At 72.3% G+C, this 115,343-nt stretch carries 93 protein-coding genes, 1 tRNA gene, 3 pseudogenes and 1 riboswitch (1 of these 98 only partly in view); of the genes and pseudogenes, 62 read left to right on the forward strand and 35 right to left on the reverse strand.

Going from position 1 to position 115,343, the window contains the following annotated elements; all coding sequences use genetic code 11:
- Positions 1-522: 522 nt before the first annotated feature.
- Both ACYUD3_RS03615 and ACYUD3_RS03620 read left to right on the forward strand, forming a co-directional pair.
- Positions 523-1,827 carry a hypothetical protein gene (locus tag ACYUD3_RS03615; protein WP_470963313.1) on the forward strand — a complete coding sequence of 435 codons (1,305 nt, stop codon included), beginning with the start codon at positions 523-525 and terminating at the stop codon, positions 1,825-1,827.
- Positions 1,828-2,004: 177 nt separating this feature from the next.
- Positions 2,005-4,023 carry a phosphocholine-specific phospholipase C gene (locus ACYUD3_RS03620; protein WP_470963962.1) on the forward strand — a complete coding sequence of 673 codons (2,019 nt, stop codon included), beginning with the start codon at positions 2,005-2,007 and terminating at the stop codon, positions 4,021-4,023.
- Between the two features lie 513 nt (positions 4,024-4,536).
- Here ACYUD3_RS03620 and ACYUD3_RS03625 read toward each other — a convergent pair.
- Both ACYUD3_RS03625 and ACYUD3_RS03630 read right to left on the reverse strand, forming a co-directional pair.
- Positions 4,537-5,353 (reverse strand): annotated as a pseudogene (locus tag ACYUD3_RS03625) (DMT family protein); the annotation flags it as partial.
- Complete coding sequence (locus tag ACYUD3_RS03630) at positions 5,350-6,237, reverse strand: phosphatase PAP2 family protein (protein WP_470963316.1); 888 nt, start codon at positions 6,235-6,237, stop codon at positions 5,350-5,352. The pseudogene ACYUD3_RS03625 and the gene ACYUD3_RS03630, both read right to left, overlap by 4 nt.
- Positions 6,238-6,419: 182 nt before the next feature.
- On the opposite strand from ACYUD3_RS03630, the gene ACYUD3_RS03635 reads away from it, so the two are divergent.
- Positions 6,420-7,034: a TetR/AcrR family transcriptional regulator gene (locus tag ACYUD3_RS03635; RefSeq protein WP_470963319.1), complete on the forward strand. Its 615-nt coding sequence runs from the start codon at positions 6,420-6,422 to the stop codon at positions 7,032-7,034.
- 154 nt (positions 7,035-7,188) lie between these two features.
- Here ACYUD3_RS03635 and ACYUD3_RS03640 read toward each other — a convergent pair whose 3' ends face one another.
- Positions 7,189-8,409 (reverse strand): DUF2510 domain-containing protein, encoded by a 1,221-nt coding sequence (locus ACYUD3_RS03640; RefSeq protein ID WP_470963322.1) that lies wholly within the window; start codon positions 8,407-8,409, stop codon positions 7,189-7,191.
- Between the two features lie 297 nt (positions 8,410-8,706).
- Here ACYUD3_RS03640 and ACYUD3_RS03645 point away from each other — a divergent pair, with 297 nt between their 5' ends.
- Positions 8,707-11,370: an ATP-binding protein gene (locus ACYUD3_RS03645; protein ID WP_470963325.1), complete on the forward strand. Its 2,664-nt coding sequence runs from the start codon at positions 8,707-8,709 to the stop codon at positions 11,368-11,370.
- 325 nt (positions 11,371-11,695) lie between these two features.
- Here the strand turns inward: ACYUD3_RS03645 and pcaDC are convergent, their stop codons facing one another.
- From pcaDC to ACYUD3_RS03680, 7 genes are all read right to left on the reverse strand, one after another.
- On the reverse strand, positions 11,696-12,829 hold the full coding sequence (pcaDC, locus tag ACYUD3_RS03650; RefSeq protein ID WP_470963328.1) for a bifunctional 3-oxoadipate enol-lactonase/4-carboxymuconolactone decarboxylase PcaDC: 1,134 nt from the start codon (positions 12,827-12,829) through the stop codon (positions 11,696-11,698).
- Entirely contained in the window at positions 12,826-14,199 is a 1,374-nt protein-coding gene (pcaB, locus tag ACYUD3_RS03655; RefSeq protein WP_470963965.1) for a 3-carboxy-cis,cis-muconate cycloisomerase, read from the reverse strand. Before pcaB ends, pcaDC begins: the two co-directional genes overlap by 4 nt.
- Before the next feature lie 107 nt (positions 14,200-14,306).
- Entirely contained in the window at positions 14,307-14,909 is a 603-nt protein-coding gene (gene pcaG / locus ACYUD3_RS03660; protein ID WP_470963331.1) for a protocatechuate 3,4-dioxygenase subunit alpha, read from the reverse strand.
- Between the two features lie 3 nt (positions 14,910-14,912).
- Complete coding sequence (pcaH, locus tag ACYUD3_RS03665; RefSeq protein ID WP_470963334.1) at positions 14,913-15,686, reverse strand: protocatechuate 3,4-dioxygenase subunit beta; 774 nt, start codon at positions 15,684-15,686, stop codon at positions 14,913-14,915.
- Between the two features lie 5 nt (positions 15,687-15,691).
- Entirely contained in the window at positions 15,692-16,894 is a 1,203-nt protein-coding gene (locus ACYUD3_RS03670; protein ID WP_470963337.1) for a thiolase family protein, read from the reverse strand.
- The gene (locus tag ACYUD3_RS03675) at positions 16,891-17,535 is read right to left on the reverse strand and encodes a CoA transferase subunit B (RefSeq protein WP_470963340.1); all 645 of its coding nucleotides are present in this window, start codon (positions 17,533-17,535) and stop codon (positions 16,891-16,893) included. Before ACYUD3_RS03675 ends, ACYUD3_RS03670 begins: the two co-directional genes overlap by 4 nt.
- Complete coding sequence (locus ACYUD3_RS03680) at positions 17,535-18,290, reverse strand: CoA transferase subunit A (protein WP_470963342.1); 756 nt, start codon at positions 18,288-18,290, stop codon at positions 17,535-17,537. The genes ACYUD3_RS03675 and ACYUD3_RS03680 overlap by 1 nt, the downstream gene beginning before the upstream one ends.
- Before the next feature lie 203 nt (positions 18,291-18,493).
- Here ACYUD3_RS03680 and ACYUD3_RS03685 point away from each other — a divergent pair, with 203 nt between their 5' ends.
- A complete protein-coding gene (locus ACYUD3_RS03685) occupies positions 18,494-18,970 on the forward strand; it encodes a MarR family winged helix-turn-helix transcriptional regulator (RefSeq protein WP_470963345.1) in 477 nt (158 codons plus the stop codon).
- 25 nt (positions 18,971-18,995) lie between these two features.
- Here ACYUD3_RS03685 and ACYUD3_RS03690 read toward each other — a convergent pair whose 3' ends face one another.
- Together ACYUD3_RS03690 and ACYUD3_RS03695 are read right to left on the reverse strand one after the other, a co-directional pair.
- Positions 18,996-19,985 carry a DUF3048 domain-containing protein gene (locus ACYUD3_RS03690; RefSeq protein WP_470963348.1) on the reverse strand — a complete coding sequence of 330 codons (990 nt, stop codon included), beginning with the start codon at positions 19,983-19,985 and terminating at the stop codon, positions 18,996-18,998.
- A gap of 88 nt (positions 19,986-20,073) precedes the next feature.
- A complete protein-coding gene (locus ACYUD3_RS03695) occupies positions 20,074-21,144 on the reverse strand; it encodes an ATP-dependent DNA ligase (protein WP_470963351.1) in 1,071 nt (356 codons plus the stop codon).
- 64 nt (positions 21,145-21,208) lie between these two features.
- Here ACYUD3_RS03695 and ligD point away from each other — a divergent pair, with 64 nt between their 5' ends.
- Entirely contained in the window at positions 21,209-22,219 is a 1,011-nt protein-coding gene (gene ligD, locus ACYUD3_RS03700) for a non-homologous end-joining DNA ligase (protein WP_470963354.1), read from the forward strand.
- Here ligD and ACYUD3_RS03705 read toward each other — a convergent pair.
- Both ACYUD3_RS03705 and ACYUD3_RS03710 read right to left on the reverse strand, forming a co-directional pair.
- The gene (locus ACYUD3_RS03705) at positions 22,216-24,441 is read right to left on the reverse strand and encodes an OmpL47-type beta-barrel domain-containing protein (protein WP_470963357.1); all 2,226 of its coding nucleotides are present in this window, start codon (positions 24,439-24,441) and stop codon (positions 22,216-22,218) included. The genes ligD and ACYUD3_RS03705 overlap by 4 nt on opposite strands.
- On the reverse strand, positions 24,441-26,918 hold the full coding sequence (locus ACYUD3_RS03710; protein ID WP_470963360.1) for a ThuA domain-containing protein: 2,478 nt from the start codon (positions 26,916-26,918) through the stop codon (positions 24,441-24,443). The genes ACYUD3_RS03705 and ACYUD3_RS03710 overlap by 1 nt, the downstream gene beginning before the upstream one ends.
- A 187-nt stretch (positions 26,919-27,105) precedes the next feature.
- Between ACYUD3_RS03710 and ACYUD3_RS03715 the strand changes: the two genes are divergently transcribed.
- Complete coding sequence (locus ACYUD3_RS03715) at positions 27,106-28,065, forward strand: multicopper oxidase domain-containing protein (protein WP_470963363.1); 960 nt, start codon at positions 27,106-27,108, stop codon at positions 28,063-28,065.
- Positions 28,066-28,221: 156 nt separating this feature from the next.
- Positions 28,222-29,418: a LacI family DNA-binding transcriptional regulator gene (locus tag ACYUD3_RS03720; RefSeq protein ID WP_470963366.1), complete on the forward strand. Its 1,197-nt coding sequence runs from the start codon at positions 28,222-28,224 to the stop codon at positions 29,416-29,418.
- 93 nt (positions 29,419-29,511) lie between these two features.
- Here ACYUD3_RS03720 and ACYUD3_RS03725 read toward each other — a convergent pair whose 3' ends face one another.
- Positions 29,512-30,294: a VOC family protein gene (locus tag ACYUD3_RS03725; RefSeq protein WP_470963369.1), complete on the reverse strand. Its 783-nt coding sequence runs from the start codon at positions 30,292-30,294 to the stop codon at positions 29,512-29,514.
- 340 nt (positions 30,295-30,634) lie between these two features.
- On the opposite strand from ACYUD3_RS03725, the gene ACYUD3_RS03730 reads away from it, so the two are divergent.
- A complete protein-coding gene (locus tag ACYUD3_RS03730; RefSeq protein WP_470963372.1) occupies positions 30,635-30,898 on the forward strand; it encodes a WhiB family transcriptional regulator in 264 nt (87 codons plus the stop codon).
- 14 nt (positions 30,899-30,912) lie between these two features.
- Here ACYUD3_RS03730 and ACYUD3_RS03735 read toward each other — a convergent pair whose 3' ends face one another.
- The 4 genes from ACYUD3_RS03735 to ssgD form a co-directional block, all read right to left on the reverse strand.
- Positions 30,913-31,884 (reverse strand): acyl-ACP desaturase, encoded by a 972-nt coding sequence (locus tag ACYUD3_RS03735; protein ID WP_470963375.1) that lies wholly within the window; start codon positions 31,882-31,884, stop codon positions 30,913-30,915.
- Between the two features lie 217 nt (positions 31,885-32,101).
- Positions 32,102-32,878, reverse strand: a complete 777-nt coding sequence (gene ddaH, locus ACYUD3_RS03740) for a dimethylargininase (RefSeq protein ID WP_470963378.1) — start codon at positions 32,876-32,878, stop codon at positions 32,102-32,104.
- 126 nt (positions 32,879-33,004) lie between these two features.
- A complete protein-coding gene (locus ACYUD3_RS03745) occupies positions 33,005-34,609 on the reverse strand; it encodes an ABC-F family ATP-binding cassette domain-containing protein (protein ID WP_470963381.1) in 1,605 nt (534 codons plus the stop codon).
- 266 nt (positions 34,610-34,875) lie between these two features.
- Positions 34,876-35,292: a spore wall synthesis regulator SsgD gene (gene ssgD / locus ACYUD3_RS03750; RefSeq protein ID WP_470963384.1), complete on the reverse strand. Its 417-nt coding sequence runs from the start codon at positions 35,290-35,292 to the stop codon at positions 34,876-34,878.
- Between the two features lie 257 nt (positions 35,293-35,549).
- Between ssgD and ACYUD3_RS03755 the strand changes: the two genes are divergently transcribed.
- Positions 35,550-36,254: an endonuclease V gene (locus tag ACYUD3_RS03755; protein ID WP_470963387.1), complete on the forward strand. Its 705-nt coding sequence runs from the start codon at positions 35,550-35,552 to the stop codon at positions 36,252-36,254.
- A 128-nt stretch (positions 36,255-36,382) separates the two neighbouring features.
- Complete coding sequence (gene mmpA, locus ACYUD3_RS03760) at positions 36,383-36,550, forward strand: morphogenic membrane protein MmpA (protein ID WP_470963390.1); 168 nt, start codon at positions 36,383-36,385, stop codon at positions 36,548-36,550.
- Positions 36,551-36,572: 22 nt separating this feature from the next.
- Here the strand turns inward: mmpA and ACYUD3_RS03765 are convergent, their stop codons facing one another.
- Entirely contained in the window at positions 36,573-37,751 is a 1,179-nt protein-coding gene (locus ACYUD3_RS03765; protein WP_470963392.1) for a saccharopine dehydrogenase family protein, read from the reverse strand.
- Positions 37,752-37,911: 160 nt separating this feature from the next.
- On the opposite strand from ACYUD3_RS03765, the gene ACYUD3_RS03770 reads away from it, so the two are divergent.
- The 7 genes from ACYUD3_RS03770 (at position 37,912) to ACYUD3_RS03800 (ending at position 49,029) form a co-directional block, all read left to right on the forward strand.
- Entirely contained in the window at positions 37,912-39,039 is a 1,128-nt protein-coding gene (locus ACYUD3_RS03770) for a CaiB/BaiF CoA transferase family protein (protein WP_470963395.1), read from the forward strand.
- Between the two features lie 49 nt (positions 39,040-39,088).
- Positions 39,089-40,303 carry an acetyl-CoA C-acetyltransferase gene (locus ACYUD3_RS03775; RefSeq protein WP_470963398.1) on the forward strand — a complete coding sequence of 405 codons (1,215 nt, stop codon included), beginning with the start codon at positions 39,089-39,091 and terminating at the stop codon, positions 40,301-40,303.
- A gap of 35 nt (positions 40,304-40,338) precedes the next feature.
- Entirely contained in the window at positions 40,339-42,519 is a 2,181-nt protein-coding gene (locus tag ACYUD3_RS03780; protein ID WP_470963400.1) for a 3-hydroxyacyl-CoA dehydrogenase NAD-binding domain-containing protein, read from the forward strand.
- Between the two features lie 154 nt (positions 42,520-42,673).
- Positions 42,674-44,119, forward strand: coding sequence for an amino acid permease (locus ACYUD3_RS03785; RefSeq protein WP_470963404.1), 1,446 nt, complete (start codon positions 42,674-42,676; stop codon positions 44,117-44,119).
- An 81-nt stretch (positions 44,120-44,200) separates the two neighbouring features.
- Entirely contained in the window at positions 44,201-45,109 is a 909-nt protein-coding gene (locus ACYUD3_RS03790) for a PfkB family carbohydrate kinase (protein WP_470963407.1), read from the forward strand.
- A gap of 125 nt (positions 45,110-45,234) precedes the next feature.
- On the forward strand, positions 45,235-47,178 hold the full coding sequence (locus ACYUD3_RS03795) for a Xaa-Pro dipeptidyl-peptidase (RefSeq protein ID WP_470963410.1): 1,944 nt from the start codon (positions 45,235-45,237) through the stop codon (positions 47,176-47,178).
- 210 nt (positions 47,179-47,388) lie between these two features.
- Positions 47,389-49,029 carry an ABC-F family ATP-binding cassette domain-containing protein gene (locus ACYUD3_RS03800; RefSeq protein ID WP_470963413.1) on the forward strand — a complete coding sequence of 547 codons (1,641 nt, stop codon included), beginning with the start codon at positions 47,389-47,391 and terminating at the stop codon, positions 49,027-49,029.
- A 94-nt stretch (positions 49,030-49,123) separates the two neighbouring features.
- Here ACYUD3_RS03800 and ACYUD3_RS03805 read toward each other — a convergent pair whose 3' ends face one another.
- Both ACYUD3_RS03805 and ACYUD3_RS03810 read right to left on the reverse strand, forming a co-directional pair.
- Positions 49,124-51,502, reverse strand: a complete 2,379-nt coding sequence (locus ACYUD3_RS03805) for a Tex family protein (protein ID WP_470963416.1) — start codon at positions 51,500-51,502, stop codon at positions 49,124-49,126.
- Positions 51,503-51,622: 120 nt separating this feature from the next.
- Positions 51,623-52,366: an enoyl-CoA hydratase/isomerase family protein gene (locus tag ACYUD3_RS03810; protein WP_470963419.1), complete on the reverse strand. Its 744-nt coding sequence runs from the start codon at positions 52,364-52,366 to the stop codon at positions 51,623-51,625.
- 225 nt (positions 52,367-52,591) lie between these two features.
- On the opposite strand from ACYUD3_RS03810, the gene ACYUD3_RS03815 reads away from it, so the two are divergent.
- Positions 52,592-53,047: an ATP-binding protein gene (locus ACYUD3_RS03815; protein WP_470963422.1), complete on the forward strand. Its 456-nt coding sequence runs from the start codon at positions 52,592-52,594 to the stop codon at positions 53,045-53,047.
- A 4-nt stretch (positions 53,048-53,051) separates the two neighbouring features.
- On the opposite strand, the gene idi is transcribed toward ACYUD3_RS03815, so the two are convergent.
- Positions 53,052-53,645, reverse strand: coding sequence for an isopentenyl-diphosphate Delta-isomerase (idi, locus tag ACYUD3_RS03820; protein ID WP_470963425.1), 594 nt, complete (start codon positions 53,643-53,645; stop codon positions 53,052-53,054).
- Positions 53,646-54,201: 556 nt separating this feature from the next.
- Here idi and ACYUD3_RS03825 point away from each other — a divergent pair.
- The 18 genes from ACYUD3_RS03825 (at position 54,202) to ACYUD3_RS03910 (ending at position 74,382) form a co-directional block, all read left to right on the forward strand.
- The gene (locus tag ACYUD3_RS03825; RefSeq protein ID WP_470963428.1) at positions 54,202-55,989 is read left to right on the forward strand and encodes a DUF5941 domain-containing protein; all 1,788 of its coding nucleotides are present in this window, start codon (positions 54,202-54,204) and stop codon (positions 55,987-55,989) included.
- Complete coding sequence (locus ACYUD3_RS03830; protein WP_470963431.1) at positions 55,986-56,723, forward strand: phosphocholine cytidylyltransferase family protein; 738 nt, start codon at positions 55,986-55,988, stop codon at positions 56,721-56,723. The genes ACYUD3_RS03825 and ACYUD3_RS03830 overlap by 4 nt, the downstream gene beginning before the upstream one ends.
- Positions 56,711-57,772: an iron-containing alcohol dehydrogenase family protein gene (locus tag ACYUD3_RS03835; protein WP_470963434.1), complete on the forward strand. Its 1,062-nt coding sequence runs from the start codon at positions 56,711-56,713 to the stop codon at positions 57,770-57,772. The genes ACYUD3_RS03830 and ACYUD3_RS03835 overlap by 13 nt, the downstream gene beginning before the upstream one ends.
- Complete coding sequence (locus ACYUD3_RS03840; RefSeq protein ID WP_470963437.1) at positions 57,750-58,529, forward strand: CDP-alcohol phosphatidyltransferase family protein; 780 nt, start codon at positions 57,750-57,752, stop codon at positions 58,527-58,529. The genes ACYUD3_RS03835 and ACYUD3_RS03840 overlap by 23 nt, the downstream gene beginning before the upstream one ends.
- A gap of 35 nt (positions 58,530-58,564) precedes the next feature.
- Positions 58,565-59,437 (forward strand): glycosyltransferase family 2 protein, encoded by an 873-nt coding sequence (locus tag ACYUD3_RS03845; RefSeq protein ID WP_470963968.1) that lies wholly within the window; start codon positions 58,565-58,567, stop codon positions 59,435-59,437.
- A 282-nt stretch (positions 59,438-59,719) separates the two neighbouring features.
- A complete protein-coding gene (locus tag ACYUD3_RS03850) occupies positions 59,720-60,619 on the forward strand; it encodes an ABC transporter permease (RefSeq protein ID WP_470963440.1) in 900 nt (299 codons plus the stop codon).
- Positions 60,612-61,397, forward strand: a complete 786-nt coding sequence (locus tag ACYUD3_RS03855; protein WP_470963443.1) for an ABC transporter ATP-binding protein — start codon at positions 60,612-60,614, stop codon at positions 61,395-61,397. The genes ACYUD3_RS03850 and ACYUD3_RS03855 overlap by 8 nt, the downstream gene beginning before the upstream one ends.
- A gap of 354 nt (positions 61,398-61,751) precedes the next feature.
- A complete protein-coding gene (gene hpnC / locus ACYUD3_RS03860; RefSeq protein ID WP_470963446.1) occupies positions 61,752-62,642 on the forward strand; it encodes a squalene synthase HpnC in 891 nt (296 codons plus the stop codon).
- Entirely contained in the window at positions 62,639-63,589 is a 951-nt protein-coding gene (gene hpnD / locus ACYUD3_RS03865) for a presqualene diphosphate synthase HpnD (protein WP_470963449.1), read from the forward strand. The genes hpnC and hpnD overlap by 4 nt, the downstream gene beginning before the upstream one ends.
- 202 nt (positions 63,590-63,791) lie before the next feature.
- Entirely contained in the window at positions 63,792-65,174 is a 1,383-nt protein-coding gene (hpnE, locus tag ACYUD3_RS03870; protein ID WP_470963452.1) for a hydroxysqualene dehydroxylase HpnE, read from the forward strand.
- A gap of 80 nt (positions 65,175-65,254) precedes the next feature.
- Complete coding sequence (locus ACYUD3_RS03875; protein ID WP_470963971.1) at positions 65,255-66,319, forward strand: polyprenyl synthetase family protein; 1,065 nt, start codon at positions 65,255-65,257, stop codon at positions 66,317-66,319.
- Between the two features lie 121 nt (positions 66,320-66,440).
- A complete protein-coding gene (gene shc / locus ACYUD3_RS03880; RefSeq protein WP_470963454.1) occupies positions 66,441-68,462 on the forward strand; it encodes a squalene--hopene cyclase in 2,022 nt (673 codons plus the stop codon).
- On the forward strand, positions 68,462-69,103 hold the full coding sequence (locus tag ACYUD3_RS03885; RefSeq protein ID WP_470963457.1) for a phosphorylase family protein: 642 nt from the start codon (positions 68,462-68,464) through the stop codon (positions 69,101-69,103). The genes shc and ACYUD3_RS03885 overlap by 1 nt, the downstream gene beginning before the upstream one ends.
- A gap of 5 nt (positions 69,104-69,108) precedes the next feature.
- On the forward strand, positions 69,109-70,131 hold the full coding sequence (gene hpnH / locus ACYUD3_RS03890) for an adenosyl-hopene transferase HpnH (protein ID WP_470963460.1): 1,023 nt from the start codon (positions 69,109-69,111) through the stop codon (positions 70,129-70,131).
- Between the two features lie 33 nt (positions 70,132-70,164).
- Complete coding sequence (gene dxs, locus ACYUD3_RS03895) at positions 70,165-72,162, forward strand: 1-deoxy-D-xylulose-5-phosphate synthase (RefSeq protein ID WP_470963463.1); 1,998 nt, start codon at positions 70,165-70,167, stop codon at positions 72,160-72,162.
- Positions 72,159-73,544 (forward strand): aspartate aminotransferase family protein, encoded by a 1,386-nt coding sequence (locus ACYUD3_RS03900; RefSeq protein WP_470963466.1) that lies wholly within the window; start codon positions 72,159-72,161, stop codon positions 73,542-73,544. The genes dxs and ACYUD3_RS03900 overlap by 4 nt, the downstream gene beginning before the upstream one ends.
- 59 nt (positions 73,545-73,603) lie before the next feature.
- On the forward strand, positions 73,604-74,251 hold the full coding sequence (locus ACYUD3_RS03905) for a helix-turn-helix domain-containing protein (RefSeq protein ID WP_470963469.1): 648 nt from the start codon (positions 73,604-73,606) through the stop codon (positions 74,249-74,251).
- Positions 74,248-74,382 carry a DUF6126 family protein gene (locus ACYUD3_RS03910; protein ID WP_470963472.1) on the forward strand — a complete coding sequence of 45 codons (135 nt, stop codon included), beginning with the start codon at positions 74,248-74,250 and terminating at the stop codon, positions 74,380-74,382. The genes ACYUD3_RS03905 and ACYUD3_RS03910 overlap by 4 nt, the downstream gene beginning before the upstream one ends.
- Before the next feature lie 3 nt (positions 74,383-74,385).
- On the opposite strand, the gene ACYUD3_RS03915 is transcribed toward ACYUD3_RS03910, so the two are convergent.
- Positions 74,386-75,183 carry a tyrosine-protein phosphatase gene (locus ACYUD3_RS03915; protein ID WP_470963475.1) on the reverse strand — a complete coding sequence of 266 codons (798 nt, stop codon included), beginning with the start codon at positions 75,181-75,183 and terminating at the stop codon, positions 74,386-74,388.
- 260 nt (positions 75,184-75,443) lie between these two features.
- Here ACYUD3_RS03915 and ACYUD3_RS03920 point away from each other — a divergent pair, with 260 nt between their 5' ends.
- The 6 genes and pseudogenes from ACYUD3_RS03920 to ACYUD3_RS03945 all read left to right on the forward strand — a co-directional run bounded on the left by ACYUD3_RS03920 (position 75,444) and on the right by ACYUD3_RS03945 (position 83,241).
- Positions 75,444-77,516, forward strand: a complete 2,073-nt coding sequence (locus ACYUD3_RS03920) for an alpha-galactosidase (RefSeq protein WP_470963478.1) — start codon at positions 75,444-75,446, stop codon at positions 77,514-77,516.
- 305 nt (positions 77,517-77,821) lie between these two features.
- A riboswitch (cyclic di-AMP (ydaO/yuaA leader) is annotated at positions 77,822-77,988 on the forward strand.
- A 4-nt stretch (positions 77,989-77,992) separates the two neighbouring features.
- Positions 77,993-78,988 carry a M23 family metallopeptidase gene (locus ACYUD3_RS03925; protein ID WP_470963481.1) on the forward strand — a complete coding sequence of 332 codons (996 nt, stop codon included), beginning with the start codon at positions 77,993-77,995 and terminating at the stop codon, positions 78,986-78,988.
- A gap of 327 nt (positions 78,989-79,315) precedes the next feature.
- Positions 79,316-79,945 (forward strand): annotated as a pseudogene (locus tag ACYUD3_RS03930) (DUF6250 domain-containing protein); the annotation flags it as partial.
- 149 nt (positions 79,946-80,094) lie between these two features.
- Positions 80,095-80,880, forward strand: coding sequence for an SGNH/GDSL hydrolase family protein (locus ACYUD3_RS03935; RefSeq protein WP_470963484.1), 786 nt, complete (start codon positions 80,095-80,097; stop codon positions 80,878-80,880).
- A 179-nt stretch (positions 80,881-81,059) separates the two neighbouring features.
- Positions 81,060-81,830, forward strand: a complete 771-nt coding sequence (locus ACYUD3_RS03940) for an SIMPL domain-containing protein (protein ID WP_470963487.1) — start codon at positions 81,060-81,062, stop codon at positions 81,828-81,830.
- A gap of 211 nt (positions 81,831-82,041) precedes the next feature.
- Entirely contained in the window at positions 82,042-83,241 is a 1,200-nt protein-coding gene (locus ACYUD3_RS03945; RefSeq protein WP_470963491.1) for an MBL fold metallo-hydrolase, read from the forward strand.
- Positions 83,242-83,484: 243 nt separating this feature from the next.
- On the opposite strand, the gene ACYUD3_RS03950 is transcribed toward ACYUD3_RS03945, so the two are convergent.
- The 7 genes from ACYUD3_RS03950 to ACYUD3_RS03980 all read right to left on the reverse strand — a co-directional run bounded on the left by ACYUD3_RS03950 (position 83,485) and on the right by ACYUD3_RS03980 (position 90,898).
- Positions 83,485-83,634: a hypothetical protein gene (locus ACYUD3_RS03950; RefSeq protein WP_470963494.1), complete on the reverse strand. Its 150-nt coding sequence runs from the start codon at positions 83,632-83,634 to the stop codon at positions 83,485-83,487.
- 282 nt (positions 83,635-83,916) lie between these two features.
- The gene (locus ACYUD3_RS03955) at positions 83,917-84,708 is read right to left on the reverse strand and encodes a hypothetical protein (protein ID WP_470963497.1); all 792 of its coding nucleotides are present in this window, start codon (positions 84,706-84,708) and stop codon (positions 83,917-83,919) included.
- 34 nt (positions 84,709-84,742) lie between these two features.
- Positions 84,743-85,768, reverse strand: coding sequence for a helix-turn-helix transcriptional regulator (locus ACYUD3_RS03960; protein ID WP_470963500.1), 1,026 nt, complete (start codon positions 85,766-85,768; stop codon positions 84,743-84,745).
- Between the two features lie 231 nt (positions 85,769-85,999).
- On the reverse strand, positions 86,000-87,373 hold the full coding sequence (locus ACYUD3_RS03965; protein WP_470963503.1) for an alpha-isopropylmalate synthase regulatory domain-containing protein: 1,374 nt from the start codon (positions 87,371-87,373) through the stop codon (positions 86,000-86,002).
- A 16-nt stretch (positions 87,374-87,389) separates the two neighbouring features.
- Positions 87,390-88,586, reverse strand: coding sequence for a branched-chain amino acid aminotransferase (locus tag ACYUD3_RS03970; protein ID WP_470963506.1), 1,197 nt, complete (start codon positions 88,584-88,586; stop codon positions 87,390-87,392).
- Between the two features lie 46 nt (positions 88,587-88,632).
- Positions 88,633-89,406: a thioesterase II family protein gene (locus ACYUD3_RS03975; protein ID WP_470963509.1), complete on the reverse strand. Its 774-nt coding sequence runs from the start codon at positions 89,404-89,406 to the stop codon at positions 88,633-88,635.
- A 58-nt stretch (positions 89,407-89,464) separates the two neighbouring features.
- Entirely contained in the window at positions 89,465-90,898 is a 1,434-nt protein-coding gene (locus ACYUD3_RS03980; RefSeq protein WP_470963512.1) for a condensation domain-containing protein, read from the reverse strand.
- 458 nt (positions 90,899-91,356) lie between these two features.
- On the opposite strand from ACYUD3_RS03980, the gene ACYUD3_RS03985 reads away from it, so the two are divergent.
- The 10 genes from ACYUD3_RS03985 to ACYUD3_RS04030 all read left to right on the forward strand — a co-directional run bounded on the left by ACYUD3_RS03985 (position 91,357) and on the right by ACYUD3_RS04030 (position 101,636).
- On the forward strand, positions 91,357-92,349 hold the full coding sequence (locus ACYUD3_RS03985) for a LuxR C-terminal-related transcriptional regulator (RefSeq protein ID WP_470963515.1): 993 nt from the start codon (positions 91,357-91,359) through the stop codon (positions 92,347-92,349).
- 206 nt (positions 92,350-92,555) lie between these two features.
- Complete coding sequence (locus tag ACYUD3_RS03990; protein WP_470963518.1) at positions 92,556-95,792, forward strand: sensor histidine kinase; 3,237 nt, start codon at positions 92,556-92,558, stop codon at positions 95,790-95,792.
- Between the two features lie 56 nt (positions 95,793-95,848).
- Complete coding sequence (locus tag ACYUD3_RS03995; RefSeq protein WP_470963520.1) at positions 95,849-96,289, forward strand: roadblock/LC7 domain-containing protein; 441 nt, start codon at positions 95,849-95,851, stop codon at positions 96,287-96,289.
- Between the two features lie 2 nt (positions 96,290-96,291).
- A complete protein-coding gene (locus ACYUD3_RS04000; RefSeq protein ID WP_470963974.1) occupies positions 96,292-96,663 on the forward strand; it encodes a DUF742 domain-containing protein in 372 nt (123 codons plus the stop codon).
- On the forward strand, positions 96,641-97,273 hold the full coding sequence (locus ACYUD3_RS04005) for a GTP-binding protein (protein WP_470963522.1): 633 nt from the start codon (positions 96,641-96,643) through the stop codon (positions 97,271-97,273). Before ACYUD3_RS04000 ends, ACYUD3_RS04005 begins: the two co-directional genes overlap by 23 nt.
- A 19-nt stretch (positions 97,274-97,292) precedes the next feature.
- On the forward strand, positions 97,293-97,856 hold the full coding sequence (locus ACYUD3_RS04010) for a GAF domain-containing protein (RefSeq protein ID WP_470963977.1): 564 nt from the start codon (positions 97,293-97,295) through the stop codon (positions 97,854-97,856).
- Between the two features lie 131 nt (positions 97,857-97,987).
- Positions 97,988-99,016 carry an L-threonine 3-dehydrogenase gene (gene tdh, locus ACYUD3_RS04015; RefSeq protein WP_470963524.1) on the forward strand — a complete coding sequence of 343 codons (1,029 nt, stop codon included), beginning with the start codon at positions 97,988-97,990 and terminating at the stop codon, positions 99,014-99,016.
- Positions 99,017-99,042: 26 nt separating this feature from the next.
- Complete coding sequence (locus ACYUD3_RS04020; protein WP_470963526.1) at positions 99,043-100,293, forward strand: glycine C-acetyltransferase; 1,251 nt, start codon at positions 99,043-99,045, stop codon at positions 100,291-100,293.
- Positions 100,294-100,340: 47 nt separating this feature from the next.
- On the forward strand, positions 100,341-101,246 hold the full coding sequence (locus ACYUD3_RS04025) for a LysR family transcriptional regulator (RefSeq protein WP_470963527.1): 906 nt from the start codon (positions 100,341-100,343) through the stop codon (positions 101,244-101,246).
- A gap of 30 nt (positions 101,247-101,276) precedes the next feature.
- Positions 101,277-101,636 (forward strand): MmcQ/YjbR family DNA-binding protein, encoded by a 360-nt coding sequence (locus ACYUD3_RS04030; protein ID WP_470963530.1) that lies wholly within the window; start codon positions 101,277-101,279, stop codon positions 101,634-101,636.
- Positions 101,637-101,742: 106 nt separating this feature from the next.
- Here ACYUD3_RS04030 and ACYUD3_RS04035 read toward each other — a convergent pair whose 3' ends face one another.
- Together ACYUD3_RS04035 and ACYUD3_RS04040 are read right to left on the reverse strand one after the other, a co-directional pair.
- Positions 101,743-102,654: a transketolase family protein gene (locus ACYUD3_RS04035; protein ID WP_470963533.1), complete on the reverse strand. Its 912-nt coding sequence runs from the start codon at positions 102,652-102,654 to the stop codon at positions 101,743-101,745.
- Positions 102,655-102,829: 175 nt separating this feature from the next.
- Positions 102,830-103,534: a transketolase gene (locus tag ACYUD3_RS04040; RefSeq protein WP_470963536.1), complete on the reverse strand. Its 705-nt coding sequence runs from the start codon at positions 103,532-103,534 to the stop codon at positions 102,830-102,832.
- Between the two features lie 149 nt (positions 103,535-103,683).
- Between ACYUD3_RS04040 and ACYUD3_RS04045 the strand changes: the two genes are divergently transcribed.
- Positions 103,684-103,757: transfer RNA gene (locus tag ACYUD3_RS04045), tRNA-Pro, on the forward strand.
- A gap of 61 nt (positions 103,758-103,818) precedes the next feature.
- Here the strand turns inward: ACYUD3_RS04045 and ACYUD3_RS04050 are convergent.
- Positions 103,819-104,850, reverse strand: coding sequence for a bifunctional class I SAM-dependent methyltransferase/NUDIX hydrolase (locus ACYUD3_RS04050; protein ID WP_470963539.1), 1,032 nt, complete (start codon positions 104,848-104,850; stop codon positions 103,819-103,821).
- 196 nt (positions 104,851-105,046) lie between these two features.
- Here ACYUD3_RS04050 and ACYUD3_RS04055 point away from each other — a divergent pair.
- Positions 105,047-106,909 (forward strand): annotated as a pseudogene (locus ACYUD3_RS04055) (hypothetical protein); the annotation flags it as partial.
- Between the two features lie 617 nt (positions 106,910-107,526).
- Positions 107,527-108,690: a sensor histidine kinase gene (locus ACYUD3_RS04060; protein ID WP_470963542.1), complete on the forward strand. Its 1,164-nt coding sequence runs from the start codon at positions 107,527-107,529 to the stop codon at positions 108,688-108,690.
- A gap of 109 nt (positions 108,691-108,799) precedes the next feature.
- On the opposite strand, the gene ACYUD3_RS04065 is transcribed toward ACYUD3_RS04060, so the two are convergent.
- Positions 108,800-109,822: a Gfo/Idh/MocA family protein gene (locus tag ACYUD3_RS04065; RefSeq protein ID WP_470963545.1), complete on the reverse strand. Its 1,023-nt coding sequence runs from the start codon at positions 109,820-109,822 to the stop codon at positions 108,800-108,802.
- 215 nt (positions 109,823-110,037) lie between these two features.
- Here ACYUD3_RS04065 and ACYUD3_RS04070 point away from each other — a divergent pair, with 215 nt between their 5' ends.
- The 6 genes from ACYUD3_RS04070 to ACYUD3_RS04095 all read left to right on the forward strand — a co-directional run.
- Positions 110,038-111,051: a LacI family DNA-binding transcriptional regulator gene (locus ACYUD3_RS04070; protein WP_470963548.1), complete on the forward strand. Its 1,014-nt coding sequence runs from the start codon at positions 110,038-110,040 to the stop codon at positions 111,049-111,051.
- A gap of 106 nt (positions 111,052-111,157) precedes the next feature.
- The gene (locus ACYUD3_RS04075; RefSeq protein WP_470963551.1) at positions 111,158-111,577 is read left to right on the forward strand and encodes a hypothetical protein; all 420 of its coding nucleotides are present in this window, start codon (positions 111,158-111,160) and stop codon (positions 111,575-111,577) included.
- A 99-nt stretch (positions 111,578-111,676) separates the two neighbouring features.
- A complete protein-coding gene (locus ACYUD3_RS04080) occupies positions 111,677-112,522 on the forward strand; it encodes a DUF4097 family beta strand repeat-containing protein (RefSeq protein WP_470963554.1) in 846 nt (281 codons plus the stop codon).
- A gap of 34 nt (positions 112,523-112,556) precedes the next feature.
- The gene (locus ACYUD3_RS04085) at positions 112,557-113,522 is read left to right on the forward strand and encodes an ATP-binding cassette domain-containing protein (RefSeq protein WP_470963557.1); all 966 of its coding nucleotides are present in this window, start codon (positions 112,557-112,559) and stop codon (positions 113,520-113,522) included.
- Entirely contained in the window at positions 113,519-114,301 is a 783-nt protein-coding gene (locus tag ACYUD3_RS04090; RefSeq protein WP_470963560.1) for an ABC transporter permease, read from the forward strand. The genes ACYUD3_RS04085 and ACYUD3_RS04090 overlap by 4 nt, the downstream gene beginning before the upstream one ends.
- A gap of 133 nt (positions 114,302-114,434) precedes the next feature.
- Positions 114,435-115,343 carry the beginning of an ABC transporter ATP-binding protein gene (locus tag ACYUD3_RS04095; RefSeq protein ID WP_470963563.1) on the forward strand. 921 nt of this gene lie beyond the right edge of the window, so 909 of the gene's 1,830 nt are visible here — the first part of the coding sequence; its start codon is at positions 114,435-114,437; its stop codon lies beyond the right edge, outside the window.

Genomic DNA, 115,343 nt, shown 5'->3' on the forward strand with positions numbered 1-115,343 from the left:
CCCCCGGCCTTGGCTGTCTTGGTATCCGGGCCTGGTCGCTCCGGCCTGGTCGCCTTGGTTCGGTCCGGTCCTGGTGGGCCTTGGCCTCCCGGCTCTGGCCGTTTCGGCCCCCGGCCTTGGCTGTCTTGGTATCCGGGCCTGGTCGCTCCGGCCTGGTCGCCTTGGTTCGGTCCGGTCCCGGTGGGCCTTGGCCTCCCGGCCTTGGCCTCCCGGCCTTGGCCTCCCGGCCTTGGCCTCCCGGCCTTGGCCTCCCGGCCTTGGCCTCCCGGCCTTGGCCGTTTCGTCCCCAGGCCTTGGCCGTCTTGGCATTCGGACCTGGTCGCTCCGGCCCGGTCGCCTCGGCTCAGCCCAGCCCAGCCCCGATCGTCCAGCCCCCCAGCCCTGGCCGCCTTGACCCCGGTCGCCCTGGCTCACCCCAGCCCCGCCCGCCCCTGATCCACACCCACCCTCACCCTCGTACACAGCAACCCCCGCCCACCCAGCCCCGCTCAAAGAGCCCCTGTCCAAAGAAAGCCCCGCCCCATGATCCCCCGCCCCCGAAACAGCGACCCCTTAGGCTTCTCGCCCGCCCAAGCCGTCGAGCACGCCGTCTTTCAACTCGGCGTCGCCCCCGAATCCGCCCACCTGCTCCTCCTCCCCGTCTGGCGGGTCGAGGTCCAGGCCGAGGTCACCGCCGCCGAGCCCTACCAGCTCATCGACCGCTACCTGGTCCGGGGCATCGCCGAAGCCGGTCTCACCACCGCCGACGGTCTCGCGGCCTTCTTCGCCCTCGAACCGGCCCTCACCCGCCAGGCCCTCGCCCACCTCCGCGCCATCGGCCATCTCACCGAAACCGACGGCCACTTGAGGCTCACGGAACTCGGCGAACGTTCCCGGGAGGCGGGCCGGAAGTACACGGTCACCGCCGACGACCGCAGGACCGTGCACTTCGACGCGTGGACCGGAACCCCCCTTCCCGAGGGAACTCCCTTCCCCGAAGGAACCCCCCTCCCCGACGGCACGCTTCTCTCCGAAGGCGCCCCCCTCCTGGCGCGCACGCTCCTCTCCGAAGGAACGCCGCTCCCCGAAAGCGCCCCCCGCCCAGAGAACCCCCACCTAGAGAACCCCCGCCCAGAGAACCCCCACCCAGAGAACCCCCACCTCAAAAACACCCCACCCCTCCTGTCCCCCGACCCCTTCCACCCCGCCTCCGTCGCCGCCCTCACCGAACCCGGCGTAGCCGACCCCAAAGCCCTGGCCTGGGACGCCGTCTACCTCCCCGCCTGGGTGCTGCGTACCCGCGACGGCCGGCACCTCGTCTGCACCCGCCCCCACCGAGGCGCCCCCGACCCCGCCCTGAGCCGCGCCCTCGACGCGGCCCCCAGCTGCCTGCCCACCCTGGCCGACGCCGCCGACCGCGCCCGCCGCGCCTTCGCCGAGGAGGCGGCCCGCTGGCTCGGGCGCCGCCGGCTCGCGGGACACACGCCGACAAAAACGACCGGCATCCCCAAGAGCGACGTCCAAGAGAGCAGCGTCCAAGAGAGCAGCGTCCACAAGAGCGACGCCCGAACGACCGGCATCCACCGACTCCCCCTCCCCCCCTCCACCTACCAGCACCCCGACCTCACCCTCGGCTCAGTCATCGTCCTCCCCTCCGGCGGCCTCTTCCAGCTCTGGTGCGACGACCCCGCCACCCGCCAGGACGAACTGACCCGCCGCCTCGCCGCCTACCGCGCGACCCGCCCCCGCGACGCCGAGTCCGTCCGCCGGCAGACGGCAAGACTCGCCGCCCTGCTCGACGTGGACCCCGCCCGCACCACGAACCCCCGTTCGAGGCAGTCGAATTAACCTCCCGTCCACCCCCCTCTTACCCTCCCCCGACCCGCCCTTCCCCGTGCGTACCAGGGAGCTTCACATGCGTGCCATCCGACCCTTCCCCCTCGTTGGACGGTCCTGGAACACTCCTTGCGCGAACGTCCCGTCATGAACCGGCAGGGCGGCAACGCCCAGGTCGAGAGGTCCCCCATGTCCGAAGTCAACCGGCGCAGCTTCCTTCAGCTGGCGGGCGCCACCACGGCGTTCACCGCGCTCTCCGGCAGCATCGCGCGCGCCGCGGAACTGCCCGCGAACCACCGCACCGGGTCGATCGAGGACGTCGAGCACATCGTCGTCCTCATGCAGGAGAACCGCTCCTTCGACCACTACTTCGGGCGGATGAGAGGCGTACGCGGCTTCGGCGACCCGCGTCCGGTCACCACCCGGCAGGACGGCAAGCCCGTCTGGTACCAGTCCGACGGAACGAAGGACCTGCTGCCGTTCCGCCCCGACCACGACGACCTGGGCCTGGCGTTCGTCCAGGACCTGCCGCACGGCTGGAACGACGGCCACGAGGCGTTCAACGGCGGCAAGTACGACAAGTGGGTTCCCTCGAAGGGGTCCACGACGATGGCGTACCTGGAGCGCGGCGACATCCCGTTCCACTACGCGCTCGCCGACGCCTTCACCGTCTGCGACTCCTACCACTGCTCGTTCATCGGCTCGACGGACCCCAACCGCTACTACCTGTGGACGGGTTACACGGGCAACGACGGCAAGGGCGGCGGCCCGGTCCTCGGCAACGACGAGGCCGGCTACTCCTGGACGACGTACCCGGAGCGGCTGGAGAAGGCGGGCGTGTCCTGGAAGATCTACCAGGACGTCGGCGACGGCCTCGACAAGGCGGGCGGCTGGGGCTGGATCCAGGACGCCTACCGGGGCAACTACGGTGACAACTCGCTCCTTTACTTCACCCAGTACCAGAACGCCAAGCCCGGCGACGCCCTGTACGAGAAGGCCCGCACCGGCACCGACGCCAAGCACGGCGAGAGCTACTTCGACCGGCTGAAGAAGGACGTCAAGGCGGACAAGCTCCCGCAGATCTCCTGGATCGCCGCCCCCGAGGCCTTCACCGAGCACCCCAACTGGCCCGCGAACTACGGCGCTTGGTACCTCTCCCAGGTCCTCGACGCGCTCACCTCCAACCCCGAGGTGTGGGCGAAGACGGCCCTGTTCATCACCTACGACGAGAACGACGGCTTCTTCGACCACGTCCTGCCGGTCTTCCCGCAGGCGGGCCGCTCGACCGTCGAGACCGGCCCCGACCTGTTCGGCGGCGACGCGGCCGGCCACGTCGCCGGCCCCTACGGACTCGGCCAGCGCGTCCCGATGCTCGTCATCTCCCCCTGGAGCAAGGGCGGTTACGTCTGCTCCGAGACCTTCGACCACACCTCGGTCATCCGCTTCATGGAGCGCCGCTTCGGCGTCCACGAGCCCAACATCTCCCCCTGGCGGCGTGCGGTCTGCGGCGACCTCACGTCGGCGTTCGACTTCTCCCGCAAGGACGCGAAGCCGGTGCCGCTCCCGGCCACGGACCACTACAAGCCCCTGGACGACAAGCGCCACCCCGACTACGTCCCCACCCCGCCGGCCCACCCCTCCCTGCCCCGGCAGGAGCGCGGCCACCGCCCGACCCGCCCCCTCAAGTACGCGCCCAGCGTGGACGGTTCGGTCACCGCCGGCGCCCTCTCGCTGACCTTCGCGACCGGCACGAAGGCGGGCGGCGCGTTCCTGGTGACGACCCCGGGCGGCGACGTCCGCACGTACACCACCGAGGCCGGCAGGAAGCTCTCGGACACCTTCGCGAGCGGTGCGTACGACCTCACGGTGCACGGTCCGGGCGGTTTCCTCCGCGCCTTCAAGGGGGCGGCGGCGGAGGCGGGAGCGGAGGTCGTGGCCCGGCACGTCGGCGACCATGTGGAGCTGACGTTCACCAACAAGGGCACGAAGACGGTGGAGTTGAAGGTCGCGGACGCCTACCGCGCACGCACCACCACGGTGAAGGTCAAGCCGCGCGCGGTCATCAAGCGGACGGTCGACCTCAACCGGGGCCACCGCTGGTACGACCTCACGGTCACCGAGCAGGGGTCGGCGTTCCTGCGGAGGTTCGCGGGCCACGTGGAGAACGGCCGACCGGGCGTGAGCGACCCGGCGATCGTCACCGAGTAAACGGCACGCCCCGAAAGGGAGTTGCGGAGGGGGGCGAGGTCCGGCGAAACCTCGTCCCCCCTCCAGCCGTTCACCGCGCCGTCAACCGCTCCGGCCCAGCCGCCGGCCGGGGAAGCAGCGCGGGTTCCGCGGACGCCGACTCCGGGCGCAGGGCGAGAACGGCGGCGACGGGGTGCTCGTCGTCGTACGACTCGGCGGCCGACGCATACGACTCGCCGGCCTCCGCGTAGGGCTTGGCGGCCGGCGCGGATTCGGCGGGCGCCTCGGGAACTCCGGCAGGCGTCTCGCGAATTCCGGCGGGCACCTCGGGAACTCCGGCGAGCGCCCCAGAAACCCCGGCGAGCGCCCCGGGAACTCCAGCGGGCGCCTCGCGAACCCCGGCAGGCGCCCCGGGAACTCCGGCGAGCGCCCCGGGAACTCCGGAAGCTGCCCCAGGAACCCCGGCGGACGCCCCGGGAACTCCGGCAGACTCCTCCGCGTTGGACCCTTCAACCCCCCGCGCCAACTCGACCTCCGGCACCGCCTTCGACAACAGCACCACCCCCCAGGACGCCAGCCCCGCCCCCGCCAGCGCGAGCAGGATCCCCGCCGCCCCGCCCTGGAGCCGTTCCCCGAGCAGTGTCAGGCCGATGGCCGCCGCCGCCACCGGGTTCGACAGGGTGACCATCGCCAGCGGTGCCCCGAGACCGCCCCGGTACGCGGTCTGCGACAGCAGCAGCCCCGCCGCCGCGAACGCCGCGACCAGCAGCGCGACCATGGTGATCTGGAGCCCGGAGTCCGCCCCGGTGTGATCCGCGATCGCGACGGTCACCGTCTGTGTCAGCGCCGACGCCACCCCCGACGCGATCCCGGACGCCGCGCCGTGCCGCAGCCCGGGGCGGGCGCCGGGCCTGGCCAGTACCCCGATGAGGGCGATCGTCGTCCCCGCCACGGCCAGCGCCTGCGCCATCCCGAGCCCGCTCTCCGGAGCCGGCCCCGAAGCCGCCGCCAGGATCGCCGCGAGCCCGGCGAGCGTGTAGGCCGTGCCGCGCCACTCACCCGGGGAGACCCGCCGCCCGGCGACCTTGGCCCCCAGCGGCACGGCCGCCACCAGCGTCAGCGCCCCCAGCGGCTGCACCACGGTCAGCGGCCCGTACCGCAGCGACACCACATGCAGCAGCGCCCCGGCCCCGTTCAGCAGCACCGATCCCCACCACGCCGCCCGCCGCAGCAGCCGCAGCACCCCGGCCCCGGAGGACCGCGAGGCCAGCCGCTCCTGCGCGACGGCCGCGGCGGCGTACGCGACGGCGGAGAAGAGGGAGAGGACGACGGCGACGGCAGTGGCGTTCATCGGACCGCCCCCGCCCCGGCGAGCGGCTTCCCCTCAGCCGACGCAGCCGACCCGGCCGACGCAGCCGGCACAGCAGACCCGGCCTCCTCAGCCGACGCAGCCGACCCAGCCACCCCGGCCGGCACAGAGGACCGCACCACCCGCGTCGTCCCCGCCCCCACCCGCGGCATCCGCACGACCGCCAGCGCGAGCCCCAGCAGCGCGCCCGCGGCGATCGCGTCGAGCCAGTAGTGGTTCGCGGTGCCGACGATGACCAGCAGTGTCAGTGCGGGATGCAGCAGCCACAGCCAGCGCCGGCGGGAGCGGGTCGCGGCGATGAGGCCGATCGCGACCATCAGCGCCCAGCCGAAGTGCAGCGACGGCATCGCCGCGAACTGGTTGGAGAGGTGGTCGGTCGAGGGCGGGCCGTAGACGGAGGGGCCGTAGACGCGCGCGGTGTCGACGAGCCCGGTCGCGGCCAGCATCCGGGGCGGGGCCAGCGGGAAGAGGAGGTGTCCGGCGAGGGCGGCGGCCGTGACGGCGGCGAGCACGCGGCGGGCCCACACGTAGTGCGCGGGGCGGCGCAGATAGAGCCAGACCAGGAAGGCCAGCGTCGCCGGGAAGTGGACGGTCGCGTAATAGGTGTTGGCGGCCTTGACCAGCGCGTCGCCGTGCAGCAGCAGATGCTGGAGCGAGACCTCGGAGGGGAGGCGGGCCCAGCGTTCGAAGTCCCAGACGCGGCCCGCGTTGCGGAAGGCCTCGGCGGTGTGCCCCGTGGCCAGCTGGCGGCCGAACTTGTACACGAGGAAGAGCCCTGCGACGAGCAGCAGCTCACGGACTATCGGGGGCCGCGCCGCTGTGGCGCCGGCCCCCGTCTCTGCTCCGGGCGCGGTGCGGGCATTCATCCCCAGGCCTCTTCGTTCACGGTGGTGCACTATCGGTACGATGTCGTACCGATACGCCAGTGTACCGATACGATCGAGTACCGGTACACTTCAGTATCGATTGACGTTCGCCACATTTGATCCGGGAATGGAACCGCCGAACCGGTGAATCCGTTAACAGGCCCGTACAAGGAGAGACCCCGATGACGTCGCAGGCCGCGGAGGGACCCGACTCGGTCGCCGCCTCGCGCCGCTCCAAGATCACGCCCGAGCGCGAGCAGGAGTTCTTCGACGCCGTCCTGGAACAGATCCGGGAGAGCGGGTACGACGCCGTCACGATGGACGGGGTCGCGGCCAGCACCCGGTGCAGCAAGTCCACGCTCTACCGGCAGTGGAAGACCAAGCCGCAGTTCGTCGCGGCGGCCCTGCGCTCCTGCCGCGAGGTCCGCTTCGCCGGCGTCGACACCGGCTCGCTCGCCGGCGACCTGCGCGCGGCGGCCTCGGCCGGGGCGCACTGGGCGGGCAAGGACACCGTCCTCATGCAGGCCCTCGGCCACGCGGTCATGCAGGACCCCGCCCTGCGCCAGGCGCTGCGCGAGGCCCTGGTCGAACCCGAGGTCGAGGCGGTCCGGGAGATCCTGCGGCGCGGTGTCGAGCGCGGCGAGATCCAGGCCGGCCACCCCGCGCTGGAGTTCGTGCCCATCCAGCTCTACGGTGTGCTGCGGGTCCGCCCGGTCCTGGAGGGCAAGGAGGCGGACGCCGACTACCTGCTCAGGTTCGTGGAGGCGGCCGTGCTGCCGGCCCTCGGCCTTACCTAGATCAGGTACAACCAGACCCAGGCCGCCGTCCGAGGGATGACTGGACGCCGGCCTGCGAGCGCCGCACCGTGGGGACGGGGGCGGCGCCACCCCCCGGCCGGGTGGGGTGCCCCTTGAGCGGAGGGGCGCTCCACCCGGCTGATCTGCACACCGCTCAGATCGTACGACCGGTGCCACCGCTGGTGTCCACCTTGATCCCGGTCGTGATCTGGTCGATCACGGTCGCTTTCTGATCGGCGTCGATCCCGAACCGCAGCACCACGAACCGCTTGGTGTCCGCGGGCGCCGGGAACGCCAGCGACTCCACGATCCCGTCCTCGCCCTTGCTGGTCACCGCCTTCCAGCGGACCAGGTACCCCTTCTGTCCGGCGACCGTCACCGCCTGCGAGGCCAGCACCTCGTGCGAGCTGATCTCGCCGTACGAGTCGCCGCCGTAGGACTCTTCGGCGTTCGCGGAGATGTCCGCCTTCGCGACCGCCTCCGCCGTCGCCCCGTTCGTCTTCAGGTACTCGGCCGGCGCCGAGTAGACACCGCCCTTGGTGCACGACTTCGTGGTGTCACCGGGGCAGGGGTAAGAAGAGTCGGACGAGATCTGCGCGCCGATCGTGATCTGCTGGCCCGTCCAGCCGGCCGGGATCGGGATGCTGATCCCGTTCAGCGCGTCGGTGACGGAACCGCTCTTGAGCTTCGGGGCCTCGGACTCCTGGGGGCTGGGGGTTGCCCCACCGGAACCACCGGAACCGCCGGAACCATCGCTGCCGCCATTGCCCCCATTGCCGCCATTGCCGAACGGCCCGCCCTGTCCGCCCGGTCCCTGAGCCGTACCGGTGGTGCCGCTGTCGCTCTTGCCGAGCGCGTAGACGCCGACGCCGATGCTCACGAGCACCGCGGCGGCCACCGCGATGGCTATCCCCATCCGCAGCCCCAGCCGGGATTCGCCGGGCGGGGGCTGGACGGGGTACGAGGGGTAGGGGTCCACGCCTTGACCGACGCCTTGAACGGGCGCCGCGCCTTGAACGGGTGCCGCGCCTTGAACAGGGCTCGCCAGCGTCTCCGGTGCCGGGAACCCGGAGTCGGGGGAGCCGTGAGGAACCGGAGGGAGGGGCGCCGTTTCCGCGCCGGGCGTCTTGTCCAGTCGTACGGTCTCGGCGGGAGCGGCGTCGGAAGGGGGCGCTTCCGCGCTTGGCGCCGGGTCCGTCGCCGGCGTCGTATCGATGGGCGTCGGTTCCGTCGCCGGCGTCGGAGTCTGTGTGCCCCCGGCCGCCCGGATCCGCTCCGTCCATGTGTCGCCGTCCCACCACCGTTCGGTGGGAGGGCCGTCGCTTGTCTGTCCCGGGTCGGGGTACCAGCCGGGAGGAGGAGTCACCTGCGTCATGGTCCCACCGTATGAGGCGTCGGTGAAAGGCGGATGAGAGGAGTCCGCGCGGGGGCGCGAGGCCGCTCGGGTATGCCCCGGGCATGGCGCGATTTCGCTGTCAATTGCACCGTCAATCCGCCGCCGGGCTACGGGCGTTGACACTTGCGGCCGCCCTGCGCAGGCCGCACGTGCCCGGCCCGCCCGCGCGCCGTCACCCGGGCGGGCAACACCTGGCCGGTCCGTGCCGCCTCAGCGCCCGCGGCCCGCTACGCTCAAGGTTTGTACGTCGTTCGGGCGACTTGGGGAGGTGGCGGGATGACGGAGGTACGGCCGGCGGCGGCTCCCTCGGCTGCCCTGCGGGAGCGCGAGGCGGAGCTCGCGACCATCACACGCGCGGTCGAGGAACTGCGCACGGGCCGCGCGTCCACGGGCCGGCTCCTCGTCCTCAAGGGCGAGGCGGGGCTCGGGAAGACCGCGCTGCTGGCCGAGACCCGCCGTATCGCGGAGGCCGGGAAATGCACGGTCTGGTCGGCCCGCGCCGGCGAGACCCTGCGCTCGGTCCCCTTCCACGTCGTCCGCCAGCTCCTCCAGCCCGCCCTGCTGTCGCTGCTGGAGGAGGAGGCCCGCGAGTACCTCGGCGACTGGTACGACATCGCCGGACCCGCCCTCGGCATCGCCGAGCCCGCGCCGCAGCCCGCCGACCCGCAGGGCGTGTGCGACGGCCTGGTCGCCGCCGTACGCCGGATCGCCGTGCGGGACTTCCCGCTGGTGCTGCTGGTCGACGACGCGCACTGGGCCGACCAGGAGACCCTGCGCTGGCTGGCCGCGTTCGCCGAACGGCTCGCGGATCTGTCCGTGCTCCTCGTCGTCGCCCACCGGCCCGGCGAGTCCGACGAGGAGGGCGTCCGCCATCTCGCGGTCGTCGACGCCGTCGCCGGGGAGTCCGTGCACGCCCTCAAAGCGCTCTCCCCGGACTCCGTCGCCGAACTCACCCGGGCCACGCTCGGCGCGCACGCGGACGCCCCGTTCTGCCGCGAGGTGTGGGCCGTCACCGGCGGCAACCCCTACTACACCGTCGAACTCCTCGCCAAGGTCGGCGACCGCGAGCTCGCGCCGACCGAGACGACCGCCGCCGAACTGCGCACCATCAACAAGACCGCCCGCGACAACGGCTTCCTCGCCCACCTCGAAGGGCTCGGCATCGAGGCCACCCGGTTCGCGTGGGCCGCCGCCATCCTCGGCACCGGCATCTCCATAGACCAGGCCGCCGGCATGGCGGGACTCGGCCGCGACCAGGCCCTGGCCTGCGTCGAGGTCCTGCGCTCGGCCCGCATCCTCACCTCGCCGGGCCCCGAGGACGACGGCGAACTCGTCTTCGTGCACCCGCTGATCGCCACCGCCGTCTACAGCAACATCCCCGACTTCCTGCGCGGCGCGATGCACGGCGTGGCCGCCAAGGTCGTCCTCGGCGCGGGCCGGGGCATCGCCGCCGCCTCCCGGCACCTCCTCCAGGTCCACCCCGAGGGCGACCCCGACCTGGTCGAGCAGCTGCGCGAGGCGGCGGCGGCCCACCTCGCCGTCGGCGCCCCCGACGCGGCCCGCCGCTGCCTGGAACGTGCCCTGGAGGAGCCGCCCACCCAGGAGATCCACGCGCACGTCCTGTACGAGCTCGGCAGCGCGGGCCTCCTCACCTCGCCCGCCCAGACCATCGCCCACCTGCGCGCCGCCCTCGCCCTGCCGGGACTCGACGGCACCCTGCGCGTCGACGCCGTCCACCGCCTCTCCCAGGCCCTGCTGCACAACAACGAGCTGGACGAGGCCGTCCGCACCGTCCAGACCGAGGCGCTGCGGCACGAACCGGGGCCCGCGCGGATGCGGCTGACGGCCGTGCAGTTCATGTGGGAGGGGCTGTACCCCGGCGAGGCCGCTGCGCCCGGGCGCTCCGAGCAGCTCGCCGCCCTCGCCGCGACCTGCACGGGACGCGACAACAGCGAGCGCGCGCTGCTCATCCTGCGCGGCTTTGACGCGATGTGCCGGGGTGAGAACGCCGAGGAGGTCGCCGAGCTGTGCGACCGCTCCCTGGTCAACGGCAGCCTCGCGCACGGCCTCGGGTGGACCGACCCCGAATGGGGTCTCGAACTGCCGATGATGCTGGCGTCGGCCTACGCCTACACCGACCGCCTCGACCGCGCGGACGCCCTCTTCAACGAGGCCCTGCGCGCCTACACCTCCGCCGGCTGGAGCGGCGGCCATCTCTCCCTGGCCCACGCCTACTTGGGCCTCGGGCTGCGCCGCCGGGGGCGGCTGCGCGAGGCGGAGGAGTCCCTGCGTGAATCGCTGCGGCTCGCCGAACGGGTGGGTCGGGGGCTGCCGTTGTACTGGTCGGCGATCTGCAACCTGGTCGACGTCCTGCTGGCCCGCGGCCATGTCGACGAGGCCTGGAGCATGGCCGAGCAGTACGACTTCACGCCGCCCTACCCCTCGACGATCGTCCTCCCCGACCCGCGCTCCGTCCGGGGCCGCCTGCTGCTCGCGGTGGGCCGCACCGCGGAGGGCGTCAACGAGCTGGAGGAGGCCGAGAAGGCCGCGGCGGCGAGAGGCCATTCGAACCCGGTCCTCGTCCCCTGGGCCGCCGACCTGGCCCGCGCCCTGTCGACCGAAGACCCCGCTCGCGCGGCCCAGTTGGCCCTGGACCTCCGCCGCCGCGCCGAACGCCTCGGCACGGACACGGCGATCGGCGAGGCGCTGCGGTGCGCGGCGGCGCTGGAGACGGGCCCGCGAGCGGTACGCCTGGCGGCGCAGGCGGCGACGTACCTGGAGGCTTCGCCTTGCCAGTACGAGCATGCGGCGGCGCGGATCGAGCATGGGGTGCTGGCACGGTCGGCGGTGGAGCTGCGGCGGGGGTTGGATCTGGCGCGGGCGTGTGGGGCGGATGGGTTGGTGGGGATGGGGGAGAGGGCGTTGGAGGGGTTGGGGTAGGGGGCGGGTTTGCGGTGTGCGGCGGGGTGTGTGCGGGCGCGGGGCTTTGACGGCGGTGTCGGCTTTACGGCGTGCGCCGGGCTGTGCGGCGGGTGCGGGGCGTGACGGCGGCGTCGGCTTTGCGGTGCGCGTCGGTCTGCGTGGCGGGCTCGTGTCGTGACGGCGGTGTCGGCTGTGCGGTGTGCGCCGGGCTGTGCGGCGGGCGCGGGGGCTGACGGTGGCGTCGGCTGTGCGGCGGGCTCGCGTCGGGACGGCCGCCTCGGCTCTCGCGGGACGCCGTCGGGCATGTCTCCGGGGCGGCGCCGGTGACAGCCCCGCCCCCCGCCTAACTCCCTCGATCAGCCCCCTCTTCCTCCTCCAGCACCCGCTGGGCCACGGCGAACGCTGAATTTGCCGCGGGGACTCCGCAGTACACCGCCGACTGGAGGAGGACCGCTCCGATCTCCTCCGGGGAGAGGCCGTTGCGGCGGGCCGCGCGGATGTGCATGGCCAGCTCGTCGTAGTGGCCGTGGGCGATCAGCGCCGTCAGCGTGATGAGGCTGCGCTCACGGCGGGACAGGGTCGGGTCGGTCCAGATCTCGCCCCAGGCGTAGCGGGAGATGAAGTCCTGGAACCGGGCGGTGAACGGGGACTGGCGAGCTTGGGCGCGGTCCACGTGGGCGTCGCCCAGGACCTCGCGGCGTACGGCCATGCCCTGCGTCGCGCCGCCCCCGAGATGCGCGCGCAGCGCGGTCAGCACGGCGCGCGGGCACTGCGCGGGCGCCAGATGCGAGGCCCCCGGCAACTCGGTCAGCGCGGCGGAGGGCACGGCGTCGGCGATCTCCCGCAGATGCGCGGGCGGCGTCGCCGGATCCTGCCGCCCGGCGATCAGCAGCGTACGCGCGCGGATCTCACCGAGCCGGTCGCGCAGATCGTAGGCGGCGAGGGCGTCACAGCAGGCGGCGTACGCCTCCGGATCTGTCTCGGCCTGGTCGCGCAGCAGCGCGGGGACGGTGAAGTCCCCGGCGAACCAACGGGAGTTGGCGCTACCGATCAGCCAGTCGACACCCTCGCGCCGGACCCGCTCGGCCCGCTCCTCCCACGGCTTCGCCCCGTTGAAGTGCGCCGACGAACAGATCACCGCCAGCGACTCGACCCGCTCGGGATGATCGACGGCTAGCTGCATCCCGACGGCCCCGCCGAGCGACACCCCGGCGTACGCGAACCGCTCGATGCCGAGGGAGTCGGCGAGCTGGATCACCAGGGACGCCAAGTCGCTGACGGTGGCGCCCGCTTGGATGAGACCGGGCGCGCTCCCGCCGTGCCCCGGCAGCTCCCACCGCACCACCCGGTGCGTGACGGACAGCTCCGGCGCGACCTCGTCCCACAACCCGGACGACGTCCCCAGCGAGGGCCCGAGCAGCAGCGCGGGCGCGGAAGGCGAGCCCTCGATACGGCAGTCGATCAGCTTCTCGGTCAACGTCGCTCCAGCGCACGGTCGGTGAGGACACCGGCGTAGCCGGTGTAACGGGTCGGGTCGACGAGGTCGTCGAGGTCGATGTCCTTCAACTCGGGCTCGGCGGCGAGGAGTTCGGCCAGCGACCGGCCCTCCGTGTACGTCCGCCCCGCGAGCGAGGTCAGCAGTTCCTTGGCCCGCGCCCGCCCGAGCACCACCGCCAGCTCGGCCGACAGCCGCTCCGAGACGATCAACCCGTGGGTGAGATCGAGGTGTTGACGCATCACCTCCGGCCGGACCCGCAGCCCCGCGAAGAGCTCCACGGCGTCCCGCGCGGCCCCGCCGACCAGCCGCAGCAGATCACGCAGCGGCTCCCACTCGGCGTGCCACGCCCCGGCCGGCCGCTCGTCCTCCGCGAGCAGCGCCCCGTACAGCGTGGCCGCGAGCTGCGGCGCGCGGCGGGCGGCGGCGACGATCAGGGTGGAGCGCACGGGGTTCGCCTTGTGCGGCATCGCCGAGGAGCCGCCGCCGCTGCCCTCCGCCAGCTCCCCGATCTCCGTGCGCGCCAGCGTCAGCACGTCGAGGGCCGGTTTGCCGAGCGCCCCCGCCGTGAGCGCCAGCGCCCCGGCCAGCTCCGCGACCGGCGTGCGCAGCGTATGCCACGGCAACTCCGGCGCTTTGAGGCCGAGTTCGGCCGCGTACGCCGCCGGCAGCGCCGTCGCGTCCGCCGCGCCGTACGCCCCGAACGCCGCCAACGTCCCTGCCGCGCCGCCGAGTTGGGCCGGGAGGGAGTGGCGTACGGTCTGGAGGCGGTCGCGGGCGTCGAGGAGGAGGGAGCGCCAGCCGGCCGCCTTGAGGCCGAAGGTGGTGGGGACGGCGTGCTGGGTGAGGGTGCGGGCGGGCAGGGGGGTGTCGCGGTGGGCGGCGGCCAGCGTCGCGAGCGTCCGCTGGGCGCGGTCGAGGTCGGCCAGGATCAGGTCGAGGGCGCGGGCCGCGACCAGCATCGTCGCCGTGTCCATGATGTCCTGGCTGGTCGCGCCCCGGTGGACGTACGGGCCGTGCTCCGCGCCGACCGCCTCGGTGAGGTCCGCGACCAGCGGGATCACCGGGTTGCCGCCCGCGCGGGCCCGCTCGGCGAGGGAGCGGACATCGAAGCGGGCGGGGTCGGCGGCCTCGGTGACAGCCGTCGCCGCCGCCCGGGGAGCCAGCCCCCGCGCGGCCTGCACACGGGTCAGGGCGGCCTCGGCGTCGAGAAGGGCCCGGAGGTAGGCGCGGTCGCTGGTCGCCTCGGCGACGGGGGAGGCGGTCCAGCCGGGGGCGAGGAGGCTGGAGTCGGGGGCGGCGAGGGGGGTGCCGGTGTCGGCGCTGCCGAGGGGGCCGGCGCCGGGGGCGATGCCCGCGTCGGCGTCGGCCGCCTCACCGGCTCCGCCGATGCCGTCGGCTCTGCCAGTCCCGCCGATGCCGCCGTCGGCCCCCGCCCCGGACCCCGTCCCCGGACGCGTCACTGGAACTCCAGGAAGACCGTCTCGCCCTCGCCCTGCAACCGTACGTCGAAGCGGTAGCCGCCCGTCGCCTCGGTCGCGATCAGGGTCGCCCGGCGGTCGGGGGCCAGCCCGGCCAGCAGCGGGTCGGCGGTGTGCGCGGACTCGTCGCCCGGGAGGTAGATCCGCGTGTACAGGTGCGTCAGCAGCCCGCGCGCGAACACGCACACGCTCAGGTACGGCGCACTCGCCCCGCGCGCGCCGGGCCGCAGCGTACGCGCCGTCCAGTGCCCGTTGGTGTCGGTCTGGACGCGGCCCCAGCCGGTGAACTCCACGCCGTTGCGGCCGAGGAACCCGCCGCTCGCGGGGTCGCGCCGCATCGAGCCGTCGACCTGGGGGAGGTTGCCCTCCGGGTCGGCGCCCCACAGCTCCAGGAACGCGTCCGGCAGCGGATCGCCCTGGCCGTCGTACACGTATCCCTGGAGCGTCACCGTGTCCGGGTGGCCCAGGGGCGCGATGTCGCCGCCGCCGGGGAAGGGCAGCGCGTGGCCGTAGAACGGGCCCACCGTGTGCGACGGGGTCGGCAGCACGGTCTCCGGGCGGCTCGTGTCGATCTTCGTCATGGTTCAGCGCCCCTCTTCCATCCAGGTGGCCCGCGGGCCGTCGAGCACGATGTCCCAGTGGTAGCCCATCGAGAACTCCGGGACCGACAGGCTGTGGTCGTACGTCGCCACCAGCCGCTGGCGGGCCGCGTCGTCGGTGACCGACTGGATGATCGGGTCGTAGGGGAACAGCGGGTCGCTCGGGAAGTACATCTGCGTGATCAGCCGCTGCGTGAACGCCGAGCCGAACAGCGAGAAGTGGATGTGCGCCGGCCGCCACGCGTTGAGGTGCTGCCGCCAGGGGTAGGGGCCCGGCTGGACGGTCGTGAAGCTGTAGAACCCGCTGTCGTCGGTGAGGGTGCGGCCCACGCCGGTGAAGTTCGGGTCCAGCGGCGCGTCGTGCTGCTCGCGCTGGTGCGCGTACCGGCCCGCCGAGTTGGCCTGCCAGATCTCGACCAGCTGGCCGCGCAGCGCCCGCCCGTCGCGGTCGAGCAGCCGCCCCGACACGGTGATCCGCTCCCCTATGGGCTCCCCGTTGTGCTGCCGGGTGAGGTCGTTGTCGATCTCGGTGATGTCCCGCTCCCCGAACGCGGGGGAGGCCAGCTCGACCAGCTCGGGGTCCTTGCTGGTGTCTATCGCGACCAGGGGCTGCTGGGGGTGGCGCAGGACCGAGGAGCGGTAGGGGGCGTAGTCGCGGCGCGGGTGGTGTTCCACGGGCGCGCCGTCGGCGACGCGTTTCTCGTACGCGGCGTGCTCGGCGGCGATCTCGGCGTCGATGTCGTGCTGGGTGAGAGTCATGGTCCTTACCGTTCGAGTACGAGGGCGAGGCCCTGGCCGACGCCGATGCAGAGGGTGGCGACGCCGACGCCGGTGCCCTTGCGGGCGAGCTGGTGGGCGACGGTCCCGGCGAGGCGGGCTCCGGAGGCGCCGAGGGGGTGGCCCAGCGCGATGGCGCCGCCCTGGGGGTTGAGGACCGCCGGGTCGAACTCGGGCCACTCGGCGACACAGCCCAGCACCTGGGCGGCGAACGCCTCGTTCAGCTCCAGCACCGACAGGTCCCCGAAGCCCTTGCCGGCCTTGGCGAGCGCGCGGTGCACCGCTTCCACGGGGGCGAGCCCGAAGTAGTGCGGGTCGATCGCGGAGACCCCGGTCGCCGAGACCCGCGCGAGGGGCTCCTTGCCGGTCGCCCGCAGTCCCTCCTCGTCGGTGAGCAGCAGCGCCGCCGCCCCGTCGTTGAGGGGCGAGGCGTTGCCCGCCGTGACGGTCCCGCCCTCGGCGCGGAACGACGGCTTCAGCCTGGCCATGGCGGCTAGGGAGGCGTCGGGGCGTACGCACTCGTCGGCGCCGAAGACGACCGGGTCGCCCTTGCGCTGCGGGATGGACACCGGGGCCAACTCGGCGTCGAACAGGCCCTGTCGCTGGGCCTGGGCGGCCTTCTGGTGCGAGGCCAGCGCGAACTCGTCCTGCTGCTCACGGCTGATCTTGTGCTTGTCGGCGATCAGCTCGGCGGACTCGCCCAGCGGGATGGTCCACTGCGGGTCCATCTTCGGGTTGGTCATCCGCCAGCCCAGGGTCGTCGAGTACAGCTCGGTGTGCCCGGCGGGGAACGGCTTGTCGTTCTTCGGCAGGACATAGGGCGCGCGGGTCATGGACTCGACCCCGCCCGCGACGACGACGGAGGCGTCCCCGACGGCGATCGCGCGGGCCGCCTGGATCACCGCCTCAAGTCCGGACGCGCACAGCCGGTTGACGCTCACCCCGGGGACGGAGGTCGGCAGCCCCGCCAGGAGCGCGGCCATCCGGCCGACGTTGCGGTTCTCCTCGCCCGCGCCGTTGGCGTTGCCGAAGTACACGTCCTCGACCTTCGCCGGGTCCAGGTCCGGGGTGCGGGCGATCAGTTCACGGATCGCGTGCGCGGCGAGGTCGTCCGGGCGGACTCCGGAGAGGCCGCCGTTGTAGCGCCCGATCGGGGTCCGGACGGCGTCGACGATGTAGACGTCCTTCACAGCAGGTCCTCCGCGACGGTCAGCTTGGCATCGGTCTTGGCGATCACTTCGTCGACCGGGACACCGGGGGCCGTCTCGGTCAGCACCAGCCCCTCGGCCGTGACCTCCAGGACACCGAGGTCGGTGATGATCCGGTTCACGCACCCCTTGCCGGTCAGCGGCAGCGCGCACTCGGCGAGGATCTTCGGCGAGCCGTCCTTCGCGGTGTGCGTCATGACGACGATCACCGTCCGCGCCCCGTGCACGAGGTCCATCGCGCCGCCGATCCCCGTGACCAGCTTGCCGGGGATCGCCCAGTTGGCGAGGTCGCCCTTCTCGGACACCTGCATCGCGCCCAGCACGGCGACGTCGATGTGCCCGCCCCGGATCATCCCGAAGGACAGCGCCGAGTCGAAGAAGGAGGCGCCCGGCAGGACCGTCACCGTCTCCTTGCCCGCGTTGATGAGGTCCGGGTCGACGGCGTCCTCGGCGGGGTACGGGCCGGTGCCCAGGATGCCGTTCTCCGACTCCAGGATGACCTCGACGCCTTCGGGGAGGTAGTTCGGGATCAGCGTCGGCAGGCCGATCCCCAGATTGACGTAGCTGCCGTCCGGCAGCTCGCGCGCCGCCCGCGCGGCCATCTCCTCGCGTGTCCAGGCCATCAGCTGCTCACCGTCCGCTGCTCGATCTTCTTGTCGGCGGCCTGCTCCGGCGTCAGGGCCACCACCCGCTGCACGAAGATCCCCGGCAGATGCACCGCGTCCGGCTCGATCTCCCCGGGCTCGACCAGCTCTTCCACCTCGGCGACCGTGACCCGGCCGGCCATCGCCGCCAGGGGGTTGAAGTTGCGGGAGGCCTTGTTGAACACCAGGTTCCCGTGCCGGTCGCCCTTGGCCGCGCGGACCAGCGCGAAGTCCGTACGGATCGCCCGCTCCAGCACGTACTCCACCCCGTCGAACTCGCGCACCTCCTTCGGCGGCGACGCCAGCGCGACCCCGCCCGAGCCGTCGTAGCGCCAGGGCAGACCGCCCTCCGCGACCTGCGTGCCCACCCCGGCCGGGGTGAAGAAGGCCGGGATGCCCGCGCCGCCCGCGCGCAGCCGCTCCGCCAGCGTGCCCTGCGGGATCAGCTCCAGCTCCAGCTCGCCCGCCAGGTACTGGCGCGCGAACTCCTTGTTCGCCCCGATGTAGGAGCCGGTCACCCGCGCGATGCGGCCCGCCGCCAGGAGCACCGCCAGCCCCGTGTCCATCGCGCCGCAGTTGTTGGAGACCACCGACAGACCGCCCGTACCCCGCTCGAAGAGCGCCTCGATCAGCACGTTCGGCACACCGCTCAGGCCGAACCCGCCCACCGCGAGCGACGCGCCCTCCGGCACATCGGCCACTGCCTCCCGGGCTGTGGCGACCACCTTGTCCATCCCTGCCCCTTCTCTCCAACTGCTCAGCGCACTGAGCATTTCAGCGAGGTCGTCCTCACGCTGCCACCGCCGCGACCCCTCGTCAAGACCCTTTCATTGCAGCAGGTCCGACGTGTGATCGTGGTAAAGGTCACTTCTGGATCCAGCGAGTATCGTTCAGTGCACACACCGATTCCAGCGCAGTACGTCCGAGAGGAGCGCCCATGCCTGCCGTGGACCTCAGCACCCACCCCGGGCATCTGGCCCGCCGCCTCCAGCAGGCCCACCACCTGCTGTGGAACACGATGGTCTCGGAGGAGATCACGTCACCGCAGTTCGCCGTCCTCAACGCGCTCGTCCGCGAACCGGGGCTCGACCAGCGGACGGTGGGGGAGCGGGTCGGCCTCGACCGCTCCACCATCGCCGAGGTCGTCACCCGCCTCGGCCGCCGCGGTCTGCTCGACAAGGTCCGCGACCCGCAGGACGGCCGCCGCTCCCTGCTGCGGCTGACCGAGGAGGGCGAGCGCGTGCACCGCAAGCTGGGCGTGCGCACGGCCCGGATGAACCAGGTCTTCCTCGCCCCGCTCACCTCCGCCGAACAGGCGGTCTTCTTCGCGCTCCTCCAGCGGGTCTCCGACGCGGCCGAGGACCTGCGCAACCCGTCCGAACCGGCCCTCGCACGCGATACGAGCGCCCGCTAGGGAGGCCGCGCGCGAAAAGCGAGCGCTAGGAAGCCTTCGCGTACACCACCCACACCTGCCCCTGGGCGAAGTTCACCTGCTTCCCGTCCCCCGTCGTGAACCGCGTCCCGTCCGTCGCCTTCCGCCGCGTCCACGTCACGTCGTACGACCGCCCGCCGCGCAGCACCTTCGCCTTCCCCGAACCCACGGTCTGCGTGTACGGACTCGGATTGCCCAGGACGTCGTGGAGGTGGCTCTTGCGGACCTTGACGTACTGGACGACCACGGTCGCCGGGGTGACGCGGCCCCCTTCGGTCGTACGGGTCGGGGCGCCGTCCATGGCGACCAGCCAGCGGGCCTGGCGCGCGGACCAGGTGAACGTGAAACGGGCCGCCGGATAGCGGACCGTGCGGGTCGAGACGGCGGTGCCGCCCGCGGGCGCGGGGCCGTAGCGGAAGCCGGTCGCCGTCAGCGCCGGGGCGCCCGGGGCGGTGCGCATCAGGCGGGGCGGGCGCAGATAGAGGTTGTGCGGGGCGGTGCGCGAGGAACTGCGGTAGAAGGCGCCCGGCACGTCACCGGGCTGGACCGCGCGCACCGGCGCCTTCCTGATGAGCGGCAGCAGCTTGCGCTGGGCGCCCGAGAAGGCCAGCACCGGGTGGTCGAACTGGCGCAGCAGTTCCAGATCGGACTGCCGCGCGCTGCGCACCGGTCCGATCACTTTCGGAAGCTTCGTGGCATAGACCGCCATCAGCCGGCTCAGCCCGCCCTCGACCGGCTCGACGTACACGACGTCCGCCGCGCCGAGCCCGGTGTGCGGCCGGGCCGCCCGCGCGTTGTCGATCTTCACGGCGAGGACCGGGCGGACGACGGGAGGGGCGCCGTTCAGGGCGTCGTCGGCCGGGGTGCGCGGGGCGGCGGCCGTCGTGCAGCCCGCCGCGAGCGCGGCCGTGAGGAGGGCCGCCGCCGCGAGGGCGTACCGGCGACCGCTGAATGTCCGTCTGTGTGCGAAACCTGCCGTCGGATGAGAGAAACCCACCGTTACACCGCTCCCTATAGGGCCTGCCGAATCGGTCGCAGGTGGCCTTACCCGATCAGATGTGATCGTGCGCGGTGGGTTGCGCCGATCAGGTGGCCGTGCCCAGGATCTCCGCGAGGTCGTACCCCACGGGCTCCTCCAACTGGGCGTACGTACAGCTTCGCGGCGTCCGGTCCGGGCGCCAGCGGCGGAAGCGGGCCGTGTGCCGGAACCGCGCCCCGTTCTCCATGTGGTCGTACGCCACCTCGGCCACCAGCTCGGGGCGCAGCGGCACCCAGGACAGGTCCTTCTTGCCCGACCAGCGGCTCGGCGCCCCCGGCAGCCGCGCCGACTCGTGCGCCGCCGCGTCCCCCCAGGCCGCCCAAGGGTGACCGGCCGCGTCCGCCATCCGCAGCGGCGCCAGCTCCGCCACCAGCTCCGCGCGCCGCGCCATCGTGAACGACGCCGACACCCCCACGTGCTGGAGCGCGCCTTGGCCGTCGTACAGCCCGAGGAGCAGGGAGCCGATCACCGGGCCGCTCTTGTGGAGGCGGTAGCCCGCGACCACCACATCCGCCGTCCGCTCGTGCTTGATCTTGAACATCGCGCGTTCGTCCTGGAGATAGCGCGAGGTCAGCGGCTTGGCGATGATCCCGTCGAGGCCGGCGCCCTCGTACTGCTCGAACCAGCGCGCGGCCAGCTCCGGATCGGTCGTCGCGGGCGCCAGGTGGACCGGCGGCGTCACGCCCGCCAGCGCCCGCTCCAGCAGCGCCCGCCGGTCGCTCAGGGGGACGTCCAGGAGCGCGCTGTCGGCCAGGGCCAGCAGGTCGAACGCGACGAACGACGCCGGGGTGCGCTCCGCCAGCGTGCGCACCCGGGACTGCGCCGGGTGGATCCGCTCGGTCAGCGCGTCGAAGTCCAGCCGCCCCTCCCGCGCGATCACGATCTCCCCGTCCAGCACGCACCGCTGCGGCACCCGCTCCGCCAGCGCCGCCACCAGCTCCGGGAAATACCTGGTCAGCGGCTTGCCCGTACGACTGCCCAGCTCGATCTCGGCGCCGTCGCGGAACACGACGGCCCGGAAGCCGTCCCACTTCGCCTCGTACTGCATGCCCGGCGGAATCCGCGCCACCGACTTGGCGAGCATCGGCTTCACAGGGGGCATCACCGGCAGATCCATGGCTGAAGTCTCACCCGAAAGAAAATGAAATGCCTGATATGCGGGATTCGCCTACCGTGAAGCCATGGGCGACGCGGTCGAGCTGGAAGCGGGCGGACGGACGGTACGGCTGTCCAGCCCCGGCAAGATGTTCTTCCCGGAGCGCGGTTTCACCAAGCTGGACCTCGCCCGCTACTACCAGGCCGTCGCCCCCGGCATCCTGCGCGCCCTGCGCGAGCGCCCCACCACCCTGGAGCGCTACCCCGACGGCGTCGACGGCGAGAACTTCTTCCAGAAACGGGCCCCCAAGAACATGCCCGACTGGATCCCCACCGCCCACATCACCTTCCCCAGCGGACGCAGCGCCGACGAGATGTGCCCCACCGAGGAGGCCGCCGTCCTGTGGGCCGCCCAGTACGGCACCCTCACCTTCCACCCCTGGCCCGTCCGCCGCGCGGACGTCGACCACCCCGACGAACTCCGCATCGACCTCGACCCGCAGCCCGGCACCGACTACACCGACGCCGTCCGCGCCGCCCACGAACTCCGTTCCGTCCTCGACGAGTTCGGCGGCCTGCGCGGCTGGCCCAAGACCTCCGGCGGACGCGGACTGCACGTCTTCGTGCCCATCGAACCCCGCTGGACCTTCACCCAGGTCCGCCGCGCCGCCATCGCCGTCGGCCGCGAGATGGAACGCCGTATGCCCGACCAGGTCACCATCAAGTGGTGGAAGGAGGAGCGCGGCGAGCGCATCTTCCTCGACTACAACCAGACCGCCCGCGACCGTACGATCGCCTCCGCCTACTCCGTGCGCCCCCGCCCGCACGCCCCCGTCTCCGCGCCCCTGCGCTGGGCGGAGCTGGACGACGCCCGCCCCCGCGACTTCGACCTCGCGACCATGCCCGCGCGCTTCGCCGAACTCGGCGACGTGCACGCGGACATGGACGACCACAGGTTCTCGCTGGAGGCACTGCTCGACCTCGCCCACCGCGACGAACAGGACCACGGACTCGGGGATCTGCCGTACCCGCCCGAGTATCCGAAGATGCCGGGGGAGCCCAAGCGGGTACAGCCGAGCAGGGCCCGGGACGACTAGAACTCCTTGATTCTCACGTCCCGGTAGGAGACGACGTCCGTCGTGCCGTGGACCTGGAGTCCGATGTAGCCGGCCGCGTAACGCCGCCCGTCGGTGCCCGGATCGTCGCCGCGCGGCGGCTCGAAGATCTGGCCGCCGGTGTTGTCGAACTCGTTGATCAGCACGCCGTTCCTGAACACCGAGTAGTGCTGGTCGACGACCCGGATCTCGTAGTCGTTCCAGGTGCCCTTCTGCGCCACCTGCGCCCCGGCGAGCCCGACCCGGTCGAAGCCGTACACCGAGCCCGTCTTGTACAGGTCGCCGGTGGGCGAGTCGAACACCTGCACCTCGTGCCCGTACTTGATGGCCACCCACTCCGGGCGCGACTCCTCCGGGTGGTCGTGGACCCACGGGAACCGCACGAACACACCGGAGTTGGCGTTCCCGGCGCCCGGCGCGTCGTCACGCCACTGAAGGCGCAGCGAGAAGTCGCCGTACGTCCGCTCCGGGAACCACAGCATGCCCAGACCCGCCCGGGTGGTGCCGCTGGTGATCGAGCCGTCCGCGTTCAGCGCGAACGAACCGCCGCCCACCTGCTGCCACTTGGCGAACGACGCCGCCGTCCCGTCGAGGATCGGCCGGTAGCCGGCGGTCTGCCCCGGCCTGCCGATCCCGGACTCACGGCCCGCCGCGTCGATCGCGTCGTACTCGCGGCCGTCGACGACACCGTCCCTGAACAGGCCGTCGATGACGGTCTTCACATGCTTCAGGAACAGCGCGTGGGACGTCCACTCCCGCTCGTCCTCGATCAACTCGTTGATCCGGCACCGGCTGTTGGTGATCCGGTTCGGCACCCCCGAGTCGACCGTCCCGACGATCACCGTCAACCGCTCGTCGAACTCAGGGCAGTTGGGCGCCGGAACCTGGCTCGCCACGACGGTGAACGTCACGGTGAGCGCCGCCGAGGTGTTCCCCGCCCGGTCCGTCGCCCGGTAGGCGAGCGTGTGCGTGCCCGCCCGGTCGACGACCAGCGGGGCGGCGTACGCGAGATAGGGGCCGGAGTCCAGCGAGTACTCGATCCGGTCGACGCCCGAACCGCCGTGCTCGTCGGCCGCGCTGACGGTCACGCGCGCCGAACCGACGTACGCGCCCGAGGAGTTGCGGGTCCCGGTGACGGTCACGCCGGTCGTCGGCGGAGTGGTGTCCGGGGTGGCCGCCGCGACGACCGTGAAGGAGACGGACTTGACCGCCGACACGTTGCCCGCCTTGTCGGTGGCCCGGAACCGGAGCGTGTGCACGCCGGTCTGATGGACCATCACCGGCGCGGTGTACTCCTGCCAACTCCCCTCGCCCAGCGCGTACTCGATGGTGTTCACACCCGAACCGGTGTCGGAGGCCGAGACGGTGACGGTCGCCATCGCGATGTACGCGCCGTCCGCGTCGCGTTCACCGGTCACGGCCGCCGAGGTCTCCGGCGCGGCGGTGTCGTCGGTCGGGGGCGCGACGACGGTGAAGGCGACGATCTGCTCGGCCGATACATTGCCCGCCTTGTCGAACGCCCGGTAGCGGAAGGTGTGCTGGCCCACCTGGTCGACGACGACCGGCGCGGTGTACGGCTGCCAGGCGCCGTCGCCGAGGGCGTACTCGATCCGGTCGACGCCCGAGCCCGCGTCGGTCGCGGTGACCGCGACGCTCGCCGAACCGACGTACTCGCCTTGGGAGTTGCGGGCCCCGGTGACCTGTGCGGAGGCCTCCGGGGCGGTGGTGTCCGAGCCGTCGCCCTCGGTGACCGTGAGGATGCCCTGCATCTGGCTGTGGCCGGGGATCGTGCAGTGGTAGAAGTAGCGGCCCGGGGTGAGGGTCACCTCGGCGGTGTAGCGGCCCTTCTGGTCGTCGAACGGGTTGGCCAGGATGTTGAGTTGGACGTCCCCGTTGAACTCGGGGTCGGCCGTCGCGAACGTCAGGGTGTGCGGCATGCCGGTGGTGTTGCCGGTGGCCGCGCTGTTCTCGAAGACGATGGTCGCCTTGCCGGCCACGGCGGTTGTGGGAGCCGACCCGTACTTGGTGATGTCGTCACCGGCGGTCCAGGTCAACACCTGTGTGGCGGCGGCCGGTTCGGGGCGGGCGGCGGCGGGCTGGACGCTCTGGACCCCGAACGCCAGCAGGAGGACCGCCAACAGGGCTGTCAGGGCTCTTCGTCGGTGCGTGAGGCGTTGTGCGGGGTGCCGTTTGAAATCTCGCATCACTGTCCTCCCCGCGCCAGCAGACCTGCCGCCGGCGTCGGTCCGCCGCCCGTGTAAGTGACCCGCCACAGCGCCGACTTGGCGTCCGAGGTGAAGAAGCCCCGCCCGTAGTCGAGGACGTACAGGGCGCCGTCGGGGCCGAACTTCCAGTCCATGAGGTTCTTGATGCCGTCGTTGCCGACCGGCACGATTTTCTTCAACGACTCGGCGTGGACCGGGAGTCCGCCGTCGCCCTGGTTCGCCGGGTCCATGATGACGGCATTGCGCGGCTGGTCGGCGTCGTAGAAGTCGCCGACGAACCACTTGCCGTCCCAGTACGCGGGCCACTTGGCGGCGCCGGTGCTCGCCGGGTCGTAGCGGTAGACGGGTCCGTTCATCGCGGCCTGGCCGCCGCCCTTGAGCCACGGCAGCAGGTAAGTGGCCTGGTCCTGGCGGTAGGAGGGGACGCCGTTCGCGTCGCGCGGGTAGTCCGGGCCGCCGCCCTGGGGCGAGTACCAGATGTTGTTCCCGGTGACCGGCGGCAGGTTGACCAGGCCGTCGTTGTTCGGCGACTCGTTCCTCGGGTGGGCGCAGTCGTACCAGCCCAGCGGCTTCGACGGGTCCGGCAGACCCCGGTCGCGGTAGGGCTGGTTGTTGCCCATGCAGAACGGCCAACCCCGGTTGCCCGCACGGGTGATGGCGGCGAAGGTGTCGTACTTGGCCGGGCCCCAGGTCGGCGACGGATCGCTCGCGTCGGGGCCGACCCAGCCGGCGTAGAGGACGTCGGTCTTCTTGTCGACGAAGATGCGGGCCGGGTTCCTGACGCCCATGACGTAGATCTCGCCGCGCGTCTTGCCGCCGCCCTCGGCGGTCTCCCGGCCGGTGAACAGGTTGCCCTCGGGGAGGGTGTACGTGCCGTCCGGCTCCGGATGGACGCGCAGGATCTTGCCGTTGAGGTTGTTGGTGTTGCCGGCGGTGCGGCGCGCGTCGGCGAAGGAGACGCCCTTGAAGTTCGGCGCCGGGTTGTTGCCGGAGTAACCGTCGCTGAACAGGCTGGAGTTGTTGTCGCCGGTCGCGATGTAGAGGTTGCCCTTGGAGTCCCAGGCGAGCCCGCCGCCCGAGTGACAGCAACTGTGCACCTGCACCGGCCACTTGAGGAGGACCTTCTCGCTGTTCAGGTCGAGCCTGTTCGTCGCGGGGTCCAACGTGAAGCGGGAGACGTACCGTTGGGCGATCCGCGTGTCCCGGTTCAGCTGCGCGTGCGGCGTGTAGTGCAGGTACACCCAGCCGTTGCGCTCGAAGCCCGGGTCCAGCTCGATGCCCAGCAGGCCCTCCTCGACCTTGATGAGTTCGTCGCCGCCGCCCTTGTTGCCGAAGACGCTCAACTCGCCCGCGAGCGTGACCTGTTGGGTCTTCGGGTCGTAGACGTGGAGCTCGCCCCTGCCCTTGCCGATGTCGGGGTCGTTCCAGTCGGTGACGACCGGCCGGGAGGAGTCGGCGCCGCCCCGGCCGATGTACAGCACCCGTCCGTCGGGCGCGGTCACCAGCCCGTGCGGCTCCCCGATCTGGTCGTTCCGGCCCGGCTGGTTGGGCCGGGTGAGCCGTTCGGCCCGGTAGTTCGCGGTGATCGTCGCCTTGCAGTCGGCCTGCGCGAGCCGTGTCGTCCACAGCAGCGCGCCGCGCAGATGCGCCCGGAAGTCGGTCTCGTCGTACGCCGACGCCGTACCGCCCATCGCGGTGTAGAAGGACCGCCCGCCGGAGTAGTCGCGGCACCAACTCACCGGGTGGTCCCAGCCGTTGGCGCCGGCGCCGGGCTGGTACGTCGACTCGCGGACCCGGGCGACCGTGTGCACCTCGCCGGACGGGTTCTTCGCCCAGTTCAGCCACCGGTCGGCGCGCTTCCACTGCACCGGCAGGTCCTTCGCCGCCGGATGCGTCCGGTCGCCCACCTCAACCACGGCCCGCTGTACGGCAGTCGGGCTGTTCGCGGCGGGGCGGGCGCCGATCAGGCCGGTGAACCAGTCGGAGTACGGCTCCGCGCGGGCCGCGTCATGGAGGCCGACGAAACCGCCGCCCGCCTTCATGTAGGCCTCCAGACCGGCCTCTTGGTCGGGGTCGAGGACGTCACCGCCGCCGGTCAGGAACACGATGGCGTTGTAACTCCCCAGCGCGGCACCGTCGGTGAAGACGCGGGCGTCGTCCGTCGCCTCCGTCTCGAACCGCTGCGCCGCCGGACCCGACAAGCCGATCCGCTCGATCGCCGCGATCCCCGCGTCCACGGCCGGCGACTCGGCGCCGGCCGCCGCGGAGCCGTAGAACACCAGCACCCGCACATCCGCCCCGCCCGGCGGCGACTTCACCTTCACCGACAGGTTCCTGACCGGCGCGGCATGGGCGGCGGGCCCGGCCAGCAGCCCGGCCACGGTGACCCCGGCCGTCACACCGGCCGCCCAGATCCGTCGTCTCGCGGTTCTTCTGTTCATCCCTCGTAAGCGCATGGCACCTCCTCGGTCACAGACAGCGCCAAGGAAGCTAGACGGCTTTGCGCCGTGGGCCAAGGCGTACGGTCAGGATCGGGCGAACTTTGTCCTGAACGTGGACGAACTGCCGCCGGGCCGCTACCGTGCCACAGGCTCGGCACAGGTAAAGAACCGTCAGAAACCTTGTCAAAGTGGGGGGTTCGGCATGGACGGGCGTGGCTTCAACCGGCGGACACTGCTCGGCGGCGCGGCTGCCGCGACCTCGCTCACCCTGGCCCCGGCCGTCCCCAGCGCCGCCGTCACGGCCCGCCTCGCCCCGCCCGGCGGCCAGGTCAGACATCTCAAGCTGTACGCCGAGAGACTGCCCGACGGCCGGCTCGGCTACGGCCTCGCGAAGGGCGAGGCGTCCGTGCCCGGCCCGCTCATCGAGCTGACCGAGGGCGACACCCTCCACATCGAGCTGGAGAACACCCTCGACGTCGCCGTCAGCCTCCACGTCCACGGCGTCGACTTCGAGATCTCCAGCGACGGCACGCGGATGAACCGCAGCCAGGTCGAGCCCGGCGCCACCCGCACCTACACCTGGCGCACCCACATACCCACCCGCCGCGCGGACGGCACCTGGCGCTCAGGCAGCGCCGGTTACTGGCACTACCACGACCACGTGGTCGGCACCGAGCACGGCACCGGCGGCATCCGCAAGGGCCTCTACGGACCGCTGATCGTCCGCCGCAAGGGCGACGTCCTGCCCGACGCGACCCACACCATCGTCTTCAACGACATGCTGATCAACAATCAGCCGCCGCACTCGGGGCCCGACTTCGAGGCGACCGTCGGCGACCGGGTCGAGTTCGTCATGATCACGCACGGCGAGTACTACCACACCTTCCATCTGCACGGTCATCGCTGGGCCGACAACCGCACCGGCCTCCTCACCGGCCCCGACGACCCGACCCGCGTCGTCGACACCAAGATCGTGGGCCCCGCCGACTCCTTCGGCTTCCAGGTCGTCGCGGGGGAGGGGGTCGGCGCCGGGGCGTGGATGTACCACTGCCACGTCCAGAGCCACGCGGACATGGGGATGGCGGGGCTGTTCCTGGTGCGGAAGGAGGACGGGACGATTCCGGGGTACGAGGGCGGGCACGGGGGAGGGCACGCGCACTGAGTCCGGTGGGCGGCTCGGGCGGCGGGGTTTCTTCGCGAGCCGGCGGGCCGGGCGGGGCGGGCGGGGCGGGCGGGGTTTCTTCGCGGGCCGACTGGACGGGCGGGTCGGCCGGCCGGGGTGGCTATCCTGAGCGGCAGACCGCCCCGAGGAGCCGATGTGACCGACAGCGCGCCGCGTCCCACGCTGGAGGCCGTGGCCGCGCGGGCGGGGGTCTCGCGGGCGACCGTGTCCCGGGTCGTGAACGGCGCGGACGGGGTGCGCGAACCCCTCGTACGCCGGGTGCGGCGGGCCGTCGAGGAACTCGGGTACGTCCCCAACCAGGCCGCCCGCAGCCTCGTCACCCGGCGGCACGACGCCGTCGCCGTGGTCATCGCCGAACCCGAGACGAAGGTGTTCGCCGACCCCTTCTTCGGGCTCCAACTGCGCGGCATCAGCAAGGAGTTGACCGCCCACGACAATCAGCTCGTCCTGCTGCTCACCGAGGGCAGGGGCGACCACGCGCGGGTGGCCCGCTATCTCGCCGGCGGGCATGTCGACGGGGCGCTGGTGTTCTCCCTGCACCTCGACGATCCGCTGCCGGGGCTTATCAGGGGGGTCGGTCTGCCGACGGTCTTTGGGGGGCGGCCCGGGTGGGGGGACGGGGGCGATGGGAGCGGGGCTGAAGGGGGTGGCTCGGGCGACGGGAGCGGCGGCGGGGCTGAGGGGGGTGGCTCGGGCGACGGGAGCGGCGGCGGGGCTGAGGGGGGCGGCTCGGGCGACGGGAGCGGGCGGGGTGGCTCGGGCGGTGGGGGCGGCTTCGGCGGCCGGGCCGATGCCCCGCTGTACGTCGACAGCGACAACCGGGGCGGTGCCCGGGACGCCGTACGGCATCTCGTCGGCCTTGGGCGGCGGCGCGTCGCGCACATCACCGGGGCCCTCGACCAGACCTCCGCCGCCGACCGGCTCGACGGGTACCGGGACGTCCTGCCCGGCGGCGATCCGGGGCTGGTCGCCGAGGGGGACTTCACGGCGGCCGGAGGGGAGCGGGCGATGCGGGAACTCCTGCTGCGCCGACCGGACTTGGACGCCGTCTTCGCCGCGAACGACCTCACTGCCTCGGGGGCGCTGCGGGTGCTGCGCGCGAGCGGGCGGCGGGTGCCCGAGGACGTCGCGGTCGTCGGCTTCGACGACATGCTCCCCGTACCGGAACAGACCGACCCGCCCCTGACGACCGTCCGCCAGGACATCGAGGAGATGGGCCGCCTGATGGCCCGCCTCCTGCTGCGCCGCCTGGACCGGGCGGGCGGGGTGGGCGAGGGGCCGCTGTCGAGTGTGGTGTTCCCTACGACGCTGGTGCGGCGCGCGTCCGCGTGAGGACCGGTTGCCGTACGGGAGGTTCCGTGCGGCGTTCCGCGTGAAGCCCTGTGCGCCGTTCCGCGTGCTGTCCCGCGTGCTGTTCCGCGTGGTTCAGCCCTCCCTCTCCGCGCCCTTGATCACGGCGAAGCGGGCGCCGCAGGGGTCGGTCAGCTTGGCCATGCGGCCCACCTCGGGGATGTCCATGGGCTCCAGCCGGACCTCGCCGCCCTTCTCGAGCGCGGTCGCGACCACCGCGTCCGGGTCGGTGACCTCGAAGTACGGGAGCCAGTACGGCGTGTCCTCGTCCGGGGCGTCGGACAGCGGCACGAGGCCGCCGAACATCGCGGTCTCGCTCGCGCCCGGGGCGTTGACGCAGGTGTAGGAGCCGCCGGCCATCTGGACGGCGGAGGTCTCGAAGCCGAGGACGGAGCCGTAGAAGGCCGCCGCCGCGATGTCCGGGGTGTACAGCTCGGTCCAGCACAGCGAGCCCGGTTCCGTCACCAGGTCGAGGCCCCGGGTGAGGGCGGGCTGCCAGAGGCCGAAGGGGACGCCCGCCGCGTCGGACAGGATCGCCACCGTGCCCTGCCCCATCACCTCCGTCGGGGGCATCCGCACCTGCCCGTGCGCCTGCTTCGCCGCCTCCGCCGTGGCCCGCGCGTCGCTGCTCCGGAAGTACAGCGTCCAGGCCGGCGGCCCCTGCTCCGGAGCGGTCTGCACCCCGGCCCCCACCGTCTTCCCGGCCAGCTGGAAGAACCCGTACCCCCCGGCCTCCGGGCCCGCCGAGACCCACTCCCAGCCGAAGAGGGCGCGGTAGAACTCCACGGCCCCCTCGATGTCCGGCGTCCCGAGATCCAGCCAGTTCGGAGCACCGTCCACGAAATCCGTCGTCAGCATGGTCACCCTCCTCGCGAAGCGGAACGTCCCGGATCCGACGTACAGCCGAGTCTTGCACCGCCCACTGACAATCGCCCGTCGCTCGGGGGTCGGTGCAGGTCAGAGGGGTATCGGCGCGGAACAGGGCGGGCTCGGGCGGGGCGGCGCGTAGGCCGGCGGACGCGGCCCGGCGGGCTGGGGGGCGGGCTCGTCGTACCCCGGAAAATTCGCCCCGCCCCGCGCGCCGCCGTGCCCCGGCCCCGCTTCCCCCGGCATCATCGAGCCGCCAACCCCCTGCCCGGAGCGGCGTGTTGATGTCTCGTTGATCGAACGTTTTTCGCCGGGCGGCAGGCTTCCGGTCATGGACACGGACACGATGACGCCCGATCTCTCCTGGCAGCAGGAGGCGCTGTGCGCGCAGACCGGGGCGGACTTCTTCTTTCCCGAGCCGGGCAGCTCGGTACGCGACGCGAAGCGGATCTGCGGGCTGTGCCCGATCCGCCGGACCTGCCTCGACCACGCGCTCACCCATGACGAACGCTTCGGCGTCTGGGGCGGGCTCTCCGAGAAGGAGCGCCTCCAGCTCCGGCAGGGCCGTCCCCTGGACGCCGTCAGCTGCGCGTAGGCGCCCTCCCCGCGCTACTTGCCGCGCGCCGCCATCCGCGCCTTGCGCGCCGCCAGCTTCTCGTCGAACTTCAGGGCCTCCGCGTCCAGGCCGCCCATGTAGAGGCCGAGTTCCTCCTGGGCCTGGAGCCCTTCGGGGCCGAGGCCGCCGATCTCCATGACCTTCAGGAAGCGCAGGACGGGCTGGAGCACGTCGTCGTGGTGGATGCGCAGGTTGTAGACCTCGCCGATGGCCATCTGCGCGGCGGCCCGCTCGAAGCCGGGCATGCCGTGGCCGGGCATGCGGAAGTTGACGACGACATCGCGCACGGCCTGCATCGTGAGGTCGGGGGCGAGGTCGAACGCGGCCTTCAGGAGGTTGCGGTAGAAGACCATGTGGAGGTTCTCGTCGGTCGCGATCCGCGCGAGCATGCGGTCGCAGACCGGGTCGCCCGACTGGTGCCCGGTGTTGCGGTGCGAGATGCGCGTGGCGAGCTCCTGGAAGGCGACATAGGCGATGGAGTGCAGCATCGAGTGCCGGTTGTCCGACTCGAAGCCCTCGCTCATGTGGGACATCCGGAACTGCTCCAGCTTGTCCGGGTCGACCGCGCGGGAGGCCAGCAGGTAGTCCCGCATGACGATGCCGTGCCGCCCCTCCTCCGCCGTCCAGCGGTGCACCCAGGTGCCCCAGGCGCCCTCGCGGCCGAAGAGGGTGGCGATCTCGTGGTGGTAGCTCGGGAGGTTGTCCTCGGTGAGGAGGTTGACGACCAGGGCGATCCGGCCGATCTCGGTGACCTTGGACTGCTCCTTGTCCCAGGCCTCGCCGTCCTCGAAGAAGCCGGGGAAGTTGCGGCCGTCGCTCCAGGGGACGTACTCGTGCGGCATCCAGTCCTTGGTGACCTTCAGGTGCCGGTTCAGCTCCTGCTCGACCACTTCCTCCAGCGCGTACAGCAGCCGGGCGTCGGTCCAGCCGGCGGAGCTGCCGAGGTGCGGGGCGGTGATCGTCACGAGAACTCCAGGGGGACGAGAGCGGAGGAGCCGAACGGTCCGGCGAGCGGTGCCGGAACCTACGGGATCGTAGGCTACGAATCCGTAGGTTACGAGACCGTAGGTTAAGGCCGTTGTAAAGATCCCTGATCAGCGGGTTTGAACCGGGGTTCCCCTGGATAGCGCACGGCCCCGGAACGCCCAGGTCCCGGGGCCGATGAGGTGAACCGTTCACCCGTCAGGAGTACAGCTCGCGCAAGCGTACCGAGAGGCAGGTCACACACCCCTCCAGTTTCTCGAACTCGCTGATGTCGACGGTCACCACCTCGTACCCGAGGCCGGTCAGCAGCTCCGCGCTCTGCGGCGCGCTCGCCGCCATCAGCAGCTTGTCGCCGCCGAGCAGGACGACATGGGAGCCGGACTCCTCGGGGACGGACAGGAAACGCGGGAACAAGGAGGGCCGGTCGACGTGGGGGATGTACCCGATGACCGTGCCGTCGGGCAGCGCGGTGACGGCCGACTTCAGATGGAGCACCCGGCTGACCGGGACGGGCACCACGCGCGCGCCCAGGGGCTCGAAGGCGGCCCGCAGCTGCCGTACGCCCTCGGCGTTGGTCCGGCCGCCGCGGCCGACGTAGACCGTGTCGCCCACCTTGAGGACGTCGCCGCCGTCCAGGGTGCCCGGCTCCCAGATCCAGTTCACCGAGCAGCCCAGGCGGGCCACCGCCTCCTCGACGCCCAGGGACTCGCCGCGCCGCGCGAGGGCGCCGGAGCGGGCTATCAGGGCGACGTTGCGGAACATGACGACCGCGTCCTCGACGAACACCGCGTCGGGGCAGTCGTCGGCCGGGTCGACCTCGACGGTCTCCCAGCCGTGCTCCGCCAGCGCCGCGGCGTACGCGTCCCACTGCTCGCGGGCCAGCGAGAGGTCGGCCTTCGACCGTTCGATGTGGGTGACCAGTCCTTCCGCGAGACGCGGGCCGGGGCGGCGGATGAGGGCCTTCTTGCTGGGCACGTCCAGTTCTCCGAATCGGCGGCGGCGCGGGCCGGTGCCCCGGGCGGGGCACCGGCCTGCCATCATGCAGCCCTCGGACACCGGGGCAAAAGGCCTGTTGCCCAGCTGAGATACGGGCGACTCAGATCACTCCGGCCGCCCCTCGCGCAGCCCGCCGTCCAGCTCCAGCCACCGGGTCACCCCGATCGACTCCAGGAACGGCAGATCGTGACTGGCGACGACCAGCGCGCCCTCGTACGACTCCAGGGCCGTCGTCAGCTGGCGCACGCTCGCCAGGTCGAGGCTGTTGGTCGGCTCGTCCAGGAGCAGCAGCTGCGGGGCGGGCTCGGCGAGCATCAGCGCGGCCAGCGCGGCGCGGAAGCGTTCGCCGCCGGAGAGCGTCGCGGCCTTCTGGTCCGCTCTGGCGCCCCGGAAGAGGAACCGGGCCAGTCTGGCCCGGACGCGGTTGTTCGTGGCCTCAGGCGCGAACCTGGCCACGTTCTCGGCCACGCTCAGCCCGTCGTCCAGGACGTCGAGGCGCTGCGGCAGGAACCGCGTCGGCACGTGCGTGCGCGCCTCGCCCGCCGCCGGCGCCAGCTCCCCGGCGAGCGTGCGCAGCAGCGTCGTCTTCCCGGCCCCGTTGCGCCCGACCAGCGCCACCCGCTCGGGGCCGCGCAGTTCGAGGCCCAGGGGCGCGCCCGCGCCGTGCGCCAGCCGCACGTCCAGCAGCGTCAGCACGCTCCGCCCGGCGGGGACGGCCGTGTACGGCAGGTCGACGCGGATCTCGTCGTCGTCCCGCACGGCCTCCAGGGCCTCGTCGAGCCGTTCCCTGGCGCCCGCGAGCCGCTCCTCGTGCAGGATGCGGTGCTTGCCCGCGGACTCCTGGGCGGCCCGCTTGCGCGCCCCCATGACGATCTTCGGCTCGCGCTTCTGCTCCTGCATCTTCTGCCCGTACTTCTTGCGCTTGGCCAACTTGACCTGGGCGTCGGTCAGTTCACGTCTCTGCCGGCGCACATCCGCCTCGGCGACGCGCACGACGCGCTCGGCGGCCTCCTGTTCGACGGCCAGGGCCTCCTCGTAGGCGCTGAAGTTGCCGCCGTACCAGGTGACCTCCCCGGCGCGCAGATCGGCGATCTGGTCGACCAGGTCGAGGAGTTCACGGTCGTGGCTGACGATGACCAGGACGCCCGGCCAGGCCGTGACGGCCGCGTACAGGCGCCTGCGCGCGTGCAGGTCGAGGTTGTTGGTCGGCTCGTCCAGGAGCAGGACGTCGGGGCGGCGCAGCAGCAGCGCGGCGAGCCGCAGCAGGACGGACTCGCCGCCCGAGACGTCGCCCACGGTGCGGTCCAGACCGAGGTGGCCGAGGCCGAGTTCGCCGAGGGCGGCCAGGGCGCGCTCCTCGACGTCCCAGTCGTCGCCGAGCGCCTCGAAGCGGGCCGCGCGGACGTCACCGGCCTCGATGGCGTGCAGCGCGGCCCGCTTGCGCGCGATGCCGAGGGCTTCGTCCACGCGCAGGGCGGTGTCCAGGGTGACGTGCTGCGGGAGGTGGCCGACCTCGCCGGTGACGCGTACGGCGCCCTCGGCGGGGGTGAGGTCACCGGCGATGAGCTTCAACAGGGTCGACTTCCCGGAGCCGTTGACCCCGACGAGGCCGGTGCGGCCCGCGCCGAAGGCGATGTCCAGGCCCTCGAAGACGGGGGAGCCGTCGGGCCAGGAGAAGGAGAGGTCGGTGACAGTGATCGATGGATGCATCAGGGCCTCGCGGTGTGCGCGTGCGGTCAAGGGACGGACGCGTGGGAGACACCGCAAGGCCGGCTCGGATCGCCTGTAAGGGACGGCTCGCATGCCGAGGTCGGACCAGCGCACACAGCACAAGGGGGGATCTGTGTGACGCGGTGTCTTCCGGACCTCAGACGAGCAACGTCCTTCTCCAATCGACGGCAGCAGAAGCCCTTCCACGGTAGGAGGGCTCCCGGCGCGCCGTCAAAGGGATTAACCGCGAGGGGTGAAACCGCAGGTCAGAGCACGTCGCGCATCAGCTCGGCCAGGTCGCGGTCGAGGTCCAGCTGAAGGTGTTCCAGACCGACCGGCACCAGCTCGCCCGTCGCCTCAAGGAACCGCCGCACGTCGGCCGAGCGCACATGGACGACGGCCGTCCCCTCGGGGGCGTGGAACTCCAGCACCGTGCGGTCGTACCCGTACGGCCGCACCCGCACGTCCCCGTGCCCCTCCGCGCGGTGCAGCCCGGCGGAGAGCAGCTCCCGCGCGAAGGTCCAGCACACCTCGACGCCCTCCAGGGTCGCCGGCGCCGGGAACGTCATGCGCACGGCGAACGGATCGGCGCGGTCGTAGTGCAGCGTGGCGGGGATGCTCGGCATCCGAGGCGCGGCGGCGACCAAGCGGGCCTCTACGGGCTGATCGATGACGGTGGACATCGCCTTGCTCCCTTGTGACTGCTCGACGAACTTTCCGTTCGGACGGGGTCGACACTTGATGAGACGCACGAACCCGGGAATCCGTGCACACCCAAAAGGAGTGACCTCGGTCACCGCGGGGGTGGTGCGGAAGCGGACCGGTGGCTCTTCGGCGCGGTACGCGCGCGTACCGTCACCCGGTCCCCTCCCGCGTACGGGAGCACAGCAGGGGCGTGCGCGACCGACGGGCGGGCGCCGTCTCGTAGGCTCGTCCCACCATGACGACCGTACGCACACCCGCGGGCTGGCCCGCGACCGAGGACGAGGCCCGCGCGGTCCAGGACGCACTACGCGCGCGCGTAGTGCTCGACGAACCCGGCCCGCCGCCCGGCACCGGCCGGGTGACCGGGGTCGACGTCGCCTACGACGACGAACGCGACGTCGTCGCCGCGGCGGCCGTCGTCCTGGACGCGGCCACCCTGGACGTCGTCGCCGAGGCCACCGCCGTCGGCCCGGTCTCCTTCCCGTACGTCCCCGGGTTGCTCGCCTTCCGTGAACTGCCCGCCGTCCTCGCCGCCCTGGAGGCGCTGCCGGTCGCTCCTGGCCTGGTCGTGTGCGACGGGTACGGCCTCGCCCACCCCCGCCGCTTCGGTCTCGCCGCCCACCTCGGGGTCCTCACCGGGCTGCCCGCGATCGGCGTCGCCAAGAACCCCTTCACCTTCACCCACGACGAACCCGCGCCCGCGCGCGGGGCGTTCGCGCCGCTGCTCGCCGGCACCGAGGAGGTCGGCCGGGCCCTGCGCACCCGCGCGGGCGTGAAGCCCGTCTTCGTCTCCGTGGGCCACCGGGTGAGCCTGGACAACGCGTGCGCGCACACCCTGGCGCTCACCCCTGAGTACCGCCTCCCGGAGACCACCCGCCGCGCGGACGCCCTGTGCCGCCGCGCCCTCGCGGAAGCCACGGCCCCAGGAGCGCCGGCCTAAGGAACGCCGGCCCAGGGAACGCCAGCCCAGCAGCGGCGGAAAACCTCAGCTCAGGGCGGGAACTGAGTACCCCTCCTGAGTAGTTGTACGGATGGCGGGCCCCCGCCCGTCCCGGCAGCCTGGGGCGCATGACGACCCACCGAGCCCCGACGCACCGCGCCCCGAAGCACCAGACCGGCCCCGGCCCCGACCGCCCGGCCGAACGCGCGGTCAGCGCCGTCCTGGTCCTCGCCGTGCTGGCCGGACTCGCCTGGACCGCCGGCATGATCTGGACCCTCGCCGAATGGCAGAGCTAGGCCCCCGACAGCCGGACAGGACCTAGTCCTTCGCCGCCACCCGGAAGCGGATGCCCGCCTCCTGGAGCCGCCGGGTCAGCGCGTCGCCCATGGCGACCGCCGTCGTGACCTGGCCGCAGGTCGGCGGAAGGGCGTCGAGGGCCAGGCACATCGCGCTCTCGGCGAACATCTTCGCCGTCTCGCCGTACCCGGGGTCGCCGCCCGAGACCTCCGTGAAGACCCGCCTGCCGCCGCCCTGGCCGACGAACCGGACCGAGAACCAGCTGCGGGCCCGCTTCTCCGCGCCAGGCCCCTGACCGGGCTCCAGGCGGCCCGACAGCCAGCGCCGGGCGGCCGGCACCTGCGCCGCCGCGAGCAGCGCGCCCGCGCCCACCACACCGCCGACGGCGACCGGCAGCCGCCGTACGGCCGCGTAGTGGCGGTAGCGGAAGTCGGGGCCGTAGCGGCGCAGGGCCTTCGCCGAGCGGCGTACGACCTGGGGGTCGAGCGTCGGCAGCGGCAGGGCCCAGGCGCCGACCTCGGGGGCGAAGCGCGGGGCGCCGAGCGGGGCGGTGGCCCGGCGGCCCACCAGGCGCGGTTCGTGCCGGCGCCGGTCCCGGGCGGCGGCGGCCATCTGCCGGCCCCGGGCGAGCTGGTTCAGCGCGGACGCCAGGGTGCCGCCCGAGAACGCCGCGTCCGCCGTGACGTACGCGTCCACCGTCAGCGGCACGTCCTGGGGCAGCAGGCCCACCGTGAAGTACGCCCCCAGGTCGTGCGGCACGGAGTCGAAACCGCACGCGTGCACCAGGCGCGCGCCGGTCTCCCGCGCGCGGGCGTCGTGCCGCACGTACGTGAGGTCGACGAACTCCGGTTCCCCCGCCAGGTCCAGGTAGTCCGCGCCGCTGTCCGCGCACGCGGCCACCAGGTCGTCGCCGTACAGCGCGTAGGGGCCGACGGTCGTGGCCACCACGCGCGCCTGCGCGGCCAGTTCGCGCAGGGAGGCGGTATCGGCCACATCCGCGCGCAGGACGCCCACGCGCTCGCCGCCCGGCAGTGATGCGCGCAGCCGCTCCAGCTTCGCCCCGCTCCGTCCGGCGACGGCCCAGCGCAGCTCCTCGGGAGCATGCGCGGCGAGGTGGCGCGCGGTCAGCTCACCGGCGAAGCCCGTGGCCCCGAACAGCACGACGTCATACGGACGATCCGCCTTTTTCAGCCTGCTCATGACACCCCTCTGCCGTGCGGCACGCGCCACTGTCAGTGGCCGAGGCTAGCGTGGAGGTCATCAGGCACAAGCAGGCACCCTGAGGCCTATCCAAGCGCTTGCTCTTGTGCCCGGTGGAACACGTTCCTAGCATCGGCGCAGACGACAGCGAGGGGGCCGGATGACGACGACGCCGCCACAGCAGGGCCCGCTCGCCGGGGTGCGCGCCGTCGAACTGGCCGGCATCGGCCCCGCCCCGTTCGCCGCGATGCTCCTGGCCGACCTCGGCGCCGACGTCGTCCGCGTCGACCGCCCCGCCCGCGCCTCCTTCCCCGGCGTCGACCCCGCCTACGACGTCACCAACCGCAACAAACGCTCCGTCGTCGTCGACCTCAAATCGGACGGAGGACCCGCGCGGGTCCTCGCTCTCGCCGCCCGCGCCGACATCCTCCTCGAAGGGCTGCGCCCCGGCGTCGCCGAACGCCTCGGCGTCGGCCCGGCCGACTGCCACGCCCGCAACCCCCGCCTCGTCTACGGCCGGATGACCGGCTGGGGCCAGGAAGGCCCCCTCGCCCACCGCGCGGGCCACGACATCGCCTACATCGCCCTCACCGGCGCCCTCGGCCTCATCGGCAGCCCCGACCGGCCCCCGCCCGCCCCCGCCAACCTCCTCGGGGACTACGCGGGCGGCGCCCTCTACCTCGTCACCGGCGTCCTCGCCGCCCTGCACCACGCCTGCGCGACCGGCACCGGCCAGGTCGTCGACGCCGCCATCGTCGACGGCACCGCCCACCTCTCCGCGCTGCTGCACGGCACGCTCGCCGCCGGCGGCTGGCAGGACCGCCGCGCCGCCAACCTCCTCGACGGCGGCTGCCCCTACTACGGCACCTACGAGACCGCCGACGGCGGCTACATGGCCGTAGGAGCCCTGGAACCGCGGTTCTACGCCGAGTTCCTCACCCTCCTCGGCGTCCCCGGCTTCGCCGACGCCCGCAAGGACCCCACCCGCTGGCCCCAGCTGCGCGAGGCACTCACCGCCCGCTTCAAGACCCGCAGCAGGGACGAGTGGACGGCCGTCTTCGAGGGCTCCGACGCCTGCGTCGCCCCCGTGCTCTCCCTGACCGAGGCCCCGCACCACCCGCACCTCGCCGCGCGCGGCACCTTCACCGACCACGGCGGCATCACCCAGCCCGCCCCCGCGCCCCGCTTCTCCGCCACCCCCACGACGATCCGCACCGCCCCCGCACAGCCCGGCGCCGACACCGCCGACGTGGCGCGCGACTGGGGCATACCGGAGCTGGAGCCGTGACCGGCCGCCAGCCCCCGCCCCGCCCCACCACACCCGAAAGGCCAGACGAGTGAGCACCGAAGCGTACGTGTACGACGCGATCCGCACCCCGCGCGGACGCGGCAAGGCGAACGGAGCCCTGCACGGGACGAAACCCATCGACCTGGTCACCGGCCTTCTGCACGCCCTCCAGGAACGCCTGCCAGGACTCGACCCGGCCGCCATCGACGACATCGTCCTGGGCGTCGTCAGCCCGCACGGCGACCAGGGCTCCGACATCGCACGCATCGCCGCCCTCGCCGCGGGCCTCCCGCACACCGTCGCCGGCGTCCAGACCAACCGCTTCTGCGCCTCCGGGCTCGAAGCCGTCAACTCGGCCGCCGCCCGGGTCCGTTCCGGCTGGGAGGACCTCATCCTCGCGGGCGGCGTCGAGTCCATGTCCCGGGTGCCGCTCGGTTCCGACGGCGGCGCCTGGTTCAACGACCCGCTGACCAACCTGGCCGCCGGCTTCGTCCCCCAGGGCGTCTCCGCCGACCTCATCGCCACCCTCGAAGGCTTCACCCGCCGCGACGTCGACGAGTACGCCGCCCTCTCCCAGGAACGTGCCGCCACCGCCTGGAAGGAGGGCCGCTTCGACCGCGCGGTCGTCCCGGTCACCGACCGCGCGGGGCTCACCGTCCTCGACCACGACGAGCACCCGCGCCCCGGCACCACCGCCGACACGCTGGCCGCCCTCAAGCCGTCGTTCGCCGACATCGGCGAACTCGGCGGCTTCGACGCCGTCGCCCTCCAGACGTACCACTGGGTCGAGAAGATCGACCACGTCCACCACGCGGGCAACTCCTCCGGCATCGTCGACGGCGCCGCCCTCGTCGCCATCGGCTCCAAGGAGGCGGGCGAGCGGGGCGGGCTCACCCCGCGCGCGCGGATCGTCTCCGCGGCCGTCTCCGGCTCCGAGCCGACCATCATGCTCACCGGCCCCGCGCCCGCCTCCCGCAAGGCGCTCGCCAAGGCCGGGCTGACCATCGACGACATCGACCTCGTCGAGATCAACGAGGCGTTCGCCGCGGTCGTCCTGCGCTTCGTCGGCGAGATGGGCCTCAGCCTCGACAAGGTCAACGTCAACGGCGGCGCCATCGCGCTCGGCCACCCGCTGGGCGCGACCGGCGCGATGATCCTCGGCACCCTCGTCGACGAACTGGAGCGCCAGGACAAGCGCTACGGCCTCGCGACCCTGTGCGTGGGCGGCGGCATGGGCATCGCCACCGTCGTCGAGCGCGTCTGACCCCCTCCCGACGGATCACCGAGAAGGCACCCTCCATGAACTCCACCACCATCCGCTGGGAACAGGACCGCACCGGCGTCGTCACCCTCGTCCTCGACGACCCCGACCAGTCGGCGAACACCATGAACGCCGCCTTCCGCACCTCCCTCGCCGCCGTCACCGACCGCCTGGAGGCCGAGAAGGACACCATCAAGGGCGTCATCCTCACCTCCGCCAAGAAGACCTTCTTCGCCGGCGGCGACCTGCGCGACCTCATCCGCGTCACCCCCGACACCGTTCAGGAGCTCTTCGACGGCGGCCTGGAGATCAAGCGCCACCTGCGGCGCATCGAGACCCTGGGCAAGCCCGTCGTCGCCGCCCTCAACGGCGCGGCCCTCGGCGGCGGCTACGAACTCGCCCTCGCCTGCCACCACCGCATCGCCCTGGACACCCCCGGCACCAAGATCGGCTGCCCCGAGGTCACCCTCGGACTGCTCCCCGGGGGCGGCGGCGTCGTGCGCACCGTACGCCTCCTCGGCATCACCGACGCCCTCCTGAAGGTCCTCCTCCAGGGCACGCAGTACAACGCCCCCAGGGCCCTCCAGAACGGCCTCGTGGACGACATCGCGGGCAGCCGGGACGAACTCCTCGCCAAGGCCCGCGCGTTCATCGACGCCCACCCCGTCTCCCAGCAGCCCTGGGACAGGCCTGGCTACCGCATCCCCGGCGGCACCCCGGCCAGCCCCAAGTTCGCCGCCAACCTCCCCGCCTTCCCCGCCACCCTGCGCAAGCAGACCGCGAACGCCCCCTACCCGGCGCCGCGCCGCATCCTCGCCGCCGCCGTCGAGGGCGCCCAGGTCGACTTCGAGACCGCCCAGCTCATCGAGGCCCGCCACTTCGCCGAACTCGCCGCCGGGCAGACCTCGAAGAACATGATCCAGGCGTTCTTCTTCGACCTCCAGGCCGTCAACTCCGGCGCCAGCCGCCCCAAGGGACCCGCCCCCCGTCAGGTCCGCAAGGCCGCCGTCCTCGGCGCCGGCATGATGGGCGCCGGCATCGCCTACGCGTGCGCGCGGGCGGGCATCGACGTCATCCTCAAGGACGTCTCCGCCGAAGCCGCCCGCAAGGGCAAGGCCTACTCCGAGAAGCTGTGCGCCAAGGCCGTCGCCAAGGGCCGCAGCAGCCAGGAGAAGGCCGACGCCCTGCTGGCCCGCATCACCCCCACCGCCGACCCCGCCGACCTCGCCGGGTGCGACGCCGTCATCGAGGCCGTCTTCGAGGACGCCGGCCTCAAGCACAAGGTGTTCCAGGAGATCCAGCACGTCGTCGACCCCGACGCGCTGCTGTGCTCCAACACCTCCACGCTGCCCATCACCGCCCTCGCCGAAGGCGTCGAACGGCAGCGGGACTTCATCGGGCTGCACTTCTTCTCACCGGTCGACAAGATGCCCCTCGTCGAGATCATCAAGGGCGGGCGGACCGGCGACGAGACCCTGGCGCGCGCCTTCGACCTCGTCCGGCAGATCAGGAAGACGCCGATCGTCGTCAACGACTCGCGCGGCTTCTTCACCTCCCGGGTGATCGGGCGCTTCCTCGACGAAGGCGTCGCCATGGTCGGCGAGGGCATCGAGCCCGCCTCGGTCGAACAGGCGGCGGCCCAGGCGGGCTACCCCGCCAAGGTGCTCTCCCTCATGGACGAACTGACCCTCACCCTCCCGCGCAAGATCCGCGCGGAGTCCCGGCGGGCCGTCGAGGAGGCGGGCGGCACCTGGGACGTCCACCCCGCCGAGGCCGTCATCGACCGCATGGTCGACGAGTTCGGCCGCACCGGCCGCAGCGGGGGCGCGGGCTTCTACGACTACCAGGACGGCAGGCGCGCGCTGCTGTGGCCCGGGCTGCGCGAGCACTTCACGCGCGCGGGCACCGAGATCCCCTTCCGGGACATGCAGGAACGCATGCTCTTCGCCGAGGCCCTCGACACGGTGAAGCTCCTGGAGGAGGGCGTCCTCACGTCCGTCGCCGACGCCAACATCGGCTCGCTCTTCGGGATCGGCTTCCCCGGGTGGACCGGAGGCGTCCTCCAGTACATCAACGGCTACGAGGGGGGCCTGCCCGGGTTCGTCACCCGCGCGCGGGTGCTCGCCGCGACCTATGGAGAGCGGTTCACGCCGCCGGCGCTGCTCGTCGACAAGGCGGAACGGGGGGAGACGTTCACCGGTGGCCCGTCCGGCATGTGAGAAGTGCCGCTCTGTGACCTGGGCCACCGTGTGATCGTCCGCTCTCTGGGAAGCTGCCTGTTTGGTCTGGGCCTTCATCCGAAGCCGCAGGCCGGGAACGTACGGACACCCGGGGCACGTGCTGCCCCGGGCGCACCAGAGAGTGGTACCACCCGTGAGCAAGGACGCCGTGCAGACGGCTGAGACCGGCGCCGCGGCCCAGGCACCCGCGGACGCGGGCGACGCCGGCTACAGCAAGGGCCTCAAGCACCGCCACGTCAACATGATCGCGATCGGCGGAGCCATCGGCACCGGCCTCTTCCTGGGCGCGGGAGGGCGCCTGCACAACGCCGGACCCGCGCTCGCGCTGGCCTACCTGGTCTGCGGAGTCTTCGCCTTCTTCGTCGTCCGGGCGCTCGGCGAGCTGGTCCTGTACCGGCCCTCCTCCGGGTCCTTCGTGTCGTACGCGCGGGAGTTCCTCGGGGAGAAGGGGGCGTACGTCGCCGGCTGGATGTACTTCCTGAACTGGTCGACCACCGGGATCGCCGACATCACCGCGATCGCGCTCTACACGCACTACTGGAGCGCGTTCACGAGCGTCCCCCAGTGGGTGCTCGCCCTCATCGCGCTGGCCGTCGTCCTCGCCATCAACCTCATCTCCGTGAAGATCTTCGGCGAGATGGAGTTCTGGTTCGCGATCGTCAAGGTGGCCACCCTGGTCGCCTTCATGTGCGTCGGCATCTTTCTGCTCGCCACCCAGCACAAGGTCGGCGGCGAGACCCCGGGGCTGCACGTCGTCACCGACAACGGGGGCGTCTTCCCGCACGGGCTCATGCCTGTCGTCCTCGTCATGCAGGGCGTGATCTTCGCGTACGCCGCCCTCGAACTCGTCGGTGTCGCCGCGGGCGAGACGGCGGAGCCGGAGAAGGTCGTACCCCGCGCGGTGAACTCGATCATGTGGCGCGTGGGGCTGTTCTACGTCGGGTCCGTGGTCCTGCTCGCGCTGCTGCTGCCCGGGTCGGCGTACTCGGCGGACGAGAGCCCCTTCGTGACGGTCCTGTCGAAGATCGGCATCTCCGGCGCGGGCGACGTGATGAACCTCGTGGTCCTCACGGCGGCGATGTCGTCCCTCAACTCGGGCCTCTACTCGACCGGCCGCATCCTGCGCTCCATGGCCATGGCGGGCTCGGCCCCCAAGTTCACCGCCCGCATGAACCGCAGCCAGGTCCCCTACGGCGGCATCCTGCTGACCTGCGCGGTCTGCGTCCTCGGCGTCGGCCTCAACTTCCTCGTCCCCGCGCAGGCCTTCGAGATCGTCCTCAACATCGCGTCCCTCGGCATCATCAGCACCTGGGTGATCATCATGGTCTGCCACCTGGTGTTCGTCCGCCGCGCCAAGGCGGGCCTGCTGGAACGCCCCGGCTTCCGCCTCCCCGGCACCCCGGTCACCGAGATCGCCACGATCGCCTTCCTGCTGATCTGCCTCGGCATGATGTGGAACGACCCCGACGTCGGCCGCAAGACGCTGCTGCTGATCCCGCTGATCGCGGCGGCCCTGGTCGCCGGCTGGTACGCGCTGCGCCGCGGCACCGGCAAGGAACTGACGAACCTGACGAAGTAGCAGGTCAGCGGGCATTGTCAGTGGTGCCGTCTACGGTGGTCCCACGTCAGGATCACGCGGACGACCACGGGGAGGGCCCAGTTGACCGAAGACATCGACGTACTCGTGCTCGGCGGGGCCGGGGTCGACACCGTCGTCCCGGTTCCCGAGCTGTCCCTTCCCTACGCCGACAGCCACATGGTCGACGGGGTGCACACCCGGGCCGGGCAGACCGGGGACTTCGTGGCGCTGGGGCTCGCCTCCCTCGGGCTCGGCGTGCATCATCTCGACTTCCTCGGGAGCGACCCCGAGGGAGAGCTGGTCCGCGCGTTCCACGAGGAGCACGGGATCGCCTTCACCGCTCTGCCGCAGGCCGCCGGGACCAAGCGGGCCGTCAACCTCATCGACCCCGGCGGGCGGCGGCTCTCCCTCTACGACGTCAGCCGGGTGCGGTTCGAGGACCGGTTCCCGGACGACCTCCTGCGGGGGCTCGCCCGGCGCAGCCGGCACGTGCACGTCTCGCTCACCCAGCCGTGCGCCGCCGCCCTCCCCGCCCTGCGCGAGACCGGCGTCACCCTCTCCACCGACCTGCACGACTGGGACGGCGGCGACCCCTACCACGCCCCCTTCGCCCACGCCGCCGACCTCGTCTTCCTCTCCGCCGCCCGGCTCACCGACCCCGAGGCGACCATGCGGCGGATCGCCGAGGAGGGCCGCGCGCGGACCGTCGTCGTCACAGCCGGGGCCGAGGGCGCCCATCTCCTCAGCGACGGCGAGCTGACCCGCATACCCGCCGCCGCCCCGCCCGCCCCGGTCGTCGACTCCAACGGCGCGGGCGACGCCTTCGCGGCGGCGTTCCTGTACGGGCACCTCGCCGGCGCCCCGCCCAGACTCTGCGCCCGCTACGGCGCGGTGGCCGGCGCCTACGCCTGTACGGTCCCGGCGACGCGGGCGGCGGCGGTGAGCCGAGAGCAACTCCTCGCGCAGGCAGGGGAGCAGGCCGGGACATAGGCCAACTCCGTCAGGAGAGTCGGCCGGGGCGCAGATCAACTCCCTTCCCCGGCCGGGGAGTAGGGCCCGCCCCCGCCCCAAACGCCCTCTTCAACCCACGAGTCGCCCCCTGTACCGTCCCGCGCATGCCCCTACGCATGCGCTTCACGACCTGGAGACCCCTCGCCGCCGCCCTCCTCACCCTCCTGGTGGCGGCCCTTCTCACCCCCACCCCGGCGCAGGCCGCCGCGAAAGAGAGTCTGCCGGTCTACTCGTACGCCAAGGCGATCCGCCAGGCCGTGTGGGTGGACACCGGGCTGGACAGCGACAGGGACGGCAAACGCGACCGCGTCGCCGTGGACATCGTCCGCCCGAGCGAACCGGCCCGACAGGGCCGCAAGGTGCCGGTCATCATGGACGCCAGCCCCTACTACTCCTGCTGCGGCCGAGGCAACGAGAGCCAGTTGAAGACGTACGACGCCCAAGGGAACGTCGTACAGATGCCGTTGTACTACGACAACTACTTCGTGCCGCGCGGCTACGCCTTCGTCGGCGTCGACCTCGCCGGCACCAACCGCTCCGACGGCTGCGTCGACGTCGGCGGCCGCTCCGACGTCGACTCCGCGAAGGCGGTCGTCGACTGGCTCAACGGCCGCGCCACGGCGTACACGACCCGCACCGGCACGACGAAGGCCAAGGCCGACTGGACCAACGGCAGGACCGGGATGATCGGCAAGAGCTGGGACGGCACCATCGCCAACGGCGTCGCCGCGACCGGCGTCGAGGGCCTGAAGACGATCGTCCCGATCAGCGCCATCTCCTCCTGGTACGACTACTACTTCCAGCAGGGCGCGCCCCTCTACGACTCCGGCCCCGACGCGCTGGCCGGCTACGTCGAGAGCGCGGACGCGCAGGCCAAGTGCGCCGCCGTGCAGAAGGAACTGGTCGACGGCGCGCCGCGCAGCGGTGACTGGACGCCGCTGTGGAGCGAGCGGGACTACGTCAAGGACGCCGGCAAGGTGAAGGCCAGCGTCTTCGCCGTGCACGGCATGCAGGACCTCAACGTCCGCACCAAGCACCTCGGCCAGTGGTGGGACGCGCTCGCGCGGCACGGCGTCAAGCGCAAGATCTGGCTCTCCCAGACCGGCCACGTCGACCCCTTCGACTACCGCCGCGCCACCTGGGTCGACACCCTGCACCGCTGGTTCGACCACGAACTCCTCGGCTACGCCAACGGGATCGACCGCGAGCCGATGGCCGACGTCGAACGCCACCCCGACCAGTGGGAGACCTCGAAGACCTGGCCCCCGAGCGGCACCGCGCCCACCACCCTGCGCCCCGCGGCCGGCGCCCAGCCCGGCGTCGGCGCCCTCGGCCTGCGCAAGGCCAAGGGCACCGAGACCTTCACCGACAACCCCCGGCTCAACGAGGCCGACTGGGCCGCGAAGATCGACACCAGCACGCCCGAGAAAGCCGGGTTCGTCACCAAGCCGCTCAGCCGCGACCTGCGCCTGGCCGGCTCCTCGAAGGTCACCGTCACGGCCACCCCCACCACCGCGACCGCGCACCTCTCCGCCGTCCTCGTCGACCTCGGCCCCGACACCATCCGGGACTACACCGACGCGGCCGAGGGCATCACGACCCTCGCCGACCGCACGTGCTGGGGCGAGAGCACGGCCGGCGACAGCGCCTGCTTCAAGGAGACGAAGGCCAAGACCGCCGACGTCACGTACAACGTGGTCAGCCGCGGCTGGGCCGACCTCGGCACGTACGCCGACCCCGGCCACGGCGTCCCGCTCACCCCGGGCAAGGCCTACACCCTGACGATCGACCTGGCGGCCACCGACCACGTCGTACCGGCCGGACACCGCCTCGCCCTGATCGTCGCGGGCACCGACAAGGACCTCATCGACCCGCCCGCCGACACCCCGACCCTCACGCTCGACCTCGCCCGCACCTCGGCGCAGGTCCCGTTCGTGGGCGGGGCGGCGGCCTTCGCCCGCGCGACGTCGGGCACGGCGCCGAAGACGGCCCCGGAGACCGCGCCGGCCGGCGTGCAGGGGGCTCCGCAGGGGCACCGGATTCCGTGAGGCAAGGTCCCGTGAGCCAAGAGGCGTACGGGGTCCCGTGAGCCATGAGGCCACGGGGTCCCGTGAGCCATGAGGGAGCCGGTCAGCCAAGCCGATCGTCGTACTCGGCACCCTGGCCGGCTCCCTCACCACCGGCTCCCCCCCACCTCACGCGGCCCCCCACCTCGCGCGGCACCCCCCACGCCCAACCCCCGCTAAGATCTACCCTCTGTGACCGCCACCCTCGTCGCCAAGAACCTCGCCGCCGGCCACGGCGACCGCTCCCTCTTCTCCGGGCTGGACCTCGTCGTCGCCCCCGGGGACGTGATCGGCCTGGTCGGGGCCAACGGCGCGGGCAAGTCCACGCTGCTGAGACTCCTCGCCGGGCTGCTCAAGCCGGAGGAGGGCGAGCTGAAGCTCTCCCCGCCGGCCGCGACCGTCGGCCACCTCCCGCAGGAACCCGAGCGCCGCCCCGGCGAGACGGTCCGCGAGTTCCTCGCCCGCCGCACCGGCGTCGCCGAGGCGCAGCGCGAGATGGACGACTCCGCGCAGGGCCTCGCCGACGGCACCCCCGGCGCGGACGACGCCTACTCGGCCGCCCTGGAGCGCTGGCTCGGCCTCGGCGGCGCCGACCTGGACGAACGCGCCGAGGAGGTCGCCGCCGCACTGGGCCTCGGCGTCGGCCTCGACCAGCCGATGACGTCCCTCTCCGGCGGCCAGGCCGCCCGCGCGGGCCTCGCCTCGCTGCTGCTGTCCCGCTACGACGTCTTCCTCCTCGACGAGCCCACCAACGACCTCGACCTCGACGGCCTGGAGCGCCTCGAACGCTTCGTCACCGGCCTGCGCGCCGGGACGGTCGTCGTCAGCCACGACCGCGAGTTCCTCACCCGCACGGTCACCAAGGTCCTCGAACTCGACCTCGCCCAGGGCCAGATCAACCTCTACGGCGGCGGCTACGACGCCTACCTGGAGGAGCGCGCCACCGCCCGCCGGCACGCGCGCGACGACTACGAGGAGTACGCCGACAAGAAGTCCGCACTCCAGGACCGCGCCCAGATGCAGCGCTCCTGGATGGACAAGGGCGTCAAGAACGCGCGCCGCAAGGGCGGCAACGACAACGACAAGATCGGCCGCAAGTTCCGCAGCGAGGCCAGTGAGAAGCAGGCCGCGAAGGCCCGGCAGACCCAGCGCATGATCGAGCGCCTGGACGTCGTCGACGAGCCCCGCAAGGAATGGGAACTGCGCATGGAGATCGCCGCCGCCCCGCGTTCCGGCGCGGTCGTGGCGTCCCTGCGCGACGCCGAGGTACGGCGCGGCGACTTCGCGTTCGGCCCGGTCACCTTGCAGATCGACTGGGCGGACCGGGTCGCCGTGACCGGCGCCAACGGGGCCGGGAAATCGACCCTGCTGGCGGCGCTGCTGGGCCGGCTGCCGCTCGACTCCGGTACGGCGACGCTCGGTTCGGGCGTCCTGATCGGCGAGGTCGACCAGGCGCGCAAGCTGTTCTACGGCCCCGAGACCTTGCTCGACGCGTTCTGCGCGGCCGTCCCCGAGACCGAGCCGGTCGAGATCCGCACCCTGCTCGCGAAGTTCGGCCTCAAGTCGGAACACGTCCTGCGCCCGGCGGCGACCCTCTCACCGGGCGAGCGGACGAGGGCGGGCCTGGCACTGCTCCAGGGCAGGGGCGTCAACCTCCTGGTCCTGGACGAACCGACGAACCACCTCGACCTGCCGGCGATCGAGCAGTTGGAGTCGGCGCTGGAGGAGTACGAGGGGACGTTGCTGCTGGTGACGCATGACCGGCGGATGCTGGATGCGGTGCAGGTGAGCAGGAGGTTGGAGGTAGGGGGAGGAAAGGTGACGGAACGCTAGGAGCGCCCCGACAGGGGCGCGGGGCTGTATCGATTTGCGGCTCCGCCGCGTGGTCGCGACCAGCGATGACAGCCCCGCAGTCCCCCACGAACCCTTAGCGCTTCCCCCTCTTGGGATCAGTCAGCCCAGCCTTGCGCAGAGCATCGGCCATCGCACTGTTCACAGGAGCCGGCGCCTGCCTCTTCTGCTGAGGCGGACGCCCACCCCGCTGCCGCCGCTCACCGGACTCACCCTGCCGCCCCCCGCCGGAGGCAGCCTCGTCGTCGAGCCGCAACGTCAAAGAGATCCGCTTCCGAGGAATATCCACCTCAAGCACCTTCACCTTGACGATGTCCCCCGGCTTCACCACCTCCCGGGGATCCTTCACGAAGTTCCGCGACATCGCCGACACATGCACCAGCCCGTCCTGATGCACCCCGACATCGACGAACGCCCCGAACGCGGCCACATTCGTGACGACCCCCTCCAGCACCATCCCGGAGACCAGATCCCCGATCTTCTCGACCCCCTCCTTGAACGTCGCCGTCTTGAAGGCGGGCCGGGGATCACGCCCGGGCTTCTCCAGCTCGCGCAGGATGTCGGTGACGGTGGGAAGCCCGAACGTCTCATCGACGAAGTCCCCCGCGCGCAGCGAGCGCAGCGCCCCCGTGTTCCCGATCAGCGCCGCGACCTCCTGACCGGAGGTCTTCACCATGCGCCGTACGACGGGGTAGGCCTCGGGGTGGACGCTGGAGGAGTCCAGTGGGTCAGCGCCGCCGCGGATGCGCAGGAACCCGGCGCACTGCTCGTACGCCTTGGGCCCGAGGCGGGCCACCTTCTTCAGCTCGGTCCGGGACGTGAACGGCCCGTTGGCGTCGCGGTGGGCGACGATGTTCTCGGCGAGCGTGGCGGTCACCCCGGAGACCCGGGAGAGCAGCGGCGCGGAGGCGGTGTTGACGTCGACGCCGACGCCGTTCACACAGTCCTCGACGACCGCGTCCAGCGAGCGGGACAGCTTCACCTCGGACAGGTCGTGCTGGTACTGGCCGACGCCGATCGACTTCGGGTCGATCTTCACCAGCTCGGCGAGCGGGTCCTGGAGCCGGCGCGCGATGGAGACGGCGCCGCGCAGGGAGACGTCCATGTCGGGCAGTTCCTGGGAGGCGAACGCGGACGCCGAGTACACGGAGGCGCCGGCCTCGGAGACCATCACCTTCGTGAGCTTCAACTCCGGGTGCCTGGTGATGAGTTCACCGGCGAGCTTGTCGGTCTCGCGGGACGCCGTGCCGTTGCCGATCGCGACCAGCTCGACCGCGTGCTCCTTCGCGAGCCGGGCCAGCTTGGCGATCGCCTCGTCCCACCGGTTGGCCGGGACGTGCGGGTGGATGACGTCGGTCGCGACGACCTTGCCGGTCGCGTCGACGACGGCGACCTTCACGCCCGTACGGAAACCGGGGTCGAGACCGAGCGTCGCCCGGGTGCCCGCCGGGGCGGCGAGCAGCAGGTCGCGCAGGTTGGCGGCGAACACGTCGACCGCCTCGTCCTCCGCCGCCGTACGCAGCCGCAGGCGCAGGTCGATGCCCAGGTGGACCAGGACGCGGGTGCGCCAGGCCCAGCGGACCGTGTCCTGGAGCCACTTGTCGCCGGGACGGCCCCGCTCGGCGATCCCGAACCGGGAGGCGATGATCGGCTCATATGACGAGCGAACGGCACCGGCACCGGCACCGGCCCCAGATCCGGCCGCCCCCGCCGCCTCCGAAACCTCCTCCGGCTCCAGAACCAGCTCCAGCACCTCCTCCTTCTCCCCCCGCAGCATCGCCAGGATCCGGTGCGAGGGCAGCGCCGTGAACGGCTCGGCGAAGTCGAAGTAGTCGGCGAACTTGGCCCCCGCCTCCTCCTTCCCGGACCGCACCTTCGCCGCCAGCCGCCCGCGCGTCCACATCCGCTCGCGCAGCTCACCGATCAGGTCGGCGTCCTCCGAGAACCGCTCGGTGAGGATCGCCCGCGCCCCCTCCAGCGCGGCGGCGGGATCGGCGACCCCCTTGTCCGCGTCGACGAAAGCCGCGGCGGCGGCCGTCGGATCGACCGAAGGGTCGCCCAACAGCCCCTCGGCGAGCGGTTCGAGCCCCGCCTCCCGCGCGATCTGCGCCTTCGTCCGGCGCTTCGGCTTGAACGGCAGATACACGTCCTCAAGGCGCGCCTTGGTCTCGGCGCCGAAGATGCGCGCCTCCAGCTCCGGCGTCAGCTTGCCCTGCTCGCGCACGGACTCGAGGATCGCGCCCCGCCGGTCCTCCAGCTCCCGCAGATACCGCAGCCGCTCCTCCAGCGTGCGCAGCTGCGCGTCGTCCAGCGACTCCGTCGCCTCCTTGCGGTACCGCGCGATGAAGGGCACGGTCGAACCCCCGTCGAGCAGTTCCACGGCGGCCTTGACCTGCCGTTCCCGCACGCCGAGTTCCCCGGCGATCCTGCTTTCGATGGTCCCTGCTTCGCTCACGATCCCGTACCGCCTTCTCCACGTCAGCTTGCGTCGCAATTGTGGCAGGTACCACTGACATCCCCGGACCGCCCCGCGAAACCCCGCCCGTACGAAGGCTCTTAAGCCCCCCCAGGACTCTCAAGCCCCCCAGGAAAACCGCGCGGTCCGCCGCTCCAGAAACGCGTGGACGCCCTCGGCGGTCTCCCCGGCCGCATGCTCCTGCGCCTCCCAGTACCCCTCCCGGTCCCCCCGCCCGTGCACGAACTCCTTGGCCGCGGACTGCGTCAGCAGGGACCGTGAGGCCAGCGTGCGCGTGAACTCCGTAACCCGCTTGTCCAGTTGGCCGGCGGGAAGCACCTCGTCCACGAGCCCCGTGCGCAGCGCCCGTCCGGCGTCGATCAACTCGCCGGAGAACAGCAGGAACTTGGCGGTGGCGGGCCCGACCAGCGCCGCGAGCCGCCGGGTCGAGGAGGCCGCGTACACGATGCCGAGCTTCGCCGGAGTCACCCCGAAGAGCGCCCCTTCCTGCGCGAACCGCAGATCACAGGCCCCCGCCAGCTGCGTGCCGCCGCCCACGCAGTGCCCGCGCACGGCGGCCAGGGTCGGCTTGGGGAAGGCGGCCAGCGCGTCCTCCGCGGCGACGGCCAGGCCCCGCATCCCGTCGGCCGCGTCGCGCAGGCCGTGGATCTCGGCGCCCGCGCAGAAGGTGTCGCCGTCGCCGGTCAGCACCAGCGCGCGCACGGCCCGGTCGGCGGCGAGCCGCTCCAGCAGCGGCGGCAGCGAGCGCCACATCGCGGCGGTCATGGCGTTGCGCCGGGCCGGGTGGCTGATGACGACGGTGGCGACCGAGTCGGCGACCCGGTACGACAGTTGGGGCTCCATGGAGGCCGATGGTAATCGGCGCCGATATGGAAATTCGTACAAGAGGAATGATTCTCCTAGACCTCTTTATTGAGGAAGGAGCGGTCACTCTCGTAATTCGGTGATCGTGAATCGATCTGAACCGGTCGATATTCACTGACTTATGGTCAGTCATCCGGGGCGGAGCACCCCGTTACCAACACTCGACCTGTGGTGACAACCGAGCACAAGGATGGCGACCGGACGATGGAAGACCACGGGGCGCCGGGGCCGCTGCCGTACGAAGGGGTGTGGCGGTTCACCGCCGCCGCCGTGGAGGCATCCGTCCCGCAGGCCCGGCGCGCGGTGCGGGACCTCCTGTACCGGCAGGGGGTGCCGGCCGCCGACGACGTCGTCGACGGGCTCCTGCTGATCGTGTCGGAGCTGGTGACCAACGCCGTGAAGCACGCGGCGCTGCTGTCCCCGACGCTCGCGGTGGAGGTGGCTGTCGGGCCCGACTGGGTGCGGGTGTCCGTCGAGGACAGCCACCCCTACCGCCCGACCGCCCTGGAGAACCCGCACAGCCCGACCGGCGGCCGGGGGCTGCTGCTGGTGCGGGAGATCACCCGGGAGGCGGGCGGCGTCTGCGACGTCGAGCACACGGCGGCGGGCGGCAAGGTCATCTGGGCCGCGCTGCCGCTCAAACCGGTGGGCGTGCCTTAAGGATTCACCAGCCGGCGTTCTCGTCCGTCAGCTCGCGGATCGCCGGACGGACGGCGTCCAGGACGGTCGGGAACCAGGTGGAGAACCGGTCCTTCTCCAGCCGTTCGGCCAGTTCGGCGGGGGTCACGAACGCCGTGTCGCCCACCTCTTCCGGGTCCGGCCGCAGCGGCGACTGCACCAGGCCGACGAAGAGGTGGTTGTACTCCTGCTCGACCAGGCCCGACAGCGGGTCCGGGTGGTTGTAGCGGACCGTGCCCGCCTCGGCCATCAGCGACGGCGAGACGCCCAGCTCCTCGTAGGTGCGCCGGGCCGCCGCCGCGAACGGGGACTCGCCCGGGTAGGGGTGGCCGCAGCAGGTGTTGGACCAGACGCCGGGGGAGTGGTACTTGCCGAGCGCGCGCTGCTGGAGCAGCAGCCGGCCGCGGCCGTCGAAGAGGAACACCGAGAACGCGCGGTGCAGCAGCCCCGGCGCCTCGTGGGCGGCGAGCTTCTCGGCGGTGCCGGTCGTGACACCGTTCTCGTCGACCAGCTCCAGCAGGATCGCGTCCGCGCTGCCGCTGGCTGAACTGTCCGTCGGGGTGGCAGGTGTGATCGGCATACCCATCCTTAAGCGTCGGTCCTCGCGCCCCCAGTCTGCCGTACGCGTCCGGCACGGGGCCCGAGGGCTGATCTTGCCCGCCCCGGCGCCCGCGGAACCGCCCGGCACGACAAGCACGCGGACGGGTGAGGTCGTCGTACGTGTGACCGGACGATGTGGGGGTCATCTTCTTATGCGACTACGGCCTGTGCGGCGCATCCCGTCGGCCGCCCGCCGGCCTGTGAGGAGGATCACCGCTGCCCGCAGACGTGCGGGCCGCGTGGAGAAGCGGCCCGCCAGATGACCTGACCTGCGGAAACCAACCCCAGGTCAGAGCGGTCCGGCCCCAGGGCGGCGGGCGGTTTGGCCCTCCGGGTGCCGATCACCGATGATGATCACGGCAGAGCCGGTGTGGACGGCCTTGAATGAGCCTGAACGGGTGGTGAACTCCGCCGCTCCGGTATCCGATAGCCTCTGCCGACATGTCACCGCCCCAGGCGCCCGCGCGGCGCCGGATGTGAGGGCGCCTTCGTCGTAGCGAGCCGGTGCGCAGCCGGTTCCCAGGGAGTGAGTTCGGTTGCCGACCGCCATCCTCACCGGCTCTCCGGTACCCGGATCGCCGATCGAGGCGGATCTTCGCGGGCTCGGGTTCGACGTACGCCCCGCGCGGACCCTCGCCGACGCCGAACGGCTCGTCGCCGAGGCGCCCTGCGACCAGCCGGTGGCCCTCGTCGACGCCCGGTTCGTCGGACACGTGCACGCGCTGCGGCTCGGCACCCTCGACCCCCGTTTCCCGCTCGCCGCCCTCCCCGGCGTCGTCACCGCCCGCCCCGCCGGACGCATGGCGCTCACCCGGGCGCTGGCCAGGGAGAACTCCTCCGAGGCGGCCACCGACCCCGACTCCGGCACGGCCACCGACCTCGATGCGCTCGCCGCCTGCCTCGAGAAGGACGGCGACAAGATCCACCGCCCGGCCCTCGGCACCCTCGTCGCCGCCGTCCCCGGCGATCCGCAGGCCCGCGACGAGGCGCGGCGGGCCGTCGACGCCGTCGACGACGAGGCCGTCCGCCTGAGGTCGTCCGTGAAGTCCGGGGACGGGTTCTTCACCACCTTCTTCATCAGCCCCTACTCCCGCTATATCGCCCGCTGGTGCGCGCGGCGGGGGCTGACGCCGAACCAGGTCACCACCGCCTCCCTGCTCACCGCGCTCGCCGCCGCCGGGTGCGCGGCGACCGGGACGCGGGGCGGGTTCGTCGGCGCCGGGCTGCTGCTGCTCGTCTCCTTCGTCCTCGACTGCACCGACGGCCAGCTCGCCCGCTACGCCCTGAAGTACTCCACCCTCGGCGCCTGGCTGGACGCGACCTTCGACCGGGCCAAGGAGTACGCCTACTACGCGGGCCTCGCCCTCGGGGCCGCGCGCGGCGGGGACGACGTATGGGCCCTCGCGCTCGCCGCGATGGTCCTCCAGACCGTCCGGCACATGGTCGACTTCGCCTACCACGAGGCCGAGGACGACGTCGCCGCCCCCGCGACCGGACCCGTCCTCAAGGTCAGCCGCGGCACCTGGATACGCCGGATGATCATCCTGCCCATCGGCGAGCGCTGGGCGATGATCGCGGTGCTGACGGCCGCGACGACTCCCCGGATCACGTTCTGCGCGCTGCTGGTGTGGGGGGCGTTCGCCGCCGCGTACACCACCGCCGGGCGCCTCGTGCGCTCCTGGCGCCGCCGCGAGACCCCCAACTCCGACCGCTCCGCCCAGGCCCTCGCCGACCTCGCCGACACCGGGCTGTTCGCGACCGCCCTGGCCCCGCTGACCCGGCACGCCAAGTCCTCCGGGGCGCCGGTGGCGCTGTCCCTGGCCCTGCTCGTCGCCGCCGCCCTCACCCGGTACGGCAGCTGGCTGCCCGTCTTCTTCGCCGGCTGCTACGTCATCGCCTCGGCCGGCATGACGGCCCTGCCGCTGAAACGCTCCCTGGACTGGCTGGGCATACCGGTGTTCCGCGCCGCCGAATACGGCACCGTCCTGGCTCTCGCGGCTAAAGCCGGAGTAAACGGCGCCCTCCCCGCGGCTTTCGGGCTGGTGGCCGCCGTCGCCTACCATCACTACGACACGGTGTACCGCATCCGCGGTGGCGCCGGAGCGCCGCCGGCCTGGCTGGTGCGCGCCGTCGGCGGGCAGGAGGGGCGGACCCTGCTGGTCTGCGTCCTCGCGGCCGTCCTCACCGCATCGCAGTTCACCGTCGCGCTCACGGCACTCGCCGTGGCCGTCGCCCTGCTGGTGCTCGCCGAGAGCATCCGCTTCTGGGTCACCGCACACAAGGCCGGGGCCCCGGCCGTACACGATGAAGGAGAACCCGCATGATCGGCCTCGTGCTGGCGGCCGGCGCCGGACGGCGCCTTCGCCCCTACACCGACACCCTCCCCAAGGCGCTGGTGCCGGTGGACGGCGACACGACCGTTCTCGACCTCACCCTCGGCAACTTCGCCGAGATCGGCCTCACCGAGGTCGCGGTCATCGTCGGGTACCGCAAGGAGGCCGTGTACGAGCGGCAGGCGGAGCTGGAGGCCAAGTACGGCCTGAAGCTCACCCTCATCGACAACGACAAGGCCGAGGAGTGGAACAACGCCTACTCCCTGTGGTGTGGCCGTGACGCCCTCAAGGGCGGCGTGATCCTCGCCAACGGCGACACCGTCCACCCCGTCTCCGTCGAGAAGACGCTGCTCGCCGCGCGCGGCGACGGCAAGCGGATCATCCTCGCGCTCGACACCGTGAAGTCCCTCGCCGACGAGGAGATGAAGGTCGTCGCCGACCCCGACCAGGGCGTCCGCAAGATCACCAAGCTGATGGACCCGGCGGAGGCGACCGGCGAGTACATCGGCGTCACCCTCATCGAGGGCGAGGCCGCCGAGGAGCTGGGCGACGCGCTGAAGACGGTGTGGGAGACCGACCCGCAGCAGTTCTACGAGCACGGCTACCAGGAACTGGTCAACCGCGGCTTCCAGATCGACGTGGCGCCCATCGGTGACGTCAAGTGGGTCGAGATCGACAACCACGACGACCTGGCGCGCGGTCGGGAGATCGCATGCCAGTACTGACGCGGCTGATCCCCTCCCCGGTCGTCGTCGACATCCGCGCGGGCGCCCTCGACGACCTCGCGGGCGTCCTCGCCGACCAGCGGATCTCGCACTCGGGCCGGCTCGCCGTCGCCGTCAGCGCCGGCTCCGGCGCCCGGCTGCGCGAACGGCTCGCCCCGGCGCTGCCCGGCGCGACCTGGTACGAGGTCGGCGGCGGCACCCTGGACGACGCGATCCGGCTGGCCGGCGACATAAAGGCCGGCCACTACGACGCCGTCGTCGGACTCGGCGGCGGGAAGATCATCGACTGCGCCAAGTTCGCCGCCGCCCGCGTCGGCCTGCCCCTGGTCGCCGTGCCCACCAACCTCGCGCACGACGGCCTGTGTTCGCCGGTCGCGACCCTCGACAACGACGCGGGGCGCGGCTCCTACGGGGTGCCGAACCCGATCGCCGTCGTCATCGACCTGGACGTCATCCGCGACGCCCCGGCCCGCTTCGTGCGCTCCGGGATCGGGGACGCCGTCTCCAACATCAACTCGGTCGCGGACTGGGAGCTGTCCAACCGGGTCAACGGCGAGAAGGTGGACGGGCTCGCCGCCGCCATGGCCCGGCAGGCCGGCGAGGCGGTGCTGCGCCACCCGGGCGGCATCGGCGACAACGACTTCCTCCAGGTGCTCGCCGAGGCGCTGGTCCTCACCGGGATCGCGATGTCGATCTCCGGGGACTCCCGGCCCGCCTCCGGCTCCTGCCACGAGATCAACCACGCCTTCGACCTGCTCTTCCCCAAGCGCGCCGCGAGCCACGGCGAGCAGTGCGGGATGGGCGCCGCGTTCTGCATGTACCTGCGCGGCGCGCACGAGGAGTCCGCGTACACCGCGGAGGTGCTGCGCCGGCACGGGCTGCCCGTGCTGCCGACGGAGTTCGGCTTCAGCGTGGACGAGTTCGTCCGCGCGGTGGAGTTCGCCCCCGAGACCCGGCCCGGCCGCTACACGATCCTCGAACACCTCGACCTCAAGACCGACCAGATCAAGGACGTCTACGCCGACTATGTCAAGGCCATCGGTAGCTGAACTCCGCCCGGTCGTCCACCCCGCCGGGGTGAAGGACCGACGCAGCGGTGAGCACTGGATGGGCCGCCTCTACATGCGTGAGGTGTCCCTGCGGGTCGACCGCTACCTGGTGAACACCCGGGTGACGCCGAATCAGCTCACGTACCTGATGACCGTCTGCGGTGTCCTGGCCGCCCCGGCGCTGCTGGTGCCGGGGATCTGGGGCGCCGTCCTGGGTGTCGTCGCCGTGCAGCTGTACCTGCTGCTGGACTGCGTGGACGGGGAGATCGCCCGCTGGCGCAAGCAGTACTCCCTGGCGGGCGTCTACCTCGACCGCGTCGGGGCTTACCTCACCGACGCCGCCGTCCTCGTGGGGCTCGGGCTGCGGGCCGCCGATGTGTGGGGGAGCGGGCGGATCGACTGGCTGTGGGCGTTCCTCGGGACGCTCGCCGCGCTCGGCGCGATCCTGATCAAGGCGGAGACCGACCTGGTCGGCGTGGCCCGGCACCAGAACGGGATGCCGCCGGTCAAGGAGTCGGCGGCCGAGCCGCGTTCGTCGAAGATGGCGCTGGCCCGCAAGGCCGCCGCCGCGCTCAAGTTCCACCGCCTCATCCTCGGCATCGAGGCGTCCCTGCTGATCCTGGCCCTCGCGATCGCCGACCACTTCCACGGCGACCTCTTCTACACCCGCCTCGGCACGGCCGTCCTCGCCGGCATCGCGCTCCTCCAGACGCTGCTGCACCTGGTGTCGGTGCTCGTCTCCAGCAGGCTGAAGTGAGCGGCGGGGCCGAAGTGAGCGGCGCCCCGGCCGCTTTGAAGGTCGGCGCGGTCATCATCACCATGGGCAACCGGCCGGAAGAGCTGCGCGCCCTCATCGACTCGGTCGCCAAGCAGGACGGCGACCCGGTCGAGGTGGTGGTCGTCGGCAACGGCTCGCCGGTGCCCGAAGTCCCGCACGGCGTACGGACGGTGGAGCTGCCGGAGAACCTGGGCATCCCCGGTGGCCGCAACGTCGGCATCGAGGCGTTCGGGCCCAGTGGCCGCGACGTCGACATATTGCTGTTCCTGGACGACGACGGGCTCCTCGCCCAGACCGACACCGCGCAGCTGTGCCGGGAGGCGTTCGCCGACGACGCGAGGCTCGGCATCGTCAGCTTCCGCATCGCCGACCCGGAGACCGGTGTCACCCAGCGCCGGCACGTGCCCAGGCTGCGGGCCTCCGACCCGATGCGCTCCTCCCGGGTCACGACGTTCCTCGGCGGCGCCAACGCCGTACGCACCCAGGTCTTCGCGGAGGCGGGGGCGCTGCCGGAGGCGTTCTTCTACGCGCACGAGGAGACCGATCTGGCGTGGCGGGCGCTGGACGCGGGGTGGCTGATCGACTACCGGGCCGACATGGTGCTGTACCACCCGACGACGGCGCCCTCGCGGCACGCGGTCTACCACCGGATGGTCGCCCGCAACCGGGTCTGGCTGGCCCGCCGCAACCTGCCCGCCCCTCTGGTCCCCCTCTACCTGGGGGTGTGGCTGCTGCTCACCCTCGCCCGGCGGCCCTCCATACCGGCGCTCAAGGCGTGGTTCGGGGGTTTCAGGGAAGGCTGGAGCACCCCGTGCGGCCCGCGCCGGCCCATGCGGTGGCGCACGGTGTGGCGGCTGACCCGGCTGGGCCGGCCCCCGATTGTCTGACAAGCTCGTCCCGTGGCAGATGATGTCCGCCCCGTCGCGGCGTCCGGCACGCACTCTCGCCGCACCGGCCGAAAACCCGAGTACGTCCAGTACACGGGTCTCCGGCCGGCACGCCGAGAGCACGCACCGGACGTCGCTCCTTCACGGGCGGACATCACCTGCCACGGGACTCGTCCCCGAGGTCGTCGAGGGTCCCTGCCCCGGCTGTCAGGCCCGCGACCGGCCGCGCAAACCGAGACGAAAGTTTCCCTTGTGAGTGAGAGAACCCCTGAAGGCGGCGTCATGACGAGCGTGCCCTCATCCCCTGACGACGGGCTCACCCCGGCCGAACTCGCCGCCAAGTACGGGCTCGCCGTCAGCGGCGCCCGCCCGTCGCTGCGGGCCTACGTCGGCCAGCTGTGGGGCCGGCGCCACTTCATCCTGGCCTTCTCCTCGGCGAAGCTGGCCGCCCAGTACAGCCAGGCCAAGCTGGGCCAGCTGTGGCAGGTGGCGACGCCGCTGCTGAACGCGGTCGTGTACTTCCTGATCTTCGGCCTGATCCTGAACGCCGGGCGCGGCATGTCCAAGGACGTCTACATCCCGTTCCTCGTGACCGGGATCTTCGTCTTCACGTTCACGCAGTCCTCGGTGATGTCGGGGGTGCGGGCGATCTCCGGCAACCTCGGCCTGGTGCGGGCGCTGCACTTCCCGCGCGCCTCCCTGCCGATCTCCTTCGCGCTCCAGCAGCTCCAGCAGCTGCTGTGGTCGATGCTGGTGCTGTTCCTCGTCGTGATCGCCTTCGGCAGCTACCCGTCGGCGTCCTGGGCGCTGATCGTGCCCGCGCTCGCTTTGCAGTTCCTCTTCAACACCGGCCTGGCGCTGGTCTTCGCGCGGGCCGGCGCCAAGACCCCGGACCTCGCGCAGCTGATGCCGTTCGTGCTGCGGACGTGGATGTACGCGTCCGGCGTCATGTTCTCCATCCCCGTCTACCTCGCCGAGCGCCCCGGCTGGGTCTCCACGGTCCTCCAGTGGAACCCGACGGCCGTCTACATGGACCTCATGCGGTTCGCGCTCATCGACGGCTACGGCTCCTCCAACCTCCCCGACCACGTGTGGGCGGTCGCGGCGGGCTGGGCCGTGCTGTTCATGGCCGGCGGCTTCATCTACTTCTGGCAGGCGGAGGAGCGGTACGGCCGTGGCTGAGCAGACGCAGAAGGTTCCCACGGTGATCGCCGAGGACGTGCACATCGTCTACCGGGTCAACGGCGCCAAGGGCGGCAAGGGCAGTGCGACGGCGGCCCTGAGCCGGATCGTCAGACGGAAGAAGAAGAGCGGCGAGGAGCGCGGCGTCCGCAAGGTGCACGCGGTGCGCGGGGTGTCGTTCACCGCCTACCGGGGCGAGGCCATCGGCCTGATCGGCACCAACGGCTCGGGCAAGTCGACGCTGCTGCGGGCGATCGCCGGGCTGCTGCCGCCGGAGAGCGGCAAGGTCTACACCGACGGCCAGCCCTCGCTGCTCGGCGTCAACGCGGCCCTGATGAACGACCTCACCGGGGAGCGCAACGTCGTCCTCGGCGGGCTCGCCATGGGCATGTCCCGCGAGCAGATCAAGGCCCGCTACCAGGACATCGTCGACTTCTCCGGGATCAACGAGAAGGGCGACTTCATCTCGCTGCCGATGCGGACGTACTCCTCCGGCATGGCGGCGCGGCTGCGGTTCTCCATCGCCGCCGCCAAGGACCACGACGTCCTGATGATCGACGAGGCGCTCGCGACCGGCGACCGCAAGTTCCAGGTCCGCTCCGAGGAGCGCATCCGCGAACTGCGCAAGCAGGCGGGCACGGTCTTCCTGGTCAGCCACAGCAACAAGTCGATCCGCGACACCTGCGACCGCGTGCTCTGGCTGGAGCGCGGGGAGCTGCGGATGGACGGGGGGACCGACGAGGTCCTCAAGGAGTACGAGAAGTTCACCGGCAAGTAGGCGCCGCGTGCGGTGGAGCCGGTCCGCTGCCTCGGGGCCGGCTCTGCAAAGGAAGCGTCAACTCGGGCCCGCCGCAGGAATCTTGACGCCAATCGGTGTGTTCTTGTGATGTGCGGGAGACCCCGACGAACCGCCGTGCGCTGTACAACGTAAGCTGGACCGGTCGCGAAACGCGCCAAGTGGGGCCATAACGTGCGCGGACCGTACCGATTGAGGACACCGCCGCGCGGGTGTCCGGGTGGCGTGTCCGAAATAGTGTGTATTGGGTCGGCAGTGTAGAACGGGAGATGTGACGGCAATGGCGAAGGCGACTCCCCGGTCCGACGCAGCGTGTGCCGTCGCGGGCGGCCCGCGATGACCCTGACCGCCGGTGACACCGAGCGCGGCACCCTCGACAAGGCCGCCGCCGAGAACTTCCCCGTGGCCCCCTTCTTCCTCCCCCGCGCCTGGCGCACCGACCTCATGGCCGTCTACGGCTTCGCGCGCCTCGTCGACGACATCGGCGACGGCGACCTCGCGGCGGGCGGCGCCGACGCGGCCCTCCTGGGCGTCCCGCCCGGACAGGCCGACGACCGCATGGCTCTGCTCGACGCCTACGAGGCCGACCTGAACCGCGTCTTCACCGCCGTCCCCCGCCACCCCCTCCTGCGCCGCCTCCAGCCCACGGTCCGCCGCCGCGACCTCACCCCCGAGCCCTTCCTCGGCCTGATCGCCGCCAACCGCCAGGACCAGCACGTCAAGCGGTACGACAGCTACGCCGACCTCCTCGCCTACTGCGAGCTGTCCGCCAACCCCGTCGGCCGCCTCGTCCTCGCCGTCACCGGCACCGCCACCCCCGAGCGCATCCGCCGCTCCGACGCCGTCTGCACCGCCCTACAGATCGTCGAACACCTCCAGGACGTCGCCGAGGACCTCGGCCGCGACCGCATCTACCTCCCCGCCGAGGACATGAAGCGCTTCCACGTCGGCGAGAGCGACCTCGCCGCCCCCAGCGCCGGCGCGTCCGTACGCGCGCTGGTCGCGTACGAGGCGCAGCGCGCCCGCGAACTCCTGAATGAAGGCGACCCCCTCGTGGGTAGCGTCTCGGGCAGGCTCAGACTGCTGCTCGCCGGGTTCGTGGCGGGAGGACGGGCGGCGCTCGACGCGATCACCGCCGCCCGCTACGACGTACTTCCCGGCCCGCCGAGGCCCGGCAAGCTCCGGCTGCTGCGCCAGGTGGGCGTGACCCTGCGAGGAGAAGGGTGAACCGGAGCGTGGAGCCCTCACCGCACCTGTCCGGGCCGGTGCTCGCCGCCTACAGCTACTGCGAGGCCGTGACCGGGACCCAGGCGCGCAACTTCGCCTACGGCATCCGCCTGCTGCCCACGGCCAAACGCCGCGCCATGTCCGCCCTGTACGCCTTCTCGCGCCGGGTGGACGACATCGGCGACGGCGCGCTCGAACCCGAGGTGAAGGCCGCCCGCCTGGAGGACACCAGAGCGCTGCTCACCCGGGTCCGCGAGGGCGAGGTCGAGGAGGACGACACCGACCCCGTCGCCGTCGCCCTCGCCCACGCCGCCCGCGCCTTCCCCGTCCCGCTCGGCGGCCTCGACGAGCTCATCGACGGCGTCCAGATGGACGTGCGCGGCGCGACGTACGAGACCTGGGACGACCTCAAGCTGTACTGCCGCTGCGTGGCCGGCGCCATCGGGCGGCTCTCGCTCGGCGTCTTCGGCACCCGCCCCGGCGCGCGCGGCGCCGAACGCGCCCCCGAGTACGCCGACACGCTGGGGCTCGCGCTCCAGCTCACCAACATCCTGCGCGACGTCCGCGAGGACGCCGCCGGCGGCCGTACCTACCTCCCCGCCGACGACCTCGCCAAGTTCGGCTGCTCCGCCGGCTTCGCACACCCCACACCCCCCGAGGGCGCGGACTTCCCCGGCCTCGTCCACTTCGAGGTACGCCGCGCCCGCGCGCTGTTCGCCGAGGGCTACCGGCTGCTGCCGCTGCTCGACCGGCGCAGCGGCGCCTGCGTGGCCGCCATGGCCGGCATCTACCGCCGCCTCCTCGACCGCATCGAACGCGACCCCCACGCCGTCCTGCGCGGCCGGGTCTCCCTCCCCGGCCGCGAGAAGGCGTACGTCGCCGCGCGGGGCCTGTCCGGCCTCGACACCCGGCACATCGCACGCCAGACCGTCAGGAGGAACGCCTGATGGAGGGTCTCAAACGGCTGGCAACCCTCCGGGTCATGGCCGCGTCCCAGAGTGCAGCGGCCGACGGGGCCGCTGGGGAGGACGCACGATGACCGGGGACCGGAGCGGGACGGGAGGGGCGCAGGCGGAGGGCGGGGTACAGGTCGGGGCCGGGGTACGGGGTGAAGCCGGGGTACGGGTTGAAGCTGGAGTACGGGGTGACATGAACACGCAGCGTAGTGCCGTCGTCGTGGGCGGCGGGCTCGCCGGGATCACCGCCGCGCTCGCGCTCGCGGACGCCGGAGTACGGGTCACGCTCCTCGAAGGGCGCCCCCGGCTCGGCGGGCTCGCGTTCTCCTTCCAGCGCGGGGACCTCACCGTCGACAACGGACAGCACGTCTACCTGCGCTGCTGCACCGCCTACCGGTGGTTCCTCGACCGCATCGGCGCCAGCGCGCTCGCGCCGATCCAGGCCCGGCTCGACGTACCCGTCGTCGACGTGGACAAGCCCGAGGGGCGCCGGCTCGGGCGGCTGCGGCGCGACGCGCTGCCGGTGCCGCTGCACCTCGGGCGCAGCCTCGCGACCTACCCGCACCTCTCGCTCGCCGACCGGGCCAGGGTCGGGCGCGCGGCGCTCGCGCTCAAGGGGCTCGACCTCAGCGATCCGGCGCTGGACGCACAGGACTTCGGGAGCTGGCTGGCCGCGCACGGGCAGTCCGCGCGGGCCATCGAGGCGCTGTGGGACCTGGTCGGGGTGGCCACCCTCAACGCCGTCGCCGGAGAGTCCTCGCTGGCGCTCGCCGCGATGGTCTTCAAGACCGGACTGCTCTCCGAACCCGGCGCCGCCGACATCGGCTGGGCCCACGTCCCGCTCGGCGAACTCCACGACACCCTCGCCCGCAAGGCGCTCGACACCGCCGGCGTCGACGTCGAGGTCCGCACCCGCGTCAGCGCCATCTCCCGCGCCGAGGACGGCACTTGGAGCGTCCGCACCCCCGGCCGCGAACTGCGCGCCGACGCGGTCGTCCTCGCCGTCGCCCAGCACGAGGCCCACGACCTGCTGCCGGCCGGCGCCCTCGACGCCCCCGAGCGGCTGCTGGACATCGAGACGGCGCCGATCCTCAACGTGCACGTCGTCTACGACCGCAAGGTCATGAACGTCCCCTTCCTCGCCGCCCTCGGCACCCCCGTGCAGTGGGTCTTCGACCGGACCGGCGCCTCGGGGCTGGAGCGCGGCCAGTACCTCGCGCTGTCCCAGTCGGCCGCGCGCGACGAGATCGACGAACCCGTCTCCGCCCTGCGCGAGCGGTACCTGCCGGAGCTTCAGCGGCTGCTGCCGCGGACCCGGGGCGCCGAGGTGCTGGACTTCTTCGTCACCCGGGAGAAGACGGCCACGTTCGCGCCCGCCCCCGGCACCGGCCGCCTCAGGCCCGGCGCCCGCACCGAAGCCCCCGGCCTCTACCTGGCCGGTTCGTGGACCGCCACCGGGTGGCCCGCGACCATGGAGGGCGCGGTCCGCAGCGGTGTCGGGGCGGCGGACGCCGCGCTCGCCGCCCTGGGCCGGCCCCGCCCCGCCCGTCTCTTCGCCTTCGAGGAGGCCGCCTGATGCTCCAGCAGCACAGCCCGGCAGGCGCCCGCACCTACGGCACCGCGGAAACCGTGACCAGAGGAGAAACTGTGCCCACTGTGCCCCCGGCCCCGCCGGCCGCCCGACGGACCGCGGTGGACGTGTCCGCGCTCCTGGAGCGCGGCCGGACCCTGGCCAGCCCGGTACTGAGGGCGGCCACGGCCCGCCTGGCACCCCCGATGGACATGGTCGCCGCCTACCACTTCGGCTGGATCGACGCCCAGGGCAACCCCACCGAGGGCGACGGCGGCAAAGCCGTACGCCCCGCGCTCGCCGTGCTGTCCGCCGAGGTCACCGGAGCCGCGCCGGAGACGGGCGTGCCCGGCGCGGTCGCCGTCGAACTGGTCCACAACTTCTCGCTGCTGCACGACGACCTGATGGACGGCGACGAGCAGCGCCGTCACCGCGACACCGTGTGGAAGGTCCACGGCCCCTCCCAGGCCATCCTCGTCGGCGACGCCCTGCTCGCGCTCGCCTACGAGGTGCTGCTGGAGCTCGGCACCGTCGAGTCCGGCCGCGCCGCCCGCCGCCTCACCACCGCGACCCGCGCCCTCATGGACGGCCAGGCCCAGGACATCTCCTACGAGCACCGCGACCGCGTCAGCGTCGAGGAGTGCCTGGAGATGGAGGGCAACAAGACCGGCGCCCTGCTCGCCTGCGCCTCCTCCATCGGCGCGGTCCTCGGCGGCGCCGACGAACAGGCGGCCGACGCCCTGGAGCGCTACGGCCACCACCTCGGCCTCGCCTTCCAGGCCGTCGACGACCTCCTCGGCATCTGGGGCGACCCCGAGTCCACCGGCAAGCAGACCTGGTCCGACCTGCGCCAGCGCAAGAAGTCGCTGCCGGTCGTGGCCGCCCTCGCGGCCGGCGGCGGCCCCTCCGAGCAGCTCGCCGAACTCCTCGCGGCCGACGCGAAGAGCACCGATCTCGCGCACTTCTCCGGGGAGGAGTTCGCGGCCCGCGCCCGCCTCATCGAGGAGGCGGGCGGCCGGGAGTGGACCGCGGCGGAGGCCCGCCGCCAGCACACCGTCGCCATCGAGGCCCTGAACGCCGTGCACATGCCCGAGCGGGTACGGGAGCAGTTCACCGCGCTCGCCGACTTCGTCGTCGTACGAAAGAGATGATCACTATCGGTCGAATAGCCCTCGCGTAGTCGCCGGCCGGTGCCGCGAGGAGAGACGGAAGCACCGGCCGACGGCGGACCCACTGCTGCACGACTCTTGACGACTGCACGAAGGGGAAGCCATGACAGCGACGACCGACGGAAGCACCGGGGCCCTGCCGCCCCGTGCCGACTCGGCCAGCGACACCGACATCACCATCCCCGTGGCGGCCGGGGGACAAGAAGCCGCCGTGCGCGCCATGCGCCGCGCCACCGACCACCTGCTCGCCCGCCAGGACGCGCAGGGCTGGTGGAAGGGCGACCTGGAGACCAACGTCACCATGGACGCCGAGGACCTCCTGCTGCGCCAGTTCCTCGGCATCCGCGACGACGCGACCACCCAGGCGGCGGCCCTCTTCATCCGCGGCGAACAGCGCGAGGACGGCACCTGGGCCACCTTCTTCGGCGGCCCCTCCGACCTCTCCGCGACGATCGAGGCGTACGTCGCCCTGCGGCTGGCCGGCGACGACCCCGCCGCCCCGCACATGCTGCGCGCCGCCGCCTGGGTCCGCGAGCGCGGGGGCGTCGCCTCCGCCCGGGTCTTCACCCGGATCTGGCTGGCCCTCTTCGGCTGGTGGAAGTGGGAGGACCTGCCCGAACTCCCGCCGGAGCTCATCTATTTCCCCAAGTGGTTCCCGCTGAGCATCTATCAGTTCGGCTGCTGGGCGCGGCAGACGATCGTCCCGCTGACGGTCGTCTCCGCCAAGCGGCCGGTGCGTCCCGCGCCCTTCCCGCTGGACGAGCTCCATATCGATCCCTCGCTGCCGAACCCTCCCAAACCCCTTGCCCCCGTCGCCAGTTGGGACGGACTTTTCCAGCGCCTGGACAAAGTGGTGCGCGGCTACCGGCCGTTCGCGCTGCGCCGGCTGCGCGGCGCCGCGCTGAACTCCGCGGCCCGCTGGATCGTCGAACGCCAGGAGAACGACGGCTGCTGGGGCGGCATCCAGCCCCCGGCCGTCTACTCGATGATCGCGCTCTCCCTGCTCGGCTACGACCTCCAGCACCCCGTCATGCGGGCCGGTCTTGAGTCCCTCGACCGGTACGCGGTCTGGCGCGAGGACGGCGCCCGGATGATCGAGGCCTGCCAGTCCCCGGTGTGGGACACCTGCCTCGCCGCCATCGCCCTCGCCGACGCCGGACTCCCCGCCGATCACCCGCAGTTGGTGAAGGCCGCCGACTGGATGCTGGGCGAGCAGATCGTCCGGCCCGGCGACTGGTCGATGAAACGGCCGGGACTGCCGCCGGGCGGCTGGGCGTTCGAGTTCCACAACGACAACTACCCCGACATCGACGACACCGCCGAGGTCGTCCTCGCACTGCGCCGGGTGCGCCACCACGACCCGGAGCGGATGGAGAAGGCCATCGCGCGCGGGGTGCGCTGGAACCTCGGGATGCAGTCCCGCGACGGCGGCTGGGGCGCGTTCGACGTCGACAACACCAGCCCCTTCCCCAACCGGATGCCGTTCTGCGACTTCGGCGAGGTCATCGACCCGCCGTCGGCCGACGTCACCGCGCACGTCGTCGAGATGCTCGCCGCCGAGGGCCTCTCCCACGACCCGCGCACCCGGCGGGGCATCGCCTGGCTGCTCGGCGACCAGGAGCCCGACGGCTCGTGGTTCGGCCGCTGGGGCGTCAACTACATCTACGGCACCGGGTCGGTCGTCCCCGCCCTCGTCGCCGCCGGGCTGCCCGAGCGGCACCCCGCGATCCGGCGGGCCGTGGCCTGGCTGGAGCGGGTCCAGAACGACGACGGGGGCTGGGGCGAGGACCTGCGCTCCTACCACGACTCCACGAAGTGGAGCGGCGCCGGGGACTCGACGCCGTCACAGACCGGATGGGCGCTGATGGCGCTGCTCGCGGCCGGGCAGCGGGAGTCGGACGCCGTGCGGCGCGGCATCGCCTGGCTGGCGGCGGCCCAGCGGGAGGACGGCTCCTGGGACGAGCCGTACTTCACGGGGACGGGGTTCCCCTGGGACTTCTCGATCAACTACCACCTGTACCGGCAGGTGTTCCCGCTGACGGCGCTGGGGCGGTACGTGAACGGGGAGCCGGCGGTGACGAAGCCCAAAGTCACCGACCGGGTCGTCCAGGGCAAGGCCGGCTGATGGTCGGGCCGTCCGCTCCGGCGCCGTTGCTGGTCGCCTGCGCGCTCGGCATCGAGCACGTCGCGCTGCGGCTGGGTGACCGGAGCGGGGCGGCCGGGCCGGTGACCGTGCTGCGCACCGGGATGGGCCCGGTGGCCGCCGAGCGGTCCGTCGAACGGGTGCTGGACGACCCGGTGCTCGGCGGCGCCGCCGTCCTCGCCACCGGGTTCTGCGCGGGGCTCGCCCCGGGCATGCACCCCGGTGACCTCGTCGTCGCCGAGGAGACCCGCGACCCGCGCGGCAGCGTCGGCTGCGTGGCCACCGAACTCCTCGTCAAGGAACTCGCGCGCACCCTCCCGGGGCGCACCGTCCACACCGGGCTCCTCGTGGGCTCCGACCACGTCGTCCGCGGACCCGAGCGCGCCGCGCTGCGGGCTACCGGCGCGATCGCGGTCGACATGGAGTCGGCCGCCACGCTCCTGAGCGCCGTGCGCGCGGGCACGCGCCCCGTTGCGGCCGTCCGGGTGGTCGTGGACGCTCCGGAACATGAACTCGTCCGGATCGGCACGCTGCGCGGTGGAATATCGGCTTTCCGCGTTCTCCGTTCCGTCCTGCCTTCTTTCTTCGAATGGCACCGTAATGTGCTGCTCCCCCGGAGGTGAGCCAGATGGCCATGCCGCTGCGTCAAACCATCAAAGTCGCCACATACCTCGCCGAACAGAAGCTCCGCAAGCGTGACAAGTTCCCCCTGATCGTCGAACTGGAACCGCTCTTCGCCTGCAACCTCAAGTGCGAGGGCTGCGGCAAGATCCAGCACCCGGCCGGAGTCCTCAAGCAGCGCATGCCCGTCGCCCAGGCCGTCGGAGCGGTCCTGGAGTCCGGCGCGCCGATGGTGTCCATCGCGGGCGGCGAGCCCCTGATGCACCCTCAGATCCACGAGATCGTGCGCCAGTTGGTGGCCCGCCGGAAGTACGTCTTCCTCTGCACCAACGCGATGCTGCTGCGCAAGAAGATGGACGACTTCAAGCCCTCCCCGTACTTCGCGTTCGCCGTGCACATCGACGGACTGCGCGAGCGGCACGACGAGTCGGTCGCCAAGGAGGGCGTCTTCGACGAGGCCGTCGAGGCGATCAAGGAGGCCAAGCGGCGCGGCTTCCGCGTCACCACCAACTCCACGTTCTTCAACACCGACACCCCGCAGACCATCGTCGAGGTCCTCAACTTCCTCAACGACGAACTGCACGTCGACGAGATGATGATCTCGCCCGCCTACGCCTACGAGAAGGCCCCCGATCAGGAGCACTTCCTCGGCGTCGAGCAGACCCACGAACTGTTCAAGAAGGCGTTCTCCGGCGGCAACCGGCGCCGCTGGCGGCTCAACCACTCCCCGCTCTTCCTGGACTTCCTGGAGGGCAAGGTCGACTTCCCGTGCACGGCGTGGGCGATCCCCAACTACTCGCTGTTCGGCTGGCAGCGCCCCTGCTACCTGATGAGCGACGGCTACGTCCCGACGTACCGCGAGCTCATCGAGGACACCGACTGGGACAAGTACGGCCGCGGCAAGGACCCGCGCTGCGCCAACTGCATGGCGCACTGCGGCTACGAGCCCACCGCCGTCCTCGCCACCATGGGCTCGCTGAAGGAGTCGCTGCGGGCGATGCGCGAGACGGTCTCCGGCAACCGGGACTGAGCTGAACCAGTACGGACCTAAGGGGGCCCGAGCGTGACGATCCTGGAGAACATCCGGCAGCCGCGTGACCTGAAGGCGCTGTCCGAGCCGGAACTCGGTCAACTCGCCGAGGAGATCAGGGAGTTCCTGGTACACGCGGTCAGCAGGACCGGCGGGCACCTCGGGCCCAACCTGGGGGTGGTGGAGCTGACCATCGCGCTGCACCGGGTGTTCGAATCACCGACCGACCGCATCCTGTGGGACACCGGCCATCAGTCGTACGTCCACAAGCTTCTGACGGGGCGTCAGGACTTCTCCAAGCTGCGCGGCAAGGGCGGGCTCTCCGGCTACCCCTCGCGCGAGGAGTCCGAGCACGACGTCATCGAGAACAGCCACGCCTCCACCGTCCTCGGCTGGGCCGACGGGCTCGCCAAGGCGCGGGACGTGCAGGGCGAGAAGGGGCACGTCGTCGCCGTCATCGGGGACGGCGCGCTCACCGGCGGGATGGCCTGGGAGGCCCTCAACAACATCGCCGCCGCCAAGAACCGGCCGCTCATCATCGTCGTCAACGACAACGAACGCTCCTACGCCCCCACCATCGGCGGCCTCGCCAACCACCTCGCGACCCTGCGCACCACCGACTCCTACGAGACGGTGCTGGCCTGGGGCAAAGAGGTGCTCCAGCGCACGCCGGTCGTCGGCAACACCGTCTACGAGGCCCTGCACGGCGCGAAGAAGGGGTTCAAGGACGCGTTCGCGCCCCAGGGGCTCTTCGAGGACCTCGGGCTGAAGTACGTCGGCCCGATCGACGGGCACGACACCCGGGCCGTCGCGTCGGCGCTGCGGCGCGCGAAACGCTTCCACGGGCCCGTCCTCGTGCACTGCCTCACCGAGAAGGGGCGCGGGTACGGGCCCGCCCTCGCGCACGAGGAGGACCACTTCCACACCGTCGCCGCCATGGACCCGCTGACCTGCGAGCCCGTCGCGGCCGGCGGACCGTCCTGGACCTCGGTGTTCGAGGAGGAGATGCTGCGGATCGGCCAGGAGCGGGAGGACGTCGTCGCGCTGACCGCCGCCATGCTCCACCCGGTCGGGCTCGGCAAGTTCGCCGCCCGCTTCCCCGACCGGGTCTGGGACGTCGGCATCGCCGAACAGCACGCGGCGGTGAGCGCGGCCGGGCTCGCGACCGGCGGGCTGCATCCGGTGGTCGCCGTCTACGCCACCTTCCTCAACCGCGCTTTCGACCAGCTGCTCATGGACGTCGCACTGCACCGCTGCGGCGTCACCTTCGTCCTCGACCGGGCCGGCGTCACCGGCTCGGACGGCGCCTCCCACAACGGGATGTGGGACCTGTCCATCCTCCAGGTGGTCCCCGGCCTGCGCATCGCCGCACCCCGCGACGCCGACCAGCTCCGGCTCCAGCTGCGGGAGTCGGTGGCCGTCGACGACGCCCCGACGCTGGTCCGCTTCCCGAAGGAGTCGGTGGGCCCCGCGGTGCCGGCCATCGGCCGGGTCGGGGGGATGGACGTGCTGTACGACGGGGGCGAGGGGGTGCTGTTCGTCGCCGTGGGCGCGATGGCGCCGGTCTGTCTCCAGGCGGCGGATCTGCTGGCGGCGCGAGGGATCAACTGCACGGTGGTGGACCCGCGTTGGGTCAAGCCCGTCGACCCCGCGCTGCCGGGGCTCGCGGCGCGGCACCGGCTCGTGGCTGTCGTCGAGGACAACTCCCGGGCGGGCGGGGTGGGTTCGGCGGTCGCCCTCGCGCTGGGGGACGCCGAAGTCGACGTGCCCGTACGGCGGTTCGGGATTCCGGAGCAGTTTCTGGCGCATGCGAAGCGGGGGGAGGTGCTGGCGGACATCGGGCTCACACCGGTGGAGATCGCGGGGCGGATCGGGGCGAGTCTTGCGGTGAAGGGGGTTGGTGAGGGAGGGGGCGGTGTCGGTGATGCGGGCGGCTTGGGCGGCGCTCTCGGGGGTGCCGGCGGTGCGGGTGGCTCGGGCGGCGCGGCCGGTGTCGGTGGCGTCAATGGGACAGTCAAGGAGAAGGAATGAGCACGGAGTTCGACCTCGGCGCCCTCCTCGCCGCGCGCGGCGGTGAGCGGTACGAGCTGCACGACCGCTACCTCAACCCCCAACTCCCGCGCATGCTGCGGACGATCGGCTTCGACAAGGTGTACGAGCGGGCCGAGGGCGCGCACTTCTGGGACGCCGACGGCAACGAGTACCTCGACATGCTCGCCGGGTTCGGGGTGATGGCGCTGGGCCGGCACCACCCGGTGATCCGCAAGACGCTGCACGACGTCCTCGATCTCGATCTCGCCGACCTCACCCGCTTCGACTGCCAGCCCCTGCCCGGCCTGCTCGCCGAACAACTCCTCGCCCACAGCCCGCACCTGGACCGCGTCTTCTTCGGCAACAGCGGCACCGAGGCGGTCGAGACGGCGCTGAAGTTCGCCCGGTCCGCGACCGGCCGCCCCCGCGTCCTGTACTGCGACCACGCCTTCCACGGCCTGACCACCGGCGCCCTCTCCGTCAACGGCGAGTCCGGCTTCCGGGACGGCTTCGCGCCGCTGCTGCCCGACACGGCCGTACCGATGGGCGATCTCGACGCGCTGGCAAGGGAGTTGAAGAAGGGGGACGTCGCCGCGCTGATCGTGGAGCCCATCCAGGGCAAGGGAGTTCACGAGACGCCGCCCGGATATCTGCGCGCGGCGCAGGAGTTGCTGCGCGAGCACAAGGCGCTGCTCATCGCCGACGAGGTGCAGACCGGGCTCGGGCGGACCGGGGACTTCTACGCCTACCAGCACGAGGAGGGGGTCGAGCCGGACCTGGTGTGCGTGGCCAAGGCGCTGTCCGGAGGGTACGTGCCGGTCGGGGCGACGCTCGGCAAGGACTGGATCTTCAAGAAGGTCTACTCCTCGATGGACCGCGTCCTCGTCCACTCCGCCAGCTTCGGCTCCAACGCGCAGGCCATGGCCGTCGGGCTCGCCGTCCTGTCGGTCATGGAGAACGACCAGACGATCGCGCACGTACGGCGGGTGGGGGAGCTGCTGAAGTCCCGGCTCACCGCGCTCATCGGTCAGTACGAGCTGCTCGCCGACGTGCGCGGGCGGGGGCTGATGATCGGGATCGAGTTCGGGAAGCCGTCGTCGCTGAAGCTGCGCAGCCGGTGGGCGATGCTCCAGGCGGCGCGCAAGGGGCTGTTCGCGCAGATGGTCGTCGTACCGCTGCTCCAGCGGCACCGGATCCTGACGCAGGTCTCCGGGGATCATCTGGAGGTCATCAAGCTGATTCCGCCGCTGGTCGTGGACGAGGGGGACGTGGAGCGGTTCGTGGAGGCGTTCACCGAGGTCATGGATGACGCCCACAGCGGGGGCGGGCTGATGTGGGACTTCGGGAAGACACTGATCAGGCAGGCGGTGGCCAACCGGTAAGTATTTGCCTCTGAGACAAGAAATTTGCCCCGGAGGCAAGGGCGGGGCTGAATGGAGGCATGAGCCTTTCAGAGCCCTCGGCCGGCGAGAAGCCCTCGGCCGGTGACACCGAGGCCGCCCTTCCCGTCGTGGCCCCGCAGCTGCGGGCCCTGCGGCGGCGGGCCGGTCTCACGCTGGAGGCCGCCGCGCGGTCCGCCGGGCTCTCGCCCGCGCACCTGTCCCGGCTGGAGACCGGACAGCGCCAGCCCTCGCTGCCGATGCTGCTCGCGCTGGCCCGCATCTACGGTACGACCGTGTCGGAGCTGCTGGGGGAGCGGGTCGCCGAGCGGGACGCGGTCGTCCGGGCCCGGGACATGGAGCCGACCGAGGCGGGCGGCTGGACGTATGTGCAGGCCGGGTCGCCGGGGCGCGGTATGCAGGCGCTGCGGGTGCGGGTGCCGCACGGCTCGCAGGGCGACATCGTGCGGGTGCACCCCGGCGAGGAGTGGCTGTACGTCCTCAAGGGGCGGCTGCGGCTGCGGCTCGGGGACAGCGCCTATCTGCTCGACCCCGGGGACAGCGCGCACTTCGACTCGCTGACCCCGCACCGCATCGCCGCCCAGGACCCGGGCGGGGTCGAACTGCTCTTCGTCCACACCCTCTTGCAGAGCCCCACGGCCGCGCTGTGCCTGGGGCCCGTCCTAGGAGAACCTGGAGTGACGCCATGACCGAGCGACGCGGGCAGCGCGAGGACCGGTTTCCGCGCGGGCTGTGGGTGCGGCTGCTGATCTACATCGTCGGCGGGCATCTGTTCGCGGCCTTCCTCTGGCTGCTGTTCGAGGCGGGGGCGCGGCAGTAGGGGCTACTCCAGGAAGCGGTCCTTCAGCTGCTCCCGGAGCTGCGGGGTGAGGCCGAGGCCTTCTTCCAGGTAGGCGTCGACCCCGCCCCACCGCTCCTCGATGGCGTCGAACGCGGCCTGGAGGTACTCGGCGCGGGCGTCGAACAGGGGGTCCAGCAGCTCGGTGACCTCGGGGGAGCGCTCGGGGGCCGAGCCGTCGGAGCGGCGCAGCCGGTAGCGGCGGTGCTTGGCGTTGGACTCCAGGTAGTCCGCGAGGATCGCGTCCCGCTCGACGCCCAGCGCGAGCAGCGTCACGGCGATGGACAGGCCCGCGCGGTCCTTCCCGGCCGCGCAGTGCATGAGCGCCGGGGCGCTGTCCTCGGCGAGGGCCCGCAGCACCTGGGAGTGCTCGGACGTGCGCTGCGCGACCATCGCCCGGTACGACGCCGTCATCCGCGCCGCCGCCTTGCCGTCGCCGAGGAGTTCGCGCAGCTGGTCTATGTGCCCGTCGCGGACCATCTTCCAGAACTCCGCGCCGTCCGCCGGGTCGGACAGCGGCAGGTTCACATTGCGCACGCCCGGCAGCTCGACGTCCGGGCCCTCCAGCTTCTGGTCGGAGGAGTTGCGGAAGTCGAACACCGTGTGCAGCCCGAGCGAGGCCAGGAACCGGGCGTCCTCTTCTGTCGCGTGCGCGAGATGGCCGCTGCGGTACAGGACGCCGTACCTCACCCGCCTGCCGTCCGTCGTCGGCAGGCCGCCCACATCACGGAAATTGCGTACCCCTGCCAGTTCGGGCTCGGTCGACGGGATCTGCTGCGTCACGGGGGCTCCCTCCCAGTCGGTCCCGACCGCCGCGGCTTCAGGGATGGGCCGGTGGGACACGTCTTCGACGATACGGCACACCTCTGACGGCGAAGAGGTTGTCCACAGGGCGCCCGGGAGCACGGGTGCCGGAGTTGTCCACAGGCCGAGAGTTGTCCACAGGGCGTTGCCCGAGGACCCCGGGAACCCTGATGATGTTTTCCGAATGGTCGTGTCTGTTCGTATCTGTTTTTTATGATTTTCGATCGTGTGAGGGTCTGATGCTGGAAACCGCTGAGAACGGGCGTACGTGGCTCCTTTCGGGCCCGGCGAGCAGTTACGCCCTGCATCTCACCGAGGGCGGCGAGCTGCTGCATCTGCACTGGGGTCCGGCGATCGCCCTCGCCGACGCCGAGGCGCTGGCCGCGGTCCCGCTGCCGCACGGCTCGTCCTTCGAGTCCCCGCTGGACGGGCGGGAGGAGTACCCGGTGGAGGGCGGCCCCCGCTTCACCCGCCCCGCCCTCTCGGTCCGCGTCCCCGGCCGCCGGGGCACCGAGTGGACCTTCGAGAGCGCCGACGCCGCCGACGGCGAACTGCGGCTGCGCTTCCGCGACGGGGGGCTCACGGTCACCCTGCACTACCGCATGCGCGGTGACGTCGTGGAGCGCTGGGCGACCCTCGCCAACGACGCCGACGAGCCCCTCGAGCTGCTGCGCGCCGACTCCGCGACCTTGACGCTGCCGCAGCGCGAGGGATGGCGGCTGTCGCAGCTGCACGGCCGCTGGGCCGCCGAGTCCCGGCTGACACGGGCGCCCCTCACCTACGGAGAGAAGGTCATCGGCAGCCGGCGCGGGCACACCGGCCATCCGCATCTGCCGTGGGTCGCCCTCGACACCGACGCGACCGAGGAGCGCGGCGAGGTCTTCACCGCCGCCCTCGGCTGGTCCGGCTCCTGGCGCATCGCCGTCGCCCAGCTGCCCGACGCGCGCGTGCAGATCACCGGCGGCGCCGGGCACGACGACTCCGGGCTGCTGCTCCTCGCGCGCGGGGACTCCTTCACGACGCCCGTCCTCGCGGCCCTGTGGTCCGACGGCGGCTTCGGCGGCGCCAGCCGCGCCTGGCACGCCTACCAGCGCGAGCACGTGATCCCGGACGCCGCGCAGGACCGCCCGGTGCTGTTCAACTCCTGGGAGGCGACCACCTTCGACATCTCCGAGGAGGAGCAGCTCGTCCTCGCCCGGCGGGCCGCCGAGATGGGCGTGGAGCTGTTCGTCGTCGACGACGGCTGGTTCGGCGCCCGCACCAGCGACCGCGCGGGTCTCGGCGACTGGACGCCCAACCCGGACCGCTTCCCCCAGGGCCTCAAGCCCCTCGCCGACCAAGTGCACGGCCTGGGCATGCAGTTCGGCATCTGGGTCGAGCCGGAGATGGTCAACCCCGACAGCGACCTCTACCGCGCGCACCCCGACTGGGTGCAGTTCCAGCCCGGCCGCGGGCGCACCGAGTTCCGCAACCAGCTGATGCTCAACCTCGCGCGCGAGGACGTCCAGGAGTACCTGTGGGAGCGGCTGGACACCCTGCTGTCCAGCGCGCCCATCGACTACGTCAAGTGGGACTTCAACCGCTGCTTCACCGACGCCGGCTGGCCCGACGACGCCTATCCGCAGCGCCTGTGGGTCGACCACGTGCGCGCGCTGTACTCGCTCCTCGACCGGCTGCGCGCCGCCCACCCCGGGGTCGCCTTCGAGTCCTGCTCGGGCGGCGGCGGCCGGATCGACCTCGGCATCCTCAGCCGCACCGACCAGGTGTGGACCTCCGACAACACCGACCCGCTGGACCGGCTCGCCATCCAGCACGGCTTCAGCCAGATCCACCCCGCGCGGGTCATGGCGGCCTGGGTCACCGACAGCCCCAACGTCCAGCTCAACCACCGGGTCAGCTCGCTGAAGTTCCGCTTCATCAGCTCCTTCGCCGGGGTCCTCGGCGTCGGCGGCGACCTCTCCGAGTGGACCGGCGCGGAGCTGGCCGAGGCGCGCGAGTGGGTCGCGCTGTACAAGGAGATCCGGCCCGTCGTCCAGCAGGGCGACCTGTACCGGCTCAAGGCCCCCGAGGGCGGGCTCAGCGCCGTGCAGTACGTCCGCGGCGACGACACCGTCGTCCTCGCCTGGCTCCAGGCCCAGCACTACGGGGAGACCGTCCCGGCGGTGCGGCTGCGCGGGCTTGATGCCGGGGCGTTGTACGAATGCCTTGAAACGGGGGAAATCCACCGGGGGGCGGTGCTGTTGCATCACGGGTTGCGGACCGGGCTGCGTGGGGACCTTGATGCGGCTGTTCTCCGGCTTCGTCGAGTCTGAGGGGTCTGTCCGGTTTCGAAATGCTTCAGTGCAACTCGATCCGGAATAAAGGCAGCTGTGAATCGGTGGCGTGAGCAGGGTCATATTCCTGGCCCTGCGGCGCGCGTCATGTGCACGTAATCACGCTGTTTTCCTTGGGGAATTGGGGCCAGGGCGGGGTTTTCGGCGCGGTTCGGGCGGGGCCGGGAACACACGGCGAATCGACAGGAAAGCGATTCGTGGGCGACTTTCGCTTGTCCCCGTGCGTCCCGGTCGCTTACGTTCGCCATCAATCCGGGCGGACGCCCAATCCTGCCGCTGTCCGGAGACCGAACACGCCACCCGTGAAACGGCAGGAGCGGGGGACCCACAGGCAGTACCGCCGGATCCGGACGCCACCGGAGACGGCTCGGGGTAAAGCCGCGACAACCGCGCGGCCGGGCAGCTCCAGCCCGCACCCGACAGCTCACCTCGCAGGCGACGGAGAGGAATTCGCCATGCCCGGCAAGGGTAAGCACCGCCGCCCGAAGACCCCGCGCTTCTCCCGTTCGCTAGCCGTCGCCGGAACCGGCGGGGCCGCGCTCGCCCTTCCGCTGATGGGGGCCACCGGGGCGCACGCCCAGACGACTTCCTCGACCGCGAGCTCCCCCGCCGTGTCCGCCGCCTCTCTCACGGCCTCCGTGTCGGAGAGCGCCGTTCAGGCCGCGCCGGTGAGCAGCCGCAAGAGCACTTCCGCCGTGTACACCGTCCGCTCCGGCGACTATCTCTCGAAGATCGCGGAGGAGCAGAGTGTCAGTGGGGGGTGGCAGCGGATCTACGACGACAATCGTGACGCCGTGGGGTCCGATCCGTCGCTGATCCATCCTGGGCTCAAGCTGACGCTCGGGGCGCGGGCGACCGGCACCTCCGGGACGACCGGTTCCGGTTCGTCCTCGTCGTCCGGCGCCTCTTCGTCGTCCAGCTCCTCTTCAGGGTCGGCGTCTTCCGGTTCCTCGAAGTCCTCCTCCGGGAGTTCGTCCTTCTTGAAGAGCTCGAATACCTCGAAGACCGAGCCGGCGTCGGAGAGTTCGGGGAGTTCGGCCTCCGGGTTCACGCTTCCGGTCACCGGTGCGGTCATCGGTACCGGGTACCGGGTCTCCGGCAGCATGTGGGCCAGCGGGTATCACACGGGCGTCGACTTCGTCGTCCCGACCGGGACCAATCTCAAGGCCGTCGGCGCCGGGACGGTCGTCTCCGCCGGCTGGGGCGGGGCGTACGGCAATCAGGTCGTCATCAAGCTCGCCGACGGGTACTACGCGCAGTACGCCCACCTCTCCCAGATATCCGTCTCCGCCGGGCAGAGCGTTTCCGAGGGGCAGCAGATCGGTTACTCCGGCTCCACGGGGAATGTGACGGGGCCGCATCTGCACTTCGAGATACGGACGACTCCTGACTATGGCTCGGATGTCGATCCGGTTGCTTACCTTCGCTCGCATGGCGTCTCCGTGGGGTGATGCCTGCGGCTGCTAGGCCGTTTGTCTGACGTGCCTCCGCGAGGCCGGAACCGGATCCCCGGGGCCGGCCTTTCAGGGTTTGCGGGGGTTTGCGGGGGTGGGGGAGGGATGGGGCTGCGGGATATGTGGGGTGCGAGGGGGCAGGGTGTGCGGGATGCGGGATGCGGGATGCGGGATGCGGGGGTCGGGGGTGCGCGAGGTTTCCAGGGTGCGCGGGGGTGTGAGGGCTCCGGCTGAGCCGACTCCGGTTGCGCCGCCGAAGCTGCCGCGACTGAGGCCGGCGCTGCCGAAGTTGCCAAAGCTGGGTCCAGCGCTGCCCAAGCCGTCGCGACCGGAGCCGGTGCAACCCAAGCCGCCGCAGCCGGAGTCGGTGATACCGGAGTCGCCGGAGTTGATCACGTCACCCGAACCCCCCACCGCCCCCACCCCCTCGCACACGACGACTTCCGTCACGGCCTCTCCCAATGGGCCGTCGAGTTGGAGAACGGTGGCACAGTCGCCGCCGCCCGAGGTGTCCTGGACGTCGGTGTGCCCGCCGGAGCCACCCTCTGGTATCGGTGGCGGCTGGAAGGTCCGTACGCCATCGGGTACACCGCGACCCCGATCTCGACAACTTCTGGAACGCGACCGACGTCCGCTCCCCGGACGACGACCTACTGCTCGGGCTACGGTGCCAACTACAACACCACGACCCGGCTGCGCCGTTACGTCGGGGAGGCGGGCGTACGGCCGCTCGTCTGCGACTACACCGAACCCCTGCTGACGGCGAACGAGCCGAACCGGGTGCGGATCGTCTCCGCCGGGTCGCTGGTGCAGTGGTGGAACAACGGGCGGCTGGTCTTCGACCACCGGGACCCCGAGCCGTACACGGGCGGGCACTTCGCCTTCCGGACGACCTGGAGCCACTTCCGGTTCGCGGAGTTCAGGGTCCATGCCCTGGAGCACCGACGCGGCTGAGCCCCCCGCTTATTCCCGGATTGGCAAAGTCTTTAAGAGTGGCTTATCTCACCGCCCGTCAACCCCTTCCTACGGTCGCGTAGGTCACATCGCCGGGTGAATCATGGGATGTTGTGGCAGACGATTCGAAGAATGACAGCGGAACAGTGATGATCGGGTCGTACGTGGCGCTCGGGGACAGTTTCACCGAGGGCGTCGGCGACCCCGGACCCGACGGGGCGTTCGTCGGCTGGGCCGACCGGTTCGCCGTGCTCCTCGCCGACCGGCGGGCCGAGGGCGACTTCGACTACACCAACCTCGCGGTGCGCGGGAAACTCCTCGACCAGGTCGTCTCCGACCAGCTTCCCCAGGCCGTCGCGGCGGCCCCCGACCTGGTCTCGCTCTGCGCGGGCGGCAACGACATCCTGCGCCCTGGGACCGACCCCGACGAGGTCGCCGAACGCTTCGAGCGGGCGGTCGCCCAGCTCGCCGAGGTGTCCGGGACCGTGCTGGTGACCACCGGCTTCGACACCCGGCACATGCCCGTCCTCAAGCACCTGCGCGGCAAGATCGCCACCTACAACGGACACGTGCGCGCCATCGCCGACCGGTACGGCTGCCCCGTCCTCGACCTGTGGTCCCTGAAGTCCGTCCAGGACCGCCGGGCCTGGGACGACGACCGGCTGCACCTCTCGCCCGAGGGGCACACCCGCGTCGCGCTGCGCGCCGGACAGGCCCTCGGCGTCGACGTGCCGGCCGACCCCGAGCAGTCCTGGCCGCCGCTCCCGCCGCGCGGCACCCTCGACGTCCGGCGCGACGACGTGCACTGGGCGCGCGAGTACCTCGTCCCCTGGATCGGCCGCCGGCTGCGCGGCGAGTCCTCCGGGGACCACGTCACCGCGAAGGGCGCGCTGTCGCCGGACGACATCAAGATGCGGATCGCGGCGGTCGCCTGAGCCTGACAGGGGGGTGCCGCACTGGCGCAAGCGCCCTGAGTCGCCTGACAGAGGGTGCCTCAGGGCGCTTGCGCCAGTGAGGTGATCGTACGGAAGCCGCGCGGCGGGCCGGTTCTCCGCAGGAGGGGCGGGTGTTGGGATGACCGCGTCATCCTCCCCCTCGCGAAGGACCCGCCCGTATGCGCCGTTCCCGTACCCCCCGTCCCGTCGCCGCGTCCGTCGTGGCCCTGCTCGCCCTGGGCCTCCCGGCCGCCGCCGCGCCCGCCGCGACGGCGCTGGACGGCGCCCCGAGCCGCCCCGCCGCCCGGCTCGCGCCCGCCGCGACGACCGTCACGGTGAGCGGTGACGGCAGTGCGAGCGCCGCGCCCGACATGGCCGTCCTCGGGGTCGGTGTCGAGGCCACCGCGAAGACCGCCAAGGAGGCGCAGTCCGCCCAGAGCGAGGCCGCCGCCAAACTGCTCAAGGCGCTGCACGCGCAGGGGATCGCCGAGAAGGACATCCGCACGCAGAACGTGTCCCTCGGCCCGGTGTACGACTACACCGGCGGCACCGCCGTCCTCACCGGGTACCGCGCGGCCCAGTCGTTCTCCGTGCAGGTCCGTCCGGTCTCCAAGACCGGCGCCGTCCTGGAGGCCGTCACCGACGCCACCGGGGACGCTGGCCGCGTCGACTCCGTCGGCTTCGACCTCGCCGACCGCACCCCGCTCCAGTCCGCCGCCCGCAAGGCCGCCTTCACCGACGCCCGCAGGAAGGCCGAGCAGTACGCCGAGCTCAGCGGACGCCACCTCGGGCGGCTGGTCTCCCTCAGCGAGAACGGCACCGGGTTCATGAGCCCGCCGCCCCCGATGATGGCCGCCGACATGCCCGCCGGGGGGTTCGGGGCGGTCCCGGTCTCGCCGGGCGAGATCAAGGCGACGTCTTCGGTGACGGCGGTGTACGAGCTGGACTGAGGGGGCGGGCGGTGCGGCTGCTGCGTCCGAGCCGGGCCGCACGCTCACCCCGCACGCGCCGTGCTGCCCCGTCGACCGGCCCGGCCGACCGGTCGATCGGCCCGCTCCCCCCGGCTGAGCTGCGCCGACGTCCGCCCGGACCCGCCCCCACGGACGGTTGTCACAGGTGCCGCCCATAATGGAATCCTCACCGATTCCACCTGGAGGTACCGTGGCCGGTCCCCGTTCCCTGAGCCTCGGGCTCCGCGCGCTCCAGCCCGATGCCTTCGGCGCGGACCCGAGTGGCGAGCGGCTGGCGCGTATCCGCCGGTCACCGCATTTCAAGGACGGCGCGTTCGTGAATCCCGGCGGGCCCTCCTTCCGTTCGCGGCCCTCCGGCTCGGCCGGGGAGCTCGCGAAGGCCTTCTTCGACCGGGACAGCAGGCTGCTGCGGGCCCCTTCGGGAACGGTCCCCGTGCACGCCACGACGCTGGCCGACCTCGCGGGCCCGCCCGCCAGCGGACTGCGGCTGACCTGGATGGGGCACTCCAGTGTGCTCGCCGAGATCGACGGGCACCGGGTGCTGTTCGACCCGGTCTGGGGCGAGCGGTGTTCGCCGTTCCCGTTCGCCGGGCCCAAGCGGATGCATCCGGTCCCGCTGCCGCTGGCCGCGCTGGGCCCCGTGGACGTCGTGGTGATCTCCCACGACCACTACGACCACCTCGACATGCCGACGATCAAGGCGCTGGCTAGCACCGACACCCTCTTCGCCGTCCCGCTCGGCGTCGGCGCGCACCTGGAGCACTGGGGGGTCTCCCCGGACCGGCTGCGTGAACTGGAGTGGAACGAGGAGACCAAGGTCGCCGGCCTCACCCTCACCGCGACCCCGGCCCGCCACTTCTGCGGGCGCGGCCTGCGCAACGGGCAGCACACGCTGTGGGCGTCCTGGGTCGTCGAGGGCGAGCGGCACCGGATCTTCCACAGCGGGGACACCGGCTACTTCGAGGGCTTCAAGGACATCGGCGCCGATCACGGCCCCTTCGACGCGACGATGATCCAGATCGGCGCCTACTCCGAGTTCTGGCCCGACATCCACATGACCCCCGAGGAGGGTCTGCGCGCCCACCTCGACCTCCAGGGCGGTACCCCGTCCGGGATCATGCTCCCCATCCACTGGGGCACCTTCAACCTCGCCCAGCACCCTTGGGCGGAGCCGGGGGAGGGGACGGTGACGGCGGCCCGCGCGGCCGGCGCCCGTATCGCCCTGCCCCGCCCCGGCCAGCCTTTCGAGCCGACGGCGGAGACGGTCCCGGACCAGCCGTGGTGGCGGATCGCCGCGATCACACCGGAGGACGGCTGGCCGGAGACACCGGCGGCCGGGGGCACGGTCCCGGTCGGCGAGGGGGAGGCCGCGGCGGCGGTGGCCGGCTGAGGAACGCCTAGAGCTGCGCGGGCACATCTCGGAGCCGCGCAGCCCCAGAGCCGCGCGGGCATATCTCCAGTGCCGCGTAGCCCCGGATCCCAGAACCGGCGTAGCCCCAGAGCGCGCCGACACAGCCCCAGAAGGGGCCGACAGCTTCTGGCTGTCGGCCCCTTTTCCCTGGTTGTGCCAGGGCGTGCGGCTCCCGGAGCGGTCTGGTGGAAGGGAAGTCCCGGACGCGGCCCCGGTGTCGGGTCAGTCCCAGATGAGGCCGTCGCCGCTCTCGTCCGCCTGCGTGTGGCTGGTCTGAGACGGCTGAAGGGCGGTCTGCGCGGTGGCGGTGAGGGTGGTGGTGGCGAGAAGGGCGCCGAGGACGATTCCGTAGAAGCGAAGCGAGCGAGTCATTTTCGGTTCCTTCGTTAGCGGCGGCGGTGGAGCGGGGGCCGGTAAATTCCGGTGAGGGGCCGTTTTGGGCAAACGGGTACCGCACTCGGTACTGCCGGAAGTCTGGTTCGGGGAATTCGGTGGAAATCCGGGGCCGGTTTTCTTCGGCCGCTTCTCGGTTTTCCTTCCCGCGTTTTCCTCGGTGATGAGATTCTGGCCCCCGGGGGCCGCGCCGGAGAAGGGGTTCAGGGGCGTCGGAAGCGGCCCGGCCGCTTTGGGACAGCGGGGTCCGGCGAGGACGGATCAGGCCAGCAGGCCGGCCAGCGCCTCGGCCGTCAGGGGGCTGCCCAGGAGGTCCTCGCGCGCCGCCGCGACCTGGATCCGGCGCCCCGCCAGGTCCGCGTGCGCGCCGGCCGTCAGGGACGTCAGTGCCGTCGCGCCGGACCACAGCCGCGCCGGGTCGTACCCGGACGCGGCAGCCACGTAGGTGACGTAACCGCCGTAGGCCTCGGCGAGTTCGGCGGCCGGTTCGGCGGGGAGGCCGGCCGCGGCGTGGGCGGAGTGGGCGATCTCCGTGAACGACTTGGCCAGCCTGGCCCCCAGTTCGGTCAGCGGGCCGTCGTCCAGGGCCGCCTCCCGGGCGGTGCGCTCCGCCAGTTCCTCCTCGTGCGGCGTCAGGAGCGAGGAGAGGCGGGCGACGGCCGCGCGGAAGCCGGCCGTCATGCCGGGGCGGCTCGGCGGCTCCGGGTCGAACAGCACGACCTGGGGCGCCCGGTCCTGCTGGCGCGCCACGAGCCGCGCCAGCCGGGCCGCGTACAGGCCGCCCACGCGGTGGCCGAGGACCGCGGCCACCTGGCGCCCGGTCACCCGCACCCCCTCCGCCCAGAACTCCGCGAACGTCTCGCCGTCCGGCCGGTCCTCCCACTCGGTCTCGGGCCGGCGGCACTCCCACAGCGGGATGCCGGGGCCGAGCAGCGGGGCGAGCGCGTCGAACGCCGGCCGCGGGCGGCCCGGGTCGGCGAAGTCCACGGCGAGCAGCAGCGGCTGGTCCCAGGCTCCGGGGGCGAGGACCTTCCAGGCGGCCTGCGCGGTCACGGGGTGCTCCTTCCGGGGGGCACGGACGGGGAGGTCACGCCGCCGTGTCCGACGGGACGGCCCGGGTGGCGATCGCCGACGGCGGCCACACGCCCCGGGGCAGCACGCCGCAGGCGTACGCGTGGGCGACCAGGGCGACGCGGTTCACGCCGCCCAGGCGCAGCCGCATGTTGGTGAGGTGGTACTCGACGTTGTTGACGCTGAAGTGCAGCCGGGCGCCGATCTGCGTGCTGGTCAGGCCCTGGGCGGTCAGCTCCAGGATGGCCGCCTCGGTCGCGGACAGCAGGGGGCGGTGGAGGTCGGGGGAGCCCGCCTCCTCGGGCCAGATGACGTCGATGGGGTCGTGCAGGACCATGAACTCCGTCCCCTCGTCCCACGGCGAGGGGACCGTCAGGCAGCGGGCCGTGAAGGAGGTGCCGTCCGGCCTGGTGAAACGGGCCGTGCCCGGATCGGCGGGCGCGGCGGCCCGGTGCAGCAGCCGGCCCGCCATGTCCCGGGCGGCCCGGCAGTGGAACAGCTCCACGGCCGCCGGGTTGACGTCCAGGACCACCCCGGCCGCCGACACCTCCAGCAGCGGCACCGGCAGCTTCGACAGCAGCGGCCCGAGCCCGTCCGCCGGGTGCGGCACGGCGATCAGGCGGGCGGCGTGCCCCGGCGGCCGGTGCGCCGCCCGCGCCCCGGCCGCCGGGCCGGTCCTGGCCCGGCTCACCGCCTCCCTGGTCACCGCGCCTTTCGGGCCCGGCCGGATGCCTTGCCCGGGCAGCTCCCAGGCCGTGCCGACGACCCCGGTGACGCGGTCGTCCTCGGCGAGCTCCGCGTACAGGACGGCCTTCCACAGGTGGGCGGGGTCCAGGACCTCCCAGGTGGTCGTCCGGCCGCGTAACGCCATCCGGTGGGCCGTGCGGAAACACTCGGTCAGATCGGTGTCCCCCAGGTCCCAGCGGGGGATGTGGTCACCCGGGCGCAGCCCCGGCCAGCGGGACGCCCCTCCGGCCTCGGTCACGGTCAGGGACCGGTCCGTCCTCCAGGTCGCGGTCGCGACCAGACCTTCCGTGATCATGTGGGGGCACCTCTTGGTTTCTTCCGTCCGGAGAGGAAAAGGCCGCGTCGGGAAAGGAGCGCTCGGGTGCGGAAGAAAAGGAAGATCCGGAGTGCTGCCGGACCGGGGCCGCCGATTTCCTTCGCCCTTTTCCTGTTTACCGCCAGCTTCTCAAGAGGGTCTTTCCTTTGTCAGGGGAGAAAGCTGGCAGCAAGCGGCTGGGCATGTTCCGGCCACGGAAATCGGGGCTTTTCAGCGTACGGTCCCCGTGGCGGCGGTCATCGCTCCCGAGCGCAGCAGCCAGTGGACGTAGCCGTCGTCGAGGGCCTGCCAGGACGCGGCGAGGACGCTCGGGGCGACGCCCACGGTGCTCCAGCGGTCGTAGCCGTCGGTCAGGGTCAGCAGCACCCGGGTGGTGCCGGCCGCGTCCAGGACCTCGGTGCTGCGGGCGGTCACGCGCACGGCCGTGACCTGCGGGAACAGCTGCGCCGCCGCCCGGTGCAGGGCCCGTTCCAGCGCCTGGACGGGCCCGGCGGCCTTCGCGACGCGCACGGCCCGCCGCTCGCCCGCGCGCAGCTCGACGACCGCCTCGTTGACGCTCCGCCCGCCCTGATGCCCTTCGGCGACGACCCGCCAGAACCCCTCCTCGTACGGCCGCCCGCCCCCGGCGTCCGCCAGCAGCTCCAGCGAGGCGCCGGCCGACTCGTAGGCGTAGCCCAGGAGTTCACGCCGCTCGACCAGGGCCGCCAGCTCCGCCGGGAGCTCCGGGCGCCGCTTCCGGCCGCGCTCCGGCGCCCCGGGATGCGGCCGGCGCACCGGCGGCGCCATACCGGTGATCTCGGCGACGGCCCGCGCGGTGCGGGTCGTACGGCGCAGCGCGCCCTCGGGCAGGACCGTGCGGCCGCGCTTCAGCTCCAGGGCGGTCACGACCTGGAAGAGGTCGGCGTGGCCGGCCCGGCCGCCGTGGCCGCCCGCCGAGCAGCGGACGTGGACGGCGCCCGCGTCGACCCCGGCCAGCGTGCCCGCCACCGCGCAGCCGCCGTCGTCGCGCGCATGGACCCCGAGCCGCCCGCCGGCCGCCGCCCGGACCTCGCCCACCACGGTGCCCAGCCGCTCCGGGAGCGTGCCGCCGGCGGTGTCGGACAGGACGACGGCCGCCGCGCCCGCCTCGCGCGCGGCGCGTACGACGGCCAGGGCGTGCCCCGGGTCCGCCGCGTACCCGTCGAAGAAGTGCTCGCAGTCGACGAACACCCGGCGGCCGAGGGCCCGCAGGTGGGTGACGCTGTCGGCGACCGCGCGCGGGCTCTCGGCGTCATGGGTCTGCGCGGTCAGCGTCACCGCCTCGGTGCCCGCCTCGACGAGCGCCGCGAGCCCCGGGTCCTCGGCGGCCGTGACCCCGGGGCGGCGGGCTGCGCCCTGGGCGACGAGGACGGCATGGCGCAACGGGAGTTCAGCCCGGGCCCGCCGGAAGAACGCGGCGTCACCGGCGGCCTCGATGTAGCCGACCCCGAAGTCGTCCAGGAGCCGGACGACGGCGAGCCGGCCGGCGGTGCTCAGGCCGGTGCCCTTGCGCTGGGGAGCGGCGCGCAATGTCATGTCGTAGACGTCGAAGCGGTCGTCGGGCACGGGGATCTCCTTGTGGTCAGAGGGAGTTGACTAACGCGGTACGGCGGCCCGCCGGGGCGGTCACGGGGGCGGGGCCGGCCGGGGGGACGCGGTGCAGCCAGCCGTGGCGGTCGGGGAGGCGGCCCGTCTGGAGGGCGAGGAGGGTGTCGCGCAGCCGCAGGGTGACCGGGCCGGGGCGGCCGTCGCCGACCGTCCAGCCGCCGCCCGCCGAGCGCACCGCGCCGACCGGGGTGATCATCGCGGCGGTGCCGCACGCGAACACCTCCGTGATCAGGCCGCGCTCGCAGTCACGCCGCCACTCGCGCACGCCGACCCGCTCCTCCGCCACCTCGTGGCCCAAGTCCGCCGCCAGCCGCAGCAGCGAGCGGCGCACCACGCCCGGCAGCAGGGAGCCGCTGAGCAGGGGAGTCACCACACGCCCGTCGGCGTGCACGAAGAACAGGTTCATCGCGCCCATCTCCTCCACCCAGCGCCGCTCCACCGCGTCCAGCCACACCACCTGGTCGCAGCCCCGCCCGGCGGCCTCCTCCAGCGCCGCGAACGAACCGGCGTAGTTCCCGCCGCACTTGGCCGCGCCGGTGCCGCCCGGGGCGGCGCGCACATGCTCCTCGGAGATCCACACCGTCAGCGGGCGGATCCCGTCGGGGAAGTACGGGCCCGCCGGGGAGGCGATCACCCCGAACAGGTACGCGCGCGCCGCCCGCACGCTCAGCGACGCCTCCGTCGCGACCATGAACGGGCGCAGGTACAGGGAGCTCTCCGGGCCGTCCGGCACCCAGCCCGCGTCGTGTGCGACCAGGGCGTCCACCGCCGCGACGAACAGCTCCTCCGGCAGCTCCGGCATCGCCAGGCGGCGGGCGGAGGCGCGGAAGCGGGCCGCGTTCTCGGCCGGGCGGAAGACGGCCACCGAACCGTCCGGCTGCCGGTACGCCTTCATGCCCTCGAAGACCGTCTGGCCGTAGTGCAGGGCCATCGCGGCGGGATGCAGGGGGAGCGGGGCGAAGGGGTCGAGGCGGGCGTCGTGCCAGCCGCGGTCCTCGCTCCAGCGGGCGGTGACCATGTGGTCGGTGAAGTGGCGGCCGAACTCGGGGGCGGTGAGGAGGAGTTGGCGCCGGGCGGCGGGGAGGGGGCTGGGGGTGGGGTTGAGGGTGAGGGGCGGGATCGGGGTCGCTACGGGGGTCGGGCTTGCTACAGGGCTCGGGATCGGGTTCATGGGGTGGTTTCTTTCGCTGGGGAGGGGGCTTCCTGGGGACGGGGGTTCACCAGGCGAACTCCGCCCTGCCGGCGTCCGCCCGGTGGCCGGCCGTGACGATGCGGACGACCTCGGCGGTGGCGTCGTGGAGGTAGAAGTGGCCGCCGGGGAAGAGGCGGGCGGCGAAGCGGGCGGTGGTGGTCTCGCGCCAGGCCTCCAGCGCGTCGACCGGTACGGCAGGGTCGGCGAGCCCGCCGAACGCGGTGACCGGCAGCTCCAGCGGGGGCACCGGGCCGGGGGCGTAGGTCTCCGAGACCGTGAAGTCGGCGCGGACCAGCGGCAGCAGCGACGCCATCAGGCCCGGGACGCCGAACGCCTCCTCGGGCATGCCGCCCAGCTCGCGCAGTACCTCGACGAGGCCCGCGTCGGAGCGGGTGTGCCGGGGCGGGCCCGCAGGGGGGAGCTGCGGGGCGCGGCGGGCGGAGACGAACAGGTGCCGGGGCTGCGCCAGCCCCTCCTCGCGCAGCCGCAGCGCCGTCGCGTACGCCAGCATCGCGCCCATGCTGTGCCCGAAGAACACCACGGGCCGGTCGAGGCACTCCCGCAGCTCCGGCAGCAGTCCGTCGACGACGTCCGAGGCCCGCGTCAGCGCCGCCTCCCCGCCCCGGTCCTCCCGCCCCGGCGGCTGCACGACGACCAGCTCCACCTCATCGGGCAGCAGCCGCACCCACGGCCGGTACATGAGGCTGCCGCCGCCGGAGCAGGGGAAACAGAGGAGACGGGTGGGGGCCGCGGGGCGGGGGGCGGGGCGGCGGAGCCAGGAGGGGACGGTGTCGCTCACAACAGCTCCAGCTCGCTTCGGGCGGATTGGGGGTGGCGGGGTCGGGTGAAGCACCGGCTCACGCCTCAGAGGGGTGGGTCGGCCGGCCCAGCGGTTCGTACTTCTTGAGCGGGGTGTCGGGGTGCTCGGTCAACTGGCCCAGCAAGTACTGGAATTGGGCGGCGAACCTTTTCACCGTCGCCTCGTCGAAGAGGTCGGTGGCGTACTCCCAGATCAGGGTGATCCGCTCCGGGCGGGGGAGCACGGTGATGTTCAGGTCGAACTCGGCGGAGCCGTTGGAGACGCCCTCCGTCACCGACATGCGCGCGCCCGGCAGCGCGAGCGACGCCGGCGGCGCGTCATGGAAACCGAAGCCGGCCCGCAGGAAGGGGACGTCCCGGGAGAAGCGGGCCTCGGGCAGGATCTTGTGGAACGGCACGTCCGGGTGCTCCCGCGCGGCCACGAGCGTGTCCCGCGCCGCCTCCAGGACGGCCCCGAAGCCCCGCTCCGCGTCCACCTCCACCCGCATCGGCAGCTGGTTGACGAGCATCCCGATCATCCGCTCGGTCTCCGGCCGCGTCCGGTGCACCAGCGAACTCCCCACGCACAGATCGCGCTGCCCGGTCAGCCGGTTCAGCCACGCGAGCCACCCCGAGAACAGCGTCAGACCCAGCGGCACCCCCCGCCCCCGCGCGAACTCCCGCAGCGCACGGCCCGGTTCGCCGTCCAGCGTGATCCGCAGCGCCCGCCTCTCGAAGCTCGGCACCTGCGGCCGGAGCCGGTCGGCCGGCAGCTCAAGCGGCGCCGGCGGTGACGCGAACCGCTCCCGCCAGTACGCCAGCTGCCCGTCCAGCGCCCCCGACTCCAGCTGCCCGTGCTGCCACGCGGCGATGTCCACGAAGTCCGTGCCGGACCGGGCCGGCGGCAGCGGACGGCCCTCGGCGGCCTGCCGGTAGGCCGCCGCCAGCTCGCCGAGGAACACGTCGAACGACCGGCCGTCGTGGACCAGATGGTGCCCGACGTGCAGCAGCACGTACTCCTCGGCGGTCAGCTTCACCAGATGCCAGCGCACCAGCGGCGGGTGCTCCAGCGGGAACGGGGCCGCCGGCAGCCGGTCCGTCAGCAGCGCCAGCTCCGCCTCCCGCTCCGGCGCGGTCACCATCGACAGGTCGGTCACCGGCAGGACGTACCGCGTGTGCGGGTGCACCCGCTGCACCGGGTAGCCGTCGTCGGCCAGGCGCACCGACAGCCGGAACGCCTCGTGCCGCTCGATCACCCGGTCCAGCGCCGTCTCCAGCGTCGCCTCCGACAGCTCGCCGGTGAAGCGCACCAGCGCCCGGAAGTGGTGGCCCGCGCCGTCCGGGTGCAGCTGGCGGCGGATCCAGAGCCGCTCCTGCGCCGGCGACAGCGGCGCGGGCACCGAACGGTCCCAGCGCGGGAAGCCTTCGTCCGCGCGCGCCTGCCCCGCGACGCCCGGGTCCGGGGACGCGCCGGGCGGGGTTTCCGTGCTCACTGCGGAATGCACCTCAATTCCTCGGGGGAGGCCGACACCGGCCGAACGAGAAACTAGGCGCGAACGGGCCCGGCGGGCCAGAGAGTTGAGCCTGGACTGGGGAAACTGGGAATGGAATCCGCCGGTGGCCGGTGGATCCTCGGCAGTCGGCTCCAGGGGCCCCGGTGCCGCCTCGACGGCCGTCCCCGCAGCCCCGGCCCGCTGCCCTGCGCCGCGCTCCGAGTCTCGTCCCGAGCGGAATCTTTATCAGCGGGTGCAGGTGTTTTCACCCGGGCTTAATAAAGCCTCGATAAGGGGCGGAGAGGCAAATCAAGACCACACTCCTAATCAGCGCGGGAAAAATTGCTGATTTGCGAAACAAAGGCTGTGCGGAGCGGGCGGAAGCGGAGAGCGAAGCTACTCTGAGGGCCCGAAATGCGGTGCTGCGGGTAGCGCCCCCGCGACGGAAGGTGACGGCGATGATGGCACTTCTTGGTCTCGCGCCCGTTCAGGAGGCCGTCTACCGGGCGGCGCTCGACCACCCGTACTCCTCCGTGGAAGACCTCGCCGGCGGACTCCAGCTGACCCCGGACGAGGTGCTCGCGGCTTTCGAGGACCTGCGCGCGCTGCGGATCGTACGCGAGTCGCGGGACCGGCCGACGCAATTGTTCGCCGTCGATCCGGTCGTCGCGCTCCAGGAACTCCTGGAGCGCGAACAGGAACAGCTCCTGGAACGCCAGCAGAAGATCGCGGCGAGCCATACGACCATCCTGCGCATGCTGGCGGCTCATGAGGCGACCAGCTCGGCGGCCGGTGACGACGCCGACGGCGGGGTGCAGCGGCTCGTCGGCCTCGACGTCGTGCAGCAGCGCCTCGAACTGCTGTCGCAGGAGGTCGAGGAGTCCGTGATGACGTTCATGCCGGGCGGCCCCCAGTCGGCCGCGGCGACGGCGTCCGCGCGGGGCAACGACCTGCCGGTGCTGGAGCGGGGGGTGGCCGTGCGGACCGTCGGGCTCGACTCCATCCGGCAGCACGAGGCGACCCTCGACTACGCGCGCTGGCTCACCGACCACGGCGGGGAGTTCCGCACCATCCGCGAACTGCCGCCCCGGATGGTCCTCGTCGACCGCCGCCGGGCACTGGTCCCGATCGACCCGGAGGACACCCGCAAAGGAGCCCTGTTCCTCACCGAACCCGGCATGGTCGCCTCCCTGGTCGCGCTCTTCGAACGGGTCTGGGAGACCGCCCGCCCGCTCGGCGCCGACCGCTTCCCCGACAGCGAGGGCCTGACCGCGCAGGAGAAGGAACTCCTCATCCTCATCGCCCAGGGCCACACCGACGAGTCGGCGGCGGCGAAGCTGTTCATCTCCCCGCGCACCGCCCGCCGCCTCATGGCCTCGATCATGGAACGCCTGGGCGCGCGCAGCCGTTTCGAGGCGGGCGTGCGGGCGGCGCAGAGCGGGTGGTTATGAGCTAAGGCCATGGCGGACACGGTGAGTTACGACCGTAGGCCCGCCAACCGGCCCGCGCCGTCGGTGTCTTATCGGTCAGCCGTGCGAACCCTCATACCAGAGTGGGACGATAGCCGTACGAGTTCCTCAACTGCCCACCGCATGGCATGGGTTGGCAACTACTGTGAGTGTCCGTCGCCCCCCGAGGACCAGGACGAAGGACACCGATGTCTCACCTCCGCGCACCGGCCGCTCGCGCAGACCGCCGCGAGGGCGGACGGCACGGACGGCCGGTCGCCCACTCCGCGCCCGCCCCGCTCATACGGCCGCAGCTGCTGCGGCTCGCGGTGCTTCCGCCGACCGCCGTCGCCCTCAGCGCCTGCGCGGTCCTCCTGTTCGCCGTCCGCACGGCGGGCACCCGCCTCACCCCCACCTTCTGGGCGGTCCTCGCCGGCGCGGTCCTCGTCGCCGGGACCGGCATCGCGATCGCCGCGATCGTCGCCGGCCGCACCGCCCGCTCGATCAGCGACCGCGTCGACGCGCTGCGCCGCGCCAGCTCGCGGCACGACGCCGAACTGCGCGCGCTGGTCGAGGCGTTGCGGCGCGGGGAGGCGATGCCGCAGCGCAAGACACGCGGCGGGCCGCCTGCGGACGCGGACGAGTTCGAGCTGCTCGCGGCGGATCTGGCGCGTACGCACGAAGGGGCGGTCGCCGCCGTCGGGTACGCGGCCCAGCTCTCCAGCCGGACCGGCAGCGAACAGAAACTCGAAGTCTTCGTCAACCTCGCGCGCCGGCTCCAGTCCCTCGTCCACCGGCAGATCTGTGTCCTGGACGATGTGGAGAACGAGATCGAGGACCCCGATCTCCTCAAGAGCCTTTTCCACGTGGACCACTTGGCGACTCGTGTCCGCCGGCACGCCGAGAACCTCGCCGTTCTCGGCGGGGCCGTTCCGCGCCGGCAGTGGAGCAATCCCGTACCCGCGATCGAGGTGCTGCGATCCGCGATCGCCGAGGTGGAGCAGTACTCCCGGGTCAAACTCGTCCCGCCGATCGACGGGGAGCTGCGCGGGCACGCCGTCTCCGACGTCGTCCACCTTCTCGCCGAGCTGATCGAGAACGCGTCGGTCTTCTCCGCGCCGCACACCCAAGTGCTCCTGCGGGCCAACCTGGTGACTTCCGGTCTCGCGGTCGAGGTGGAGGATCGCGGCCTGGGGATGCCGCCCGAGGAGCAGTCCCGCATGAACACCCTCCTGGCCGACCCCGACCAGGTCAACGTCGCCCGCCTCCTCGCCGACGGCCGCATCGGCCTCTTCGTAGTCTCCCAACTGGCCCACCGCCACGGCATCCGCGTCCGCCTCCAGAACAACATCTACGGCGGAGTCCAGGCGGTCCTGATCGTCCCGCAGTCCCTGCTGGGGCCTGCGGAGATGCCGCCGGGGTTGTATGAGGAGACGGGGCGGGGGGATGGGGGGCCGGGGGGCGGGGACGGCTCGACTCCGGCTCGGGGGGTGGCTGTGCCTCGGGGGCAGGGGGGTTCGGCGGGCGGGGGTGGAGTTTCGCCGCGTCATGGGACTCCGGGCGGTGGGATGTCCGTGCTGTCGACTCCGGCTAGGGGGACGGCCGTTCCGCAGGGGCAGGGGGGTTCGGTCGGCGGGACGTCCGTGCTGTCGACTCCGGCTCGGGGGACGGCTGCGGGGGGCTCGCGGACCGGGTCTGATGAGGGGCGATCGGGCGCGGGGACCGGGTTGAACGGCTTCGCCGCTGCTCGGGGATCGGCGAACGGCTTCGACAGTGGCTCGGGGCGAGGGGTTGCGGTGGGCGGGGCGGCTGTGAGGGCGGGGGGTGACGGGACGACGCCGTCCGCCTCCGGCGCGGGGCCGCGCCATGCGACTCCGGGGAGGGGGGTGGCGGTGCCTCGGGAGCAGGGGGGGTCAGAGGCCGGTAGTACGACGCCGGCCGGGCAGCCGATGCCGGCCGGCGGGCCGGGGGGTTCGCCGAGGCACGCGACTCCGGCTCGGGGGACGGCTGTGCCCTGGGGGCAGGAGGGGTCGGCGGGTGGGGCTGGAGTTTCGCCGCGTCATGGGACTCCGGTCAACGGGATGTCCGTGTCGTCGACTCCCGCTCAGGGCAACCCTGTTCCGCAGAAGCAGGAGAATCCGGCGGGCGGCGCTGCCGTGTCGTCGGGGGATCCCGCTGAGGGGAGTTTCCTCGCGTCGCAGCCTCCCGCCCCGGCGGGTGCGGCTGGGGGAGCGGCGGGGCAAATGGCTCCAGGCGGCGGGGCTTTCTTGTCGGCGTCGCGTTCCGCTTCGGCCGGCGGGGGCGCCGCGTCGCCCGGTTCGGCTGCTCCGGCCACGGGGGCGTTCGTTGCGCCGGACTCTTCGGCTCCGGGCGCCGGGAGCTTCGTACCGACTGAGGCCTCGCCAAGATCTCCGGCCCCCGCCGAAGGGAACTCCGTACCGTCCAGCCCTCCGGCCGAGGTGAACTCCGTACCCCCGAACTCCCCGCCCCCCAGGAACTCCCCGACCTCCCCGAACTCCCCAACCCCCCTCAACACCGCCCCTCCCCTCCCCCGGCGCGGAACCCCCGGCGAGCGCAGCACCCCCGCCGACGCCGTCCCCGGAATTCGGTCCGGAGAGCGGGAGTTGGTGGAGAGGCGGGCCGGAGAAGCCCCCGTGCCCCGGGTCGGGGGCGTGCGCGGGACCATGGTGAAGCCTCAGCTTCCCAAGCGGCGCGCGCAGGAACACATCGTCCCGCAACTGCGCGGCGGCCCCGTGCCCCGGCCGGACGGCGAGGAGCCCGCCGGCCACGACCCGGGACTGATGGCCGCCTTCCAGCGCGGCATCGGCCTGGCCGAGACCCAGCAGACACTGGAGGCGGAGGGCGGACTGAGCGCCGACGGGGACGGCAACTGGGAGCCGCAGTACGACGGACGCCTGCCCGACCTCGACGGCCGGACCGAACCCGCGGCCGGCACCCCATGGACCGAGGCCCGGCCGGGACCCACCGGACAAACGGCGACCGGGCCCGACGATGTGACGGCCCCCGGAACTTTCACCGCCTCGGACCTGTCCGCGCCCGGAGCCTCCGCAGCCCCAGATCTCTCGGTCCCCGGAACCTTCACCGCCCCGAACCTGTCGGAGCCCGGAATGTTCACCGCCCAGGATCCGCCTGCGCCCGGAACTTTCACCGCCTCGGACCTGTCGGCGCCCGGAGTGTTCGCCGCCCCGGACCTGTCCGCGCCCGGAACCTTCGCCGCCCCAGACCTACCTGCGCCCGGAGCCTCCCCCGCCCCGTCGGCCCCCGGAACCTTCACCACCCCCCACCTCCCGGCCCCCGGAGCCTTCGCAGCCCCCCACCCCCCGGCACCCGAACCCCCCGCCACCCCCAACTCCCCAGCAAGCCCCACCCCCTCGCCCCACCCCCCGACGAACCACCCCCTCTCCCCACCCCCCACCGTCGGATGAAGCCGTACACCCCCACCGCTCCCGCCGAACTTTTCATCTCAAGGAGTCGATCCACCATGGCGAGCGACGTGCCGATGACAGGCCAGACGTCCGACCTCGACTGGCTGATGGCCGGCCTCGTGCAGCGAGTCCCGCACACCATGAGCGCGGTACTGCTGTCCTGCGACGGATTGGTGAAGTCCGTGCACGGGCTCGACCCGGACAGCGCGGACCACATGGCCGCGCTGGCGTCGGGACTGTACTCGCTGGGCCGCAGCGCGGGCGTACGGTTCGGCGACGGCGGCGACGTCCGCCAGGTCGTCGTCGAACTCGACAGCACCCTCCTCTTCGTCACCACCGCAGGCTCGGGCACCTGCCTCGCGGTGATGGCCGGCCGCGAGGCCGACGCGGCGGTGCTCGGGTACGAGATGTCGATGCTCGTGAAGAGCGTACGGCCCTACCTCGGCACCGCCCCCCGCCAGCAGCCCGCCGCCCAGCCCCCGGTGATGAGGTCTTGACCGTGGCGGCGGTCGGCGACGGGCCCTGGCTCGACGACGCGGCCGGACGGCTCGTACGCCCCTTCACGGTGAGCGGCGGCCGTACCCGGCCCACCGTCGCCCTCGATCTGATGTCCCAGGTCAGAGCCACCGGGACCAGCCCCCTCGGCTACCTCGGACCGGAGCACGCGCAGGCCCTCGACCTGTGCCGCGCCCCCGTCCCGGTCGCCGAGGTGGCCGCCCACCTCAAGCTGCCGGCCGCGGTCACCAAGGTGCTGCTGTCGGACCTCCTGGACTGCGGGGCCCTCACCACCAAGCCCCCCGAGTTCCACCACAACCCCACCGACCGGGCCCTACTGGAGGCGGTGCTCGATGGACTACGACGTCAGCTCTGAACCACACAGGGAGCGACAGGAGTACGACCACCACGATGACCGGTACGAATTCCCCACCGCCCTCAAGATCCTCGTCGCCGGCGGCTTCGGCGTCGGCAAGACCACCTTCGTCGGCGCCGTCAGCGAGATCGCCCCGCTCAGCACCGAGGAGTTACTGACCACGGTCAGCGCCCGCACCGACAACCTCGACGGCATCGAGAACAAGGTCGAGACGACCGTCGCGATGGACTTCGGGCGGATCAGCCTGGACCCGCGGCACGTGCTGTACCTGTTCGGCACGCCCGGTCAGGAGCGGTTCTGGTTCATGTGGGACGAGCTGTGCGAGGGCGCGCTCGGTGCCGTGATCCTCGCCGACACCCGCCGCCTCCAGGACTGCTTCGCCGCCGTCGACTTCTTCGAGGAACGCGGGCTCGCCTTCATCGTCGCGGTCAACGAGTTCGACGGCGCCCACCGCTACGACCCGCAGGAGGTGCGCTCCGCCCTCGACCTGAACCCGGCGGTCCCGGTCGTCCGCTGCGACGCCCGGATCTCCGCCTCCGGGGTGCAGACCCTCCTCGCCCTGGTCAAACACCTCATCGCCCACACCCCGGCCGCACCCCAGCCGCTGTGAGACAGGGAGACGGGACATGATGAGTTACGAGCCGGCCCGCCCCGCCGGGCGGCTGCTGCTCACCCCGGACGACCAGGACGCCCCGGCCCGCACCCGCAGGCTGCGCCGACTCGGCCTCGGGGAGTGTCCGGAGCCGCTCCTGGACAGCTTCGCCGACCGCCTCGCCGAGGTCACGGGAGCGCCGTACGCGATGGTCAACTTCCTTGACGAGGAAGGGCAGTTCTTCGCCGGGCTGCATCCCGCGCCGCCCGCCGCCCGGGGGAGCAGGCCGCTGCTGGGGCGGCGGCTCGCGCGCGATCACGGGTACTGCCCCCACGTCGTCGTACGCCGCCGCGCGCTCGCGCTGGAGGACGTCGCCGACTATCCGCGGTTCGCGGGGAACCCGATCGTCGACGAGTACGGGGTCCGGTCCTATCTGGGCGCCCCGGTGGTCGATCTCGCGGGGCAGCCGCTCGGGACGGTGTGTGTCGCCGATCTCGTGCCCCGGGTCTGGGGGGCGCACGGGCTCGCGACGATCAAGGCGACCGCCGTCGAACTGGGGGCGCTGCTGGCCGGGCGGGGGCGGGAGTCACCGCGGGCGTGAAGGAAAGCTGCGGTTCCGGTTAAGAAAAGCTCGATGGACCGGGGTGGGTCGGGTGCGGCAGATTGCTGGTCGAATCCACCCCTTTCCGTCGCGCGGGCGTACCCGCCGAACACCCTTATGGAGCCGCTGCGTTGAAGGCGTTGGTCAAGGAGAAGGCGGAGCCCGGGCTCTGGCTCACGGACGTCCCGGAACCCGCCGTCGGGACCGGTGACGTCCTGATCGCCGTACGGCGCACGGGGATCTGCGGGACCGATCTGCACATCCGGGACTGGGACGGGTGGGCGCGGCAGAGCATCAGCGCGCCGCTCGTCCTCGGGCACGAGTTCGTGGGGGAGGTCGTCGAGGTCGGGGCCGGGGTCTCCGATGTCGCCGTGGGGGATCTGGTCAGCGGTGAGGGGCATCTCGTGTGCGGCAAGTGCCGCAACTGCCTCGCCGGGCGGCGGCACTTGTGCCGGGCGACCGTCGGGCTCGGGGTGGGCAGGGACGGCGCGTTCGCCGAGTACGTCGCGCTGCCCGCCGCCAACGTGTGGGTGCACCGCCACCCCGTGGACCTCGAAGTCGCCGCCATCTTCGACCCGTTCGGCAACGCCGTGCACACCGCGCTGTCGTTCCCGCTGGTCGGGGAGGACGTCCTCATCACCGGCGCGGGCCCAATTGGCTTGATGGCAGCGGCCGTTGCGCGGCACGCCGGGGCCCGCAACGTCGTCGTCACCGATGTCAGCGAGGAGCGGCTCGACCTCGCGCGGAAGGTCGGGGCGAGTCTCGCGCTGAATGTGGCGGAGCGTCAGATCGCCGACGGGCAGCGGGAGTTGGGGCTGCGCGAGGGGTTCGACATCGGGCTGGAGATGTCCGGGCGGCCCGAGGCGCTGCGCGACATGATCGGCAACATGACGCACGGCGGCCGGATCGCCATGCTGGGGCTGCCCGCCGAGGAGTTCCCGGTGGACTGGGCGCGGATCGTCACCTCGATGATCACCATCAAGGGCATCTACGGCCGGGAGATGTTCGAGACCTGGTACGCGATGTCGGTCCTCCTGGAGGCGGGCCTCGACCTCACCCCCGTGATCACCGGCCGCTACGGCTACCGCGACTTCGAGGCGGCGTTCGAGGACGCGGCCGGCGGCAGGGGCGGCAAGGTCATCCTCGACTGGACCGTCTGACTCTTATTTCTTTCTGGGAGCCCCCTATGTTCGACTCCGTCCGCGACGACCTCCGCACCACCCTCGACGAGATCCGCGCCGCCGGCCTGCACAAGCCCGAACGCGTCATCGGCACCCCGCAGTCCGCGACCGTGTCCGTCACCTCCGGCGGACGCCCCGGTGAGGTGCTCAACTTCTGCGCCAACAACTACCTGGGCCTCGCCGACCACCCCGAGGTGACCGCCGCCGCGCACGAGGCGCTGGAGCGCTGGGGGTACGGCATGGCCTCCGTCCGCTTCATCTGCGGCACGCAGGAGGTGCACAAGGAACTGGAGGCCCGGCTGTCGGCGTTCCTCGGACAGGAGGACACGATCCTGTACTCCTCCTGCTTCGACGCCAACGGCGGAGTTTTCGAGACCCTGCTCGACGAGCGGGACGCGGTGATCTCCGACGCCCTGAACCATGCCTCCATCATCGACGGCATCCGCCTGTCCAAGGCCCGCCGCCTGCGCTACGCCAACCGCGATCTCGCCGACCTGGAAGCCCGGTTGAAGGAGGCCGCCGGCGCGCGCCGCCGCCTGATCGTCACCGACGGCGTCTTCTCGATGGACGGCTACGTCGCCCCGCTCAAGGAGATCTGCGACCTCGCCGACGCCTACGACGCGATGGTCATGGTCGACGACTCGCACGCCGTCGGCTTCGTCGGCCCCGGCGGCCGGGGCACCCCCGAGCTGCACGGCGTCATGGACCGCGTCGACATCCTCACCGGCACCCTCGGCAAGGCCCTCGGCGGCGCCTCCGGCGGTTACGTCGCCGCCCGCGCCGAGATCGTCGCCCTCCTGCGCCAGCGTTCCCGCCCCTACCTCTTCTCCAACACCCTCGCCCCGGTCATCGCGGCGGCCTCCCTCAAGGTCCTCGACCTCCTGGAATCCGCCGGTGACCTGCGCGAACGCCTCAGGGAGAACACCGCGCTGTTCCGCCGCCGGATGACCGAGGAGGGCTTCGCGGTCCTCCCGGGCGACCACGCGATCGCGCCGGTGATGATCGGCGACGCGGCCGAGGCGGGCCGGATGGCGGAGCTGCTGCTGGAGCGGGGGGTGTACGTGATCGGGTTCTCGTACCCGGTGGTGCCGCAGGGGCAGGCCCGGATCAGGGTGCAGCTGTCGGCGGCGCACTCGGTGGGGGAGGTGAACCGGGCGGTGGACGCGTTCGTGGGGGCGCGGGCGGAGCTGGCGGAGTCGGAATCGGCGGCGGGGCCGGCGGGGGCCGGGTCGGCTGTTGCGCTGGAATCGGCGTAACGGGGACCGGAACCAAGGCACCCCGGACATATTGCGATAATCACCCCATGATCGAAGCGCGGCGGCTCCACATCCTCCGTGCGGTGGCCGACCACCGCACCGTCACCGCGGCGGCCGCCGCCCTCTACCTCACCCCCTCCGCCGTCTCCCAGCAGCTCGCGGCCCTGGAACAGGAGACCGGCCACCGCCTGGTCGAACGCGGCGCGAAAGGCGTACGGCTCACCCCGGCCGGCGAGATCCTGCTCGGCCACACCAACGCCGTCCTCGCCCAACTGGAGCGCGCGGAGGCCGAGTTGGCGGCGTACAGCGCGGGGGAGGCCGGTACTGTCACGGTCGCCGCGTTCGCGACCGGCATCGCGCTGGTCGTCGCGCCCGCCGTGGCCCGCCTCGCCCACACCGCACCCGGGATAAGCCTGCGGGTGCAGGACGCGGAGGGGGACGCGAGCCTGCCGATGGTCCTGGACCGGCAGGTCGACGTCGCCGTCGCCGTCGAGTACCGGGGCGCCCCGCCCGCCGACGACCCCCGCCTCACCCATGTCCCGCTGTACGCCGAGCCGTTCGACGCGGTCGTCCCCGTCACCCACCGCCTCGCGGACGCCCCCGAGGTCCCGCTCGCCGAACTGGCCAAGGACATCTGGATCGGCCCCTACCCCGGCAACCCCTGCCACGACGTGGTCGTCCTGGCCTGCGAGAACGCCGGTTTCCAGCCGCGCCTCGAGCACTCCTCGGACGACTTCCGCGCGGTGGTCGCCCTCGCCGCGGCGGGCGCGGGTGTGGCGCTGGTCCCGCGTTCGGCGCTGCGCGGCATGGACCTGGCCGGGGTCGTCGTACGCCCCGTCGACGCCGTCGCCCCGACCCGGCGCGTGTTCGCCGCCGTGCGCCGGGGCGCGGAGGGGCATCCGCTGATCCGGCAGGTGCTGGGGGCGCTGCGCGGGGTGGCGGACCAAGGGTGACTGTCAGTGGTGGCCGGTACCGTGCGAAGCATGCCGGACGCCGAAGACGTACGCCGAATCGCCCTGTCCCTGCCCGACACCACGGAGAAGACCGCCTGGAACATGCCGACCTTCCGGGTCGCCGGAAAGATGTTCGCGACCCTGCCGGAGGACGAGACCTCGCTGGCCGTGCGCTGCCCGAAGGAGGAGCGGGACGAGCTGGTGCTGGCCGAGCCCGAGAAGTTCTGGATCGCCGGGCACGAGGCGCAGTTCGCGTGGGTGCGGGTGCGGATCGCGGCGGTGGAGGACGAGGGGGAGCTGCGGGACATCTTGGCGGATTCTTGGCGGCAGGCGGCTTCGCCGGGGTTGTTGGAGGCTTATCCGGGGGTGGGGGTGGTGGGGGAGGAGTAGGAGTAGGGGGGGTGCTGCGGGCGCCCGGGGTGAGGCGGGCGTCCGTGTCGCGGCTGGGGCAGCTGGGGCAGCTGAGGCGCTGGGGCGGCTGGGGGCGTTCTGGGCCTCAGGTCGTCGCCGGTGTCTTCAGGAACCCGGTGATCCGTTCCCGCAGGGCCGCCGGGTCCAGGCCGTGGGCCGCGGTGTGCTCCTCGACGGTGCCGTAGCGCCGCAGCTCACGGCGGCCGACGCCCAGGGACAGGAGGCGGTGGGGTACGTCGGCCAGCGCGTCGGTCACGGCCGGCGCCGAGGTGCCCGCGAGGTAGGGCTCGACGAGGACGACGTCCGTGCCCGCCCAGTCGGTGGCCCGGCGCAGGGCGGCGGAGTCGAAGGGGCGCACGGTCGTGGCGTACAGGACGGTCGTGTCGAGCCCCTCGGTCGCGTCGAGGACGGAGTCGAGCAGGGGGCCGACGGCGACGACGACTCCGTTGCGCCCCGTGCGGGCGGTCAGGAAGCCGGATCCGTCGACCGGCCGCCCCTGCCGGTTGGACTGGAGCGACAGCCGGACGTACACCTTGTCGTCCCCGGCGGCGACCGCGCGGCGCAGCAGCGTCTCCGCCTCGTCGGGATGGCCGGGGACGTGCACGGTCCAGCCGTCGAGGGTGTCCAGCAGGGCGATGTCGCCGGGCGCCATGTGCGTCGGCCCCCCGGCGGGCCAGTCGTACGACGCGGCGGCGCTCACCAGGACCGCGCCCACGCCCTGATGCCCCAGATCCAGCTTGACCTGCTCGAAGGGGCGCTCGACCAGGAAGCTGGCGAAGGTGTGCATGACCGGGCGCAGACCGGTCAGGGCGAGGCCCGCGCCGGTGCCGATCAGGAGTTGCTCGCGGATGCCTACGTCGATCACACGGTCCGGGTGGCGGCGGCGGGCCTCGGCGAAGCCGTCGGCGCCGATGACGGCGAGGACGACGGCGGTGCGGGGGTCTTCGTCGAGGAGACGGGTGAGGGTGGGGGCGAGACGGTCGCGCATGGTGTCCATGGGGGTCCTTGAGGGGTGCGGGATTTGGAAGGGGGTGCTTTGGGGGTGGGGTGGCTTTCGGAGCGGGGCTGTTTAAGGGGTGGGCTGGTTTCAGGGGGTGGGCTTGCTTCGGGAGCGGGCTTGTGTGAGCGGTGGGCTTTCTTCGAGAGCTGGCTCGCTTCAGCGGCGGGCTTGTTCAGCCGGTCTTGGGTTCGACTCGGGCGATCACCGCGTGGGGGCGGCCCGGGTGGGGGGTGGTGAAGGCGGCGTACAGGGCGTCGTGGTCGCGGCCGTCGACGGTGGCCGTCGACCAGCCGGCCGCCTCGAAGCGGGCCGCGATGCCGCCGGGCCGGGGATGACTCGCGGAGGCGTTGTCGACGACGACCGCGTGCAGCCGGTCGAGGCCCGCCGGGCCGGCGTACGCGATCGCCTCGTGGTTGCTGCCCTCGTCCAGCTCCGCGTCCCCGATCAGCACCCACACCGCCGGGCCGGGCCGGTGCTGGGCCCGCAGCCCCAGCGCGGTGCCGACCGCGAGCGGCAGCCCGTGGCCGAGGGAGCCGCTGGAGATCTCCACGCCCGGGACGAGCGTGCGGTCGGGGTGGTGGCCCAGGGGCGAGTCGTATGTCCCGAATCCGTCCAGCCACTCCGCCGGGAAGAAGCCCTTCGCGGCGAGGACGGCGTAGTACGCCATCGGGCCGTGCCCCTTGGACAGCAGATACCGGTCCCGGTCCACCGCCTCCGGCTCCGCCGCCCGCACCTTCAGCACCCGGTCGTACAGCACCCACGTCACATCCAGCGTCGACGTCGCCGCCGGCCCGTGCTTCTCGTCGCCCGTCATCCGGCTCATCAGGGCCGGCAGGTCGCCGTATCCGTATGTCTCGCGTTCTTCGACGGTTGTCATGCTGTCGATCGTGCAACCTCAATCAAACTTGAGGTCAAACCCGGCGGGGAGGAAGGGTCGGGGGGTGGAAAGCGTGCGCGACCAGTCACGCGAGTGCGGTATCGTTTTCTTGTCCGCGCGGCCGGGGGAATCCCAGGTCAGACGGGCATCGGGACGTGGCGCAGCTTGGTAGCGCACTTGACTGGGGGTCAAGGGGTCGCAGGTTCAAATCCTGTCGTCCCGACTTTGCTTTTGGCAGGTCGGAGGCCGTTCTCTCTTATGGGGAGGACGGCCTTTTCGTATGGCTAAGGGTGGGTGACCGGGTATCGGTGTACCGGCGGCAATCCCGTCAGCGCTCCCGGCCACACCGTGTCCAGGACATGTGCGCTCGGTGTGAACAGTGGCTGTGTCAGTGAGCGGAGTTCAGCGATCTCGTGCCACTCCCAGCGGCGGATGAGATGTGGCTCGGTGACTGTCGGTTCGCCTGTGTACGTGTTCACGCGGACGGCGGCCGTGAGGCGTGGCATGCCGTGCGTGGAGTCCATCAGCAGCGCGACTACCTTCGCGTCGGAAGGGTCGGCGAGCAGGCCCGTCTCCTCCGCCAGCTCCCTCACGCCTGCGGTGGCGAAGTCCTCTCCGGCGTCGTTCTTCCCGCCGGGCAGCTCCCAGCCGCCGCGTTTCACCGACCATCCCAGCAGTACCCGTCCCGCCGCGTCGGTGACGACAACTCCCGCGCCGGTCAAGGCATGTGGTGACGGCCGCCCCGGCGCCGCGTAGCCGGCGTGCGTCGCCATCGGCTCGCGCAGGACGAGGAACGCCAGCCCGTCGGTGTCGTACCGTTCGACGGTCCCCCACCCCGCGCACAGCGCTCCGATCTCGGTCTCGTCCAGAGCGATGGGGCGCTTCTGCTGGGGGACCTGATCGGCGACCGGTGTGACGACGCACAGGGCGCCGCCCGGCCGCAGGTGGTTCCGCATGTGGTTCAGGATCCGCGTGCGGTCCCGTACGAATGCCCAGGTCTGCCGGAACACGATCAAGTCGTAGGCGGGGGAGGGGAGTTCGTCCCGCTCGATGTCGAGGTGCAGGTATCGGACGCCTGTTGTCTTTTCGGCCCGTGCCACGGCCTCCGCCGAGAAGTCCGCCGCGTCGACCGTGTAGCCCGACTCGGCCAGGAATCGGGCCAGTTCGCCCAGTCCGCATCCCACCTCCAGTGCCGTGCCGGCCTCGGGTGCCGGCAGTCGTTCCGTGAACAGTTTCCGTTCGGTCGCCCGCAGGCTCAGAAAGCTCTTGCCCGCGGCGTAGTGCGCGTTCCATTCGTCGGTGCTCGTGTGTTCCACGGTACGGACTCCTCTCGATCGGGTCCTCGGTCAAACGGCCGAGATGGGGGCGTGCGGGGCGTCGGGGTTCCGGCCGAACGGCCGATGTGGGGGCACCCGCCGTCCGCGAAACATGGAAGCAGCCACCGAGGCGGCCCTGACCAGGCACGACGCTCCGGGCGGCCGACCCCTTGCCCCCGACCGGGAGACGTCGTCGATGAGCGCCACAGCCGAGCTGATCCGTCCGGCGGCCGAGAAGCGGCCCCGGGGGCGAGGGGCGCGCCGGTATCTGGGCCCCCGCCGGTACCGGGTGCCCTTGGCCGTGACCCTCGCGATGCTCCCGCTCTACCTGTACTGGGCGGTCTATCGGGCGAACGGAGGCGGGGACCTCGCCGCGCAGGAGACATGGGCGTGGTTCGCCGCCGAGCACGGGGGATCGGCGTACGGGCTGTTCTGGTTCGGGGGCGCGCATACCGCCAACTACAGTGTCATGTCGCCGTACTTGATGGCGCTGCTCGGGGTGCCGGCCGTCGGCGTCCTGTCCGGGCTCGCCTCCGGGTGGCTGGCCGCCGTGCTGATCCGGCGGGCCGGAGTACGGCGGCCCCTGCTGCCCGCGCTGCTCGCCGGGTTCGGGCTGTGGGTGGACGTCGCGGCGGGGCGGGTGACCTTCGCTCTCGGCGTCGCCTTCGGGCTGGCGGCTCTGGTTGCGGTGGTGGGGGTGGTAGGGGTGGTGAGGGTGAAGGCCCGCGCCAGCAGGCCGTGGCTCGCCGCACTGTGCGCCCTCCTCGCCACCGTCGGCAGCCCCGTCGCCGGACTGTTCCTCGTCGCCGTCGGCGCCGCCTATCTGCTGACGAAGGACCGCACGCGCGCCGCCGCCCTGATCCTGCCGCCGGTCCTCGTCGTCGGTACGACCACCCTGCTCTTCCCCTTTCAGGGCCAGCAGCCCATGGCCTTCAACCGCATCTGGTGGCCCTTCGGCCTCGGCCTCGCCGTCGCCCTCCTGGCCCCCCGCGCCTGGCGGGTCGTACGCCTCTCCAGCGCCGTCTACGCCCTGGGCGTGCTGCTCTGTTACGTCATCCCCACGCCGATCGGAACCAACGTCGAACGGCTCGCCCTCCTCTTCGCACCGGCGGTACTGCTCGCGGTGTGGCTGGAGACGCCTTGCTTGGAGATGCTGCGCCTCAAGGTGCCCTGCTTGAAAGCACCGCGCCTCAAGGTGCCCGGCCTGAAAGCACCGCGTCTGAAAGCGGCGCGCCCGAAGGGACCCCGGCTCAAAGCGCCGAGTCCCAAGATGCCGCACCTCAAGGCACCCCACCTCAAGGCACCCCACCTCAAGGCACCCCACCTCAAGGCACCCCACCTCAAGGCACCCCACCTCAAGGGACTCCACCTCAAGGCACCCCACCTGAAGAAAAGCACCGCCCTCGCCGCAGCCCTCGCCGCCTCCCTCTACTGGGTCGGCTCCGGTACCCCCGCCTCCTTCCTGCGCGGCGACTCCCAGGTCCCCGCCTGGGCTGCGCACACCGAAGGTGTCGTCCAGGCCCTCGGCCGGCTCGGTGCGGACAAGGCGCGCGTCGAGGTCGTACCGGCGGCGGACCACCGTGACTCCGCCGTCCTCTCCCCGCACGTCGACATGGCCCGCGGCTGGAACACGCAGCTCGACATGGAGCGCGGGCGGTTCTTCTACGACGGGACGTTCAGTGAGGCCAAGTACCGGGCGTGGGTGGACCATTGGGCGGTCGGATTCGTGGTCGTGCCCGACGCCGAGCCCGATCGGTACGGGGTGCGGGAGGCCGAGCTGATCCAGCGGGGGCCGGCGTGGCTGGAGCCGGTGTGGAGTGACGCGTATTGGAGGGTGTACCGGGTGCGGGACGCCGTACCGCTGGTGACGGCGCCCGCGCGGGTCGTCGGTACCGGGAGCGCCGAGCTGAGGGTACGGATGCCGGCGGCCGGGTCCGTCACCGTACGGATCGCCTACTCGCCCTGGCTGCGTGCAGATGGGGCGACGCTGCGGAGGGACGGGGACTTCATACGGATGACGGTCGAGGAGCCGGGGGTGTACCGGATCGGGTCCGGCTACCTCGCCAACCTCGCGGACCTCGTGGACCTCACCAATCTTGCCGCCCCCGGCGAGCCCGCCAGCCTTGCCGACCCCGCCAACTCTGCCGACCCCGCTGGCTTCGCCGACCCCGTCGGCCTTGCCGACCCGCCAGTTACGCCAACCCCGCCGACCTCGCCCCCCTCAACGCCCAAACCGCCAAGTCACTTGAGAACCCGAAGCGTTCACCACAGTGACCGGGATATCGAGCACCGTGCCGTCGTTGCGGGTGCCGGTGCAGTGCAGGACCGTGCCCGGGACGGCCTTCAGACCGGTCGGGCAGGAGGTGCCTGTCAGCTGTACGCCGACCCAGGGCAGCGGGTGGTACTTGCTCTGTGTGCGGCCGGCGACGATGTTCGGCGCGAGCGCTTTGCGGCCGTCGACGTACACGGTGCTGTACCAGTCGAGGGCGGTCGTCGACTCGGTCCCGGACAGCGCGCGGGTGCCGAGGCCGCCCACGACGACCACGAAGAGCGCCCCGCCGGCCGCCCCGGCGAGGAACCTGCTGTCCGGCATACCGCACTCCTGACGCCCTCGGTGCTCGGAAACTACCAGGCCAAAGCGGGAGAGACCCGACCGGCCCGCATACGGTGGGCGCCATGAGATCCACCGCCGCGCTGGGCTGCGCCCGGGGCTTCGTCGTCGGCGCGCTGATCGCGCTGGCGGCCGTCGACCTCAACATCGCCAACGACACCGGCGCCTCCCTCCAGCGCCCCGCCGTCGTCCTCGCGTCCGGTCTCGCCGCCGTCCTGTGGCCCGCGTCCCGCCGCCCCGGCTGGCTCACCCCCCAGCTGCGTACGGCCGTCCCCGCCGGGCTGTCCCTCCTGTACACGCTCGACTCGGTGCTGCGCCACCGCGACGCCCCCTTCGGCCCCGGCGAGCTCGTCCTGCTGCTGTGGCTGCTGTTCATCGCCGTCCGGCACTGCCCGCCGCGCTGGGCCATGATCTGCGGCGCGCTCGACGCGGCGGCCCTGCTGCTCACCCCGGCGCGCTACTTCCGGCCGCTGTGGAACAGCGACGGGGCCTTGGCCTATCTGATGACCGGGCTGGTCCTCATCGGGGTCGTCGCCGGGCTCGCCGGGTATCTGCGCTCGCTGGACTTCCGGCGCACGGTCGCCGTCGCCGACACCCGGCGCGAGGAGCGGGTGGTGATGGCGGCGGACCTGCACGACTTCGTCGCGCATCACGTGACCGGCATCCTCGTGCAGACCCAGATGGCCCGGATGATGGCCGTGTCGTCCGAGCCGGGGCGGCTCGATCCCGTGCTCGCCGGGATCGAGCGGGCCGCGACCGAGGCGCTGTCCTCCATGCGGCGCACGGTCGGCGTGCTGCGCGCGCCCGACCCCGCCGACCACCGCCCGGTCGGCGACCTCGCCGGGATCGCCGACCTGACGGCGGGCTTCGCGACCCCCGGCCAGCGGGTCACCCTGCGCCGCGCGCCCGAGGTCCACGACGACCTGCCGCACGAGGTGCAGGCCGCCGCCTTCCGTATCGTCCAGGAGTCCCTGACCAACGTCCGCCGGCATGCCGCCGACGCGACCGAGGTGACGGTCGGACTGCGGTGCGTGGAACGGCAGTTGGAGGTCACGGTCACCGACGACGGACGCGGCGGCACACAGTTGCCGGCGGCGGCGAGGGGCGGCGGCTTCGGACTGGTCGGGCTGCGGGAGCGGGTCACCGCGCTGGGCGGCGAGCTGCGCACCGGGCCGGGGGAGCGGGAGGGGGAGGGGTGGACCGTACGGGCACTGCTGCCGATTCCCTAGCGCGGCCGGAGCCGCCCCGCCTCGCAGGCCCCGGCGACCGAACTCCGCCGCCCCCGAGCCGCCCTCCCCCAGGCCCCCTACAGGTAAAATCCGGCCGCTCCTCCGGCCCCTACCGGTAAAACTCCGGCCGCTCCACCAACTCCACCCCCACCCGCCCCCCTTCCCGCTGCCCCCGCACGCTCGCCTCGCACACCGCCGCGACCGCGTAGCCGTCCCAGGCGCTCGGCCCGGTCACCACGCCGCGCCGGGTCGCGTCGACCCAGGCCTGCACCTCGCGGTCGTAGGCCTCCTCGAACCGCTCGATGTACCCCGGCGTCACCGAACCGCCCCACCGCCCGGCCGAGTTGACGAGCAGCCCGTGCCGGTCGCCGATGCGGGCCGTGCCGTTCTCGCAGAGCGCTTCGGCGAGGACCTGGTAGCCGAAGCGGGCGTGGAGGTAGATCTCGACGTCGGCGAGGGCGCCGCCGTCGGTCTCGAAGACGACGAACTGCGGATCGCCCAGCGCCTCCGGGGAGTTGGCGGAGGGGGCGGGCCGGTACACCGTCACGGCGGTGATCTCCTGCCCGAGCAGCCAGCGCGTGATGTCCATCTCGTGGGTGACCGAGTCGTTGATGATCATCTCGGTGGTGAACTCCGACGGGATGGACGGGTTGCGGTGCCGCTGGTGCAGCATCAGCGGACGGCCCAGCTCACCGCCGTCCAGCAGCGCCTTCAGCTCCTGGTACTCACGGTCGTAGCGGCGCATGAAACCGACCTGCACCCGCCGGTGCCCCAGCCGCTGCTCGGCCTCCAGGACCCGCAGCGCCGAGGCCGCATCCGGGGTCATCGGCTTCTCGCACAGCACCGGCAGATCCCGCGCGAACGCCTGCAACAGCACCGCCTCGTGCGCGGGCCCCGGCGAGGCGACGAGCACGGCCTCCACACCCGGCGCGGCCAGCGCCTCCTCGACGTCCTCGAAAGCCGCGCACCCCGGGACCTGGCCGGCCACCGACTTCGCGCGCCCGGCGTCGACGTCCACGACGGCGGCCACCCGGGCGCCGCTGATCACCTCACTGATCCGCCGCACATGATCGGCCCCCATCCGTCCGGCGCCGACGACGGCGATACCGAGGGGGGTGGTCTGCTCGGCCATGGGTCTCCTTCGACTAGAACGTTCTAAAAGAACCGGCGTAAGCAGTACGGCAGTCGCGGGCGGGGTGTGTCAAGAGTCGGGAGCTTAGAACGTTCCAGTGGGGCCGGTCGGCGCTTACGGCTACGATCGACCCCCCGGAGCAGCCTCCCGCAGAAGCACCCACCCGGCAGAAGCACCCCAGCAAAAGCCCCCGGCAGCGAGCAGAAAGGCCGACTGTGCCCACGACCCCCGCACGACGGCCCACCCTCGCCGACGTCGCGGCCCGGGCCGGCGTCTCGGTCGCGCTCGCCTCGATCGTGCTGCGCGGCGCGAAGGGCGCCAGCGAGGCCACCGGCGAGCGGGTCACGAAGGCCGCCCAGGAGCTCGGCTACCGCCCCGACACCCGCGCCCGCCTGCTGCGCAGCAGCCGCTCCCGTCTCCTCGGCGTCCAGTTCGACATCCACCAGCCCTTCCACGCCGACCTCGTCGAGGCCCTGTACGCCGCCGCCGAACGGGCCGGCTACCAGCTCGCCCTCGGCGCGGTCACCCCCAGCCGGGGCGAACGCCAGGCCGCGGAAGCGCTGCTCGCCGACCGCTGCGAGGCCCTGATCCTGCTCAGCCCGCACGCCCCGGCCGCTCAACTCGCCGCACTCGCAGCCCAGTTGCCGGTCGTCTCGGTGGCCCGCAGGCTGCGCCCGCGCGTCCCCGGCGTGGACGTCGTCCGCGCGGCCGACGACGACGGCGCCCGCCAGACCGTCGACCACCTCGTGGCCCTCGGCCATCGCGCCATCGCGCACGTCGACGGCGGCCGGGCCCCCGGCGCGGCGGACCGCAGGCGCGGCTACCGCACCGCGATGCAGCGCCACGGCCTCGCGGACCAAGTCCGCCTGGTCCAGGGAGGGTTCACGGAGGCGCACGGCGCCGGGGCGGCCCGGGTGCTGTTGTCCGAAGGTGAACTCCCCACCGCGCTCTTCGCGTTCAACGACCACTGCGCGACCGGGGTCCTCGACGCCTTTCTGCGGGCGGGAGTTCGGGTCCCCGACGACATCTCCGTCGCCGGGTACGACGACAGCCGGCTCGCCCGGCTCGCCCACGTCGACCTCACGACCGTCGGCCAAGAGGTGGGCCGCATGGCCGAGTTGGCGGTGCGGCGGGCGGTGGAGCGGGCCGAGGGGGCGCAGGCCGAGGGGGAGGCCGTCATCGCGCCGGGGCTGATCGCCCGGGGGACGACGGGGAGGCCGCGCGGCTGACGGATGGCGCTGGGTGGTGTCATGTGACGCCGCTTGGCGCCATTTTGCATTCATGGGTGCGCGATACGGCTTGCGTATGGCGCCATAGTGGTGCCAAGATAACGCCATGGACCTCACCCCGTACGTCGACTCCCTCCGCGGGGAGCTGGGGCCGGCCGCTCCGCTGGAGTCGGTCGCCCATCTCGCCCTGCTCAGGGTGGTCTCGGCAGCGATGGCCGAGGTGACCCGGGAGCTGGCGCCGGGCTCGGTCGACGTACGGCTGCGGGGGACGGATCTGGAGTTCGTGGTGACACCGCCGCCCACTGGTGGCGTCAAAGTGGTGTCGCTCCTGACTCCGGCCGACATCGAAGGCGGCACCGCCCGCGTCAACCTGCGGCTCCCGGCCCACCTCAAGTCACGGGCCGAGGAAGTCGCCGGGCACGAAGGCCTCTCCGTCAACGCCTGGCTCGTCCGCGCGGTCTCGGCCGCGCTCGACGAACAGCGCACCCACCCCGAAGGGCGGGGCTTCACGGGCTGGGCCCGCTGAACCGCCCCCACCCGTAAGCGACTTCAAGAGCTCTACGCCGAACCACCGCTGCACGCACGGCACTTCAAGAACCCCACGACCCACAAGAACGGAACAACCATGCCCACTTTCGACACCGCCGCCCCCATCTCCCTCTCCGCCCACATCGACGCCGGCTCCCTCCGCCTCACCGCCAGCGACCGCGCCGACACCACCGTCGACATCCGCCCCCGCGACCCGAAGCGGGACCGGGACGTGAAAGAGGCCGAGCGGGTCGACGTCTCCTACGCGAACGGCGTCCTGACCGTCCGGACCCCCAAATCGGCCAACTCCTTGCGCCGCCCCGGAACCGTGGACATCACCATCGCCCTGCCCACCGGCTCCGGCGTCGACCTGACCGGCGCGTGGGCGCAGGTCCTCGGCGAGGGCCGGCTCGGCGCGACCCGGATGAAGGTCTCCGCCGGCGACGTCCGCCTCGACAGCACCGGACCGCTCGAACTCACCGCCTCCCACGGCTCGATCACCGTCGACCGGGTCGAGGGCCGGGCCGAGATCACCACCAGCACCGGCAGCCTGCGCGTCGGCGCGGTCGACGGACCCGCCGTCCTCAAGAACTCGCACGGCACCACCGCCATCGGCGCGGTCACCGGAGAGCTGAAGGTCGGCACCGGACACGGCGACATCGACATCACCCGCGCGGAGGGCCCGGTCGCCGCGACCACCGCCTACGGCACCATCCGCGCCGCCGAAGTCGCCCGGGGCACCGTCCAGTTGGAGACCTCCTACGGTGCCATCGACGTCGGCGTCCGCGAGGGCAGCGCCGCCTGGCTCGACGTCAGCTGCGGCTCCGGCCAGGTCCGCAACTCCCTCAGCGCCGCCGCGCCCCCCGAGGGTCACCAGGACACCGTCGAGGTCCGCGCCCGCACCCGCTACGGAAACATCGACATCCGCCGCAGTCGCGCCTGAGCCACTCGCCGCACCCTTCAACTCGGAGCCTCCCATGCCCACTTCGCCCCGGCCCGCCGCCATCACCGCGCTCGGCCTGCGCAAGTCCTACGGCGACAAGACCGTCCTCGACGGCATCGACCTGCGCGTCCCCGCCGGCTCGGTCTTCGCCCTCCTCGGCCCCAACGGCGCCGGCAAGACGACGACCGTCCACATCCTCTCCACCCTGATCGCCGCTGACGGAGGACAGATCCAGGTCGCCGGGCACGACGTCGACGCCGAACCGGACGCCGTACGCGCCGCGATCGGGGTGACCGGGCAGTTCGCCGCCCTCGACGACCTCCTCACCGCCGAGGAGAACCTCCTCCTCATGGCCGACCTGCTGCGCCTGCCCAGGCGTGAAGGGCTGGCCAGGGCAAGGGAGTTGCTGGAGCGCTTCGACATCGCGCACGTCGCCGGGGACCGCGCCGCGACCTTCTCCGGTGGCATGCGCCGCAGGCTCGACCTGGCGATGACCCTCGTCGGCGACCCCCGGATCATCTTCCTGGACGAGCCCACGACCGGCCTCGACCCACGCAGCCGCCGCACGATGTACGACATCGTCCGCTCCCTCGTCGCGGCCGGCACCACCGTCTTCCTCACCACCCAATACCTCGAAGAGGCCGACGCGCTGGCCGACCGCATCGCCGTCCTCGACGGCGGCCGGATCGTCGCCGAGGGCACCGCTGACGAACTCAAGTCCCGTATCCCCGGCAGCCACGTCCGGCTGCGCTTCACCGACCCGGCGCAGTACGAGCGGGCGGCCGGCGTCTTCCCCGGCGCCACCCGGGACGACGAGCAACTGGCCCTGCGGATCGCCGGGGACGGCGGCCTGGACGCCCTGCGCGCTCTCGTCGACCGCCTCGACGCGGCCGGCATCGGCGCCGCCGACCTCTCCGTCCACACCCCCGACCTCGACGACGTCTTCCTGTCGCTCACGAACACCGCCGCCGCGCGCCACGCAGAGGAGATCCGGCGATGAGCACGCTCCCCCACGCCCTGCACGACTCCCGCGTCATGCTGCGCCGCAACCTGAAGCACGCCCTGCGCTACCCGGCCGTCGGGCTCGGCAGCGCGATGATGCCGATCCTGATGCTGCTGCTGTTCGCCTACGCCTTCGGCGACTCCATCGGCGCCGGGATGGGCGGCGGACGCGCCACCTACGTCAACTACCTGACGCCAGGAATCATCATCATGGGTGTAGCCGCGGGCTCCATGTCGACGTCGATCGCGGTCTGTTCGGACATGACCGAGGGCATCATCAACCGCTTTCGCACGATGCCAATCACCCGCTCCTCCTTCCTGACGGGACATGTCCTCGGCAGCGTCGTCCAGACGATGGTCTGCATGCTCCCGGTCGTCGCGGTCGCCCTCGCCGTCGGCTTCCGCTCGGCCGCGACCGCCCTGCAATGGCTGGCCGCCGCCGGTCTCCTCACGGCGATCGCGTTCGCGGTGACCTGGCTGTCGGTGCCGCTCGGACTGGTCTCCAAGACCGTCGAGTCCGCCAGCAACAAGCCCCTGCTGATCCAGTTCCTGCCCTTCCTCGGCTCGGCGTTCGTGCCCGCGAGCAGCATGTCGCCGGGGCTGCGCTGGTTCGCCGAGTACCAGCCCTTCACCCCGATGACCGAGACCCTGCGCGGCCTGCTCTGCGGCACGGAGATCGGCAACAGCGGCTGGATCTCCCTGAGTTGGTGCGCCGGCATCACCGTCGTCGGATACGTCTGGGCGCGCTCCCTGTTCAACGGCACCAGCAAGCGCTGAGCCCCTATCAGCAGGCACTGACAACGACGGCGGCGTCCACGGAAAACACGTGGACGCCGCCGTCGTCGTACCGAAAGACTTCCCCTCCGCATTCGGACCGCACCTATGGCATCAACTAGGACTCAAGGTTGGAATGGACACCTCGAAAACACGCTCGGTCATGCCGGGGAAGGGCGCGGTGCTGCTGGCCCTTAAGTACTACGGGAAGGAGATGCTGCGGCTGAAGCGGTTCGCGCTGCCGGCGCTGCTGCTGCCGTCGATCGGCTCCACCGCGATCCAGTACGTCGGCCCGCTGATCGTCGCCAAACTGGTCGGCGAGATCGCGGCCGGCGCCGAGGTCACCGTCGCCACGACCCTGCCCTACGTCATCGGCTTCGCCCTCGTCCTGCTGGTGGCGGAGGCGTTCTGGCGGATCGGCGTGCACTGCATCAACCGCCTTGAGGCGTACGGCATCGAGCGGCTGTACCTCGTCGGGATGGACGAACTCCTCGCCAAGGACGCCGCGTTCTTCCACGACAACTTCGCCGGCTCGCTCACCAAACGGGTGCTGAGCTTCGCGACCCGGTTCGAGCAGTTCGTCGACACGATGGTCTTCCAGGTGCTGACCTCCCTCGTGCCGCTGCTGTTCGCCGGCGTGGTGCTGTGGCAGTACGAACCCCTGCTGGTCGTCGGCCTGTTGGGGATGATCCTGGTCACCGCCGTCACCGTCGTCCCGCTGATCCGGCGCCGCCAGCGGATCGTCGACGCGCGCGAGGAGTCCCTGGCCCGGCTCGGCGGGCATGTCGCGGACGTCCTGATGAACATGGAGACTGTCCGCGCCTTCGCCGCCGAGGAGCGCGAGGCCGCCGAACACCGGGCGCGGGTACGGGAGTCGAAGCAGCTGATGCTGCGCTCCTGGGACTACGGCAACCTCCGCGTCGACACCGTCGTCGCCCCGCTGTCCGTCCTCACCACCGCGCTCGGCCTGCTCCTCGCGCTCACCCTGGCCGGCGGGACCCACGAGGTGGAGACGGTCGTCGTCGCCTTCACCTACTACACCAAC

The sequence above is a fragment of the Streptomyces sp. AMJ-169 genome, assembly GCF_055597585.1.

Excerpts from the sequence above, each read along its gene's own strand:
- ACYUD3_RS03615 (WP_470963313.1), top strand. The coding sequence starts at position 523 with ATGATCCCCCGCCCCCGAAACAGCGACCCCTTAGGCTTCTCGCCCGCC.
- ACYUD3_RS03620 (WP_470963962.1), top strand. The coding sequence starts at position 2,005 with ATGTCCGAAGTCAACCGGCGCAGCTTCCTTCAGCTGGCGGGCGCCACC.
- ACYUD3_RS03630 (WP_470963316.1), bottom strand. The coding sequence starts at position 6,237 with ATGAATGCCCGCACCGCGCCCGGAGCAGAGACGGGGGCCGGCGCCACA.
- ACYUD3_RS03635 (WP_470963319.1), top strand. The coding sequence starts at position 6,420 with ATGACGTCGCAGGCCGCGGAGGGACCCGACTCGGTCGCCGCCTCGCGC.
- ACYUD3_RS03640 (WP_470963322.1), bottom strand. The coding sequence starts at position 8,409 with ATGACGCAGGTGACTCCTCCTCCCGGCTGGTACCCCGACCCGGGACAG.
- ACYUD3_RS03645 (WP_470963325.1), top strand. The coding sequence starts at position 8,707 with ATGACGGAGGTACGGCCGGCGGCGGCTCCCTCGGCTGCCCTGCGGGAG.
- pcaG (WP_470963331.1), bottom strand. The coding sequence starts at position 14,909 with ATGACGAAGATCGACACGAGCCGCCCGGAGACCGTGCTGCCGACCCCG.
- pcaH (WP_470963334.1), bottom strand. The coding sequence starts at position 15,686 with ATGACTCTCACCCAGCACGACATCGACGCCGAGATCGCCGCCGAGCAC.
- ACYUD3_RS03675 (WP_470963340.1), bottom strand. The coding sequence starts at position 17,535 with ATGGCCTGGACACGCGAGGAGATGGCCGCGCGGGCGGCGCGCGAGCTG.
- ACYUD3_RS03680 (WP_470963342.1), bottom strand. The coding sequence starts at position 18,290 with ATGGACAAGGTGGTCGCCACAGCCCGGGAGGCAGTGGCCGATGTGCCG.
- ACYUD3_RS03685 (WP_470963345.1), top strand. The coding sequence starts at position 18,494 with ATGCCTGCCGTGGACCTCAGCACCCACCCCGGGCATCTGGCCCGCCGC.
- ACYUD3_RS03695 (WP_470963351.1), bottom strand. The coding sequence starts at position 21,144 with ATGGATCTGCCGGTGATGCCCCCTGTGAAGCCGATGCTCGCCAAGTCG.
- ligD (WP_470963354.1), top strand. The coding sequence starts at position 21,209 with ATGGGCGACGCGGTCGAGCTGGAAGCGGGCGGACGGACGGTACGGCTG.
- ACYUD3_RS03705 (WP_470963357.1), bottom strand. The coding sequence starts at position 24,441 with ATGCGAGATTTCAAACGGCACCCCGCACAACGCCTCACGCACCGACGA.
- ACYUD3_RS03710 (WP_470963360.1), bottom strand. The coding sequence starts at position 26,918 with ATGCGCTTACGAGGGATGAACAGAAGAACCGCGAGACGACGGATCTGG.
- ACYUD3_RS03715 (WP_470963363.1), top strand. The coding sequence starts at position 27,106 with ATGGACGGGCGTGGCTTCAACCGGCGGACACTGCTCGGCGGCGCGGCT.
- ACYUD3_RS03725 (WP_470963369.1), bottom strand. The coding sequence starts at position 30,294 with ATGCTGACGACGGATTTCGTGGACGGTGCTCCGAACTGGCTGGATCTC.
- ACYUD3_RS03730 (WP_470963372.1), top strand. The coding sequence starts at position 30,635 with ATGGACACGGACACGATGACGCCCGATCTCTCCTGGCAGCAGGAGGCG.
- ACYUD3_RS03745 (WP_470963381.1), bottom strand. The coding sequence starts at position 34,609 with ATGCATCCATCGATCACTGTCACCGACCTCTCCTTCTCCTGGCCCGAC.
- ssgD (WP_470963384.1), bottom strand. The coding sequence starts at position 35,292 with ATGTCCACCGTCATCGATCAGCCCGTAGAGGCCCGCTTGGTCGCCGCC.
- ACYUD3_RS03755 (WP_470963387.1), top strand. The coding sequence starts at position 35,550 with ATGACGACCGTACGCACACCCGCGGGCTGGCCCGCGACCGAGGACGAG.
- mmpA (WP_470963390.1), top strand. The coding sequence starts at position 36,383 with ATGACGACCCACCGAGCCCCGACGCACCGCGCCCCGAAGCACCAGACC.
- ACYUD3_RS03765 (WP_470963392.1), bottom strand. The coding sequence starts at position 37,751 with ATGAGCAGGCTGAAAAAGGCGGATCGTCCGTATGACGTCGTGCTGTTC.
- ACYUD3_RS03770 (WP_470963395.1), top strand. The coding sequence starts at position 37,912 with ATGACGACGACGCCGCCACAGCAGGGCCCGCTCGCCGGGGTGCGCGCC.
- ACYUD3_RS03780 (WP_470963400.1), top strand. The coding sequence starts at position 40,339 with ATGAACTCCACCACCATCCGCTGGGAACAGGACCGCACCGGCGTCGTC.
- ACYUD3_RS03795 (WP_470963410.1), top strand. The coding sequence starts at position 45,235 with ATGCCCCTACGCATGCGCTTCACGACCTGGAGACCCCTCGCCGCCGCC.
- ACYUD3_RS03810 (WP_470963419.1), bottom strand. The coding sequence starts at position 52,366 with ATGGAGCCCCAACTGTCGTACCGGGTCGCCGACTCGGTCGCCACCGTC.
- ACYUD3_RS03815 (WP_470963422.1), top strand. The coding sequence starts at position 52,592 with ATGGAAGACCACGGGGCGCCGGGGCCGCTGCCGTACGAAGGGGTGTGG.
- idi (WP_470963425.1), bottom strand. The coding sequence starts at position 53,645 with ATGCCGATCACACCTGCCACCCCGACGGACAGTTCAGCCAGCGGCAGC.
- ACYUD3_RS03830 (WP_470963431.1), top strand. The coding sequence starts at position 55,986 with ATGATCGGCCTCGTGCTGGCGGCCGGCGCCGGACGGCGCCTTCGCCCC.
- ACYUD3_RS03835 (WP_470963434.1), top strand. The coding sequence starts at position 56,711 with ATGCCAGTACTGACGCGGCTGATCCCCTCCCCGGTCGTCGTCGACATC.
- ACYUD3_RS03840 (WP_470963437.1), top strand. The coding sequence starts at position 57,750 with ATGTCAAGGCCATCGGTAGCTGAACTCCGCCCGGTCGTCCACCCCGCC.
- ACYUD3_RS03850 (WP_470963440.1), top strand. The coding sequence starts at position 59,720 with ATGACGAGCGTGCCCTCATCCCCTGACGACGGGCTCACCCCGGCCGAA.
- hpnC (WP_470963446.1), top strand. The coding sequence starts at position 61,752 with ATGACCCTGACCGCCGGTGACACCGAGCGCGGCACCCTCGACAAGGCC.
- hpnE (WP_470963452.1), top strand. The coding sequence starts at position 63,792 with ATGAACACGCAGCGTAGTGCCGTCGTCGTGGGCGGCGGGCTCGCCGGG.
- shc (WP_470963454.1), top strand. The coding sequence starts at position 66,441 with ATGACAGCGACGACCGACGGAAGCACCGGGGCCCTGCCGCCCCGTGCC.
- ACYUD3_RS03885 (WP_470963457.1), top strand. The coding sequence starts at position 68,462 with ATGGTCGGGCCGTCCGCTCCGGCGCCGTTGCTGGTCGCCTGCGCGCTC.
- hpnH (WP_470963460.1), top strand. The coding sequence starts at position 69,109 with ATGGCCATGCCGCTGCGTCAAACCATCAAAGTCGCCACATACCTCGCC.
- ACYUD3_RS03900 (WP_470963466.1), top strand. The coding sequence starts at position 72,159 with ATGAGCACGGAGTTCGACCTCGGCGCCCTCCTCGCCGCGCGCGGCGGT.
- ACYUD3_RS03905 (WP_470963469.1), top strand. The coding sequence starts at position 73,604 with ATGAGCCTTTCAGAGCCCTCGGCCGGCGAGAAGCCCTCGGCCGGTGAC.
- ACYUD3_RS03910 (WP_470963472.1), top strand. The coding sequence starts at position 74,248 with ATGACCGAGCGACGCGGGCAGCGCGAGGACCGGTTTCCGCGCGGGCTG.
- ACYUD3_RS03920 (WP_470963478.1), top strand. The coding sequence starts at position 75,444 with ATGCTGGAAACCGCTGAGAACGGGCGTACGTGGCTCCTTTCGGGCCCG.
- ACYUD3_RS03925 (WP_470963481.1), top strand. The coding sequence starts at position 77,993 with ATGCCCGGCAAGGGTAAGCACCGCCGCCCGAAGACCCCGCGCTTCTCC.
- ACYUD3_RS03935 (WP_470963484.1), top strand. The coding sequence starts at position 80,095 with ATGATCGGGTCGTACGTGGCGCTCGGGGACAGTTTCACCGAGGGCGTC.
- ACYUD3_RS03940 (WP_470963487.1), top strand. The coding sequence starts at position 81,060 with ATGCGCCGTTCCCGTACCCCCCGTCCCGTCGCCGCGTCCGTCGTGGCC.
- ACYUD3_RS03950 (WP_470963494.1), bottom strand. The coding sequence starts at position 83,634 with ATGACTCGCTCGCTTCGCTTCTACGGAATCGTCCTCGGCGCCCTTCTC.
- ACYUD3_RS03960 (WP_470963500.1), bottom strand. The coding sequence starts at position 85,768 with ATGATCACGGAAGGTCTGGTCGCGACCGCGACCTGGAGGACGGACCGG.
- ACYUD3_RS03970 (WP_470963506.1), bottom strand. The coding sequence starts at position 88,586 with ATGAACCCGATCCCGAGCCCTGTAGCAAGCCCGACCCCCGTAGCGACC.
- ACYUD3_RS03985 (WP_470963515.1), top strand. The coding sequence starts at position 91,357 with ATGATGGCACTTCTTGGTCTCGCGCCCGTTCAGGAGGCCGTCTACCGG.
- ACYUD3_RS03990 (WP_470963518.1), top strand. The coding sequence starts at position 92,556 with ATGTCTCACCTCCGCGCACCGGCCGCTCGCGCAGACCGCCGCGAGGGC.
- ACYUD3_RS03995 (WP_470963520.1), top strand. The coding sequence starts at position 95,849 with ATGGCGAGCGACGTGCCGATGACAGGCCAGACGTCCGACCTCGACTGG.
- ACYUD3_RS04005 (WP_470963522.1), top strand. The coding sequence starts at position 96,641 with ATGGACTACGACGTCAGCTCTGAACCACACAGGGAGCGACAGGAGTAC.
- ACYUD3_RS04010 (WP_470963977.1), top strand. The coding sequence starts at position 97,293 with ATGAGTTACGAGCCGGCCCGCCCCGCCGGGCGGCTGCTGCTCACCCCG.
- ACYUD3_RS04020 (WP_470963526.1), top strand. The coding sequence starts at position 99,043 with ATGTTCGACTCCGTCCGCGACGACCTCCGCACCACCCTCGACGAGATC.
- ACYUD3_RS04025 (WP_470963527.1), top strand. The coding sequence starts at position 100,341 with ATGATCGAAGCGCGGCGGCTCCACATCCTCCGTGCGGTGGCCGACCAC.
- ACYUD3_RS04030 (WP_470963530.1), top strand. The coding sequence starts at position 101,277 with ATGCCGGACGCCGAAGACGTACGCCGAATCGCCCTGTCCCTGCCCGAC.
- ACYUD3_RS04035 (WP_470963533.1), bottom strand. The coding sequence starts at position 102,654 with ATGGACACCATGCGCGACCGTCTCGCCCCCACCCTCACCCGTCTCCTC.
- ACYUD3_RS04040 (WP_470963536.1), bottom strand. The coding sequence starts at position 103,534 with ATGACAACCGTCGAAGAACGCGAGACATACGGATACGGCGACCTGCCG.
- ACYUD3_RS04060 (WP_470963542.1), top strand. The coding sequence starts at position 107,527 with ATGAGATCCACCGCCGCGCTGGGCTGCGCCCGGGGCTTCGTCGTCGGC.
- ACYUD3_RS04065 (WP_470963545.1), bottom strand. The coding sequence starts at position 109,822 with ATGGCCGAGCAGACCACCCCCCTCGGTATCGCCGTCGTCGGCGCCGGA.
- ACYUD3_RS04075 (WP_470963551.1), top strand. The coding sequence starts at position 111,158 with ATGGACCTCACCCCGTACGTCGACTCCCTCCGCGGGGAGCTGGGGCCG.
- ACYUD3_RS04080 (WP_470963554.1), top strand. The coding sequence starts at position 111,677 with ATGCCCACTTTCGACACCGCCGCCCCCATCTCCCTCTCCGCCCACATC.
- ACYUD3_RS04085 (WP_470963557.1), top strand. The coding sequence starts at position 112,557 with ATGCCCACTTCGCCCCGGCCCGCCGCCATCACCGCGCTCGGCCTGCGC.
- ACYUD3_RS04090 (WP_470963560.1), top strand. The coding sequence starts at position 113,519 with ATGAGCACGCTCCCCCACGCCCTGCACGACTCCCGCGTCATGCTGCGC.